This window comes from Chryseobacterium sp. Tr-659, assembly GCF_011752975.1.
In the GTDB taxonomy this organism is placed as follows: Bacteria; Bacteroidota; Bacteroidia; order Flavobacteriales; family Weeksellaceae; genus Chryseobacterium.
This window is the reverse complement of sequence record NZ_VWWP01000006.1, coordinates 230,687-337,016: the sequence shown is the minus strand read 5'-3', so window position 1 is coordinate 337,016 and position 106,330 is coordinate 230,687. Positions and strand designations below refer to the sequence as shown.

Here is a 106,330-nt window from a genome sequence, read left to right as displayed (position 1 = left end):
AGGAATCTAAGCTCCTGCTTTTATGATGAAGCGTTTATATTTTGGTCTGCTGCAGAAATTTAGTGGAAGCGGGTCTTACCTAAACTTGAATACGTTATTTAGATTCCTACGGAATGACAATAATGGGCGGATAAACTTTGAAATAATAATCTGCATAATCAGAAAAATCCGCGAGAAAAAATACTCAACAGGAACGGGTTTTAGCCTAAACTTAAATACGCTATCTGGAGCCCAGAAATGACAGACTATGGGGATAGCTAAGGATTGAACGGTATTTATAGGCAATTAATCAGTACACATCACATACATACTAACCTTGTCATTCCGTAGGAATCTAAGCTCCTGCTTTTATGATGAAGCGTTTATATTTTGGTCTGCTGCAGAAATTTAGTGGAAGCGGGTCTTACCTAAACTTGAATACGTTATTTAGATTCCTACGGAATGACAATAATGGGCGCATAAACTTTGGAAATAATAATCTGCATAATCAGAAAAATCCGCGAGAAAAAATACTCAACAGGAACGGGTTTTACATTACTGTAAAACGAAAACTCCCCACATCGCTGTGAGGAGTTTTCTTTATAATTATAATAAGCTGATTTTACTTTTGAACTGCTTTTTTCATACCAGTATCCGGACGTAAAACTCTATAACGAACCTCGATGTCTTTCGGTACATAGAATACCAATGGAAGTTTGCTGTTGTATCTTACAATTTCAGGCTTTAAGGTAACAAATTTTTTAGTCAGTTTCTGCCCAGGGCAGCCCATTAATGTTCCGGCTGTTTCTCCTTTAGATTCTACTTCATAATAGTTGTATCCCCAACCTTGAAGATCCTGGCTTTTCATATCTCCCATCAAGGAATAGTTGTTACAATCCAGCATCTTTTCAATTCCTACAAAAACTTCGACTTTCAAATCGTTTTCATTTTTGGCTACAGGAAGCTGAATATATACCTGCTTATATCCTTCTTTTGCTTTTGGGAACATTTCAATCTGTAGTTTTTCAAACTTTTCAGCTTTCTTCTGAGCGAAAGCATTTACCCCTGCCATCAATACCAGTCCTGTAATTAAAGTTTTAGAAAATTTCATCTTTTAATAATTTTTTTAATTTACACTACCTTAATTCCAAAAACCATTCCAAATTAAACAATTGTTTGATTTTTTAATTTAAAAGCTGTTTAAACTTAACCCCAAAGTCACAAAAGTTTTTTATTTTTCAACTCTTTAGTCCACTTTAGAAAGTTTAGGAAAATACCGCACAATTAAGTTCACATAAGATGAAAATCTTTGATTTTCAACAAGACTTTAGTGTACTTCTTATACACAAAGCATATAACTTAAATAGCTTACGTGTTTAAAATACTTTTGTGCCTTTTATGGTTTAGTAAAAAAGTTTAAACAGACTTTTAATTATATTTTCGTTTGAACTCTTAAAACAAAAACTGCAGTAAAAATTACTGCAGCTTTTTTTATACTCACTTTATAAATTTTATAAATTACTCTGAAATTGTCACATTACTTCCTTTTGTATGAGCATTCATTTGTGGTGCATAATAATTCTGCATGGTGGTAATTCCGTTGGAGAATTTTCCGGAAGCATTTGCAATAACATCGTATTCAAAAACGTATTTTCCTTTTGGCATATTCTGAATATAGAAGTTGGTTGATGCATCTTTCGTAGACTGATAATACCCGAGATTATTCTTCCACTGGTATCCGGATAATGTTTCTGTAGGTTCAAATCCTGCTGCACGCATATCTTTAATATGAATAAACTCCATTGGTCTGTCCGTATTCAGAATCATTCTTACCGTTACTTTATCTCCTACTTTCAATGGTGTTTCTGTTGAAATCTTCTGAAGTTCTTCTCCGTTTACGGTTTTTACTTTCTTGTAAAGCTCTTTTGTTACAGAAATATAAGTTTCGGAAGATTTAATCTTATCAAGATCTTCATAATACTGCCAGAACAGTCCACCCTGAACGATTCCAGGACCAGGTTTTGTAACGGTAACGGTTGCCAGATTTTTATCTATGGCTTCTGTCTTCACTGTTGATTTCACATAACCGGTAGCCTGAGTCTGAGGTACCAGTTCTTTTCCACCCCAAACAATTGTAGCTTTATCACTTTCTGTTCCGGTCCATGATTTTCCTGAATTTAAAATAGTAAAAATCACTTCTGCAGTTCCTCTCGAGCTGCCCCAGGAATTCACTTCTTTCTGCGTTACCAGCCAGATCTTCATTTCTTCAATAAAGTTCTGATCATTACCCTTTAACTTATTGAACGCTTCCAGGGCTCCTGCCTGGTTAACTACTTTTGAACCGAACCATCCCCAGTCATTCAGATTTTGCTTCCAGTAAACTCCCTGTGTTTTTGTTTCTGTGGAAGTTTCTTTAAGATAGGTTATCAGTTTATCAGATACTTCCTTCAAGCCATAATCATTCATCAGTAATGCTGCACGGTGAAGACCGAAGAATGTAAAATCGGTGATTTTAGCAGTTTTAGCTTTTTGCTTCACCAAAGTTTTTAAAGCAGCGCCTTTTCCTTTTAAAGGATACTGTTTTTCCCAATAATTCCGGGTATCAAGATAATCCAGTGCCCAGTTATTCCAAACATTTCCTTGCTTCACATCAAAATATTTGTTGATTTCATTATCTACATACTGGATCAGCTTGGCTGTAAGCTCAGCTTGTTCAGAACTTTGATAATCTTTCACATTATCTTTTAGCCATTCATTGATTTTCCCTAAGTTTTTAAGGATATACAATGACGTTCCATAAGAACTTGGATATCCTGCATACCAGGAAAATCCTCCATCCGGGTTTTGAAGTTTTTTGAAATCATCCCAGTCTTGTCTGATAGAATTACGCATGGTATTGGTATCAAACAGCAATGCCAGCTTCTGCATCTGTTCTCCTTCATTTTTACTTTCCAGCACCCAAGGTGTTTCTTCTAGCAGCAATTGTTTTAACTCTTGGTTTTTCTCAAGGTTTGAAGTTAATAATCCTTTATTCTGATATTCATCAAAAACCGTTTTCATTTTCGGATTAGCCTTGAATATTTCAGAAGCCAGCACATCTGCAAACCACTTATTAAAGATCACATCAGCAGAATTATTCTGATCATTTTTCAGACTTGGAAGTGCAAACATGATTTCCCAGATCGGATTTGTTGTTAATTCTAACGTATTAGACACATTGGAAGCAGTTGCAGATGTTGTATTTTTCAGGTTATCTAAAACAAATGTCTTGGTTTCACCTTCTTTCACAAAAACAGGAACGGCATCAGTAACCAGCATTCTGTTTGGTAATACGGCAACAGCCTGCTGCTCTCCATCCGAATAAGCACCTGCTTTTGCAACAATCTTTAAAATAATGGAAGAAACATGATCCGGAACTTTTAATTTCCAGGTTAATGCAGTGTTCCCATTTTCATTTACATTAAAGTTCTGTATACCTGATGAAATTCCGAATTTTGAAGAAATATTTTCATTGGTAAAAGCATCCAGAATCTGTAACTCTGCAGAACCGTTTAATTTCTTGTCTGTCAGATTAGACAGTTTCGACTGCAGATTCAATTCATCACCTTCTCTTAAAAATCTAGGATAGTTTGGCGTTACTGAGAATTCTTTCTGCGTTACTACTTCTTTTTCCAAAGTAGCTGCTCTGGCATCTTGCGTATGGGCCAGGAACATTAATTTCCATTTTGTCAATGCTTCCGGTGAAGTGAATTCGAAGTTCACATTTCCAGATGCATCGGTTTTAAGATCAGGATAGAAGAATGCCGTCTCGTTCAGGTTCTGACGAACAGGAACTTTCTCCAGATCTTTTTGTATTTCAGGAGCTGTTCCCGATTCTGGAACAACATTTTGTACTACGTCAAGCTTTTCTTCTGCAACAGCATTTCTTTTTACGCTTTTTGCCATTGCAACCGGGGATGGCGGTGGTGCCACAGCATAATTCGAAACAGAGGCTTCTGCTACAACTCCTGCCGCATTTCCTGCCAGGGTTGAATAATACAAAGCTTGATCAAACCAGTTAAATTGCGGAATATCTACATATCTGCCATTAAAATACTTCAATCTTTTCTGATAATTTTCTTGTTGCAGAGCATTTCTAATATCGTATGAACTAATAACTGTGAATGGTATGTATAATTTATTCCAGCTGTAATTATTGGGCTCAAACTGATCCAGAGACATATCATACATATTGGCCAATACCTCCGCATTAATCTTTTCATTATCATTTCCTGTTACTTTTACCGTCCATTTTTCTTTAGAATTAGGTTCTAGTTTATCTCTGAAAGTAACGGTTTCAATTTTTAAAGGCTTGTCCGTATCTTTTATATTTAAAGTCACTGCCTGTGTATTCACATCATTGAATGCTACCAGCTGAAACTGAAGATTCAATGCTGAAACCTTTTTATCTTTAGGAATTTCGGCAGTGTATTCCAGCATTCCTTTTCTCAGCTGATGGGTCTCTGTAATGGTTTTTCCGGAACCATCCTGTACAAAAACATTAACCAGTGCATCCGGAACTGCAGAGAATACATAAATCTTGGATTTTGATCCTCTAGACAATTCTTCCTGAGGCGCAATAACGGTAAGGAATGTCTTTTGTGTTGGTTTTAAAGAGGTTTTATCCCACACACTGAAATACTGAGAAGATTTGATGGTGTCTTTCCCTTCAATATTGAACAATTCCAGCTGATAATCTCCTGCTTCCAGTTTGCCCAGATCCAGTTGAGAATTATCAGTTGAAGACTGTTGTCTTTCTACCATTACCTTTTCAATTTTCCAATTTTCGATGTTGTCGTTTTTATCAAACAAATCGTGTGGAAACTTGTTAATAAATTCTTCTTTTGAATATTCCGGAAGATTCTGAACCTCCGATCTAAAGTTATTTCTGAAAATTCTATCCGGAGCGGTAAGTTTTGATAATTTAACCTGATATGCTTTTTTCAGGATCTGTTCATTGTAATTCTTGGTTTCAACCTTTACTTTTATATTATCATCAGTGAAGGTATTTTTGATACCATCTGCTTTGATGTAATGAGAAACTGAAGCAACTTTCAATTGTGTGTTTGCCGATTGTGTTTCACCATTGATATCTGTTACTGAAGCATTGATCTCATAATTATCAATCTGTATTCCTTCCAGCTTTTCATCTTTTTTAAGTTCAAGACGAATCGTAAATTCACCTTTATCATTGGTTTTTGCTTCTCCAAGAATTGAGTTTTCGTTATCATTTCCTTGCGGATACCACCAGAAATATCTCCATCTGATATTATGTTTCTTAATTTCATAGTTCACATTGGTATTGCTGAGTGCAACACCGGAAAACATCATGGCTTTACCTTTCAGTTCTATGGTCTGTCCATACTTATATTCATCTTTTACCGGATCAAAGGTTACCTCAAATTTCGGTCTTTTATATTCTTCAACTCTGATATTTTTGTACGCTTGTACTTCTCCACTTGTTTTCAGATAGAACATACCGTTTAACTTTCCTTTTGGAAGAATAAAGCTGCCATGATAAGAACCAAATTCATTGGTAGTAAAATCCTGAGAAGAAACCTCTTCATTATTGGTGTCTATCAGCGTTATTTTTTGCTTCATTCCTGAAACTACAGATTCTATTTCTTTGTTCAGTCTGGTATTAATCACTTTAAAATATACGGTTTGTCCCGGACGATAAATAGCCCTGTCCGTGAAAACCTGGGCTGATGTTCTTGTCTCTTTATTTGGATTATAATCTTCACCATATGCTCTGTTTCCATACACTCTCATTATCTGAAAGTCATTCGTTTTAGGCTGCTGAATCAGGAAAGCTCTGTAATAATCCTTACTGTTTGTGGCAGGAAACTTAAAGACTCCTTTTTCATCTGTTTTCCCTTCAATTTTATTTAAAGGTTTATTGGCAACAAATTCATAAAATCTTATGCCTTCATTAATAGTCGGTTTTCCATTTTCACTGTTTACCAGTTTCAGCTCATTGGAAAGAGGATTTCTGTCTGTTTTAGACTGGTAAATGATTTTGTTCCCGGAAACCAGAAAATAAAAATTTTGTCTGGAGTCATTCTCTTTAGGATCAACTCCGGCTACAGCATATTCTGCTACATAAACTCCCGAAGGAAGGGGCTTTATCTCAAGAGATGTCTTGTGATTCTGATAATCTTTCGGGCCGGAAAGCTTATAAGTTTCTTTTCTTACCAAATTCTTCTTTACCTTTCCGAAACTGTTAGAATACGGATCCTGCATATATTGCATGAAAGAGTTAAAATCTTCTTTTACCTCATAAATCTGCAAAGAAAATTCTGTCACATTTTTATAATCAGCTACAAAATGAATCGGAAGATTATTCTGGGTCTGCTGCTCATACTTTATATTTAAGGACGGGTTAACAATCTGAGATTCTTTGCTTATGATATTTCCAAGGAAAGGAGATTTCGGATATTGGCTTTTCGCCTGGGCGGCTATTTCAAGTGCTTCTTTAGCTTTCTTTTTGGAGATAAGTTCATTCATGATATCTTCCATAATAATCACTTTGTAATCTCCTTCTGTATCAGATTTCAGCAGATTCTGCAGCTGCTCAAGTTTATCTTTACAATGATTGAAATCACAGTTTCTCACAAGCTTTTCTTTCATAAAATACAGCTTGGGATTGCCACTGTTACTTTCTATCAGCTCATCATAAACGGCATTAATAGCAATACGGTTTTCTGTAAGTTCATTCTTAGTGAAAATAAAATTTTCTGATAAAAATCCTATCTTTTTTAATGCATACCAATCGAAAAGAGATGGAAAATAAGTAATATCTTTATTCCCTTCAAAAGCCTCTTTATATTTTACCAGAGATACTTTCTTCATTTCAGACTTCTGCTGGTCAAGTTCCTGATAACTTTTTGTCAGGTAATTTTTAAAATCAAGGTTGCTCCAGTTTTCAATCTGGGAAACATCCTGAGAATCGATATTGGTTATGCCATTTATTTTCCAGGAATTATTGTTGTAATAATCCATGAAAAAGCCATTCAGTAAAACCTTATATACTAATTTTTCATTTCCTTTCAGTTTCGTTTCCGCTTCCTGAAGTTTTTTGAAGAATTTTGAAGCATCATCATTCTGATCATTATCCACCGTTTGGTTCACAATACTGAATTCCGCTTTCATAGAACGGATCAGCTGAAGAGCATTATTTTCTTTCATGGCTTGTTTTTGTATGTCTAAAATAATGGGGAGCGTAGATTTATAGGCGCCCTTCTTACTATTTTCGGCAATCTTCTTCCATTGGTCATCGTAATATTTCTGTGCGAAGGCCATTGAAAAGCTCAGCATTAAAAGCAAAAGCATAAAAATCTTGGAAAATCTTTTCATATATATTATTTTTGATAAATGAACATCTTAAAAATACTGAAAAAATACATCATAGACAGCCAGATATATGTCTCTCTTATGGGAACTCTTTTTGCAGTATTTTTCATGACAGAGCAAAACACATTCCGTTTCCCTACTGTACTGTTGATTTTCATCACTTATTTCAGCGGTTACCTTTATACTAAGTATCAGTACACCAAACATTTTTTTAAAATATTGGTTTTAAATGCCGTGGCAGGAATTGCGTGTGCTTTTCTGATCATTCATAATCATAATGAAGTAAGGCTTTTAAAATGGTTCATCATTGTCATTCTGGGGCTTCTTTACAATAGTTTTTTTCTTGATGTATATATCCGGAAAATTCCTTTATTAAAAGTATTTTATGTGGGATTGGTCTGGGCATTGGTTAATTGCTGGCTTACCCTTCCGGAATTCAGTATTCCTATTTTTCTGATCAGTTTTCTGTTTATCACAGCCCTGGTTCTTCCTTTCGATATCCGCGATATGAAAAGTGATACGGTAAAAACGTTTCCCATTCTGATAGGAATTCAGAACACCAAGTATATTGCTTATACACTTGTTTTCATGAGCAGCATCATTGCAGTCTTCTATCTGGAATATCAGTATGCTCTTGCTTTTTTTATGTCAAGCATCATTACTTATATTCTCATCTATTTCTCTGAAAATAAAAGAGATGACTCTTATTTTTCCTTCGGAGTGGAAACTTGTTCTGCACTTCCCTTTTTATTTTTACTAATAATGAAGTATTTTTGACGAATGATTATCAAGAAGCTTTCCCTTTACAATTTCAAAAACCATTCTGAGAAAAAATTTGAATTCTCCCCACAGATCAATTGTTTTGTGGGAAATAACGGTGTGGGAAAGACCAATATTCTTGATGCTTTGCATTATCTATCCGTAGGAAAAAGCTTTTTAGGGAATACAGACCTCAACAATATCAAAAAGGAAGAAGATTTTTTCACCATTGATGCTGAAGTTCAAAACGAAGACAGTGAAGACCTCATCCGGATCACTCAACCCAAAGAAGCCAAAAAGGTTATCAGGAAAAATGATAAAAGCTATGACAGACTTGCCGATCATATCGGCTATCTTCCGAGTGTTATGATCTCTCCATATGATTCCAATCTTATTTCCGACTCCGGAGAAAGCAGACGTAAATTTCTGGATGCAATGATCTCTCAAACGGATTCTGAGTATCTTTTTGATCTTATTCAATATCAGAAAACCATTCAGCAGAGAAATGCTTTACTGAAATATTTTGCAAAAAACAGAACCTGGGACAAAGATTCTCTGGAAATCTATGATGAGCCAATTACACGATTCGGAACAAAAATTTTCAACAAAAGAAAAGACTTTGTAGAACAGCTTAATCCAATTGTTCAGAATTTTTATCAGATCATTTCGGGAGGAAAAGAAACAGTATCTGTTATTTATGAATCTCATTTATTGGAAAACTCCTTTCAAGATCTTTTAAAAGAAAGCATTGAAAGAGACCGTATGCTTACTTATACTTCAAAAGGGATTCATAAGGATGATTTACTTTTCGAAATGGACCAGATTCTTATTAAAAAAACAGGTTCTCAGGGACAGCAGAAATCATTTCTAATATCACTTAAGCTCGCACAGATGAGCCTGGTGAAGGAACTGACCAAAAAAACTCCGATTCTATTGCTTGATGATATTTTTGATAAGCTTGATGATACAAGGGTTTCACAATTAATTGAGCTTGTTAATAAAGAAAGCTTTGGCCAAATCTTTATTACAGATACCCACAGAGAAAGAACAGAAAGTGTAGTTAAAAAAATCAATGAAGAGAGTATAATTTTTGAAGTGTGATCCGGAATTTATATGCGGATTTATAGATTATAATATCATCAATAATTGAGACTGAATTCTTTAAACTAAGCAATCCCTAATATATATTTGTGCAGCTGTATTATCTATACCTTCGCCAATTCTTTGAATAAATTTTAAACCTAAGAATCAATCAATTATTAAATATTTAATATATCTGTGTTATGTTTTTTCGGAAACCGAATTCTTTTTTTCATTTTCTAGTAAAAAATTTTAATTAACCTCTTTATCCTCAAATATTGTTAACTTACAAAAACATTTTTTACAATTAATATGGAATCTTTACACACAGTTACTACTCAATATGGGGACGTTAGTGGTATTAAAATCAGCAATGGCATATTAACATTTAAAGGTATCCCGTATGCTGCCCCGCCAGTAGGTACAAATCGTTTTCAACCTCCAAAGCCTCCTATCCCATGGACTGGTGTAAAGGACGCAACAAAATATGGAGCTACTCCACCTCAATTAACGCCTAAAGCCGGACCATTTGCAGAATTGCTGCCCAATGTGGTAATTCCCGGAGACGATTATTTGAATCTTAATATCTGGACTTCGGACACCACCGAAAAAAAACCTGTAATGGTTTTTATTTATGGGGGTGCTTTTGTTCTTGGCTCAGGTGCAGTCCCAGCTTATGATGGTAGTAACTTTGCTCGAGATGGCGTTGTTTTAGTAACAATAAACTATAGAATTGGTATTGAAGGTTTTTTGTGGTTTGGCGATGGAGTGCCCAATCTTGGAATACTTGATCAAATTGCCGCTCTAAAGTGGATCAGGGATAATATTTCCAACTTTGGTGGTGATCCCGATAATGTCACTATCTTTGGTGAATCTGCAGGTGGAATGAGTGTTTGTACATTACTCGCTATGAAAGAAGCACAGGGATTATTTAGACGGGCAATTGCAGAATCAGGGGCAGGACATTCAGTCATCAGCCCTTCCTCAGCAAAGCTTATTGGTACGAGGCTTGCAGAAATACTTGGTGTGGCCCCCACACGAGAAGCAATTGGAGATGTAGATATTGAAAAGGTTTTTGCTGCACAAGATCAATTGTCATCCGAAATTATGGCAAAACCTTTAGTGGAATTATGGGGTGAGGTTGCATTTAACTTAATGCCCTTTGAACCGATAGTTGATGGCCATTTATTAACAGCAACTCCAATAGAATGCATTGCCAATGGAGCTGGTAAGGATGTGGATATTCTTATTGGTACCAATAGTGAGGAGTTCAGGTTATTTCTTGTCCCTGATGGTATCCTTTCTAAGGTTACAGATTCTGCTTTGAATATTGTCGCTTCCGCTTATGGGCTATCTGATAAAGCTGTTCAAACTTACCTAGCTAATCGTTCAGACAGTTCTCCTGGGGATGTATTAAGTGCTATTATTACAGACTGGTTTTACCGTATCCCTGCATTGAGGGTTGCAGAAAAACATGGCAATACCCATGTGTATGAATTTGCATGGAGATCACCTGCATGCAATAATTTACTTGGTGCCTGCCATGGCATTGAGCTTGGTTTCGTATTTGACAATCTAACAAATACTGGTTTTACCAAAATGTTAGGTAATCATCCTCCACAACATTTGGCCGCTACTGTTCATAAAGCATGGGTGGATTTTGCCACTAATGGTAATCCTGGTTGGGATATTTATGATACTAATAACCGTGTATCTATGCGTTTTGATGTTGTATCACACATTACTGTTGATGACAGGTCTGATGAACGTTCTATATGGGATGGGATCAGGTAATGATGTATCAGCACTAAGAATAAATTGAATATTTGTTAATGATAACAAGAGTATTAAAACATTATTTATCAAATTGATGGTTGAAGGATTTCATTTATCTGAATGAAAAGCAGACATGAAACCTACATGCCGAAAGCCTACTTTATGAAGAAGAAAAAACGTGAATATCAATCCTCTGAACTTGTAAAATCTTTTGCCAGAATCTACGGTTTTGAAGATAAACTTATTGCATTTGACATTAAAGATTTCCTTGAAGATTATCTTGATGAAAGTCTGTTCAATGAAATAAGAAGTGTTAATATTGAAAACGGATGCATCATTATTAAGATAGATTCTCCTTTGCTTAAGCACGATTTCAAAATGCGAAAAGGGTTTTACCTGAAAAAATTCCAGGATAAATTTGGAGCAGACAGGTTCCACGACCTTCAGATCTTGTAAAATCTGATTTTTAAATCTTTTAAAAAAATAATTTTGAACAGATTAATGAATCCTAATTACAAAAAAACAACATTTAGATTATTTTTTTTTCATAAAATCTAAAAGTTTCAGCATTTACAAAGTCCCACATAAGTGAATAGAAATATTTATTATATTGCTCAATAAATATTTCAATTATGGTAAGGTTTGAAGAGCTATGGAAAAACCATCCCGGTAAAAAGAAACCCTGTAATGAAACCTTATTTGAAAACCAATGTGCGATTAGGATGAGCCAGGCATTATATGATTCTAAGGTAGACTTATCTTCATTTGATGGGGTTAAATGCTGGGAAAAACATAATGATGAGTTCAGACATGTACTAAGGGCACAACAATTGGCAGACTGGATTAATATTCATCCTGAGATTTTTGGGAATAGATTAAAAATGGAAAGAAAAAAATTTCCTAAAATGAATCATAATTCTTTTAAAAATGCTAAAGGAATCATCTTTATTAAAGATGGATGGGGAGCAACTGATCATATTGATATATGGGATGGCATTGATTTGAAAGGTGGCGACGCACACGATTATTTGAATAGAGGAACAGAAATTTGGTTTTGGGTTTTAATCTAATTTTATTATGAGAAATATATTTTTTCTACTGGTCATATTTTCAATCAGTTTTTCTTGTAAAAAAGAGAAAAAAAACAACAATCACCAAGTTGCACAGAAAAGCTCATTAAAAATAACGGATACAACAAAAATAAACGGAATTCTTGTAGAATTAATTGATAACAATGGAATTCCTGAATTAAAAGTACATTCAAAAACCTATAAAGTATCCGGAAAAATTAAAATATCACCACCTTTCTATTTTTTAAGAAATCCACAAAAAACTGTTCAGGATTTTGCTTATAAAGATATAGGAGTAGACCACACTTTAATCATTATGGGTAAAATAGCCACTCCTGAAGAAAGAGAAAAATTTGGAGAAACTGATAAAAATAAATTATGCGGGAGACATATGCAGGGATTATTATTCAAAAAGCAACATATTATTATTACCAATCATGTTTTAAGAAATTCTTTTGCATGTACAGATACAGGAACTGATGAAAAGGATTTCTGGGCGTTTGCACACGATTAAAATAACAAATTAAAGGCTACCTGATTTCAAGGCAGCCTTATTCTTTATTTTTAAATTAATGTTCTTCTGATTTATTAGAGATTGTACTGCTCATCAGGTCATCTGCTTTTTTATCCAGCCCTGAACGTAATGGAAGGAAAAATTTTAACGGATGTTTCATAAAGTATCTGAAAATTTCTTTATAGATTTCACTTACTTGTCCGAAATTCATTTTTCTGGATCTGAATGCCAGAAACATTGATAAACTGAAGCTTACCAGGAAATTGAAGAAACCGATCAGGAAAACCGTTATAAAGGAAATCCAGAATGTATAAGAATCTACTGAAAAGTCTTTCCCGTAAAGTCCTAATGCGAAGTTTCCGGCAGCAAAAGTAATGTGTCTGATATCAAGATCAAGACCGAAAAACATTCCTACGGGAGCGGTAGCTCCAAGAAAAACCCCAAACCAAAAATTGGAAACAATTCCCGGCCAGTTTTTCGCATAATATTTTGAAAGTCCTTTTGCGAATTTCTTTCCAAAGAAGCTTCTGATGGAAAGGTTTTTTGCAATTCTTTCCGGAATCTGATAGAACACGGAGTTGTTTCCGATATTCCCGGAAATAATTCCGGAAATAAAAAGATAGAAACCGGCAATGCTGGCATGAAGGATTGCTTTGGATTTAAAAGGATCCAGGTCTTTTAATAATTTATCGGACCGGTCTACGGCAAGGTTTTGTGAAAAGAAAACATCCAATCCGTAAATAATGGCAAGCGCCACCGGAAAGGCAAGCAGTACATTTCCAACAAAGGCAATAAACTGGCTCCTGAATAATTTGGATACGAGATGGGCAAATTCTGTATTATTTCTCTGGCCGTTCCCTTCTTCGGATAATACTTTCGTCATCGTAGCAGCAGTCATGGCCGGCTGTTTCGTTGCTAAAGTGAAGCCCATCAGATAGATCATTACAAATCCCATCGCATAGTTCATGGAATAAAGGAATGCGTGAGAAAAGTCACTGCCGGGAATATATCCGTAGAGCATTTTCAGAACGCAGAGTGCTCCTACAATAATTCCACCACCACTCGCTTTATAGAACATGGTCATATATTCTTTCCTTGTAGAAGTGATATAATGTGTCCCTGTCTCTGCTGTATGATTGGTAATAAGGTGTGAAATCAATCTCGTGCTGTCGTTAATCAGATCTGCAATATTGTTCTTATGAGATTTATAATTCAATATATTAAAGACCAATTGTTTCGACTTTATCAATACATCTTCATCGGTATCAATCACCAACAATTGTACAATTTCATAAATTCTTTCGGTCTGCTGGCGGATCTTCAGCAAAGATTGATTGATCTTCCCTGAAATACCGTATTTAGCTGAATTTTTAAAAGCAATATTAACAAATTCAAGACACTGCTCAGCGTAAATTTTGATCTGTTTATATCTGCTGTCTCTGGAATGCAGCTGCAGTTCAGGATCTTTCACAAGGTCTTCTGCCAAGGTTTCCAGCTCATTCTGCAAGGCGAGGAACGGATTATCCAGATTTCTGTATTGCGGAGCCATTCTCACTACTTCTACTTCCATGGCCATTCCCGTAACCCTCCAGGAAAGAATGTTCATTGAGAAAATGAGCTCTTTTTTTACATTAGGTTTGATGATAAAATCCGAAGCCCCCAAAATAGTCAGAAATTCATTAATTTCATTTTCAGGAAGATTATGAAGATATGTCAGATCTTTTTTAGGTCTCAGACTGACATTATCAATCATATACCACACCGTTTTTTCATTTTCAACGGGTGGCAGCACTTTATTCAGGATTCTTTTTTTAAGTTCCGGAAAGAAGGCATTTTCTGAAAGAATATTAGCTTCTGTCAGGGAAAGATTGAAAGGTCTTCCTTTAAAGATATTATGAATGTAATGTTTAAAATTCTCGGCAAAATTCGGATTGCTTCTGAGAACATTGAGCACATCTGTAAAGTCTGCCCTTTTAATACTCTCTAAAAACTCTGCAAAAGGTTCTAAAGAAAGGGTTTCGTTCTTAAAAGAAAAATATTTTTTAAGAACTGACTCAAAATTTGTGCTGGAACTAAGGAATTTCATTAGTACAAAGATACTATTTCAAACTCACATTCCTCATCTGTCTCATGATCCAATTATGTTTCTTTCTTAAATAAGGAGAAGGGTTTTTCGGATCATATTTCTTCGGGTTAGGCAATACAGCGGCAATCCAGGCTGCATCTGAAGCACTTAAATCTTTGGATGATTTTCCAAAATAATATTGTGCGGCAGCTTCCACACCAAATACACCTTGTCCCATTTCAATGGAATTCAGATATCTTTCAAGGATAATATCTTTACTCCATACTTTTTCGATAATGAAAGTATAAACCGCTTCAAGGCCTTTTCTTATCCAGCTTCTGCCCTGCCACAGAAAAACATTTTTTGCCGTCTGTTGGGAGATTGTGCTTCCACCTCTTATTTTTTTGCCTTTCTCATTATATTTCATGGCTTTTTCGATTGCAATATAATCAAAACCATCATGATCAAAGAATTTCTGATCTTCTGAAGCTATTACTGCTTTTTTCACATTGCTTCCCATTTCGTCATAAGAAATATAATCTCTGTGCAGTTTTCCATATTCGAAAAGACCTCCTATCTGCGTAATGGTGATTGGCGGATTAAAAAATCTGCCCCAGATAATAAATACTACATTCAGAACAAGAATGATGAAGATAAGCTGTTTAATTTTTTTCCACATAACTTTATAAAAGGAAAGGCAAAAATAAGCAAATAGTCTGAGTTACTGCAATTCTTTCATGTAAGTAAGCTGATATTCCGGTAAAAGTTCGGGATGGAAGATTTTAATGTAATCTTTAAGGATTAAATCAGCTCTTACTACTCCGCTTTCAAAGAAGTCATTGGCTTTCAACTTTTCTTTTCCTGCCATCGTATAGATTTTCCCTTTATTGAAAACATCTAATTTTCCGTAGAAAGGATTGATGCCCAGCATTTCTTTTTTAGAAATATGACTGCCTGCGTTTACCCAATACTGAACACCTCCTGCTTTGGCATAAACTTCTTCAAAACTCATCGTCAATGCTTTTTCATCTTTATTATCTTTCATAATATAATTCGCATTGGCATCTGAAATATAATGAGCAACAGAAGTATTTCCGCCTGGAAGATACCATACATCTCCATACATTTCATTAGCCAGAACAACAGGTTTTTCTTTTGCTTTTGCAGCCAGCTGTTTCAGACCATTATAGTTTTTCTCCACTTCCTGATATTTGGCCGCAGCTTCTTTCTCTTTTCCTAGAAACTCTCCGAAAAGTTTGATATAAGCGGTTTTCTCCAATGGCTTCTGCTCCATATATTCATCAAGGAAAATCACCTGAATTCCATTGTTTTTCAAAAGCTCATAGGTATTATCAAAGCTTGCGATATGATTGGTAAAAATGGCATCAGGTTTCATTGAAATGATCTTTTCTACATCATATTTCTGTTCGCTTCCTACATTCTGGATTTTCCCTTCTTTAATCAGATTCTGAATTTTATCTGAATAAATATATTCCGGACTGGAAACTCCGATGATCAGATTTTCTGCTCCAAGCTCTGAAATATAGCCTGCCATACTTGCGTTCAACAGGATGATTTTCTTAAAAGGAGTCTGATTTTTATTAAAATGATAGCTGAAATTTCCGGATTTCAATTCCAGAACTCCCTCCTGCTCTTTAAACTGGGTACGACTTGAGATATTTGTCCAATCTGAGGACGAAATTTTTGATTCTCTTTTACAAGCTGTTAGCGCAAAAACCGTAAATAAAAGTAAAATTCTCTGTTTCATGTTTCAAAGAACGGAAAAAAGTGGTATATTTGCAACCGTTAAACAACAAGATAACAAACGGCCTCGTGGCGCAACTGAATAGCGCATCTGATTACGGCTCAGAAGGTTACAGGTTTGAATCCTGTCGAGGTCACAAGACCGACATTTGAAGATTTCGCACTTCGATGTCGGTTTTTTCTATTTCATAACCTATTGTTATACTGATAAATATACGAGCAGCAATATTCATTTCAGATGTTTGAAAAGTTTTTCCGTCAAATTCGACTTTTTGAGGAAGCATCAAAAATCCTATCGTACTTTTCGTTTGAAGATCGCCCTGCTGGTAAGAGATGTGATGTTTTTCATTGCTTCAGATGTATTTTCTATTTTATTTTAATCTAAAGTTCCCTACTTTCTGAAACCATACGCTGAAGATTCTGCTCAGGTTGTTCAAATAGCTTCTGCTTTAGCATAAGGCATTCATCGTGCTAAATCAGCTGATAAATGTAATTTACACACCGATGGGTTCGTGTTTTTTATTATTACTGAAAGAATTATAATGGTAGATTTACACAATAATATAAAACTAAACAAAAAAATGAAAAAAAAATTATTTTTACAAGCATTGGTTATCTTTTCTCTAATTTTCAGTCAAAATATTTTCGGTAAAACTATTATATTAAATATCAAAAACAATATAACTAGCAGTCTATTTCAAGCCAACGAAACTGTTTCAATAGGTGACAAAATTCGATTTACAAATAATTTAGATTATTCGATTAATAGTGTTGGTTCGAATAATGCTTGGGGATCGTGGAGCCAGTTATCTATGAATTCGGTAAGTCCCGTTACTTCTTTTTCTTTTGATATACCTCCAGGAGGATATTATGAAATAGAATTGACTTCAATTTCTCAAACTAAATTTAAATTCATACATTCAAATCCTTCATCAGCTAAATATTATCAAAATGTTATTAATTTAAATTATTCTGAGAATTTAAATGTTAGTGATCTATCAATAAAACGTACGGAAAGAATCAAAGCCTCACCTAATCCTTGTATAGATATTATATACATAACATCCGATCGAACTATTAATGGATTGGAACTTTATGATAGTACAGGAAAGTTGCTTTTCACAAAAAAAACAATCAGTTCCGCTAGTGAAAGAAGAAAGGAAAAAATGGATATGAAACACTTTGTGAAAGGAAAATATTTTTTAAAAATAAAACATGTTGACGGTACTGATTCTACCATTAACATCATTAAGGAATAGGTAAGAAATCTTGGCATTGCTTATAAAAACAAAAAAGGAAATCTAGTGATTTCCTTTTTTGTTTTTATAAGCAACCTTATTGTTCATGACAAATTATATAATTACTTGATACTGTATTTCAATTATTTTAATCTTTTTAAAGAAACCTGAGAAACGGGGCCTGTACCTGAAGAGCCACCACTTGTCTGCCTGATTGTCACATCATTTGTATTTGATAGTCTAAATGAATATGTATTGGCTGCTGACATACTAATATCGGTTAGAAGAGTATAAGTCTGCAAGCCTCCCGAAGTTGGAGCCGTAAAAGTATCGTTTACACGGGCTATCCATTTATTGTTCGTATCATCCCAAATGCCAATTACAGGAAGACTTCCGTTAGTTGTAGATAATTGTGCATTAATAATGACCTGATATATACCATTATTCGATACTTTAAACGAATTAGTTGTACTGCTGCCTTTGAAGGTATTCTCGTTATCTATTATCTCATTAGTCAAGTTTCCTATAGCAACAGTTGAAGCTAATGTTGCAGACGCGGTAAAGTCTGCTGTCAATTGCACAGCTATTTCCTGAGCTACCATGAACTGTCCATCTACAACAATCACTGTACCAGTAGAAGTAGGCACACCTGCCAAATTTTGCCAGCTGGGAGCAACTCCGGGACCATTAGATTTAAGCACTTGTCCAGATAGTCCTGCAGACCCTGCTTTAGAAGCACTCCCTCCCAGATTTAATTCATTTACGATTTGTAAAGATCCATTAACATGTAATGTTTTTTGTGGGGTTAAACTATTAATCCCTACCTGGGAATTATAAAATAAAGGAAGTGTTAAAAATATTAACAAAATTTTTTTTTTCATTATGTTTAAAATTTTAATTATTTGGTAGAATTATGTATCTCATAGTTTCATATGTTTAAAGGAACAACACAACTATCTCTTTATCGGAATATTAAAATCACAAGCATATTTTATGTGCTGTAACGAAAAAGATGAATATTTAAAATTCTTTAAGTATGATACAAATTTATACTAAAAATATGTGCAAAAACAGATAAAGACACCAACCAAATGGTTAGTTATAGAATTCAACAACTGTTTCCCCGATAACACAATTCGATTACTCAGCCAGTGTAAGAATTATGGCAGAAGATCTACAAACAGTACTATAATTAATATGGAAATTTAAGCTTTACTTTTTCACAGAATTGTTTCTTACTTCACTCAAAAAGCTATATATCAAATTACTTTAAGTCTATTAACAAACTTAAAGGTGGGTTTGTTTTTTTTCTATGATAATCATATTAATAATATTTTTACAAAAAATAAAATCAACAACTCAAGACCAGTAAATCTTACAAAATCAGTAAAAAGTAAAATGCTAAGAAAAGACCAAAATTTCTTTTTTTAGAATTAAATCAAGCAGGATGCGAAACTGATTTTCAGATACTTTTTGAATCATACCTTCTATTCCGCTATTGGCCCTGCTATCTGTCCTACAACAAAGCAAAAGATTGTTTAATCATTCCCATATTTAAATTAAATAATTCAACTTTTATTATGAAAAAAAAATCATTTACCTTATCTCTCTGCTTATTATTCATTGTTCTTAATTCCTGTAACTCAGTGATTGACACACCTGAGAAGGACAATAATCAACCTGAAATCAATAAAGTAAATAAAAATGTTTTAGTACACAAGTTTTCTATTAAAGGACACGATACCTATATTAATGAAATTGAGGGAAAGTATTACTATGCAGACAATATTACCATTACGCAAGAGCAATTCAATTACCTGAGAAACCTATCTTATGGTTCACACTCTGCCAATTCAAAGAGTACCATCATGAGTTCTTTTATAAAGACCTGGCCCAATGGAAAAGTATATTATAAAATGCCTGAAAAAGGAGGGCTTAATGACTCCGATTATAATACTTTTAAAAATAATATTAAGAAAGCTTTTGAAATGCTTTCTTCAAAAACAATTATTAAGTTTTTAGAGCATACAACTGAAGCAGAATACATTAATTTTGTTTATTCTTTAACTGAGAATTCATCACCCTTAGGATGGAGCAAAAATCAAATAAATCAAATAAATGTTGCAAGTATTGAATCTCCTGGGATTATAGCTCATGAAATTATGCATTCTTTAGGGATTGGCCATGAACAATGCCGACCAGACAGAGATGAGTATGTTACAATTTATTACTCTAATATTCCTGAAGATAAACGACATAATTTCAACATCCTTCCTGATTATGCAGGATTGGGTACTTTTGATTTTAATTCAATTATGCTTTATGATCCTTACAGCTTTAACAATTACCCAACGCCCACAATAGGAAAAGGAAAGAATGCATGGTGGAACTTGTTTACCAATCCTTTTGGATATGGTCAGTACCTTCCAAATTATGTAACACAAAGAGAGGCCCCTTCTGATGGAGATATTGCTGGAATTAATCATTTATATAATCCTATTGCTAACGGAGATTACACAATCTCCAGTAACTTAGATAATGGGAAGAACATTGACATTAATGGTAATTCCAATGTAGACGGAACAGACGCCATTCTTTATTCTGCTCATACCGCTAATAATCAGAAATTTTTATTCCGTAAATCCGATCATGGCTATTATATTATCAAATCCAAAATAGATACTGCAAAGGTCTTAACAGTAAGAGATAGTAAAACCAATGCCGGGACTCCTGTAGAGTTAAGAAAGAATGACAATAAGGATTCTCAAAAATGGTTGTTGCTTAATCTAGGAAATGAGGGGTTCAGCTTTGTACCCAAAAATGCACTTGATTTGAGGTTAGAAGTAAAGGATGGAAAAACTAATGATACAACTCCAATTGTGATTGGAACAAGTGTAAGTGATGCCAAGCAGCGTTTTAAATTAAAAAAGGTTAATTAAGAAACAGTTAGCATTAGAAAATTTTGTAATAAATAACAATTGTATAACAAAATAAGAATGTAAAAATCACATCTTAATCTGATAAGAAATTAAATAGTGATCCACCATTTAAAATCTCCCTGCTTTAAGAGCAAGGAGATTTGGCTTTCAATAAATAGCCCTTTTAAAATATCTTCCAGAAATTAAGTCTACTCTAGCCCGAAATACAATTTCTTTTTCTTCAAAAAGCTGATTAATTCTTTTGGGCGGTCTGCCTGGATGGTATTGATATTATTTTTCACCTACCAGTCGCAGACATCCGGATCCTCCAGGGCAAGATCATCATAATGCCTTCACACTGTTAAATTATGATTGTTTTTTTACCCTTCCCTCCCTCTCAATTACCTCCAACAAAGATGAGTTCTATTGGGAGGCACCTTAGAATTGATAATAGTGAGCAGTATCTAATTTAAATAAATGGTATTTATCTTCTTTAAAATTTAATTCTCAGCAAGATAACCACCCATATTTTATTCGTTAAAAAAATCAAACCGGAGGAAGCTTCTTAAGCTCCTCCGGTTTGCAAAACACTTATAACACTATAAAAATTAGTTTCCTAAATACAACATGGATATTGAACAATCTGCTAATCTAAAATCTCTGGTCATCGTCATTTGAAAAATAACCTTATCATTAACATTAAAGAAAGCAGTCCCTCCTGAAGTATGTCTAACATTATCAGTCCTTTCATTATGGGTTGTAATTGAGGCAAATATAATTTGGTTGTTTTGCTTCACAGTAGACTGTGCCGTCCCTCCGGTCTGTCCTACAGGATTAAGCGACATGTCTAAGTAAGAACTATATAAAATTTGATAATAACCTTTTTTAAGAATTGTAAAGCTGTTATCACTACTGTTATATTGTGCAACCGCTGGATTAACCAATGGAAATGAGGTAAATACTACTGTAGCAAAGACATTTGCATTTGTTTGTGCCGAAAAGCCAGACTTTATACCTATTACAGATAAAGAGGGTATATTAAAACCTGCTGGACTCGACCATATTGGAGCCATATTGGTACCATTTGAAAAGAGGATATCCCCTTTGTTGCCTGAAGAACCAACTGTATTAAAACTGCCTCCCACATTAAGTTCTTTTACAACTTGCAGTGAGCCATTGATATGGAAATCTTTTTGAGGTGTTTTTGTATTGATCCCTACCTGTGAATAACTCATTACTGTACTAAACAGTAATAGGAATAATAATTTTATTTTCATATTTTTAAATTGTGCTAGGTTTAAGTATAAAGCGTTTATTTTTATACATGACAAAATTAAAGAAAATTGATAGCCAACCTATAAAACTAACCTCTAAGTAATTGTTTTTATTGTTCCTAAGGGAATAAACGCGAGTAATAAAACTATTAATTTCTCCACAGTAAAGTTGTTTCTTAATTTACTTTTTAACAAGAAGACCACTTCTTCCATATTTATTTTATCCAGCAAAAAAACGGGACCTTCAATATCAATGGGATAATTTTCACGATTAGTATAGTAAGTTAATCAATCTTTTATGATCAGAAGGGATCCAAACATACTTGGTTTTCTTTTTTCAAACATTTAATTAAATTACCTGCAAGTAAGTATTGAAAGACATTTTCTATTTTCTATTATTTTTGTTTTAAATAATTATTTTAAAAAAAACACACCTTATTATGCTGCTATTTAAAACATTATTTTTTTATTTATTCCCAAGTAAGTGAAACACAAAAATATTTTAAAAAGATTATATTGTTAATAATGATTCTTTACAAAATTCTAATGAATGAAATGTAGAAAAAACAAGGACTAATAGAATAATTTATCAAACGGTTTACAAATTTTTTCCAATCAGCGATAGAGATGCTCAATTAAAATAAACTATTCTTTTTTATCGTTAGTAATAACTACTTCAAAGAAAAATGCCGGTTCATTGAAAACCGGCATTTTTTTTATTAATGCATCCACTGTCTTTAATAGAATTCTCTTAGCTAATACTACATCAAGCAGAAAAGCTCCTCCTCAATCTGAATCATTAGTGAGACGTATAACAGAGACTGTCAGTCTGTTTTTTTCATTTGTCCCTTCATCAGCAATCTACAAAACACCAGAAATGCCCTGAGCGTCACTATTGTTTCCGCACTAAACTGAGGATATAAACGAGAAGTATCTTGAAACTCATAAACAATGATTTAGGGGGATCAGAAGATATGGATACACGTAGAGATCTTAGGAATCATCTAATCAATCATAAATTTAAATTTGTTACCATCTTCCAGTAATAGAAAATACAACCCTTTCGTCATTCCATTTACATAAATTGTATTTTCTGATCTTGAAATATTCCCCGTTTGAATCAGTTTTCCAGTAAGATCAAAGATTTTGTAGTTTTTTTGTGTTCCCAAACCATTAATTCTTATAAAATCTTTAGCAGGATTAGGATAAAATTGAATTTTTCCATTTTGAATTTCTTTAGTTCCCAAAATAAATACTTCAGCTTTATAGATTTTATTTTCATAAAAATCAGAAATAAACAAATCATTATTTAAAAAGAAGAGCCCAGTTGGCCCATCAATAGATCCTGGTAAAATTACTTCTGAGGTGACCGGATTATTAATATCAAATTTTACAACTCCTGAATCATCACTACCAACAGTAAGGCCTTTGCTGCGGCAAAAATAAAGATCATTATTTTTAAGGATCAAGCCTGACGGGAAAGAGATATCAGAAATAATGGTTTCATTTGTTGCCAATGGATTATTTATTTCAAATCTTGAAACAGTACCACTAGCAATTCTTTGAGTATAATAAATGTACTTATCAACCTTTTCTATATCAAATGGACTTTCAACAGCAATTACATCTTCCAAAACCGGATTAGGCTGACTGATATCAATTTTACAAATCTTATTTCCACTTAAAAGAGCTATATATAAATTATTTCCTATAAAATTAAGACCTGAAGGTCCTTCAAGGTTAGAAATAATAGTTTCAGGAACTGGATTAGGGTTTGTAAGATTAACTCTTAATATTCTGCCTCCCTCCAATTCAGATATATATAAATACTCATCTTTTAAAGTTAATCCATAGGGACCTCCCATGAGTCCTTCTATTAAGTCAACTGGTGCACTTGTAGGATTATTTATATTTATTTTGATAATTTTTTGGTTATAATTATCACCAACGTACATACTATTATTATCGATAACCATTAAATTAGGTCTATTAACATTATCTGCAAGTAATACAGGCTGAACCTGTGCCATCATATCATTTTTAAAAAAAATAATAACTAAAAGAAAAAAAGTAAATGTTTTCATAATTCTACCCTTATTGTTATAAATTAAAAATTTGTTAAATTGTTTTTGAGAAAATATATATTAAAATAATAGCCGGAATTTATCCGGCTATTATATCACCACTACCTGCAAGCCCAGAAGAAGTATCAACTTGAATATATTAAAAGACATTTGTGTTAAAAAAATTAGCCGCAGCCCCGCCAAACATCTTTAGCGTACAATTGTGCCCATTCAGAAATAGAATCCAATAAAGGAAGGATCTCTTTACCTAAATCTGTAAGTTCATATTCTACTTTTGGGGGGATAGTAGGATAAGCTCTTCTTTCTACAATACCGTTTGCTTCAAGCCTTTTTAAACACTTGGTAAGCATTTTTTGTGAAATTCCCCGAATAGATCTATAAATTTCATTAAAGCGCATACAACCTGATTCCCCTAACATAATAATAACAGAGCAGCTCCATTTATCTGAAAGACGTGCAATTACACAATATATGTAGGAAATTTCTTGGGTACTAATCTTATTCTTTATCATCAATGTGTGTGTTTTATTTAGAGATTTAATCCCGATTGAAATATCATAGTGATATTCACAATATGAGTGAAAACTTTTCATTACGAAAATTCTTATTGCGAAACTAATAAGTATAACTTTAATAAACAATAAGTTAATTTAAGGTAACATAGTTACTATATAGTTAGTATTAGTGAAAACCAACAACATAAATTGTAAAAAATATTGATAAATTAACAATCAGGATTTTATCAACAAAAACCTTTTATCTAATGAAGGCAAAAAATTAAATAATAGTTAACATTATATTAAAACAAATCTGGTTTCAAAGCATTTTGAATTAAAATAAGCTAACAATAATTACAACAATTTTTTCGGATCAAAAATTATTATTTTAAATATATTCAGCAATGCCCTTTATTAAATAGAATTAGATAGCAGTTCATTACTGTGAATCAAGTATGATCTTTTTATAGTCTTTGAAATATAAATTTTCAAGTTTATTAAACGAATAAGACTACCTTAGAATGGTAGTCTTATCGGGTTATATTGTAAAATTTAGTAATTAAGCTTTGAACTCTTTTCTATGCTTAATAATTTGTGTCATATGCACATACGCCCAATCAGCTATTGTATGTAATAAGGGAAGCAAATCCAGACCAAGATCAGTTAATTGATATTCCACCTTAGGAGGAACGGTTGGGTGAACTGTACGAGAGATCAATCCATCTGCTTCTAATTTTCTCAAGGACTGAGTTAACATCTTTTGTGATATGTCTCCAGACACTTTTATCATTTCTCCAAAGCGCATGGTTTTGTATTCACCCAACATAAGAATGACAAGCATTGTCCATTTATCCGAAAATCTATCTAAAATGTTCCGAACCGGGCAAGCTTCAGTATTAGAAAATAGCATCATAATTTTATCATTTTTTAGATTAAAAAAATAAAAACATACCGATAGGTAATTGTCTTTTTTTCAAAAAGTTGAGATTAAACTATATTCAAATATTATTTTAGCAAAAATAAAAAAAAACTAATTATTTTCTTTCAACATAAAATAAACTCTGAACAATTTATTAATTAAAAATATTTTATTTGTGAAATATGAATTTTAAAGATATACACATTGGACTCATCTTACAACAAACAGCTAAAGAATGTAATCTTGATACTGAGCGGGCATGCAAATTCTTAGATTGTGATATAAAAGAATTAGAAAACATGTATAAAGAAAAATGCATGAATACTGATTTACTTATAAGATGGAGTAAATTACTCAAATACGATTTTTTCAGACTCTATTCTCATCATTTAATCTTATATGCTCCCGCGGCAAGATTTGACAAAGCCTCCCCCTCAGCCACACTTCCTCATTTTAGAAAAAATTTATACACAATGGAAATTATTGATTTTATCATAGAATTAATAGAAACAGGACAAAAAACTGAACTACAAATAAGAAATGAGTATAACATCCCTAAAACAACTTTAATCAAATGGATAAAAAAATATCGCAGAGACAACTGAAAAGCCATTTAAGTTAGATAAGCCTTTTTATCAATACCATTAAATCAAAATTCCATTAAAAGTTTTTTAAATAGTAATTACAAATACAGTATGAACCTTCAGCCAAATTATAAAAGAATTTATATCGATCTCATTGAACAAAAATTTCCCCAAAAAAAGAATGAATGCATTCATATTCTTAAAAAAGAGCAACTTACAGCCATAGAAGTAGTTATGCTCAACAGAATTCTCTTTGGTAAAGAAAATAAAAAAAACCATTTTAAATCATATGATATTACAAGTATTAGAACTATTCTAAAGTATCAAAAAGAAAATAATCTAAACAATACTCATGTAGCTAAACATTATGGACTAAGTAGAAATACTGTTGCAAAATGGAAAAGCAAATATACTGTTCAAGAAATACTAGCTTGAAATTTAAAGGGCTCTATGATCAATCACTCTTACGTAATACAATATATAATAGATTGTTTGTATTATTTAAGATAAAGTTGTCAATAAACATTTTATACCCAGAAATAAGAGTATATAATTTTAACACTATAAAATAAAAATGATTTACAATTCAAATCTTATTCTATCTCTTAGTCCTATGCCATCAGGATGGGAGAAACAATTCGGAAATACATTAGATACCATTTATGCCAGAAGTCCCTTTAATCATTTACTGATATTTACCGGAGAAAATACGATTCTTGGCTATACAGAAAAATGGATAATATGGATGAAGGAAAATATGATATTTAAATATTATTTAGACCTTTTTTTAGCAGTAGAAAATTGGAATAATAGATATTACGAACATTAACATACCATCAACTTTATATTTATGGAAATATTTTTTCACAAAAACACTTCTACTACAAACGAAACAACGGAAACAAATCATATGGGAGTTTATTTAGCCGAAGATCTAGAAGAGGAAGCCATTTCAATCTGGAAATGGCTTTCACAAATTTCTTTACTTGTTTTGAGTGATATAGCAGCTACAATTTCTATAAAAAAATCTAAAAACAGCATCTAATATAAAATTGTATCTAAAATCATCTTCTATATAATATAATCATTTGTATTTTTTTATATTAAAACAACTCTTTCGATCTCAAATCGCATGGGTGTAAAATATTATTGAGTCAATGATTGAATTAAATCCTCAGCTTCTCGATTTTCAATTCCCTTCTTTTTTGAAAGACTTAATGACTTTTGTGCTTCTATGAGAGCTTTTTTGTGATCTCCGGTTTTTTTATAAAGTGCAGCCAGAGTCTTCGTATTTGCATAAGTTTCACCACTTCTTTTAATAGACTCTTTGCACCAGACAATTGCTTTTTTAAGAGACTCAGGATTAGTGAACAAATAATTAAATCTCCATGCTGCCTGAAAGAGTTCTTCGGGATCTGCATCTTTAGATATTATTTTAAATTGTTCTGATATTATTTGCTCATAAGATTGATAATCCTTGTTTTCAAGCGCTATGTTTGCCTTCATATTCAACAAGGCACTTTTTGCTTTTATTTTCCCTAAAAACTTTTCAGTTTCCCGGAGAAAATTCTGTTCGTCAATTTTTTTAGTATTAGGATCATATGATTTTTTAAAAACATCTTTAATCATTATCTGATCAATAAAAGATTTATATTCTTTATCCCCGATTAATCCTCTAATAACTTTTTCCTTATTTTTAACAATCTTGTATTTCGGGCTATCAGAATCCTGAATAAATACTAATAGGCTTTTAACATCGTCCTTCGTAATTTCCTGATCCTTTATTATATCAAAATAGGCAACAATTACCTTATCCGCAAAATTATTACTTTGGAACCTTAGAAGATTATAAAGAGTTTTAACCAAACTAGAATCCCGATCTCCATTTTCAAACTTATTTTTTAGGCCCTGAATATTCTTGTTGGGATCTTCTGCAGCTTTTCCTAAATCTATAAATTCTACTTCATTATAAGACCCACCAGCTAAATGAATAACATTCCCATCTCCGTCCAAGAATAAGTAAGTTGGAAATGATTTTATATTATATTTTTGGGCTATATTAATTCCATCACCTTTTTCCATATCAAATTTAGCATTGATAAATCTGGAATTATAATAATCTCCAACAGAGGTTAAAGGAAAAATATTCTTTGACATCAACTTACATGGTGCGCACCATACTGTATAGGCATCTATAAAAATAAGTTTGTTTTCTTTCTTGGCCATGTCTAATAGGGCTTGGAAGCTTTTTTCTTCAAATCTGATTCCTTTATTCTCTTGCCCAAACATAAATAAGCTCAATAAAATCAGCAATATACTACCTGCTCTTTTTACGTTCATAATTTCTTTTTTTTTAATTAATATGTTTTTTTTATAATAATTCATCCCACATTCAAGGATTTTTTTGAGAAGCTGATACAACATCATTCTGTAAGTAAGATATATGGCTCGCTCCACACGAATTCCTCTATGTCTCTACAATTTTCATGTCTGTATCCCGTGAAGTCAGTCAGGATGGCATCATCCTCTTTCTTGGCAAGTTCCATACTCTGGATGCATACCTGAAATCCCGTCTTTTTTCATCATGGAAATAGCTTAATACCATTTAATAACTGAATTATACAGGAACCTGGTGTTATTAAGTTATCCTAAATCTATACTGCAAACTTAAATAAGCTACACAAGGTAAACTGTTAATAATCAACTAACTAATGTTAACTAAAGTTAACTGCTCTAAATCGAGAGCTAATTAACCTAATACTCTTGGTAAGAGCAATTCAATGTATTACCTGCCCAATAAGGATTTCAATCAGATTAATTGAAATATGGCATTATTAATCTCAGGACGGTAAATATTATTACGCCGACCATTAAAAAGACTAACCTACAAGTAATTGGATTTCAAGACAATAAACAATTCACAATAACAACTTATAAATACCTTTGCAAAATATTACCTATGATTATATATTATCATTATTCAAAACAAACACTATAAATTATGAGAAAAAAAATCGAACTTCTAAGTTTTTTATATTTTTCAATGTGCATACATGCTCAAATTGGATTTAACACTCCCAATCCAAAGGCTAACATCCATATAGATCTATTAAAAAACAACCCTACCTCCGGTGATAATTTTTCAGAAAAACAGACTTCAGATGATGTTTCTATTAAAACAATTAATGGGAATGCTGCTCTTGGAATTGGAAATATAAATCCTCAAAGAAGCTTGGATATAACAGGACCTGGACAAAATAATCCATCATCTGTTATTCCAGCCATTAGAATAAAAGATGGCAATCAACAAAAAGGGTATGTACTCACTTCCCTGGATGATAGCGGTGATGCTGTCTGGGCACCTTACAAATTAGATTATATAAGAGGAAAAAGAGGTAATGGATTAGACATTCCATTCAAGAGTATTGATGGCTATGCTAATACCGGATCTTACATCACCCTGCCTCCAGGCGACTGGTTTGTGACTGCTTATACGTTGTTGATACGGGATGGTGGTGGTGGAATAGCTCCAATAATAGGAAATGCCATCTGGATAAGAACCTCTTTTTCAGACTCGAAATGCGGAACTAATTTTGGAGACTGCAAAATTACAAACGATATTGAAGCTGGCGGGCCCACCCTTATCAGTGGGCTACTCCCTATAAATACAGTTGATATGGCCTTGCTCTCAGGCTCTTTAATTATTCATAATACGAGTGATAAACCTAAAACATATTATTATATCGCAGGCCAGACAAAAGCTTCTACAGACTTAAGTACAGGCAGCTTTTTAGGCGTGATGTTTAAACCAGTAAAAGTTGCTACCGTAGGAGGCGGATGGGCTGAGAACATTATTCACGCCACAAGAGCAGGAAGCTTAATAGAATCCAATTAGATCATTCTTAACCCGGAATAAACATTCAAAAAACTGAAGATTATGGCTAAATATATTACATATTTTATTCTACTCTTATGGTCCAACCTTTATAGAAGTCAGATTGGTATTAACACTGCTAATCCGCAAACGATGTTTCATATTGATGGGAAAAAGGATAACCCAAAAACGGGAGTTCCTACAACCATTCAGCAAGCCAATGATATTGTTTTTACCTCTTCAGGAAGTATGGGAATCGGGACTATCCTCCCCGATAGCTCTGCAGTAATGCATTTGAAGTCAGAAAATAAAGGTGTTCTTCTTCCAAAAATAAGTCTCCAGTCTAAAACAGATAAACAGACTATAACAAAACCTGCTAATGGGCTTCTGATATACAACATTAATAATTCATTACAGGGAGGAACAGGTATGTACTATAATTCCGGGACCTCTGATACACCTGCCTGGTACAAAGTAGCCAGTACAAATGATATTCCTGAATATAACAGCTATTCTTTAACATCTTTAAGATCTTTCAATATTAATGATGCTGTAACAAGAGTATATTCTTATTCTCAACTCATTGGGAATTGTAATATATCCGCGCATCCGAATGAATGTATTCCACCAACTACAACACAATTTGATTATTCATATCGAATTACATTTAATAAGAATAAAATAGGCACTGATAAGTACGCAATCTTATCTTTTGATTATAAGATATCTACTGCAACAATTGATAATGCGATTATTAATAATGGGAACTGGCTTGTTTATGATATTGAATTTAACATCAACAACAATATTGTTTCAACCTATGCTGATGTAGTTTTTGATATTCCACAAGCTTCGAGCGGAGTAAAGGATGCTGGTAAATTTTATATTATAGATTTATCTAACACAGCACTTAATTCTTCTAATAATGTACTGGAAATCATAATAAAACCTAAAAGATCTATTTTTAAAACCAATGCTGGAAATTTTGCTGGAAATTATTCCATTAATGAAAAGAAACTTTTAAATATTAAAATAAAGGATTTTAGCTTTCAACTTTTTGAAAAGTAATACTATAAAAAATGAATTTTAATTAAGTTTTACTTTGAAGGAACTGCCAAAGCAATTTTTCTTCCATCTGTAGAAAAATTATTTCTGGATGATGATATAATATAGCTAGTCCAGCCTGGAAAATGACTTCAGGCTGGATTTTACTTATAGTATGAGAAAGAGGATTATTTAAACTTTAAACAACTGATTTTTCTCCAATATTTTGTTGGAAGCAGTAAATTTATAAAGTAAGAGATTACCTCAGTATACAATTGATATACCCTCTATTTAACCTGGTAGTTCTTAACGTCTAATAAAAGCCGATATATACCTTTTGATAGAGCGTTACATTAAAAATGCAAGAAAAACATGCTGCATTACAAAATAAATCATCATACTGTGTACACAACAGATAAAATAATATCAGCAAGTCTATACATCTATTTGATTATTAAAAAAAATATGAGAAGCAATAGCTTCTCATATTTGGTTTTAAAAAATAATGTTATTTAGAAGAAATATATTTTATGGCCTCGTTCATCACTCTATCTATAAAGGCGGAAGGACTATTTTTCATCGTATTGATCTCCGCATCAGTTGGTGGAGTAACATAAATATCAGGCTTTACTCCAATCCCTTCTATCACTTGCCCATCAGCATTTTTAAACGCCATTAGCGGCATATAGAATTGAAGATACCCTGTAACTTTATCGATTATTCCTCCATTAAACTCATCCAGATCACTGGATAATCCTGCAGTTCCTCCGGCGGTGTAATCTCCTATGGAAACAACCTGGTTTCCCTGACTTTTTAACATCATCGTTGTAATTTCTGCCATGCTTACACTTCCTTTGTCTGTTAAAATGGCAATAGGAATATTTGAAGGAATTCCAAATTGATGAGGATTTGCATACGTAGGAACCCAGGGTGTATAGTTAAATTGTCCATTCCCCTCTTTTGTTCTCTGATATCCCCATATTTTATTTTGAGTAATAAATCGGTCTGAAAAAAAGCGGGCATCTATAAGCATTCCTCCTCCATTAGACCTTAAGTCAATAATAATTTTCTTAAAATCCCCTTTGTGTAACGGATTTAGAAATTTTTTATAAAAAGGAGCTCTACTTATTATTTCCATTGCGCTATTTTGAAAATGAGGAAAGACATATCCATAATTTACATGATTATTCATTTTACCCACAAACCATTCAATATAAGCTCCACTCTCATTTGTTAAAAGATCTCCATAAGTCTTTTCCTTATTATAAGCAATTAAGTTTTTAGATTTCGTCAATGCTTTTTTGGTTGTTTCTATGAAGGCATCTGAAATTATTTCACTAGTTTTAAAAATTGCCAGCTGATCTTTAAAAGTTTTAACCTCATCGGAAGCAGGAAAAGCATTCCATTGATTTAAAATACCAATCGTAAAGTTTTTTACCTTAGTCCTTAGGTTCACATCTTTAATTTCATTCAATTTGGTGCTTTTTTCAATATCAGCAACTGTCAATAATGAGCTATTTCCAGGATCCGGACTTAGATACCTATCTTTTAGATTAATTTTCCAATTTTTCGCAAGACTGAACTCAGCAAAGCTGAAATAATAAATATCAGGGTTTGATTTTAAGTTTCCAGCTAATAGTTCGCTTTCCGATAATAATGAACCTTCTGCCAGCTTATCTTTCATATAATTATATTTCAAATCAAAATAATATTTATTAGCTGCTCCAACTTTCTTTCTCGCATTCCCTTCAAATGTATAAGTACCTATAATACCATTATTCGAAACTGGCATCGAAATTTTAACATAAAAATGCACATCCATAATAGGATTGATAATTTCTTCAAAATATTTCTGAGCTTTTTTTTGGTCCGCATCAATATCACCATCGTTTTCTGTACTTCTCCCAAAAGTCTTCAATGCAGCAAACTTAGGATAATATTCATGATAAACAGCATTCCAATCCATACCACCTGTTTTCTTTTGTTCATAGAAATACGCATACCGCTGATCCATTACTGTCCAGAATATTTTGAAAAGATCTGCATATGACTTAACATCAGCATTAGTATATCGTGTAGGTTCTGTTATAGATAGTTCGTCATCTTTTACACAAGACCCTAAAGAGGTCATCAACAAAAAAAAGCTCAGCACCCAAAAAGGTATTTTCATAATTTTTTTTCTCATAATTAAAAGTGGTATTAAATAAAGTGTTAATTAAATTTGTAAGAAAGCCCAAGAGAAATCATATAAGATCGAAAAGACTCTTTTTTATTTTTATCCTCATTATACATATTAATGTCAGAAAGCCCATATTGATAGTTGTATGCAGCATATATATCCAACTTTTTAAGGGAATAGCCTAACTGCGCCTGCCCTTGTATGCCGTATCCCCAGCGATCCAACTGATTTTCATTTTCTTTAAAATCATATTTTCCCGATACCTTTACATAAGGAACGTTCCCATCTGGATATAGCCCGCTAAAAACCGGATATTGTCCATCATATTTTCTACTCATCCAATATTCTGAATAGATACCTCCTGCTGCTTTTATCCACACTCCTTTATCCTGATGAGGGTTATTTAAAATATATGTACCTATCATCAAAGGAAGACTAATAAAATTATTGGTATAATCAGAGTACCAACCATTATGAGATTCGATCCTCTCATACTTATAGTTTTTTTGTAAAAATGAAATACCCGTAGAAACAAAAAGAGATTTCCAGATCATATATTCCCCGGAAAGGTTTATTCCAAATCCATAACGTCCAGCGTATTTTGTATCAATTAAATTTGAGAAATTTCCATTAAGAGCATTATAGGTGTATCCTACATCCAATCCAACTTTGAGCTTATTTTGTGCAGACAAACCAGCACCTAACAGAAACAAGCAAAAACACATTCTTTTTTTCATATATACTAAAAATTAAACATTAATTAAGATGATTTAACAATAAAACAGCGGTATTCCATTGTTTTTTCGCAAAACAAAATAAATGAATAAAAATTAATAATCTTTAACAAAAACAATTACCCAGAGGTTATTACAGTATGAATAAAATGATAATAATTTTGGTTTTATAGGTAAAAAGCGAGTAATAAAAAAGCCTTAAATAACAAAACATTGTTTTGATTTTTATAACCTATGGTAATATTCTTTTGGACAAAGACCCTGAAGACCTAAAAGATTGATTTAAGCCACTTTACAAGTATAAAAAAAAGATTTTTCCTCTATTAACTATATAAAAAAACAGCCCTATGCGGGCCGCAAAAAAATAAATCTAGAAAAAAAATATTTATTCAAAAGTAATAAACAAAATCCTTTGATCTCTATTATTATCCCGATAATAAACGATTAAAACAATTACCTCATAGTTATTGGAATTAATTGAAAGGCGATTCTAAAAAAGCAGGTTAAAACACCTAGACTTTTTTAATAATGCCTTTTTAATATCTTTTTTAAAAGATATTCTATTTAGGACTTAATATAGCTGCCCATCCTCCATTGCGTGACATCTTAATACTAATTGTTTGATTGGGAATTATTGTTTTTAACTCTCTTCTGTAATCCATGGCCTGCTTTGGCGCATTGATTCCATCAGAAAAAGCTTCCATGCTATAATTTTGATTTCTGTCTAAAAAATTAAGGTCAATTTTGAAATCACGCCATTTTTCCGCATTGTTAGTAATTCCACCAATAAACCATTTTTTACCTTTTCTTTTAGCTATCAATAAATATTGACCAGCTTCAGCATCTATAACCCTGGTCTCATCCCATGTTGTAGGAACAGATGTTATAAAAGAAGTACAATCGTCATTTTTATAATACATTGTAGGATTATCAGCAAGCATTTGCAATCCACTTTCAAAAACTATATATAAAGCCATTTGATAGGCACGAGTTCCTATACTTGCTGAGTTTGGGCGTTGGGATATATACGTTTCAGGTTGCATACTGATCATGGCTCCCGGGGTATAATCCATAGGTCCAACTGCATTACGGATAAAAGGCAGATATAAACTATTATCAGGTATAGCTCCTCCCATTTGCTCCATTCCTCTTACTCCTTCATAGGATAATATATTAGGATATTTTAATTCCAGCCCCGCCGGTTTAAATGAACCATGAAAATCTACAAATAATTTGTTTTTTGCGGCTTCCGAAGCTACTCTTTCATAAAAATCTACCATCCATTGATCACTCCTATCCATAAAATCAATCTTAATTCCTTTTATACCCCAGCTATTAAAAGTCTTGAACAAGGTAAAATTTTTTTCAACGGTCAGCCATGGCAGCCATAATATTAGATCAACATTTTTCTTTTTCCCATAAGAAATAAGTTCAGACAAATTAATATCTGGATTAGGAGTGAATGGATCTTCTGTAGATTTTGCCCACCCTTCATCCAGAATGATATAAGGTATTTTATATTTAGATGCAAAATCAATAAAATATTTATAGGTTTCCAAATTATAACCAGCTACAAAATTTACATCAGGACCATACGGTGAAGCATCACTCCACCATTCCCAGCTTACCTGCCCCGGTTTTATCCAGCTGGTATCAGTAATAACTGATTTTTGCCCCAGATTTAAGACCATAGTATTCTCTATTAATATTTTATCTTTAGGAGCTACCACAATAAAACGCCATGGCAAGGTTCTGTTGCCTGCTGTTTTGGCAATAAAATTACCTTCGCGTAATATTTTCATGCTTCTATCCCCATCAGGACCAAATTGCAAAGGGACATGTGGGAATACAGCCTTTATTTTATTAGATCCGTTACTCTTCAAAAACATAGCAGGGTATTGTTCTAAATCTGCTTCTGATACTAATAATTTAAAATTTGAAGGTATAGTTAGAAGTGTTGGTAAAAGTAACATTTCATTTTCAGATTTCCACTGAGCTGTTGAAAAGTGGCTGTATGGTTCTTCATACGCTGTTTTAAAATTATTCACTTTTTGTCCATGAATAGTATATGATTGAGGAAGATTTATTTCAAAAAGCTCATTTGAAACTAGGATATCTTCTTTCAGGTTTGTAATCAGACGATGAGCAATAGCCGTATTGAATAGCCGAAATTCTACCGACAAACCATTCTTGAGATTTATAAGAAGTGCATTATATCTACTTTCAATATGTGAAAATTTAAGCGGAACTACAGGATTGATATTTTCTGAGTGTTCGGAGTAGGTATAATTTTTTATTTGAACATTTTTCATGTCTTTCTTATCTCTAATTTCCAATCCGATGTTTACCGAATCAATAAGAAGAGTCTTTTCATAATAAAGTGTATAATGAATTGTTTTATTCAAATTAATTTTAACCCATAATTTTCCATCCGGAGATTTTAAATCAAGTATTTTGGTTTGGGTTATTTGAGCGAATACAGTCGTTGAGAAAAAAAGCAAAATTAGAAAAAGGTTCTTCATATCTAAATATCAGTTTTTGCAGTTATTAACTAGAAAATTACAGGTATTGTTTTCATTTAGTAAGTAAATTTAATCTTTTCATGATGAATATACTTTTTATCTTCCCTAAAGTACACACACCCTAAAGAAACTAATTGAGCTAATTGCATTACATTACCCTAATCTTTGTGAGAAATAGGGACAATTTTTACTCTCTATCATCTATCAATGAAGAGGCTCACAACATCACCTGAACTCTTTAATCTCCATATCTGATTTCCAGCATATTCAGCCTTCGACACCAAATAAGCCGTTCTTCGGGCTGATTTTGGCTCCTGCTCCATGAAAATTACTGCTGGATTTTGAAAGATTATAATTACTTATATAAAAATCAGCTTAACCAGAAAATTGTTGGAATAACCTTTATAAAAATGTTTACATAAAAGAATCAGTCTCATTAGTATCTTCACTTTTATATTTTTTTCTTTCTATATACATTTTAAATAGATTAAAGGTTATTTTGAAGAAAATTTGAATCATATTTTAACAGCAATTCTGGTTTTCAAAAATCTCCGGAAACCACCATAAAATAAGGATTTTTTAAAAAAATAATTCATTTAATTTCGGATAAATTCAGTACTTTTGCGCGCAAATTATATTTTTTAATGAAACAAAAATTAACTACTCTTTTATTATTGTCCTATGCTGTTATTTTCGGACAAAATTCTATCACAACTACTTCAACTATTGCAGGGGCAACAACTACGTATACCTTTAACTTAACTGCTGGTTCAGGAGGACAAACCTGGAATGCTATTTCTGCCAAGGTTGTACCGGGATCTACGCTTCCCTCTTTCTCTCCTAATGTTTCACCTGCCAGTACTTCTGATATTGATGTTTTTCTTAATGGATCTACTACTGAAACTCCAGGATATTTACGAAATTTTGGAAATGGTGAATTGAAAATAGATATTTCTCAGGCCCTTTCTCAAGGCACAACCATTAAAGTAATTATTAAAAATGTTATCAACCCATCTGCTGCCAGCAATTCAGCTGCTAAAATAGCTTTTCAGAATAGCAATTATGTTGATCTAAATAGCTTTTCAAATAATTTTAATATCACGGCGGGAACACTGGCAACTTCTGAAAATACATTCTCAAAAAATAAGACTGAAATTTATCCAAATCCTACAACTGATTTTATAAGGTTAACAAACCTTCAATCCAAGGTTCATTATAAAATTAATGACCTTAATGGACAATTGATTTTGGCTGGAGAATATAATAATAAAGATATCGATGTTAGAGAACTTCCAGCTGGAATATACATTCTTACTTATGATCATCAATCAATTAAATTTGTAAAAAAATAATTAACAAATTATATAAATTTAATGCATCCGCATAGTAAAAAAGATAGAACAAGTGTTCTATCTTTTTTAATTTTGCTGGTAATGTATATAAATAAAAATTAACTTCAATCATTTTGATTCCGAAATGATATTGTAGCCTAAACATAATGAAAGGAAGATGTGAGTATGCCCTCAAGGAAAGCCATACTCACAACAATACCAGATCAAATTGCAAGGAAATAGAATAACTTAAGTGACGTTTCTATTCTAAATTCCTTACAAAAAAGTGAATTTCTACCGTCTTTATTTTTTAATAACTTTTATGGTCTCAAGATCTTTTTCAGTTTTTACTCTAACCCAATAAGTGGCCGGGGTAAGAGATGACAAATTAATTTCCGCTTCAACGCTGTTTATTTTTTGTTTTATAAGAGTTTGCCCTAGAAAGTTAATTACTTCAACATCTAAAATGGGCTGTTGAGATGTCAGGAACAACTTGTTTGTAACAGGGTTAGGAAAGAGTTTAAATTTCGTTTTTTCTACTGAGGATACATTTAAGGTAGAACAAATAGTTCCGGTAATTATAATACTATTACCAACCCAGTTAGAAGAGTTTCCGGTTAAAGCAAAACCATTAAGGGTTCCATTATAATTATTTCCACTGCTGTCTTGCAGGGTTGTTACAGAAGTATTATTCCCATTAGCAACGCCCTGATTAAATTTATAATACGCAATTAATCCTGCTTCCGGACCTAGCAGCTCACAGTTCATATGGTTTGCTATTTCACCGGGAGACAAAGCTCTGTTCCAGATTCTTACTTCATCCATAGTTCCTGTAAAACTATTTGCAGCATTATTAAAAGCGCCTAATCTAACGATGTTTCCTCCTTCAACCGGATCAATCTCATCATTGCTATCAACCAATACTCCATTTTTATACAAATTCAGCGTACTAGTAGCGGCGTCATAAGTTACGGCAACGTGATACCATGTATTAATAGACAATGGAACAGAGTCTTCTACGCTAAACCAGCCGCCATTATGTCCGGCAGAAAGCTTCCCTGAACTATTGGGTATCCAGAAAGCGTGCAGCCCATCCGAATCGCCACCGGAGATAATGTTGTTTTGGGTACTTAAACTTTTCACATAAATCCAAGCTTCTTTGGTATAACTTACAGGCAAAATGTTTCCACAGTTTACATAATCGTTTACGCCATCAAAATCCAGCGCTGATCCTTGCTGAGAAAATCCAAATTGGAAAATCATTAAAAAATAGGCAATCCAGATTTTTTGAAAATTCAGATTGAAAGGCATTAAAAGTATTTTACTTTTCATGATAATAATTTTTATTAATTACATCACAAAATTGTATCATTCTCCCGGAGATTCATACAAGGGTAAACCCCTGAATTGAAGATTGTATAATTTTCAATATTAGAAATTGATACATTTGTAAAAAAATACTTGTATGCCTACGATTAAGAAAATCATATTCTTATTCATTACTTTTTTCACATTATCATGTAGGGAAAAAAAGGAAAATTTTTATTTTGAAAAAGTAACTCCGCCAAAAGAAGAGCCTACAAAAGTTTGGTTAAGGAAAAATGAAAACTATAACGCAGATAAAGAACGTTATCTGAAAGTTTTTTTGGACTACTATCAAAGTAAAATGGCTAAAAATGATTATTCGAACGCTTCCAAAATTCTGGATTTAGTGACTACAAAATTTGTTTATTTTTATGATTTTGACCCTCGTCTTACCCAGGTTGTAAAAGAATTTGATGAAAGATACAGGAGTAAATTACCCCCTATAAAAACAATTTACATTGATAGCTATTATGGCAATTTAGAATTTGACAAAGACCATCTCAACAAGGCTAAAGATTACTTTTTAAAAATTACCGCTTTAGAGCCTGATGATTACAAAAGTTGTTACAAAATAGCCCGTGCTTATTATGATTTATCATATACTTATTTTGTTTTAGGAGATTTAAAAAACAGCATAGAAGCGAATGAAAAATCAAGAAACTACTCTATAAGAATCAGAGATCAGGAAAGCATAGCTTCTGTAGAGTCGAATTATGTGAATATTTACAAAGCAAATGGTTCTTTTCAGAAGGCGGTTGCAAGTGCGGATGAAGTGATAAAAATCTCTAAAGAAATCGGGAATACCTATGATTATTTTATGGGCAAATACAACAAATGTTCTGTTTATGGTTTCTTTAATCAGCATCAGCTAAAAAATAAATATATCCACGAAACTTACAAAGAATATTTAGGCAGCCAATATGATAATGATGTACTTCTGCTTGGTATTTCTGATTACGAAATAGAAGCTTTAATTGAAGAAAATAAATTAAACGATGCCCAGATAGTTTTAGATAGGATAAAGCCTGTTGCAGAAAAAAACACCTCTCAAAATTGGCAAAAGGATTATCTGGCGACTTTGGCTTTATATCAAATCAATAAAGATGTAAAAACGTGTAACACAAAATACATAGAAAATTCACTGCCCAATTTGCTTGAGCATAAAAACTACGAAAGAGCGAACCTATTTTACAGTGTTTTATTGGAAAAAGCAATTCAAAGCAGAGATCTGGACAAGGTTGTTTTTTATAATAATGAAGTCTACCGTACAAGGGACAGCTTATCGAGTGCAAAAAGTAAGCTGATCAATTTAGACCTCGCCGCAAAATATGAAACAAAAGAAAAAGAGCAGGAAATTAAGCTCCAACAAGAAACTATTATCAATAAAAATACTGTTATTATGGCTTTAATACTCGTTTTTATTGCATTGTTATTAGTAATTATCATTTATTATTTAAAACAAAAACAAAAGAAATTGTCTTTAGAAAAAGAACGTTCATTGCAATTTACTAAAAACCTTCTGGATAAAACTGAGGAAGAACGCAAAAGAATTGCATCTGATCTCCATGATAGTGTGAGCCATGAACTATTGTCGCTTAAGCATTCTTTTGAGGCAAGCCAACTTCAATTAAACGAAAAAGTGGACAGCATTATTAATGACATCAGAGCAATAAGCAGAAATTTACATCCCGTTCTTTTTGAAAAAATAGGACTTGAAGCCAGTTTAGAACAATTTGTAGAACGCATCCAAAACACGCATCGTTTTATGCTTTCCTCCGAAATCAATTATCAGGATGGTCTCACGACTGAAAAAGAATTACAAATTTATAGAATTGTGCAGGAAGCTGTTTCAAATATTATAAAATACGCAGATGCTATCGCGGCAAAAGTAATTGTAACTGAAAATAAAGACACTGTTATTTTAGAAATTATTGATAATGGAAAAGGGTTTAATGTAAAGGAAACTCTGGAAAAAATGGATGCTTTTGGCTTACACAATATTATAGAAAGAAGTAAAGCAATTGGCGGACAAGCTCATATCACTTCAACTGATAAAGGCACAAAAATAGTGGTTCAAATAAAAAAATAATAATATGAAAATTCTAGTTGCAGACGATCATCCTTTAACCCTGAATGGAACCGTTTCTTACCTTACAAATTTAGGATATAACGTAGTGAGTGCCTGCTCTAATGGAACTGCAGCACTTAATTACATTCAGGTTTATTTGCCGGATGTAGCTGTTTTGGATTTAAATATGCCGGGTTTGGACGGATTGGAAGTGGCAAAAAAAGTAATGGAAAATAAATGGCATACTAAAGTTATAATCCTCACCATGCACAATGAAATTGGAGTTCTGAACAAAGCAAAAGAATTTGACGTAGATGGTTATATTTTAAAAGAAAAAGCTTCTCCTGATCTAGAAAAATGTATGAAAGAAATTGCTTTAGGAAAGAAATATTATTCTGGAGCTTTGCTTCAAAATTATACAATAGAACACACAGATGACCTCGACAAACTCAGCTTGTTAACACTTTCCGAAAGAAAAATAATAGAATTAATAGCGGGTCAAAAGACCAGTAAACAAATTGCTGAGCTTCTTTTCCTCTCCGAAAAAACAATAGAAGGACACCGTACCAGAATTATAGAAAAACTAGGTATTCCAAAAGAAAAAAATGCATTACTGATTTGGGCCATACAGAATTATAAAAAACCCTTGTAGACTTAAGTTACCTTGCAATTCCTAAAAAGGAATCCCAGTTAGAGTTTAGCTTAGCATTCACAGTTCCGTTATCTGAATCATAAACCCTTACTCCACTTATCTGATAAGGCAGTAATCCCATCTTTTGTTCTGCGAAAGGCCTTTTCTGCGGAGGAATAAATCCCACTTCATTTTTCTCAAAGAGCTTTCCTTCTTCATTTCTCATATGGGCTCCAAAATTTACCCAACAGTTCTGCCCTCTTGTTTCCGTAGTTAAAGCGGCACCTGCTAAAGGGGAAAACATTTGCATATGGGTATGCCACGCGAGATCTTCGCCAATGGCTCCAAATCCAAAGCCATACATGGCATGTCCAAATATATCATGAACAATTCTGAAAATATCATTGACAAGAAATTCATAATTTCCAGATTTAATTCCCGTTTTTTCCAGCATTACATTTTTTGAAGAGATATTATTTTCTCCAAACCCATCTTCGGTTTTATAAAAGAATAAATGTGAATTATGAATGTCCACTAGCATTTCATAACTATCTTTGTATGGTTCACCTTTGCCATAAAAGGGTTCATAAGTAATATTTTCTTTTAGATTTAAAAAATTAAATTGGCTTAACACTTCTTCTTTTAACTGGCCATAGGAGGCTTTCGTAAAAGGATCGTCGGGAGAATGCTCCATAAGGGTATAAGCATCTGCAATTTCCATCCCGGTTTTGTTATTCATCTTTCCCATATATTTAAAAGATGGCTCGGGAGCAATCTCATAATATCTTTTATAATCATCTTTTACCTTAATCAGCATAGGACATTGATTATCATTCAATATTCTATGCTTACATCTATCAATAAGCTGTTTAAGTTTTTTCATAGCAATCCATCAGGTATTTTTTCATTAAAAATCTGTATCCATTCCTGTACTACTTCTTCAGCAATAAAGGAAGGGAATGCATGTAAACCATTCGTAAGATTAGAGTATATTAATACATCAATTCCTAAATTATGAGCATAAAAAACAGGGTCTAAATAGCGTAATAATGTAGGTTCTGCAATAAAAAAATTAATAGGCTTTTTTCCGCAGAGGATTTCAGTATCTTCAAAACCATCACCAAATTCATCATCTCCTCCCATATTGGCTAAATACTTATTTTGAAAAACTTTTATATTATAGTTCCCGGATATTATATTCTCTCTTCCTGTAGCTGTGACAATACAGAACATTCTATTTGCGGCATCTTCAACGATGGATTTATCGTAAGCTGAAATAGCATCAAATCCATCTGAAACAGCACGTTTTAATGTAGGTTCCTCTGTTTCTACGATAGTCACATGAGCTCCTTGTTTATTTAAATGATAAGCTATACCTCTTCCTACCTTGCCATATCCAAAAATCATAAAAGATCTGTTTTCAATATTTTCTTCATGTGTGATCTCTTTAAATGCTCTGATAAAAGCCTCTCCTGTGCCTAATGTTCCTTCCAGATTTTTAATAAGGCTTTGATCTATTGAAATGACAGGATAGGAGATATCATTTTTACCGTATTTATAGGTTCCGGTACCCGTAATTTCTACAGTCCCAATTTTGGGAGGTCTTTTAGGTAGCAGCTCTGCAGCGCAGTCTAAATAAACATCAAATTCCCTGTCACCTAAACTGTCTAAGCTAATAAACTCCCCTCCTGCAGATTGAAACTTCTTAATTAATTCAATGTCTGGATACATAAAGCCGGGAGAAGTCATTGTGATTTCCCCACCCCCTTCATACAAGGCTTCTGACTTTATAAGTGCTTCTTTGGTAAAGGGAACATTTTGGAGTATCCGCAATCCTTTATAAGGTTTTGATCTTTTAACCCTTTCCAACTGCTTATTCATAAAGAAAAGATCTTTTTCATCATAGGTAGATTTTAATTCATGAATAAAAGATGTTATTGTAGATGGCTGTGACATGTATATAATTATTGTTTAAATTATTAATTGATAGAGTTTTAATTCTTTGATTTATTCAACATAGAGGTAATGCACTATCTTATTAAGCAAAATATACAGCCCCCTTACATAGATTTATCAGTCTCTGTTCTTTACTAATACCCATCCTGAAATCTCTACCTTCTTATGGGTCACCGGGTCATCCCAAGACAAAAGATACCAATAGGTGTCTGTGGCCAGCGGGCGGCCCAGATACTGCCCGTTCCAAACAGGGGCTTTAGAACTTATTTCAAATACTTTTTTTCCATATTTGTCAAATACAGCCCCTGTAAAATTTCGGTATTTACTGATTTCACTAAAATCAATGGCATCATTTTTACCATCGCTATTGGGAGTAATTACATTGGAAATGATAAAAGTATAATAAGTGGTCTCCGTTTCACATATTGCTCCTTTATTTCTTACTTTCACAGGATATTTGGTATTCTTAAGCACATTCAGGAAAGTATTTGATAATTGCCATGTTATTCCTCCGTCAATGGAATATTCAACAGGTGTATTTCCATTGTTCTTGACATTAATTGTTAAAGCATCATCTTTGTACACAATATTCAAAATCTCAGGAACAACAATATAATTTACTGCAGCTGAAAATGTTTTTGAACAGATCCCATTATGGATGGTGACAGTATAAGTTCCGGCCAATTCTACATCAATTGTTTGCGTATTTGCCCCTGTATTCCAGGTATATGTATAATTTGCCCCTGTGCCGGCATCTAATATTCCTTTATCCCCGTTACAAATTTCAATGTCGTTCAGAATAGATGTTATTTCAGGAACAACTTCAATAGTAATGGCTGCCGGGGCTTGAGCCATGCATCCGTTTATTCCTGTTCCGGTTACTGTATAAGTTGTAGTAACGGCAGGTGAAACCAACTGTGTATTTCCATTGCCTGCCAGATTTGTCCATGTATATATATCCGCCCCAGCAGCAGTAAGCATTACAGATTCACCTTTACAAATTTTAAGTTTAGGCGATGTAACAGTGATCATTGGCGGGGTTGTATTTTTAATGACAGTTACAGTCCCTGCCTTTTTACATCCCGAAGGGGACGCACTTGTAATAGTAAGAGTATAAGTACCATTATTACTGACTACCGGAGTTAATGTATCTGCTCCTGAAACGATAATTCCTCCGTTAGCCGCAACCCATGAAAAAGAGGCCCCCGGCTGATAAACGGAAGCAGTCGCGTCTAACGTAACCTGAGAATGAGTACACGTAATTTCTAAAGGAGCAGCAATATTCACAACCATATCAGGCTCCATTAGCACTGTTACCGATTTTTGATACTGGCATCCTGATGGGGTTACAACGGTTACGGTATAGATTCCGGGAATATTAACCATATTAATAGGGCCATTTATACCATTCGACCATGTAAATACACTCCCAGATCCCTGTGCAACCGCCGTTAATGTAGTAGAAAAACCTTCACAAAATGTTAAATTTCCTAAGATCTGTACATTAGGATCAATATCCTGCGTTATGGTCACTGAAGCAGGAGCGCTTGTACATACTCCGTTTGTGCTTGTTAGTGTATATACTCCGGGAGCCGTTACGACAATAGACTGGGTTGTTTCTCCCGTAGACCAGGTATTTCCTGTGGCATTATTTGATGTTAAGGTTATATTTCCCCCTGGACATAAGATTGTGGAAGGTGAAGTAATAGCCGGAGCAGCAAGCTGAGTTACCGTAAGCTGTAACTCCGCAATTTTAGAGCAGCTTGCAGATTTCACCCGTACATAGATGGTTGCATTTCCGGAAATATAAGCATTCGGATTGGCAATCGTATTGGCATTACCCGCAAGAGCATCTGCCTGGGCAGCATAATAATCAAAAGCCACACCCCCTGTTGTACTGATATCGGGCTGAGACAGCGTAAGATCAAAGGAAGCGGTCTGTGTATCGGAACATTGGCTTAAGCCTGAATTCTGAACTACCGGAACAATCCCCTGGGTTACTGTTACGGATTTTGTGTACTGGCAATTGGCCGGTGTTTTTACTGTTACGGTATAAATTCCCGGCGTTGAAACTGCAATGGTATTTCCCGCAGTACCTGTTGACCAGGTATAGGTATTGCCCGTTCCTGTGGCTGAAGCTGTAAGCTGAACCGCCGATTCACATAAAACCGTATTTCCTGCAATCTGTACATTGGGATCAATATCCTGCGTTATGGTTACCGAAGCCGGAGCGCTTGTACATACTCCGTTTGTACTTGTTAGTGTATATACTCCTGGGACCGTTACGACAATAGACTGGGTTGTTTCTCCTGTAGACCAGGTATTTCCTGTGGCATTATTTGATGCTAAAGTAATACTTCCTCCAGGGCATAAGGTTGTGGAAGGTGAAGTAATAGCCGGAGCAGCAAGCTGGGTTACAGTAAGCTGTAACTCCGCAATTTTAGAGCAGCTTGCAGATTTCACCCGTACATAAATGGTTGCATTTCCGGAAATATAAGCATTCGGATTGGCAATCGTATTGGCATTACCCGCAAGAGCATCTGCCTGGGCAGCATAATAATCAAAAGCCACACCCCCTGTTGTACTGATATCGGGCTGAGACAGCGTAAGATCAAAGGAAGCGGTCTGTGTATCGGAACATTGGCTTAAGCCTGAATTCTGAACTACCGGAACAATCCCCTGAGTTACTGTTACGGATTTTGTGTACTGGCAATTGGCCGGTGTTTTTACTGTTACGGTATAAACTCCCGGCGTTGAAACTGCAATGGTATTTCCGGCAGTACCTGTTGACCATATATAACTATTGCCTGTTCCTGTGGCTGAAGCTGTAAGCTGAACCGCCGATTCACATAAAACCGTATTTCCTGCAATCTGTACATTGGGATCAATATCCTGCGTTATGGTCACCGAAGCAGGAGCGCTTGTACACAGGCCGTTTGTGCTTGTTAGTGTATATACTCCTGGGACCGTTACGACAATAGACTGGGTTGTTTCTCCTGTAGACCAGGTATTTCCTGTGGTATTATTTGATGTTAAAGTAATACTTCCTCCAGGACATAAGGTGGTAGAAGGTGAAGTAATGGATGCTGATAAACTCTTATTTTTAAAAATTATGGCATTGGTTTGCTTACATGAGCTGATAGTATTATTTGGATTGTTAGGATCATTATAATTGATATTATAGAAATAAGTATCTGTGGTATTCACAACAATGGGTGCTGTAACAGGATTATTTCCGGTTGTAGCATCATTTGCTGTTTTAAAATAGCTCACCGAAAAATTAACATTCCCATTTAATATTCCCGTAGACAATGTGCTAAAATCAAAGGTTGTTGAATCACCACAGATGGAGATTTCTCTTGGGGAATTGGCATTCGGGCCGGCATTTCCGGGGGCAATAAAAGGATTAGGAGCTAAATTTGGATTGGTAAATGCTGAAAGAAAAGTAGCAGTTCCTCCCCATGTTAATGAAAACGGAGAAGTGGTAGTATTAAAACTATTTACCCAGTTATCAATATATAAGAAATAGGTTTCCCCTGCCAGAACATTTAAAAATCTACAGAATGGAAAAGGCTGTCCGTTTGGGACACTTGTAAGATTACTTGTCATATTTAATCCTGTGACTGCACCAACCCCTATTATGGTAGCGCTATTACAGCGTATTGGAGAGCCTAGATTTCCACAGGAAGCATTGGGGCCGTAGATGGCCCAATCATAGTCTGCACCCGGATTATTTGGTGTCAAAATAAAAGTGAGTGTTCCACTTGTTGCTATTGTAAATTTATACCAGACAGAATTATGTTCGCCGGAAGCTCCCAAACAACCACCAAGATTCTCATTAACATTACCAATGCCCGAAGGGCTGTAATTGATGTTAGAGTTTCCACATATCGTAATTGCCGAGGTGCAGTCTTCCTGTCCAAATACAAATATTTGTAAGAGCAATACCCCCAGAAAAATAATTTTTTTAACATAGTATTTTTTTAACATAGTGTTCTTTTATTTATTCCAAATTTTAAAAATAGATGTCAAGACAGGTATTGATGATCAGATACAGCTAATCAATTCATTTTATAACATATTCATTAATTGTATTCCGGCTTTTGTTCGTGTAATTTCTCCTTGTGATTCAATTTTCTTTAAGATTTTACTCACAACTTCTCGAGAGGTTCCTATATTGCCTGCAATTTCTTTGTGGGTAAGCTTTACCGGATTATTTCCTGTAGCTGAAATTTGATATCTGATATAGTTTATTACTCTTTTATCAATAGAATAAAATTTAATATTGTTTATTCTATCCATTAAGTGTATGATGTGCTTACAACTTTCGTTATAAAAAAACTGATTAATTTCAGGATATTGAATTAACCAGTTTCTTACCGTCAGAACAGGTATCAATGCAATTTCTGAGTTTTCAGTAGCTACAAGATTTACTTTACTGACCGCGTTATTAAAAATTGAAAAAAAAGTTTCCGGGCAAAAATCATAAGGCATCATATCATAATGGGTCAGTTCTTTCCCGTCATGCAGCGAATAAGATTTTACGGATCCTTTTATTAAAAAACATACATATTTAATTCTTTGTCCTTCAATCAGAATTTCAGTTTTCGCTTTTATTTTAGTAACTGATGCATGTGCCTGAAATTCATTTAAAAAATCCAGCCCTAAAGAATTAAATGTAAAAGCAGTTGATCCCATCACTCATTATTTCTCGTTAAATAAAATACTCATCCCGGCCTAATAAACAGAACATTAAAAACCACTGATATTCTGATAATTAACAATAATCCTAAATACTTAATCTTTCAATATTTTATAAGAATTATCTTTTAGTTTCAAAATATATACTCCTTTATTTAAATTGCTTATATCTGCTTTTAATGTACCGTTTGAAAGCTTTTCTATTTTCTTTACAGAAACAAGCTGCCCGGTAACAGAAATAAGTTTAATATCATCTCTAGAAGCATTTTCAATGATTATATAGTCTGAAGCCGGATTAGGATAAATTTTCACCTGATTGTCTTTCCCATGATCAAGCGTATTCAGTACTGCATTATTGGATTTATAGACCGCTCCGCCCTGCCCAACTACCCAAACCGTATTTTGGATCTGAAAAACGTTCCTGAAAACTTCGGTACCTCCGGACTGCAGTGTAGTCCATGTATTTCCTCCGTCTGCTGTTTTATAAATACTTGAACCATCCCCAACAATATATCCGTTATTGGGATCGCTGAAAAAGCCGGAGAGAATTCTCTTGTTGGGAAGACCGGGATATTGGAAAGCTGTAAATGACAGCCCATTATCTGTAGATTTTCTAGGATTATGAGTCGCCATCCAATATATACTCCCGGTTCCGTTGACATTGAAGATATCCAATGGGTTATTACCAGTATTCTGTTCAAAATAAGGAACAAAAAAACTAGCGCCATTATCTATAGAATTAAGAATAACATTTGTAAATACATGGAAAGTTCCTGTCAGCTGAAAAGTTCCGTTAACAGGATCATTGGCTATTCTAGTTATTGAAAAAGAAGATCCGGTAGACGCCCCGGGGAATGTTTTCACTGCAGTCCAGCTTATTCCGCCGTTATTGGTAGTATAGAATAGCGGATTATTATTGCTGTCAACAAACCCGTTATCACAGCCAACGATCCCATTCTGCCCGTTAAACCGGATGGCTCCAAATGTTGCAGCTCCTGTATTATTAGTAACTGATGCTGTTACATTCTGCCAGGTGTAGCCGCCATCTGTCGTTTTATATACTCTTCCTCTTCCCCCGCTTATCTGTTCATTTCCAACTACCCATCCATTTAAGGAATCCGTAAAATACACATCAGTCAGAGCCAGCTCTACATTGGAGTCCAGAAGAACAGAGTTCCAGGTGGCACCTCCATTATGGGTGGTGTACAACGAATGGGTATTGAATGAGGTGATGAAGACATCATTCTCTGAAGTAGCAAATACCCAGGTACAGAAGGCATTTGGGGCCGGAAAGTTATTCATTTTGGTAAATGTTTGTGCCCAAAGAATAAATGGCAATGCCATTACAACCGAAGATAATATTTTTTTCATGTTTGTTTTTTTATGTTAATTACTTTGTTATCAACACTTTTATCAGATGATCAGTCCCTAAGCCTTTTACTTTAATCATATAAAACCCGGTTGAAAATTTTTTCATTAAAATTTCTTTTACCCGGGGTCAATTTTCCCTTCAGCATATATCAGTTTACCGGACATATTGTAGATTTCCAGATTTATCTTTCCTAACAAGACTTTAGGAGAATCAACAAAGAGTATATTTTGGGCAGGGTTGGAAAACACGAATATTGCCCGGTTCAACTGATATTTTTGGTGTAGCTAATGAAGTTTCACACTCTGCGGGAATGCTAAAATCTTCTATCTGATCATTTGTAATATTTTTTAGGCCAACGGACCCTGCGTTTTTGCTGTATTGTAATGACCATCCATTTAATAACTGAGAAGGATCTATCCCGTAAGTTTTAAAATCAGTAAGATCTGCTTTTTTAAAACCGGTTGATGAATTTTCAGAAATGTAATTCTGTATCATTCTTTTGTAATCATCTTGTTGTGCAGACAAGACACCACATAACAAAACAGCTATCGTAAATAATAATTTATTTTTCATTTTCTGCCTGATTTATTAGGCACCTCTATGATCTTTCGATGACTGATAAGGGGCCTTTATAATTAAGGTTCAAAAAATTGAAAAAAATCACCTGATATTTTTAAAACAAACAGTAAACAATTGATTATCAGGCTAAAAAAATTTGTTTTTGTTTAACATTTTTTATCTGTTCAATGCATTTATATTTCTGATTCTGTGCATTATGCTTATTAGAATAATTATATTTTTGTTGAATTTCAATGATATTTTTATTCTTGAAAAAGATATCAGTAAGCAAATCCTGACAATGATCAGAAATCTTTTTCATATAGTCCGAAAGCTTTTCCAGATAGTCTATTTCTTTGTCTATAGCAAGATCTATCGCATGTTGATTTTCCTGATAATATTGATCAGGGTATTCTACATAAAATACTCTATTCGTTAATTTTCTAAGCCATAAATTTTTTGTAATTCCCATTAAATAATTACTGAGACATGTATACACCTCAAAATTATCTGCATGTAGTTTTTCAAACAAAATAAGAAGAGCATCCTGAAAAATATCTTCCGCATCTTCAGATTTTCCTTTATTTTTTAAAATATAGTCTTTGCATTTGGGATAATATGTTATATACAACAGCCCAAAAGCGTTCTCGCAATCATTTTTAAAATCTTCAATTGCCAGTTTATTTACTTTTACAGGATCCATAATGTTATTTTTTAATTATAAATTTCAATGATATTATCTGTATATTTTCTTGAGTTCATCCTATCGTAATGGTTAGCCTTATTTCCCTTCCATTACATTTTTTATAAAGCTTTGCTTTATGCTGATCAATACCTTTTTTAATTCCTTATCTAATCACTTATAAAGAGGCCCCTTGCGGGGCCCAACCACATAAATATAAACTTGCACCAAAAATTATATATTATCATGGTTTCCAAAAACTCCACACCTTTCCGTTAAAAACAGCCAGTTGTTTCGCTGTTGTATCATATACCATCATACCCGGGGCAGGATTAATAATGTTTAAATGAGGACTGGCAACTTTAGGCAAAATCATCGCTCTGTTCGTATCTTCAAGTACCAGAATCCCCGGATCGGGTCCCGGAGCTCCAACAGTAACTTTTGCTCCGGGCTCTTCGATGAATGGATTTTGCATTAAGACCCCGTCTGTACCCGTTACCGGATCTACGGTAGTGCCTGTGGTGTCTACTGAAAGATCTTTCCAGCCGGACGCATATTTTACTTTTACTTTATGGTCTGATAGATCGTATGCTATTGTTCCGTTCACAGCTCCTGTGACATCTCCTGTACTGGTAACCCAGGGAAGAATCATTCCTTTATTTCCGGTTTCAAACTCTAATGAAACCGAAGGACTGGTAACAGAAGCTTTTCCTATGGCTACCTGTCCCGAAACAGCAGCAGCTCCTGATAAAAAGATAAGTATCGTAATTGTTTTTATTGTATTCATTGTGTTTATAATGTAAAGGTTATAGGATTAAGGGCATGTTTGGGTATTGAAGCATTTCCATCCTGCTGCAGTTCCATCTGTGTTGATATACAGGCAGTCTGAAGTAATATTGTAGACCATCATTCCCTCTGACAGATTGGCTGCCGGAATTGCATTAATCTGTGCAGTGGTTAGCCTGTTGGGTACAAACCCTTTAGTTTTGGCTTCAAGTGCTATCCATCCGCCTTTTCTTACTCCGGGCCAGCTTCCGGTGCTATCTCCTGATCTTCCTAAAGCAGTAATCCCATACAGGGTAGGTAAAATAGTTCCTGCAGTAACCGCTGGTTTAAAACAGCCAAAAGAACATAAGGTAATGCTTGCATTCAAAGCATTGGTGTAGGTATAGGTTCCTTTATAAGCGGCTGATAAAGTATCGTTATTCTCTATCATATTGTAGAATCCGTTTGCTCCGTAATCGGCTGGAGTATTGTTTCCTACGGTAGCATTCGGAGATAATGTTGAAGATGGATTATTTAATGTTCCGGGACTGACGGTTCCTCCGTTGGCTGTGATAAAAGCAACAACACCGGCTTCAAAAGCATCTGAACAGCCGTCATTGTCACTATCCGTATCCAAATAGTTCGGGATACCATCACCATCAAAATCACAAACACTAACAGATGCGCCCACTGCTGCTACTCTGTCAATTACAAAGTCATCAGCAACTCCTCCGGATACTGAAGGATAAAATAATAGATCATAATTTCCTGATAATGCCGGAACAAAGCTTCCGCTAAAGTTTTTGTAGCTTGGGTTACTTGAAGTTCCAGGTAATGTATTCATTACTCCTGATTCTAATATTTTTTCAGGTTTCTGAGTATCTGCATTATAAAGCATTACAATATATTTATTGGTACTTCCTGAACCACCACGAAGCCCCAGATCAAAAGTATAATTATAAGTTGCTCCGGCTACCAAAGGTGTTGATAACTTATTCACTACCGGTCTTTGAGGGTCTTGTTCCTGCAAAATATATTGGAGACCTGTTGCGGTGTTAACTCCATCATTCTGATCAAAAAGACCTCCGGTGAGTGGTGAATTGACCTGGTTGCCTCCTCCGACTCCATAATTGTATACCGCTCCAGTATTCGAAATAGGTATTACAGTTGGAGTGAATGGCTCTGAAATAGGAAGTGCTGTTGTTGAAAATCCCATAAACCAATTGGGAAGATTGGCTGCCGTTGTTGAGAATCCTCCATTGGTAGCCAAATTGCCAAACATTCCAGGACATTCTACCTTATCCAGAACCCCATCATTATCATCATCGATATCCATATAATCAGGAACTCCGTCTCCGTCTGTATCTACTAAAGGAGAGCAGGTATCTCCTATTTTGTTGTGGTCAAGGTCTGCCGATTTACTTTCACTGATCCCAACACCCTGTCCTCCATTAGCAATGACTGGAATTCCATTGGCATCTACAGTATTTCCTAAATTAGCGGTAACAGGAGCAGCATAACCATTGTAGGAAGTTCCGGTATTTCCTCCGGCAATAGAAGACGTTACTAAACTGGAATTGGTAAAACCTCCGCTTCCTTCAATAGCATCCGGGCATCCGTCTCCATCACTGTCAAGATCGAGATAATCTGGAATTCCATCACCATCGGTATCAACCACAGGGCAAATGTTATCTAAGATCAAATCCACCCCATCTCCGCCTGCATTCCCAAAATTATTGGCAGCAGCGGGAAAACTCAAGGTTATTTCATCTGTTATTTGGTTAATTTGTAATGATCCACCTGCAGCATGTGTATTATCTGCTCCGGTATTAGAATTGGCAATAAAAGTTGTTGCAACAGCGTTTCCCGCACCACTGTCTTTAACTGTTGTTGCAGTAGAAAGGAAATCATTTGTGGCCCCTGGAAGACTTGTCCAGGTTAATCCATTACCTAATGTTATTAAAGCTGATGTGGCTCTTGCGGTTCCGCTAGTTCCAAATGTTCCTGCAGAATTACCACCCAGACGATCAACATGAATGATAGGCCTGTCAACCTTTACCTTAGATCCGTCTGCTCTTTCAAATTTAATAGAAACAACTGTATTCCATGTGTATAAACTTTGTAAAGAAGCATGCCCCTTCATGGAAACGGGGCTCCAAAAATTATTTGTTGCATTAAAATTACTATTAGTGAAATTTCCCGTTCCGGAAACTTTACTTATCTTGGCAATTACACCGTTTCCAAAATCATAACTTGCAGATGTACCGTTTATTACCCATAATCCTGAAGCCTGCGGATTGGTACAGAATCCTTCGTTTACATCCAGTATTCCATCATTATCATCATCCAGGTCCACTTGATTTACAATGCCATCTCCATCCCAATCATCCATTGGCCCGGTCTGCGCAGAGAGTGGAGTAAAAAGGGGAATCCCCATTAAGAATAAAAGACAGTATAAGCTGTCCGAAAAAATTTTTTTTCTCATAAGTGTAAATTTTAAAATATTATTTGTTTGTGTTTTTTTAGAGATCAATTAGAACAGATCGCCTTGAAAATCTTAATAATCTCTTTATATCAAAGCTCTGCCTATAATCTCATCAGTAGTCTAAAAGTGTTTTTTTTTCCATGCTGCCACTGTATTTCTGCTAAGCCCGTAAAGAACAGCCAATTGGGTATTCGTAAGTTTATGAAGCTTCTGATAATTAAGAATTTTAACAATAACAGTCTTATCATATGATCTGTGCCTGTTATTTTTCAAAGATTGTTCATCAGTAAGCTTTCCAAAAATGATTTTTTCCAGATTTATAATGTCCAATTCAGATAATATATTTTTTTTCAGAATAGACAGGCATTTGATCTTCTTTTCTGGAAATTTAATATTGATTAAATCTTCATAAATTTTTTTGTAATCTGGTTTCGATTCTTCCATCTTCATATTAAAATTTTGATTAAACTTATATTTTTCATTGTGTTTTCTTACTTAATCAGATCTTTCTGTATTTTAAATGACACAGCAATCTGTTGTTACATATACCAACCTGAGCACTAAAACTCATTATAAATTTTATTTTATAATTTTTATTACGCTATTCTTACTTTTCACTTAAAATCTAAATAAGATTAATATTTTTCATTCCATTTATGTAAGGTCGTTCTTGGAATTCTATATTCTTTTAAAATTTCCTCTTTGGTTTTCTCTCCTGTCCTCAGCATCTCAAGAATAAACCTGATCATTTCTGTTGTATAAAGATTTTTCCTGAATATTGGCAGCCCGTTTTTTTTATCTTTATAGGCCGTTATTTTTTTCTGAGGCGCATAAAGAATGAGATGCTGGGAATACAATCTGAAAAAATCATATTCTAAAAGTTTACTCCATTTTAAAAGAAGCTCAGTGGGAAGATCTTTTTGTTTATACATTTCTTCTATATCTTCTTCATCACATTTCAAAAACTTACTTATGCGTTCTATGCTTATCTGATTGTTCTCTACTTCACATTTAATTAAATATCCAATGTTGATGTTTTTTAAATCCATTTTCATCCAATTTTTCTCTTTCACCAAAGTTTTTAATCCCTATTATATCATGAAAAATAAAAATGATATTTCTTCTTAAATTCATGAAATTTCGAAAGCGAATTTATAGATGAAGTAGAAAGAAAAAAGAAACTAAAAGGTTAATTTGTATTAATATTTTTATATTTTTTGAAAAAAATGTATTAACTTTAAAAAAACAAACTCCTGTAAATCAGTATTTTATTTTTTTCAAATAATTAATTCGCATAATGTATAGCATTAACAAAAATGTATAGCATATAATAAAATTTTTATTTGTAAAATTGCTTCTGAAACATAACATGAATGAAAAAAATTATACCTATTTTTTTGCTTTTACTCTTTTTCTTTACCTCCTGTGAACGTGAAGAGGAAAACGACTATTTCCTTGCGATCAGCAAAGAACTTACGTTGGATGTTAAGAAGGATCCTGTAAAAATGAAGGAAATATTTACGCGGGAATTACAGAAATATCAAGAAACAGGAAACACAAAATTTTTGATCAGCAGTAAGCAGGTCGAAATGGTCATATATGAAAATGACAAACTAAAACAAATCCCGCTATGCTATGATCTTATGAAGATCAATGATGATAGATATGCTTTCATTACCATTGACTGTAATAGTAATCTTGCAGCTTATTTTGAAAAAAGCGCTCCTGACTGGGCTATGCGATACATTAATATTGCTATTAACATCAGTGAGGAAACTACGAAAAAGTATTCATTGGGGCATCTTTATCATTTTAAAGGAAGAATATTATATAATGATGGAGAATATGAAAAAGCACTGAAGTTATTCACGAAAGCTCTTGAAATCTTTGAAAAAGAAAATGAAACGCTTTACGTTGCATCCATGCATAACAATTATGGGCTATGTTATGACAAAATGAATCAGCCTAAAAGAGCCATTGCTGAAACTGAAAAAGCAATTAAAATGCTTAATGACAAACCTAATTTAAGGAATGTAGAAAAGCTTTTCTTAAATTATATGAAAGAAGGGCTTGCCGGTTACTATAAAAAAGAAGGAAACTATGAAAAAGCAGAAACTCTACTGCAATCCGAGTTAGCGTTTTCATTGCAAAATAAAAATTATGGAATGGTTGTTACAACCTCAAGATCATTGATGAGTATTTATGACAGCATTCTTATCAACCCCGCCGGAACAAAAAGTATCATCAGCTCATTAAAAGCAATAGAGCCCAAGATGATTATTAATGAAAACAAAATTATCCTCAACACGATTCTTCAGGATTATTATTTAAAAACAAATGATATCCAAAGCCTTAAGACTGTTACCCGAAAGCTGATAGATCTTAACAATGAACATGACCAAAATTACAAACAGGAAATTGAAACCAAACTCAACTTTGCAGATCAATACCTTATTAAATCTGTTACCCAGGAATGGGCGTATGAAAAAAAGAAAAATATATTTCTCCTGATTGGATTCTTTATTCTTATTACTTCTTTTTCATTGATTATATTTCTTCTAAAAAAGATGAAAGAAAGAAAGGAAGCGGTGTATATACAGGAAAAAATAATATCCAAGAATCAAAAACAAATCTTAGAGCAAGAGGTACAGCTTCAAAGAGAAAAAATTAATAATTTACGTCTCAATCTCAATTTAAAAACAGAAACAGAAAGGGAGTTTTTAGAGAATATCAAAAAGATCAAAAAGTCAAAAAATATTGATACAGAAGAATTATTAAGAAATCTGCAGTTAAAAATAAACAATCTGATATTGATTGATAAGAGAAACAACCAATTTCTTGATGAAGACTCTGATGAAAATAAGAAATTTATAGAAACACTTTCTTCAAAATATCCTTCTCTTACCACACAGGAATTACAGCTTTGTGTATACTTTAAACTAGATCTTACGGCTAAAGAAATTTCTTTGCTAAAAAAATTCACTGTGGGAAGCATCAGAGTATATAAAACTAAAATTAAAACTAAAATGGGACTTGGCAGAGAAGACAGCTTAAATATCTTTTTGAATAGTTTAAATTAGATCCTATCATTCTAATTATTTTTTAATTGAGCTTGTCCACCACACGGGTAGGCCAGAAAACTGAGAGTCCACAATTGATCTCTAACCTGCTGCCTTATTGTTCCGGATTGCAAATATCCGGAATTGCTTCAGGCATAAACATCTTTATTATTAAAACTGGAGATCACATCACTATCAGAATGTAGAATTCAATTCATTTACATTATCCTTTCTTAAAACTCTTAAAGTCTTTTTTTTAAGGCCTTTAAGAATCGTGTATTTTAAATGAGTAAGCTGCTGTTCCTCTAAAGGTTAAAATATTTCATTCATAAATGATTTAAAAACAGTATTAATAATTATTAATGTAACTCGTTATCATTATAAAAGATATTAATAAAAAAAACATAATACACTGATTTACAACAATATAAAAACAGCATACTTTAAGACATCATATTTGGATTTGTTAAAAATATAAAAAAAAATACCTTTGAAACGTAACCAACAAAATAAAAATATGAAAACAAAATCAATTATTGTAGCACTCAGTGTACTCACTCTTTCAGCATGTAATTCTAATGAAGACATGGAAGTTGAAAAGCCAATCCCTGAGCCTCAAAAACAATACTCTCTGGGGGCCAAGCTTATAGATCAAGACACTTATGCATCTTTCCAAAAAGCAGATATTAATGCTTTAACATTTAAATTTAAAAATAAGAATTTTGAGAGTGCTAAAAAAGCTCTTCCTGGCAGTTATTTTATTGCAGGAACTCCTATTGGCGATCAGGGCTCAGAGGGATCATGTGTTGGCTGGGCAACAACCTACGCTGCAGCAAGTTCTCTTGAACTTAATTTTAAAGGAGTTAATTCGGCAAGAAGCCCGGAATATGTATTTAACCAAATAAAAGTAAGTAATGATTGTCAGGGCTCCTATGTAAAAGATGCTCTCAATCTTCTAAAAAATCAAGGAGCCTGCAGCTGGACAGAAATGCCATATACTGATACAGGCTGTTCAACTTTACCCAATGCAGCACAAAAATTAGCGGCATCTACTCATAAATTAACAAACTGGGCAACAGTAGATAACACAGATATTGCAGGGGTAAAAACACTATTAAGTATGGACCTGCCTGTTGTTATTGCTGTAACGGTTGACGCCAGTTTTGATAATATGAAAAACACTAATTGGATATGGAAATCACATTCAGGAGCTGTACGTGGAGGCCATGCAATATGCGTTGTGGGGTATGATGATACTAAGAAGGCATTTAAAGTACAAAATTCTTGGGGAAATTCCTGGGGAGATAATGGTTATTTCTGGATAGACTATACCTTCTTCTCTAAATCTACCAACTTACTTTCAATATTAACAGGTAAAGGAGCCATAGATGAAGCATATGTTGCATATGTTGAATAAACAAACAGATTAATCATAATTATACTTTGAGGATTATTGTAATTATTCAAAGAAAATAATTCAAATATTTACTTTTTTAAGAAGGTAGTTTTCTTATAATTTTTTTGAATAAAAAGTGAGTTTTTTTTGGCCTTCTGCTTTACTGCAGAAGGTTTTGTTTTGTTACATTAGAAATACCCATAAAAATTTTATACCCATAGAAATTACTGTTGAGTTCTATTAAATTCGGAATACTCAATATTTATTTTTGTTCGAAGGACGGCTCCCTTTTCATCTTATCAGCTATATGATGAATATTAAGATTACAGGATTATTTTTAATTTCATATCATTACACATTAATAATCAACAAACTATAAATAATTTTTCTGCATCAAATCTAACTTATATGAAGACTTTATTAAAACATACTCAAGAGAGCCCTCAAAAAGCATTACAATTACCTTATTCAATATAAATAATACTATTTTATAAAAAATTAAAAAACAAAAAGAATAAAAATTATTAATTTGACAAGAAAAACAGACATTAATCTCAAAATAAATGATTACCTTTCTTACAAAAATAGGGACGTATTTCTACCCCCTCTCTTCTCTCCAAATTAATATAAATTAATTACGATAATTCAAATAACTAAAATATTTTATTATGAAAAATCTCAAATTTAAATTAAATGTCAACGGAGCAAAAGCTTTAAATCGATTAAACTTGAAGAGCATCCATGGAGGGGTCTCTGCAGGCCCCTGTGATACCTGGGAAAATGCTGAATTTTCAACATGCTTCAACTGCTGTCTTGGATATTATCAAGGTCAGACAGATCAAACAATGGGACCCGGTCCTTATGATGTTTGTGAGAGTTTCTGCGGCGGAACTCCCGTTGTGATTCATCCTTAAAATATACTTTTTATAAAGCATCTGATAACAAAAAAGGAACCTGTTTCTAAAGAGAGACAGGTTCTTTTTTTACAGGTAAACATTCCTAAAGTTATATGCTTATAGAAATCTCCCTTAAAGAGACAATTTTCAGATGGATTAACAAATCAGCTCATTATGAATTACCTGAAAAAATAGTATCTTTTTCGGTTATTACTTTTGCTGCCTTATCGTTCACATACACAGGTATACCACCTACCCAGGTTTCCAATACCGGGATATTACGCATTTTCATATATTGTGAAGATTGAGTGGTCAGGGAAAGAGGATCTTGTTCCAATATCACAAAATCAGCAAAATAACCTTCATTTAATGAACCTACCCATTTATCTGCATAGCACTGCCATGCCGCGTCATAAGTAACAGCAATAAGAGCCTGCTCGGGAGTAAGGTATTCAGCACTGTTCAATACTTCAATACTTGTTGTCTTCTTTTCCATGATTCTGGTAATCGATTGTTCCATCATTCTCAAAGGCCCCAACGGACTTACCTCATTATCGCTATGAAGAGTAATTCTCATCCCGGCTGCAAGTGTGGAACCACAAAGGTCAAGCATCTCTGCTTTTTCACCGAATATTACTTTCTTGAAAGCATATCCCCAATACCCTACGTGCCCGATAAGGAAACTTGGTGAAACACCCATTTGCAGCATATTTGTAATTTGATCCGCTGTCAGAAGCGAGCAGTGTTCTATACGGTTACGAAGCTCAGGACCTCTGTATTGAGCCAGACTGCGCTGATATGCGTTGATTGCAAATGTTACCGCCTGATCACCATTAGCATGAACCATTAACGGCCAGCCTTTTTTAGCAACTACCGTATCAATTAAGGTGTTGTAGCTGGGGGGAATTGTATGAGCAGGAATACCTGCCTGCGGAAAATTAAATACCCCTGTATTATTTTCAGGATTACACAGATAAGGAGCACTCTGATAGCCTGTCAGCCCCTGATTCGAGCCATCCGAAACCACTTTAATATGCCCATAATATACCGGCTTATAATTCTTCGGTTCTGCATAAGGCTCCAGTTTATCAACTTCTTCCTGGCTAGAACAAAGATATGCACCGCCTGTTCTCACCAGTTCCGGATGCGTTTCAAAATATTTGGTTAAGAGTATTTCTGAACCGTTATTCAGCCCGGCATCATACATAAAAGTAATTCCTCTTGAATTAGCTTCTTTAAAAAGATGAGTAAGGTTACTATTAATCTGAAGACTCATCGCAATGATCTGCAGTTTTACAGCCATTAAAGCGGGTGTCATTTGTAAACCTTCCTGCAACTGTCCCTGGGTATCACTAATATACTTTTCAACGGTTTTATATTTATCCTGTATTTTAGTACTGTGTTTAAATACATATTCTAATGCTTTTGTATTCAGATAGAGCGTATGCATAGAAGCACTTAACAACATCATAGGTATATCAGCATTAATACCATCAAGCAGTGTATTATTAATTGTTATCAACTCTTTTTTACCATTTATTTCTTCAAAAGGCATTAACGACGGATCTAATCCTTTTCCCAAAATTACATACCCGGGAATGCTGGGAATATCCTTATTTATGATTAACCCGACAGATGTCAAATCGTATACAGGCCGTAAATTTTGCCCCTCAAAAGGGCTCACGTCCTTCCAACCATGTGTCATAGCCGCGGGAACCATATGAACATGAGGTTCGATGAGACCGGGAAGCAGCGTTTGGGTTCCGGTTAATTGCTTTTTTTGAAATTGAGGATAGTTTTTGCTCATATATTTTTTTACATCCGTTTTATTACCGGTAACAACAACTTTTCCATCAGCTATCCCAATAGATTCGACTTTTTCCGTTGAACCTCCAATCATTGGCCGGATATTTTCTCCGCTGATCATCAGGGTTTGTGGTTTTTCGTGAGTAGCTTTTCCGGAACCGGGGTTTATTTTCGTCAGATTTTCTGCACTGAAAAGTTCTTCTTTAAGAATTTTTAAAACAGGATTGTCACAAGAACAATGTGTGCAGCCGTGCGTGTGTGTGTGTAAGTTTTCCATAGGATTGATTGGGTTTTAGTTTATGTTTAAATGAGTTCTGTTAAGCGTACAAATACAACCTTATCATTAGATAAGATTAAATTATATCATTGAAAATAAAAATGATTATTTAAAATATATTAATTTGACATAAATATTTATGATTAAATATTTATCATTTATTTTCATGTATTAGTTTACTTTATAAAAATAGTAAAAATATTCTTTCGATGTATTTTTTATCACCTAATATTGATTAATTTTTTTCATATAAGGATTTAAGTTACAATACATTCATATTTAATTCACATTTACAATATGTATTTCCTCAACATTCCACGAAGTATTCTATCTTAAAATTTTCACCCGCAAGATTCCATCAATATTATTTTTTTATTCCGAATTAAGAAGTTAATAGTAATTTTCAACTCTTTAAATCATTAAATTAGCACAGAATTAAAAATGCACTAAGATTTTTATGAAAAATATATTCTGTGTATTGCTTATCTCGATGGTACAGCCAATATGGGCACAATCTAAATTAGAAAAAGCACTTACCAACCTTGAGAATAATTACGAGCAAGAGAAAGTATACTTACTTACAGACAAACCCCAATATGCCGCTGGTGACAAAATCTGGTTTAAAAGTTTTGTATTTGATGGGTACAATCGCTCCACATTATCTACTACTTTGTTTGTAGAATTGTACAATTCTGATAAAAAGTTAATCGATTGGAAAACTATACTTCTCACTAACGGTGAAGGCAGTGGAGATTTTCAATTGAAAGAAGACCTGTCTGAACAGGTTTACTTTGTAAGAGCTTATACTCCTTACATGACCAATTTCAACGAAGATTTTCAGATTGTTAAAGCCCTTCCTGTTTACAACCCTAATTCCACACAATCATTAGCAATCTCAAAAAGCTCCGATTGGTCTGCAAAAGTCTCTCCCGAAGGCGGAACTTTTTTGAATGGTATAGCTGCAAAATTTGCTGTAAGGTTATCCAGTGAAGCTTCATTACCGGAAAGCTGGACCGGAAAAATAATAGAAATTCAAAATCCTAATACTCCCATAACTACATTTAAATCTTTTGATAAAAATGTTGCATCCTTTACCATAATCCCGGCTTCAGGAAAAAAATACCAGGCTATTATTCAGGATAATACAGGAAAAAGTAAAACAATAGATTTGCCTCCAGTTGCAGACAGCGGCCTCCATTTAGAAGTTAACAGTTCTAAAGAAGGCATTAAATACACCTTAAAAGGGGCTAACTTAAAACAGCAGCTTCAAAATTATAAAATTGTAGGAACCATCAACAATCACCTTGCTTATAAAGCCAATATTAACCAGCTGACTAATGAGGTTTCAAGCCTTATTCCTACAAAAATCAGCAATGGAGCCAATGGTATTTTGCAGCTAGCCATTTTTGATGAACAAGACAATCTGGTGGCCAAAAGGCTTTGTTTTATAAAACCCAATAATTTAAAGATTGAAAAAGCAGAAATTATAGCCCAGAGCATAAAACAAACTCCAAGGTCTTTTAATAGTATTGATCTTTCCCCAGAGTCTTATTTTAAAAATTACACCGTTTTGGTAAGTGAAGATGACGGCAGCAATAATCCGGAAGAAGAAAATATCCTGAGCGGACTTTGGCTGACGGGAGATTTTACCTCATCTATAGACCATCCGGCACAATATTTTTCTAAAAATGCCAATAGTGAAGCGCTGGATGCTCTGCTGATTTCTGAAAACTGGAAAAGATTTGATTGGAATACCGTACTTAGCGGATATACACCCACTATTAAGGCAAATTCTCAAAAATACCTTTCTTACAGGATAAAGCCAATTAAGAACAACGCTCTGATGATCAACTCCAATGTCATTTTAGGGTTGAAATTAGGCAAAAATGAATCCAGTATTACCCCTTTTAAAACGGACCAAAACGGATATGTCTACCTGGATAATCTTAACTTTGATGAACCTCTGGAAGTTTCATTGTTCGCCAATTCGGAAAATAAAGAATCCAGTACGGATAATCTATTCGTTACAGCAGAGCCACTGGTAAATCCTACACCATTTAAAGGTAATTTGCCAAGTACAAAATACACATTGGTGAAAACCAGTGGAACCAAAACTCTCCCTCCCACAATTTCCAGAGCTATTAACACTCAAAAAAACTATAAAAAACTAGAGAGTGAAGATATACAAATCCAGGAAGTAGCCTTAGTAGGAAAAAAGAAAGATCCGAAAGAAGACTTAGACAAGCAGCTGTCCAGCGGAATGTTCAGTTCTGTGAATTCTACTATATTTGACTTCGTCAATGAAGACCAGCACGCAGCAGGATCAACCAATATTTTGGACTGGCTGCAAGGAAGAGCTGCAGGGGTAACATTTCAACGAAATAATACCGGTGTAAATGTACCCTACATTCGCGGCCAGCAGGCGAAACTTTATTTAGATGAAGTTCCTACTGATCCTACAATGATCTCCAGTCTTCCTATCAGCAATATTGCTATGGTTAAAATTATTAAAGCATCAGGATTAATAGGTGACGCGGTAGCCATTTATACGATGAAAGGCAATATGAAATCTAAGAATACCGAAAAAGAAGCGAAAAAGAACAATTCATCAATCATAAAAGGATATGATAAACCTTCGGAATTTCTTATTGAAATGCTTGATGATGACGCAAAAATCGAAAAGGATACAAGGGAAACCCTCTATTGGAATCCTAATTTATTCGACAGCGATTACGTTCCGCCAAGAATTAAGTTCTTCAATAATGACAGTGCTAAACAATATAAAGTACTGATCATCAGCTTTGATGAAGATGATAATCTTCTGTATGACCAGCAAATTTTTAAATGATAAAAAAGCCTTTCAGTTATTCTGAAAGGCTTTTTTAGTTTTGAAGTGCGGAGCTCGGAGAAGGAAGTCATGGAAGTTATTAACAATAGCTTTTTGTCTTTTTTAGGGTAATTTTATCGTCATTAAAAATTCTTATAATCACAAGTAACTCCCTTCTTCCAGCCTCCTTCTCCCCTCTTCCAACTTCCAGCCTTATATATAATCTTCTAAAACGCAAAGACTAGAGTCAATCTGTTTTATTAATAAGGAAGCTAAGAAAGCGACTTTGTCGTGGGATGAAGCTTTATGAATATACGATCGCTTAGAAAGAATCAATTTCGTTGATTCCATCTTTGCTCACTCAAAATATATACTCACTTGATAAAAATCTTTGCGTTACAATTAAATTATCAAACATATAGAGAAAGAAAGTAGAAAGCTGGGGAATGAATTTATTAAGATCATCAATAATAGTTTTTTGTCTTTTTTAGGGTATTTTTATCGTATTGAAAATTCTTATAATTACAAGTAACTCCCTTCTTCCTTCTTCCTTCTCCCAACTTCTTTCTACCATCCTAAAACACACAAATAATCTATCCTTCATTCAAAAAAAACAGGATCTTTCAAAAGAAACTCCTGAATATTCCGTTTAATTCTTAAATTTGACTCATGCAAAAGAACCTTTATCTCATCATCATATTATTCTCTCTTACCAGCTGTTATACTTACCAGGTAAAAAAACAAGTGAATACAACACCCGACAATAAACAGGAACCTAAGAAGAGTACAGCGCTTGCGAATAATACGGCTCCTCAAATGCAAAATACTGCCGGAGCCCAAAACCTGAACGTACAACCGGTTCCAATTAACATTCAGGAGAAACTTGCTCCTAATAAAAATGTTAAGATTGATGTTGATGGCAAGAGTTATAAAATAATTGTTGACCGATGGGAAAACGACAGCCTGGTTGCTCACCCGGTTCGTAATGCAAAAAAAACACTGAAATTCCATAAGAACCAGATCAATAGTGAGAAAATTGCAGAAAAACGCTTTTCACAGCCCATAGCTGATATTATTACAGTTACCGCCTATGCTGCAATTGGTGTTGGAATATATCTTCTTGTCCGCTAGTTAAAAAAAATCAGCCCAGATCTCCATCAATTTTCCTCACCCCTTTTCTTTTAGGAATGAAACGCAAACAGCATCCTTGTCAAGGTTTAAAACCTTGACAAGGATAGCAACCTGTTTTCTTTATTAAAGTTTATACTGTAATGGTAAAACAAGAGTCTTTTTTCCTTTCTCTATTTTATGCTTCCTCAACTAAAATTTTTGTATCCTGAGCACAGTTCCTCAAAGTTCTAAGATTCTATCTCGGGAAACAAAAACAATTTCAAACACCCATTTTTCAGAGCATCAATCTAAATCAATTTTAAACAGGTTTTTTTGAGCAGTCGTAGTTTTACTACAATTTTTCAGATTTAATATAAATTTACATTTCGTACTTTATTTTTTATCTAACTTAGGTGACATAATACCAAAAAAACGCACCTAATATTATGAAAAACACCTCAAATTCTGAGAAAGTTTCAGAAAACCACATCTCGGGGATCAACCGGGTGGTAAAACTGGAAATTGTGGTTGAGGGCAAGGCTATCAATCACTTTAAACACTTTCGTTTACAACAGAGTGCAAGAAAGCACCATGATTTTGAACTGGTATTGGCCCATGACTCGTTAGGTGAGGTACAAAACCATAACCTTGAGCAGGCCCAAAAGTTTTTAGGAAAAAGAATCACCATTATTTTTAGATATAAAGATGCTGAAAATGAAAGCCCTGAAAGAACATTTGTGGGTATCATTACTAAGGTAGCTTTCAGTCAGGAAAAAATGAGCCTGGGGAATATAATCTTAAAAGGGATGAGTCCTACAATTCTGATGGATGCGGCTCCTCATACTCAAAGTTTCGGAGGAAACCAGGGGGTGAATACCAATATTATTGCCAACCGGATTATCAAAGAAACCTTAGGGACCAACAAATTCGATTTCAGAATAGATACCCAAAACAAAAGCTATATAAGCTACAGTGCACAATACAACGAAACCCATTACAATTACCTCACAAGGATTGCAGAAGCCTACGGAGAACAGTTTTATTATGACGGCGAAATCCTTCATTTCGGAAAGCTCCCTCCTTCTGAAAAACCTATAATGTTGGTATATGGAAGCAATGTAACAGATGTGAACGTAGAGCTGAAGGCCGTTCACACCAAACCGGAATATTTTGGTTATAACAGCAGCAGACATGCTAAAATGGTGGGTACTGACGACCGCATACAACATCTAGGAGAGTTATCGTCCAAAGCATATGAACTGAATGACACTATTTTTACTACCCGGTCATTAACCCCAACTCCTATTAATGCCAATGTATTCCTTGATGTGGATGATTCTCAAAAAAGCGCAAGAGGAAGTAAAGCAGTAGAGGTTTTTACAGTTTCCGGACAAACAACGGTTCCGTTCTTATATATCGGCTGTGTTGCAGATTTAGCCATGAGAAAGACAGACAGCAATGAAACCTCTCATTTCACAACGCTTATGATTACAGAGGTAAACCACGAAGTGAATGCAAGAGGATATTATACGGGAAGCTTTGAAGCCATCGCTGAAGGAACCGGCTTCATGCCAAAACCTGATTTTGAAATGCCTAAAGCTGAACCGCAGGTAGCCACTGTAATATCCAATGTAGATCCATTGAATCAAGGTAGAATACAGGTACGGTTTGACTGGCAGCTCAATGATACTACCCATTTTATCAGAATGATGAGCCCCGATGCCGGAGGAACAGATGCAATTACCCAGAACAGAGGTTTTGTAGCCGTTCCGGAAATTGGTGATCAGGTGATGGTAGGGTTTGAATACCATAATCCCGATTTTCCATTTGCAATGGGCGGAATGTTTCACGGACAGGTAGGATTAGGCGGAGGACTGGACAATCATCTGAAATCTATACAAACGAGAAGTGGTATTAAGGTTTTAATGAATGATGCGGAAAGAAGTGTAACCATTAAAGACCCAAGTGGGAATACCTATTTTATGGATGGACAAGGGAACATTAATGTAACAGCTCCAAAAAATATGACTTTCACTGCCGGGGAAGATATGCATATTTCGGTGGGAAGAAATATGACCACCAAAATTGGACAGGACAGTACCCTGCATATTGGAAATGATCACACCGAATCTATTACAAAGAGATACACCCAGACCTCTGAAAACAAAATCGTTACCGTTAAACAAGATCAGACAGAAAGTACGGGAAGTAAATTTAAAAGTATCTCCGGAGAAGCCGATATACAGACTTCTAAAGGCGATTTAAAACTAAGAGGAACTTCATTGGCAGTATTTCAGGGAGGAAAAGACGTTAAAGTAAGTAAAGGCTAAATCTATTACAGGTGATGAAAGTCAATTTCATTATCAATGAATATGGTTATAACCTCAACAATTGAATCCAAAATAGTAACCCATGGAAGATCAGAATACTTCAGCACATGATCAAAAGCTTTCTGAAAAACGAGCTGAGCAACAGCAAAAAGCCAGCGAAGATTCTCCATTAGAAAAAAGAGAATTGGTAATGCATGGTGCCAAGTTGAAATGCCCTTATGCACAAGCACCCGGAGAGCTGAAAGTGACCTCTAACGAAATAAATCTTCAGGATCAGCCATTTGCAACAAAGGGTGATGGAAATAACATGGTCAACCTTCAATTTAAAGGAACTTGCGGGCATCCTAAATGGCCGGCAAGAAAGATGTCTCCCCCACCCTGTATGAGCGTTATAAAATTAAGCCCCTGGCAAAATCTGGGAACTACAATTATACAGGAACAAACAGCTTTAGTAAAAGAGTCTTTTATCAATTGTGATCCTGAATTTAATGCTGCTACAGCTACACCTATCCCGAAGGTGGAGAGAATTTTAACACCTAATAGTCAACCATCAAGAAAAAACATTATTAAAAACTTTGAAAGAACTACAAATTATGAAATAGATTTGTTTGATACAGCGAAGTTTAAAGTTACTGAATATCAATATCCACCATCAATGGAGGATAAAAAATCTGTAGATTGGAATATTAATTATGGAAATAATGATATACAAGAACTAAAAGACAGAGGAGAGTATCTTAATTTATACGTTGGAGATAAAAATTGCTATAATTCTGAATTTAAAGTATTTGCATATTTACAAAAACCAAATGAAAAGTTATATGTAAAAGTTAAAATAAAAAAAATCAATATTATTCCAAGAAAAGACTGGGGCGCTCGCCCTCCTCAGACAGGAGGTAAGTATTCATACGAATTACTTAAAGTTCCACTTGACGAATATTATACGACTATTGTAATTCATCATTCGGGAAATGCAAAACATTTTCCTACGGTAAATGAGATACAAAATGAACACATGGATGATAAGGGTAAAGCAGATATCGGATATCATTTTGCTGTAGATAAAAATGGGAAAATTTATGAAGGAAGGCCTATTAATATTAAAGGAGCTCATGTAGATTTAGCAAATACAGGAAAAATAGGAATAGTATTATTGGGCGACTTAAGCACAGACAATGCAGGTGTGGATAAAGGCTTTTGGGGGAAAATAAAAATAAATAGAGAAGAAAAAGATGGAGACGATTATATTACTGATGCTATGGAAAAAGCTGTACTAAGATTATGTATACATTTAGATCAATTATATAAAATTGATCATGTAGGTGGTCATATGGAAATAGCCGCTTCAGCAGGAACAGATGAAAGATATTGCCCGGGAAATTTAACAATGGCTAGAATGGACGGTTGGCGTAAAATATTAGAAAAGAAAAAACCATGATAAAAATTAAAATATTTATAGAAAGCTTCCTGTTTGTAATAATACTTTTATTCACAGGGGTTATCGACAAAGGATATGAATTTAGTGATAAAGAATTTGTTTTAACATACCCCACTACTAAATTTTATTTTACAAAATCAGAAACTCCAGATTCTCGCAGTGAATTTTCAGAGGTTCAGAAAATAAACCAACAAAACTATGATAGAATATTGAGAATAGAAAATAAGCTAGGTTCTTTTACTAATGTATTCCCTTTAATATTAGTACAGTTATTTGTAAGTATTTTATTTGTTAAACCTATTAAACCCTATAAAAGTAAATACTACATTATAGATTTTTTATTATTTGGAGGTTCATTATTATTACTAATACCATTAATGTACTACGTCTTAAACATTAGCAGCTATTACATTTTACTGATATTATTATTGAATTACATTTTAAGTTTCAGAATAAGAAATTACCTCATTGGAAAATTGAACTAAAAATGAGATCGGAAGTAATTACTTTAACATTTATTAGAGAGAAAATACCACTAGTCATTAGCCAGCTTAAATATTACCTTATAACCCCCCTGGAAACAAAGTAAATAAATAAAGTAACTTTTACTAATCATCACAAAATAAAACGGTATGAGTGAAGTACAAGAAAAAGATAATTATACTGCAAACCCCAATCAAAGGACTTTTGATATGCCGACACCACAGGTGGATCATGAGGTGAATGTAGTAAAAATATATTTTGCCAAACAAATTCCTATGATGACCTGGGAAACGAAAGAAGAAACTTATATGGTCCAAAGCGGAGGTCTGGTATCTGATGTAAAAAAGAAATATGAGAAAAAGGGAAGAAAAAACATTCAGGCCGATAAAGAGGACTCTGTAAGATTAAAAGCAAAACAAGAGGTAAAAATTACCTGGCAAGAGGAAGTACAGGCAAAAAAAGCTGATGGCAGCCCGGATTTTGATTTTGAAAGAATCAACAGCACCACCATTAAAAAGAAAGTATGGGTGGTAGCCAACTGTGAAGGAGCAAGTGGAAAGCTCTCCGTTGAGATCCATGAAAATAAATTGAAAAATGAGGAAAATATCTATGACAACCCTGTCAAGTTTTTGGATGGTGAAGAAGAGAAAAGCAAAATAGAATTCACGATCAATGGAACACTGGTGTATGCAAAAGAAATAACGATGCGTCCCAAAAGTGATGAAGATTTAAAAAAACTGATCGATAAGTTTAATAAAAGAGACGATAGAAATGCCTTCTTATATTTTAAAGCTGAAGTAACCGGAACCGAGGATGAAGTGAAATTTCCGGATGAGACACATGAGTTTTTAAATAAAGACAATGAAAGGTTTGAGATCAGATATTGTAATTGCGGAAACAATTATGATATAACCTGTACCCGATATAGTAAAAAATATGGCCCTGCCTACTGGGGATCGAAGAAACTTGAAAATTATTCCGATTGGGATACATTGATTGAAGAAAAGAAAATTACGGCTGAAGAAAAGGCTATTTTGGTGGGAATGTCTGAAAATGAAGGCAAATTAGATTCTGTTCAATCTTATGACTGGGACCTTTCGGGTGAGCAGATGATATTAACGGCAGGAGCCATGCAGAAAACAGTAGATCATACCGGAAAAGGTGAATTTACCACACAGGTTGAAGAATTTAAAGCTCAGCATCCTGAAAAATATGACGAATTATTTGTATCATGCGGATGGACGGTAGACGCTGGTATCTTGTATTATAAAGATCCTGCAGATTCTAAATCAGAAAAAATTACAGGAAATACATTATCCAACAAAATCAGAGAAAACTGTAAAGAATCCTTATTTGGAAAAACAGTAGAATGTAAGCCTCTGCAACCCATCGTAAATGCCGTTATTGATAAAGTATTTCAGGAAAAACAAGTGCTGGATTTTATTAAAAGATTAAAAGAAGAAGTACTTCCATTAACTCCTACGGGCTATTCATACAAATTGTCAGACTATTTGCAATCAAAATTGGGTAAAGCCACTGTACTGGATCATCACATTAACAGGCCTGGATTTGTAAAAGACGATTTCGGGGCTGCACTAGACCGTTTCTTTGCCCAAAAAGATGCCAACACAGCCAAAGAAAATAAAACCAAAAAAGAAGGTGAAAAACTAGAAAAGCTATCAAGAAATCCTGGTGAATGGGGAGATATGCATGGTAAATATGAACAGGAAATTCTTGATGATTACGGAAATAAAAGAAGAGGTACCGATATGGATAAACGGTATGAAAAAATGGAAAAAAATTCAAATTTATCATCATGAAACAATATATAACTACCCTAATGATTCTGATCGTTTGTATTACCTGTGGAAACGTTGTTTCCCAAAAACATCATGATGTGCAGAATAAAAAGGTAAAAAAAGACACCTTAATTGCTTTAAATGATACTTTATCATTGTATTATGCTTCCTATAACAGCCCGATGAAACTATGGTATAATCTCCATATCATTAATAAAAAGAAGAGAATGAAAGTAGGTAAAGGAAGTGAATTTAAAGGAACCGGAAGTGAGCTCTTTTTCAGACTATCACCTAATGCAAAGTATGTAGTAGTAGATGGCATCATCAAAGAATATGTGCATGAAAGTGCTAAAGACAGTACCTTGCATGAAAACTATACATGTGCTATTATTGATCTGAAAAAAGCAAAAATAGTTAAACAAATGCAACAGGATTGTGACGGATCATGGAACAAAAAAAACCAGTGGGTTTCCACTGATGGGAAAGTGGTTTTTAAGTAAAATAATGAGTGAAAAATTATGGAGCTCACATTTCCCATACATGTTAAATTAAACCTTCTCGAAGGAAAGAAATTTTATCGGTATACCTATAATGAATATACCACCATTTATGGAAAAACTCATAGAAAAGAAATCAACAAAGTCTTCCATGTTACCCTGAAACGTTTAGAGACAGAAAGATTTGAATATCATATCGAAATTTTTGACAGAGTTCATCGGGATAAGGAACTCTCATTATCCGAAAAAGATTTTTTAGACAGAATAGCTGAGATCAATAATGATGTAGTGCTTATTACAGATGAGTATGGTCTTTTAAAAAACATTCATGGATTGTCAACACTTCAGAATAAGGTGGAAAAAGTGGCGGAAAGACTTTCCCGCACTTATGTTGGTAAGCAGGCAGAAGATTTTTTTCAGTATTTAAAAACATTTTACCAGAATGAAAATCTGGTGAGTAAGGATTTTCTTAAAAATATTCATTTTGGAATGATCCTTCATAAATTGTATGGAAGGCATGATCGGGAGAACCAGATGAGACAAAGCGTGCGCTACAATAATTTTATGACCAATACCATAATAGATATTGATGAAAGTGTACAAACTGAAGCCATACGTTATGATGATGAATTATTGCTATTACAGTACACCGGCAATATTCCTTCAGATAAAAACTGGGAAATGTTTTATGGAGAAATGAACAGAAAGAAAATAGTTTATAACCGTGAAACAGATGTTCCGAAACTCGACAAATATAAGGGACAAATGTTATTAGATTTTGTTACCAAAGAAGTTTTAGAACATAAACTTACCATAGAATTTTCCCTGGGAGAAAACTACCAAAAGAAAATCATCTATCATATAAAAGAAATAAGTCATGAAGAATTATAAAAAAACAGGATGGATTGAAGAAATACAAAACCAGTTGAATGATAAGTTAAGCACACGTTTATACTATGCGGTTGTATATTTTTATTATTCGAATGCCTGAGCTTTACCTCATTGAAGGAACATAAAATTGAAGATAGCCCTTCTCAGAAAATATCAAAAATCCTGTATTAAAAAAAGAAAAATCTTATGGCAACACGCATTACCATAACAGACTCCGGACAAACACAAACCTTAAATGGTCCGCTGGCTCCGGATACTCCGGATGACTCATTACAGCGTATCAGTGATGTTTATTTTGCTAAGAAAGTAACAACAGACGACGGGACAAGAGTCAGTTTCACAAAAATTGATTCTGCTCACGTACAGCAGGACCATCAGAATCAAGCTATTCCTTACGACTCCATATTAGGAAAAACGGTATACCTCATCATAGAGACCAGCAATATGGCAGCTTTGAGTATAGATGTAGTAATAAGACCTTCATCAGATACCATGACGCAAAACACAGAGACATTACAACTCATGCGTTTTGTATCTCCTGACCGATATGAAGCCCAGAGATTGTTTACAGTACAGGTAGGAAACCTCGATGCGCTTAACAATAGAGATGGAAGCCATGCTCATTACAGTAATTTAGGTGACTATGCCAATAAAGCTATTATTAAGCTGCAACTCAGACCTGATGGTAGAGCTGTTTTTGATGAATGGACCGAAAGACTGGCAGACGGCAGTATTAATCTGGAAGTGGTGGTAGAAAGAACAGACAATAATCCCTGTGCCTATGGAGATGGACAGGAAGAAATCAACGGTGCGGGTATTTTCTTAAATGACGACCGGGGAAGGTTCAGAGTGGTTAATAAAAATATATATACCATTCATCATGGAAATAATACTTACAATACCTTAGCCGTGAATAATACCGGAGGAAGAGGAAGAATTCAGAAAGTCCTGAATAATCATTCTACTGACGTTATTTATTTCTATTACGACCAAAACGATACTGAGCACAGGATTTGTTCCAGAATTAAAGAAAGTGTCACCCGAAAAAGAAGGGTTAATACAATTCCACCGCTGGCCCAAAGAGGAGATCTTTTGCAAACCATAGATTTCACAGCAAACAGAGCTGCCGGAGAGCAGATAGATGCCCACCAGCTATTGGTTTATTCTAACGGAACCCTCGGTGATGGAGCCACCGATAAATGGTATGCCAATCAACAGGGAAATGTTGAGTTGGTTGATATGGATATTTTAGCGAATGCAGGTGTAGGAGCACAGATTTTTGAAGCATTCAATTATAATCAGAATGGTGTTATCATCCGGTATGGATTTCAGCATACCAGAAGAAGAAGCATTCAGCCGGATTTATTCGCGGGCTTTTTAGGAGCATTAGCACAATTCAGACAGGAAGGGCACAATCATTATATTGTATCTCAGGGATTCTCTTATTCCGATGCTTCGTGTTATCCCAGTGCGGAACACGTGAACGGAGAAGCAGGAGATTTGAATTTATTAACAACTCAGCAAGATGGAGTCAATACCATTCTTACCGCAGCGAATTTCGATTATGATAATGAGGTCATTCTTCGCAATATTCTTTTTGATTTTGGGTTTATATTAGGCCGGTCAGAGAATTTTTCGAACACCTCAAACGCCAGTACAGCAGACAATGCCAGTACACGTTTGCCCCACACCACTCATACCGCGACTCCAAGACATAATAATCACTTGCATATTCATGGTTTCACCCCAATATCAGACATCTATGCCTAAAATTAATATCGCTTGTTTTACGGTTTTATTTTTCCTTTTTTCCTGCTACAGTAAGGCTCAAACAGAAAATAAGGCCACAAACACAGAAGCACACTCAACGGATAAAGGATCCAATTCCTCTAATACAGGCAACTGCGTAAGTCTTCCATTCGGATATTCGGATCTTTCAAAACGGACAACCGCTGATACGGCTCTACCTATCATACAGAATGAAAATAAATTAAAGGAAATCAACTCGCTACAATTTAATAAAGTAATTCAAAAAGATTTTGTGATACTTCCTGAAGAATATGGTGTACCATTTCCATTCAGCAAAAATATCAATGAAAAATATGACCAGATTAAAATTTCATCTGATTATCTGTGTTATGGAGACTATTCATTGTACTTTATGGCGGTTTATAATACTGTTCGTTATGCCGAACCGTTTATTGAAAAGATATATTTAATTTCAACCAAAGGCAATAAACCTATTGACATGAAGAGACTCTACCTTCGTCATGAGGGAGAAATGGGATTTGCCGAGTATACCTTGTTTAATATTGATAAAAATCACATCATTTCTTTACAGGACTATGAATTTAGCGAAAGTCCTTTTACCTTAAAACCTTTATATAAATATCAGGTTCTGCCTTCCGGAAAATTTTCCAGGTACTTTGATCGTGATGGTTTATATAAAAACGATGAAGAACAGGGAATGGTAAAAGACCACAAAAAAGAAGGAAGATGGATAGAAACCAAACCCAATAGTTTTATAGATTTACAACAATATCCGGAATTTACGGATCCCTATACTTATCTGGAAGCAGAGTATAAAAATGGATTACCCGTTGGAACATGGAAGTTCTATAAATTACTACAAAAATATAATGAAGAGACAGGAGAACCTATTATTAACACAAGGAAAAAAGGACAATTGATCTATACTGAAGTATATAAAAACGGGGTATTAGAAAAACAGAAATTTCAGTAAGACAAATGAAAGTTTTCTGTCTTAATCTGGTAAAAGACCCTTGTCAAGGTTTTAAACCTTGACAAGGGTCCTAATAACATCGGGAATTTCCAATAATAATTCATCAGCCTCATCATAAAATCTCCGGATTTCCAATCTCCGAAGTCTCCTCGACTTTGGATATTTTATTTTAAGCAAGGATGTATTTACTTTCAAGATATATACTAACAACCATATTACAAGCAAAAGTTCAATGTTTTAATCAAATAAATATTAAATTTGTTTTTCGTTTTTAAAAACTATGGACCAATACAGTTTTTTGAATATCATTGCTTTTATCGGAATTTTTGTGGTACTTTTTCTGGCTTTGTTTTTATTTACTGTAAAAACAAAACATAGACTTGGAAACCGTCTTTTTGGTTTCTTTCTGATTGCCAATGCAGTAGATACAAGCAAATATTTAATTCATGACGTACCGGAAATGTATATGAATCTGGAAGCTTTCCGATGGTCTGTTGCTTTATTGGTTCCAGCATTATTTTTTCTCTATGTTCAGTCTATCTGCTTTTCAGACTTTAAATTAAAAACGAAGCATTTATGGCATCTGGCACCATTTCTTAGTTTTAATCTGGTTTTAGTTCCCGGTTTTTATTTAGCAACCACGCCTGTAAAGCAGTATTTTTTAGAACATATGAATAGAATGCCGGAAATTCATTACTTTGAAATCCTTTTCGAATCACTATTTCAGGTGTACTTTATCGCTGCTTTTTTACTTTTGAGGAGATCCAAAACTATTTATTTTGAAAATTATACAGATCCCAATCTTTCCTTAATTAAAGCATTATATCTGATCACCATTGTATATTATCTTTTACATTTACTTGTTCTTTTAAGAAGAGGAGTTACTTATACCATCGGTTTTGGGGAAGTCCGGGATTGGATTATTACACTGGATGCATTTACATTTTTACTTTCCACTTCCTGGTATTTATTAATCGCATTGAATAATCCTGATTTTTTCCGCGGGGTACATTCTCAATTAACATTAATTAAAGAGACTGCCCCCAAACCTAAAGTTCAGATTTCTGCGGATGATGAAAAAAATAATCAGATCAAAGAATTAAAAAATTTCATGATAACCCGGCAGCCATATCTTAATCCTTCTTTAACCGTTCAGGAACTGGCAGAACAATTCAATATCCCGGCTAAGGATTTATCAGCTTTGATTAATTCTTATATGGATAAACATTTTTTTGATTTTGTGAATGAATACAGAATTGAAAAAGCGATGGAAATATTAAAAAATCCACAGCAAAAAGATCTGACTGTTCTGGAAATTTTATATCAGGTAGGTTTCAATTCCAAATCATCATTCAATACCTCTTTCAAAAAGTATACAGGAAAAACACCAACCGATTTTAGGAAAAGTTCAGTTTAATACGAATTTTATCCGGAAAATGCGTTCGACTTTTTTTAATCGGTCGCGTATTTACACCATCTGAAGCATATTTGCAGAAAAATTATACAACAATTAATGAGTATGAAAAATATCCTGTTTGTCTATTTTCTGTTGTTATCAATTGGTGGTTTTTCCCAGAAATTGAAGAATTCAAAAGATGATTTAAGGCAAAACATTGATGCCTATTTACGGCAAGTACGATCAGACAATCAGATCCCGGGTCTGGCAGCAGCCGTTATCAAAAATGGAAAGATTATATATGAAGGCTATTATGGAAAAGCATCCTTAGCCCCTGAATCTTCTGTCAATAAGAATACCTTATTCGGTATTTTTTCTACCACAAAATTAATATCGACTGTGGGGGTATTTCAATTGATTGAAAAAAATAAATTGAATCTTAATGATCCTGTATCAAAATATATAGACCATTTTCCCGGCGAATGGGAAAAGGTTACTATTAAAAACCTACTTACACATTCATCAGGAATACCAGATGTTGTCAGATTTGAGGATATTCCTCCTACCCTTTCAGATGATGAAAAACTACAAAAACTATCACAGAAACCCATGCAGTTTGAAACGGGAAACCAATTCCGGTATAATCAGACCAATTATTGGCTTCTCACTATAATTATTGAAAAGATAACAGGAAAATCATTTGATGATTATATTGTAGACCATCAATTTCCTCTGGCAAAAACAGGTGTCGTATTTTCTTCTGACAGAGGCGAATTCATTAAAAACAGAGCCTACAAATATGATTATGATAATCAAACAGATCAATATGTACGAAACATCGGAAATGATGGGATAAGAGCTCATTCAGGAAACGGATTGAATCTAAGCCTTTCAGAATTAATCCAATGGAATGATAGATTGGATAAAAATGAATTACTGAAAAAGGAAACCATACAAATGATGTGGACTCCCTTCGAATTTAAGAACAAAAAAGATCATTTTCTCTATGGCTGGGCAGAATATCCCCTCAATAAAAATAATTCCTATGGATTTAGCGGCGGAAATGTAACGGCTTTCCGAAAATTCCCGTCTCAGGATATGACCATCATTTTTTTATCAAACGGATATCGCTATTTTGATGTTCAGGATCAGGTTATTAATCATATTGCCGGAATGGTTGATCAAAATTTGGCTGATCATTATCTTTTATCAGATGAGAAAATCACTTCTGATTTCCTTAACATTCCTTATCAGAACGCTGAGAAAAATTATCTGAAAATCAAAAATGAAAATCCAGGATGGAATTTTGAAAGGAGGTTAAATAGTATTGGTTATGCGTTGATGAAAAATCATAGAATTGATGATGCCATTAAAGTTTTTGAACTCAATACAAAGCAAAATCCAGACTCCGGTGATGCTTTTGACAGTTTGGGTGAAGGATATTTTACGATAGGGAAATATGAGATTTCAAAGAAATATTATGAAAAGTCATTGAAATTAAGCCCTCAGAATGAAAATGCAAAAGAAATGCTTCTGAAAATAGAAAGAGTAACCACAAAATAAACAAACCATATTTAAAACATGAAAAAGATCAATATAATCATACTTCTATTTTTATCCTTAACTGTTTTCGCTCAGAAAACAAGGTTAAATCAAGGAAAAATGGAAAAAATCAACCTGATTCTTGAAAAATATCATCAGTTTAACCTTTTTAACGGAAGCGCACTGGTTGCTCAACATGGTAAAATCATCCTGAAGAAAAATTACGGAAAAGCCGATATGGGATGGAATATTGATGCAGCTTCTGATACTAAATTCAGGATAGGTTCTATTACAAAACAGTTTACAGGAATGTTGATTATGCAGCTCAAACAAGAAGGCAAGATCAACCTTGATGATAAAATAAGCAAGTATTTGCCCTGGTACAATAAATCTATCGGAGATAAATTAACCATTCAGCATCTTCTTGCCCATACTTCAGGATTACCCAATTACACAGACTTCCCTGATTTCAAAACGAAAATGGTTTTCGAAAACTCCTCCAACAAAGACTTTGCGGTCAAATATTTCAAAGATACACTGGGATTTGAACCCGGAACCAAACAAAGTTATTGCAATACCGGCTATTATTTATTGGGATTGATTATTGAAGCCATCACTAACAAATCCTATGAAGACGTTTTAAAAGAAAAGATATTTGATGTCATCGGGATGAAAAACACAGGCATTGAAGATCCCAAACAAATCATTTCAAACTATGCCCAGGGTTATGATTTCGATTATGACGGTTACCAGAAAACTGATTATATCAATATGAAAACAGCAGTTTTTGCAGCAGGCGCAATGTACAGCACAGCAAATGATATGTACAAATGGGACACAGCCTTATACGGAAATACTTTATTGAATGATGAAAACAAGAAGATCTATTTTACGCCTCATTTAAATGGATATGCCAATGGATTGGTGATTCAGAAACATTCTGATTTTCTGAAGTCCGGAAAAGAGATTACCACAATGGTTCACAGTGGCGGTATCAATGGTTTTTCATGTAATATCGCCAGAATTCCGGAGGATAAAATATATGTGGTTCTGCTTGATAATACCAGAGCAGGAAAAAGAGGCGGACAATTGGAAGCAGTTATTGATGATATTTTTAATGTTTTATATAACGATAAACTCAGCTTACCAAAGCCCCTTGTGATTTATGAAGTATACAGCAAAATGAAATCATCATCGGTTGAAGACGGAATTCTTTATTTAAAAGATATTAAAAAGAATAAATTTGATTCCTACAATTTCAATGGTTTTGAAAATGAACTGAACAAATTAGCCTACAAATTTTTAAGTGAAAATAATACAGATGCTGCCCTTAAGGTCATTGATTATGCGGTATCAGAATTTCCGAATTCTTTTAACGTGTATGATACCCGCGGAGAAATTTATTATATAAGAAAGGAATATCCTGAGTCTAAAAAGAATTATCAGAAAACACTGGAACTGAACCCAAATAATGATAACGCAAAAGAAATGCTTCTGAAAATAGAAGACCTGTTAAAGAAGTGAAGTATACAGACATTCTAAAATTCCATACCTCAATGTAATACTGCCATTTCTCCAGTTGTTTTTATTATTAACTTAGGCCTATAAAATAACCCTAGAATCATTTCTTTACACATGAACAAAATACATTTGATCATCCTCCTATTTTTATCGCTGAATAGTTTTGCACAAAACGTAAAAACTTCACAAAATGACTTACAAAAAAAAATAGATCATTATCTAAAAGAAACAATTGAAGTTAATAAAATTCCAGGCGCTTCAGTGGCAGTGATTAAAAATGGAAAAGTCATCTATGAGCAATATTTTGGAAAAAGTTCCATCAAGGAAAATACAATCGTTGATAGAAATAGTATTTTCAGGTTATATTCTGCAACTAAATTAATTACAACGGTTGCTGTTTTTCAACTTATTGAGAAAAATAAATTGTCCTTAGAAGACAAAATTTCCAACTATTTATTTGATCTGCCTAAAGAATGGCAGAATGTTACCATCAAAAATTTAGTAACCCATTCTTCAGGCCTGCCGGATATTGTAAAATTTGAAGACATCCCCTATTCTTTAGAGGAACACGAGAAATGGACAAGATTGTACAAAAAACCGATAGAGTTTGAAATGGGAGATCATTACAGTTACAATCAAACCAATTATTGCTTACTCACAAAAATTATTGAAAAAATAACAGGTTCTTCATATGAAGAGAATGTGTTGAAAAATCAATTTCCGAATGTGAAAAAAGGAGTGGTTTTTTCAGCAAATGCTTCAGAATTTATTCCTGGAAGAGTGGTTCATCATGTGTTTGATTTTAAAAAGAAAAAATACGAAAGATTTAATGCTGATCATGGTAAAATTCATAATTCAGGAAGTGGATTGAATATGACACTGAAAGAATTTATAGCCTGGAACGAAAGATTGGATACCAATCAACTCTTAAATCAGGAAACAAAAAATCTAATGTGGAAGCAATTTGAGTTTAAAAATAAAAAAGACAAGTTTCTGTATGGCTGGAGCGAATACTCGACCAACAATATTAATTCTCTGGGCTTTACTGGCGGTTACATGACTGCATTTAGAAAATTCCCAAGTGAAGATTTAACCATCATATTTCTTTCGAACGGATATAAATATTTTCATATGGAAGAAAAAGCAGTCGATCATATCGCAGGAATTGTTGATGAAAAACTGATCGATAAAAAGTTATGGGCTGAGGAAGAAATCACCAATGCTTTTTTCGAAAATAATTATACCAAAGCAATACAAACTTATCATGTAGTAAAAAATAGAAACCCTGCCATCAATTTTGAAGATACGCTGCTCAACATTGCCTACACTTTAATGAACAGCGATCGTTTAACCAAGGCTATCAAAGTATTTGAATTCAATGTACAGGAAAATCCAAAATCATTCAACGCATTTGATAGTTTGGCAGAAGGATATTTTAATAATGGACAAACCGAACTGTCAAAGGAAAATTATCAAAAATCATTGGAATTAAATCCTGAAAACACCAATGCCAAAGAAATGCTTCTGAAAATAGAAAACTTATCCATCAGGAAATGAAAAAACTAACCTTAGCCTTCCTTATATCCCTATCATTCAACATGTTTGCACAAAGCGTAAACGATAAAATAAAACTATTTGAATCTAATCTGAATTATTGGGATCAATTAAAAACTAAAAAATGGTCTTTGAAAGAAAGAATGGCTCTCTACAATGCCAATGCTGTAAGTATAGCCGTCATTAAAAATTATAAAGTAGAATGGGTAAAAGCCTATGGTTTTGCTGATATTTCTGAAAACAGGCCAGCAACTACCCAAACACTTTTTCAGGCAGCATCAATCAGCAAATCTATTAATAGTCTTGGGATTTTAAAACTGGTACAGGAAGGCAAGCTAGGTTTGAATGATGACATTAATAATTATTTAAAAACCTGGAAATTCCCATATGATGATGCGGTATCAAAAGGGAAGAAAATTTCCATCGCCAACTTACTGAGCCATACCGGAGGTTTGTCTGTAGGAGGTTTTGGCGGATACGAAAAAGGGGAAAAGCTGCCTACAATTATAGAAATTCTTAATGGTACGGCACCTGCCAATTCGAATGCGGTTCGGTCTATTTTTGAACCTGGTTCTAAGTTTGAATATTCCGGCGGCGGAACGGTAATTTCTCAATTAATCCTTGAAAATACTACCGGCGAAAAGTATGAAGATTATATGCTGAAAAATGTTTTGGTTCCTTTGGGAATGAACAGCAGTTCTTTTAACCAGCCACCTTCAAAAGATAAAGAAGCTTTGTTTGCAGCGGCCTATGTTAACGGAAAAGAAGTAACCGGAAAGTATCATATCTATCCGGAAAAAGCACCTGCCGGTTTATGGACCAATCCAACAGATTTAGCACAATATATCATCGAAACACAGCTGTCATTATTAGGGAAATCAAACAAAGTTTTGTCTAAAGAAATGTCGGCAAAAAGAATAGAAAATAATCTCGGCGTATTTTTAAATGATTTCAAAGGCACAAAATATTTCGGACATAGCGGAAGAAACGAAGGCTTTACCTGTCATTATGTAGGAAGTCTGGAAGATGGAAACGGGATTATTGTAATGACCAACGGCAGCAATATGAAGCTTGTGGAGGAAATAGTTTCCAGCATTGCAAGTTTGAATCAATGGAAAAACTATCCTTTGGAACCGATGAAAGAATCAATTGCTTTAACGATCAGAAAGGAATGTGAAAAGAATATCGACAAAGGAATTGCACTCTACAAAAAGCTCAAAAACACTCTCCCTAATAATTATAATTTCTCAGATGAAAATGAACTCAACAATCTTGGGTATGAATTTTTAAGGAGCGGAAATATAGATTCGGCCATTAAAATTTTCAACTTAAATGTTTATGAATTTCCAAAATCGGCCAATGTTTACGACAGCCGCGGCGAAGCTTACTTGAATAAAAAAGAATATCAATTGTCAAAAGAGGACTATTCAAAGGTCTTAGAATTAGATCCAACTCAGCAAAATGCCAGGGAAATGCTTCTGAAGATTAAAAAAGAAACCGGAAAATAATGAATATACCGAAAATAGAAAAGACCTCCTTATCAAAGAGGTCTTTTTTATGGCTGTAAAATCCATTCATGCTAATCTCTGTTGCCGCTTTTAGCTTGCCGCACTGACTGATTGTCCTTCTGATTAAAACGGTATACTAATGTCAATCGATATCGTGCTGCATTAGGAATACTGGTTTGATTAATTTCATACCCTGCTCCAGCGGTTCTGGTGCTAAACTTTCGGAGTCCAAAAAGGTTACTTACATCAAAAGTAATCGTTGCTTTATCTTTCAAAAAGGTTTTACTGCCTCCAAAATCGATCCCATGCACCGCATCTGATCGGGTTTGCGCTGTAGCATTAGCACCTTGAAAATTATAAACAGCCTGAAAAGAAAGTTTATTCTTTAATTTTAGCTGAGAACTTAAACGTGCTGTAAGAGTATTCCCCGAAAAGTCAAAATTTTGATTTTGATAACTGCCCTGTTCTTTATAGTGAAATACATTGAGCTCAGCGTTTGCCTGTAACCATTTAAAAGGATTATAAAGTATAGAGAGTTCAAAACCAGTACGTGTTTCTTTATCAATATTTACCGGCATGGTGATGAATAAACCTTTGTTATCTCTGAAAGTATAATCCTCTATGACACCGTTATTACGCTGATAATAAAGAGAAGGATTTAAAGTAAGCGTTTTCCAGTTTTTGAGGAAGGCAAATTCAAAGACATTGGCGTAAGACGGATTAAGGTCCGGATTACCCACAGAACGGGTAGTCAGATCCGTAAGTTCATTAAATGGATAAAGCATCCACAGCCGCGGCCTGTTGATACGCTTGCTATAGCTGGCCTGCAGATTAGCAGTTGTATTAAAGCGATAACTGATATTTAATGTTGGAAACAATCTGTTATAATCTTTTTGATTAGAGTAGCTGCCTGTACGGTCTTCAATGCCGATATGCGTTAACTCACCGCGCAGCCCGGCCTGATAACCAAAAGCTCCGGTTTTTCCTGAAAACTGTATATAAGCACTTCCAATCAGTTCTTTATATAAAAGATGATTATCAATCTGATCGATAACTCCCCAGCCCGCCGGATTCTCTTGTTCTGCTATAAAATCACTGTTCACTCTTCGGTCTTCCATTTTTAAACCAAATTCCAGTGTAGAGGTACTGTCTAGTGGCTGTACCATATCCGTTTTAATCATCAGGTCTTTACTTTTCCCGAAAGAACTGGTCCTGATCATTGGCAGATTCGTTGTAACGGGTAGTATCTTTGCAGTTGATAGATTCCAGTCTTTATCACTGTCCCAGAAATCGTACTGCATATCTACCGTCAATTTTTTACCCGGCCTCTTGAAAGTCTTGGTATAGTTGAACTCAAGCTGGTTATAGCTTCGTTTTTCCCATGATTCACCAGTTCTGCTTAAACTGCTGTCAATAACATTATTTTTTCCTGAATACAGATAGTTGAGCCGTGTTTTGTCATGGTCATTAGTTGAATTTCGCAAAAAAGCTGCAGTAATGGTATTGTGCTCATTAATCTGGAAATCACCACCAATATAAAGAAGTCTGGCATCATCATGGCGGTCTTCATCCTGACGTCGGTTCAGATAAACCGGAGTACCGGAAAGCCCTGTAGATTGCTGCATCGTATATAGACCCACATAATCTGAAAACCGGAGACCATACGTCGCAAACAGATTAACTTTATTTGATTTATAATTTAAACTGGGGCTTATACGAGTTTCGTTGGGAATACCTCCCACCAGACGCATTTGTCCACTGAAACCTGCTTTTTTATTCTTTTTAAGAATAATATTGATAATTCCCGCTGAACCAGCCGCATCGAACCGGGAGGATGGATTGGTAATTACTTCTACCCGTTCCACCTGGTCAGCAGGAAGCTGTTCCAGAGCGTTACTTTGGGTTAAGCCTGTACGTCTTCCATCAATGAGTACCAATACACTGCTGTTGCCACGCAGGCTTATTGTTCCACCGGGACTCACACTTACGGAAGGAACAATATTAAGTAGATCAGTAACGGCTCCAGATTGTGAAAGAACATCTTTGCCTACTTCAAAAACCTTCTTATCAAGTTTTAAACTGACTGATGACCGCTGTGCTTTTACAGACACTTCCTGCAAAAGTTTCGTATCAGGTTCTAAAATTATTGTTCCCATATTGGCACTTTCATTAGGCTTTACCTGTACAGATTGGGTAACTGCCTGAAAACCGATCAGATGATAACTGATTGTATAATGTCCTGCAGGAATACTTTCCAGCCGAAATAGACCTTTAGGATCTGAAATCCCGACTGCAACGGGGGACTCAGCGCTTCCTTTTAATGTAACTGTTACATAAGGTACAGCAGTTGTTGGATTTTCATGAATAATGCCGGTTATATGACCATTCTGCGCAAAAGCAAATGGGCCGGTTATAAGAATCAGGATAATGGTTGCTAATAGTTTCATGATGTAAATTTAAATTACAGATAAGCTAGCTATTGGTAAAAACATTTGAACGACTCCAAGAGCTTCTGAACAGCCATAAATCTTTAGAAATTACCTTGTATATTTACATTATGTACAAATTGTTATTCTTATTGACCTTACTCAGTATACTGACAACACCTATTATTCGTACTGAAGATCCAATACCTCTTTATAAAATGGGGGATAATATAACATGGGCATCTAAAGATTATGATGACAAAGACTGGTCTCAGACCAGAGGAAATACTGCAGACAAGATATTTTGGTCGAGAACACATTTTGAACTGCGTCAGGTAGAAGAAGAGTTAAAACCTCTCGGGGTCCAGATTCAATCTTTTGGTTCTTTCGAAGTCTATTGGGATGGGATACTGATCGGCCGGAATGGGCAACTTCCCCAAAATGGAAAGCCTGAAATTCCGGGCACTGAAAGCAGTTATTACAGGGTTCCCGACCAACTTACTACTCCCGGTTTTCACACCGTGGCTTTGCGCACCTCCCAATCATTTCTACCGGATATACAACGAACTATAGGTTTTAAGATGAACAGTTATACGACCTTATTAACAAAGCCTTTAGTGACAATGTCGTATATGAACCTGATGGCCGGAGCTTTTCTTATTGCAGCAGTCTATTATTTCTTTCTTTATCTGAACAGTAAACGCAGACAATGGGATATTCTGATCTTTGCTTCTATTTGTTTTCTCTTTTTTGCTTTGCTGATTATGGAATATCTGAAGTTTCATGTTTTTATTCCATACCCTGATTTTTATATACGTCTTGAAATCATCGGCTGGCTGACCTTTGCCAATGCATTGCTGGTTCCTTTATACTTTATCATTCAGTTTAATTTTAAAAGAGGAAAATGGCTGATGGTTCTGTTGGTTATAGCACTATTATCACTTTATATTCTCAATTACAAATCTTATGATCTTACCGCCCGTCTGTATAGTTTAGCGATGCTGATCGCTTCTTTCATTGTAGTCTTTAGTGGTATTATTCAAAAAGAAAAAGGAGGTTTTATTGCTTTGTCAGCACTTATAATCAGTGCTTTAATTAATAAGTTTGTACTTTATGATTATGGTTTATTCATCAGCTTTACAGTCATAGTGCTGAGCATGCTCTATCTTCATTCTATCCGTGCTAGTGTTATTGAAGTGGAGCACCAAAATGCAGTAATGCTTTCTTCAAGGCTACAACTGGAATTGCTTAAAAAGAATATTCAACCTCATTTTTTAAGAAATACCCTTACCTCCATGATGGATTGGGTAGAAGAATCCCCTAAAGAAGGTTCCCGGTTTATACAAGCGTTGGCTAAAGAATTTGATATCATGAACGAGATTTCCGAACTGGCTCAGATTCCCATTACAAAAGAACTGGAGCTCTGCCGGCAACATATATCAATAATGGGTTTTCGCAAGGAAATCAATTATCAATGGGAAGAAATTGGGATAGATGAAAAACAATTGATTCCCCCGGCTATTATCCATACCTTACTGGAGAATGGTATAACCCACAGTGAACCTCTTCCCGGAAATACCGTTAAATTTGTACTTTCTTATAGTTTAAAAGAGAAGACCCATCAATATACTTTTGAAACATTTGCAAAAAACCGGAAGGTACTGACAAGCCGATCCGGAGGAAATGGCTTTAAATATATAAAAGCAAGGCTCACTGAAAGTTACGGACACAACTGGACATTCGAGTCAGCTCCTGTTGAAAATGGATGGATATCTACAATTCATATTTTAAGACCATGAATATTCTGATTATAGAAGACGAGGCCAGGATTGCACGTCGTCTCGAGCGTATGACAATTGAATTTTTTGCCAGTACATCTGTTGAGATTACTATTTGTGATTCTTTGCAGAGAGGTCTTGATCAGATGGCAATCCAGCTTCCTGATCTTCTGTTACTTGATCTTAATCTCAATGGAGATAATGGGTTTGAAGTATTGGAACATATGGTAGCTGCTTCTTTTCATACGATTATTGTTTCTGCCAATATTGATAAAGCAATCACCGCATTTGCGTATGGTGTACTCGATTTTGTTCCTAAACCTTTTGATCAGGAAAGATTTTTTAAAGCCTTGACCCGGTTTGTCAGCCCTGCTGTAAAGGCTGAAGAAGATCTCAAATACCTGGCCGTAAAGAAGGCGGGGCAGGTACGGCTCATCAATATAGCGGAAGTAATTTATATCAAAGGGGCCGGAATATATACCGAACTGCATCTTAATAACGGACGGACTGAACTGCATGATAAATCTCTTGAATTATTACATCAGCTTCTTCCTGATCAATTTGAACGGATTCACAAATCCTATCTGGTAAACTTTCTGCAGGTTGAAAAAATGCTTGTGAACACCGGAACACGTTATAGTGTATTGCTTAAAACCGGCGAGATACTACCTGTAGGCCGATCAAAATATAAAGAACTTAAAAACAAAACCATATAATTTTCAAAGCTTAATAATATGTTAATCCAGATCTCTCCTATTCATACTTCGAAAAATCCACAGCAAAAATACAGCGGTTAACCTGGCTGCCATTTTGGGCTCCGGCATTGGGCTCATATTCCGTAAGGCTCCATAGATAACCATATTGAGATTCATAATAGAGAGATTCTGCTCCATACGGCCATCGGTAGCGGACGGTATCATCAGCTCCATCGGTATATCTTGCCAGCCTGGCATTGGAACCATAAGAATTGCTTGGAGATCCGGTACACGAAAGCCATGTTCTGTTTCCTTTTCTGAATACTCCCTGAATGCCATGAGCATGATTATCGGCAAAAAGACTATTCTTGGGAGCTACGCTAACAATCCCTGAACTCTGAAGCATTCCGTTAGCATCAACAGGAAAACCAAAAACTTTAGGAACAATGGAAGCATCAGCACTTCCTGCATAGTATTGGCCGGTCCAAAGCTGGTTTCCTTCATCATTGACCTGTATTGTGGAGAAAGGGCCGGCATTATTAATCTTCTGATATCCTGTTTGAGGCAATATATACCGATAATTGAAAGCAAATAAATTCCCGTTGGCATCTTTACCGCATTTGTCGTTGGTAGTATCACCTGTACCCACCTCGATAATTTTATCCAGATCGAATATTCTGACTCCAAGATTGGTACTGCTGAGATATATTTTTCCTTTAAAATAGGCAATACCGCCGGCATGTACTTTTAAAGGAGCATAAGAGCCATATTGGGTATAGTTTGTGATATTGGCAGGAATATCGGGCTGTACCAGAAGGATATGCCGATACGTTAAGTAAGTGCTTGAACTCGGGCTGATGTCAATCAGAGTAATACGGGAGCCTTTGTATTCGGCATCATCTTTTGCATACCAGCTCACCAGCAGATAACGAACGCCATCTTTGGTAAATCCTGCAATTCCCTGCGGCCGCCAGATAGAGGTAGTTTCATCATCGGTATTCCAACGGATTCCTCTTACTCTGTTTTCTTCCGGTATATTGAATCCGTAAACTTCGGTGTAAGTATTTCCACCAATAGCCTGCCTATTTTTATTAATCTGGGCTGGATTTAAAAAGTTAAAGCCTGAACTAATATAGTTACTGGTATCTACGTAAGCATCAACACTGGTATCTGTGGCTGCTCTACCTGCATTCATTTTCAATGGAAGTTCTTCTTCGGGTGAAGCGGCAATTTCATTATTCTGACATCCAATGCTTGCTAATGTAAGCATAAGCAAACATCCTAATATTTGTTTTTGAATCATGGTTTGTTTTTAAGTATAGTACGCCTTATTAAAAGTTCGTCAATTGCTTACGAAACTACCGGATTCTATTTGTATTAACGTCACCTCAACGTTAAGTCTGTATTAAACTTTATGGTTTCGGTACTTCTGAAATACTAAATACAACATCTAAAATTTGTTTCCTCATCATAATATTTAATTACATTTGAAAAAACTGCTCAATTTACAAAATGGACGATATTACCTATAAAATAACTCTCCGCCCAACAACTGTTGATGATTTAAATAGTCTCTTTGAATTTCAGCTTGACCAGGAAGCCAGTCATCTGGCAGCATTTACATCACAGGATTCTGAAAATAAAGAAGCTTATCTGGCCAAATACACCAGATTGCTGAATAATCCTACCGTTAATAATCAGACTATTATTATCGGTAATGAGATTGCGGGAAGCGTTGCAAAATTTATGATGGAAGGTGATGCTGAAATCACTTATTGGATTAATAAAGATTTCTGGGGAAAAGGTGTTGCCACAAAAGCATTGAAAGATTTTCTTATCATAGAGAAGACCAGGCCTATTTTCGGACGTGTTGCTTTCGATAATTTTGGTTCACAGAAAGTTTTAGAAAAATGTGGATTTGTCAAAATCGGCACTGATAGAGGTTTTGCGAATGCCAGACAGGCTGAGATTGAGGAATTTATTTACAGACTTGATAGTTAATTCGGAAGATCAATTCATAATACTATGGAAAACCTTAGTTGCATATTCAGATTTAGGTATATATTCGAAATGAAAAAATAATAATTACCCACTGAAATAAAAACTCCCCAACAAGGGAAAAAATAAAAATCATTCTCACATCAAATACAGTGTTATATTTAATTTAAATATGCAAAAATTTAGAATTTTATGATATAATCCATAATATAAGTATGTAAATTATTTGTATTTTCGCAACCTTAAAAATTGTTAACATGATATTCGAATTTACATTAGAACATTGGGTACCAATTAATGGGGGATATACTTTAAAGTTAGATATTAACTTAGGAAATAACATAGACAAAGCAAAGGTTCAGATTTACAGATTAATAAAAGGAGTTCCTACATTATCTTCTTATATTCCATCAATCACAGATACGCTAACGCTCAATTCTTCAAATAAATTTTCAGGATTTGTTGTTATCAGATAGAATTAAATTTACACTACGAATTCCTGCAAACCAAAAACCCTCCCCAAAGGGAGGACATTAAAAAAACTTTCTTGTACTGTTTGATCGTATCAAATACAAACACCGTAAATATACGGTGGTACTATAGTAATAACTCTACGGGAAACCGTAATGAAATAAAATAAATTTTGTCATATTTGCGACTAAAAACTAAATATACAACTATATGGCAAAAATATTTTTATCACATATTCATGATGAAAAAGAATTAGCACTTATTATCAAAAAAGCAATTGTAGAGGAATTCAGTGGATTCGTTGAGGTTTTCGTATCTTCTGATGGGGAGTCAATTACACCAGGAGCTAATTTTTTGAAACGTATTGAGGATAGTCTATTAGAGTGTGTAGGTGCTATTTATTTGATTAGCCCTAAATCAGTTAAAAGGAACTGGATCAATTTTGAGCTAGGAGCTATATGGATTAGAAATTCATTAAGTATTCAAAACGGTGGGCCAGAAATACCAGCTATTCCTGTTTGTCATAGTAATATAGTCCCTTCATCATTACCTATGCCACTAACTAACTTAAATGCAATTTCCGCAAACAATTCTGCACAATTAGAATTAAGCTTTAGAAGTATTCAAATAGCAGTTGGGGGCAAAGGCAACCTAAAAACTGATTTTGATGCATTAGCAAAATCAATTAATGAATTTGAACAAGTATATACAATTGGCGATAGCCTTGTTAAACTATTTAAACTGTTTAATGGAAATTATTCTCAGATGAATGATTTAATAAATCTTGCCCATGAGCAAAAGGATCTAGATACAATTGACCTTTCCTTAGGTATGACAGATGCTAACATAATCAAAGAGGTGATAAATATAGAAAAAGGGAATCTTAAAGAATATATAAGTGTTCATACCACCAACAATGGCATTTATTTTTCTCCATCTGGATCCCAAAATGCTGGGCAATTAATGATTAAAATTGCCCCTAAAATAATAATCAAATTTGAAAGTCTACTTAAATCAATTTATTAAAAAAAATTCCCCACTGTTAGGTGGGGAATTTTTATATTCTAATTTTTACAGGTTTTTTTTTACCAATTAGATTTAAAGCGAGATAAACTTCTCCTTTTATACTAAATTTATAATATTGAGATATCTTAATACTATAAATATCATGGGGTTGAATACGAATAATATAAAAATCTGCTTCGTTGCCTAAATCTACATCTTTACCATTCTTCACTATTGAAAATTGCTTAATAAACACAGTCCTGTTTGACTTATTATAAATAGTTATGACATCATCTTCCTCTGGATTACCCGTAAAAAAATGGCTAATATCGAATTTTGGCTGCATTTTCCATATTTCTCGTAAAAATAGAAATGTTGATAGTGTTGCTGCATAAATTGCAGTTAGATTCGCTACATTTTCTGGTATCATGTTTTTTAGCAAAAATACTGATCTACTTAGCAAAAAACAAATCCGCTTCAGCCTTTCTTCTCCTAATCAAACCGTTTAATGTTTTACCACCGGCGGTAATATATTTTGTAGTAAACCAATTTCTGATCTCTGTTTCTCCTGCTCTTTTATTAATCAAAGAAAACAAGCCATCTGAGCCCCCTGTATTATAGGTATGTGATACAAGTGCGTCAAACTGATTCTGGTTAAGAACCACCTTCACTTTAGCATTCACTATTTTTTCGTAAGTGGGTAAAACAGATGAAAATAACTCTACTCCTTTTTCTTTACTGATAGCAGGATCATTCATCGTTACTTTTTTTCCTCCCGGATAGTAAGTGTTTCCATAACCTATTGTAGGAATTCCCGCAGAATCCAGGTAAGGCTTAGCACTGAAACCTTCAAATGATATAATCAGATTGATTCCTTTTTGTGATGTTTTCATTTCTTTAAATATTTATAAGTGAAAAAGATGAGTATTAAAGTGATTCCGACGATGGTAATAAAAATCCAGGCTGCAGCATCAAATCCATTCAGTTTTATCTTTTGGGTTTCTTCGGAAACTTTTGAAGCTATTTCTTTGAGGCTTTCTTTTGAAGCCGTCTTCTGAGTTACATCCTGAACAATTTTTGCGGATACTTCTTTTTTAACCTCCGTTTTCTGATTGTTGGCCTTTGTATAATGATTACTGATTGTATATTCTGCATTTCCCATAATGGAAATACTTTGGAGGGTATCATTGCCCACAACATTATGATAAACAAAGGGATTATCTCCATCAGATTTTCCCCGGATCAGTAAATCGCCGGATATCTCATTTTTTTCTTCTTTCTGCAATACATCATCAGATTGGCTCTGAATTGACTGCAAACTTTGTAAACTGGAAGAATCAACTTTAATTCTCTCCGATTCTTTTGTATTTTCTTTATGAGTAGTGGTAATTTTATGCTTAGTTCGGCAGCTCAATAGGATACTGCTCAGTAAGATCAGTAACAGAATTTTCATTTTCATTGGTTTTTGTTTTTAAAATTGAACAAGTTTAGACTTCTATTTCCCTGAAGTTTTGAAAACGAGGAAGCCGGATGGTATTCTTAAGGGAGCCAGGATTGGAAGCAATTTCATTGATTTTTCTAAGAAAATACATCTTTGCTTAATGAAAACAGTCTTCTGTAATAACCAAAAATAGATTATCATTTTTTTTGACTGATCTGTTTTTAAGCAAATATTTTATCTTCTTTCACATATTCTTTTTTGATGCATTCTAATAATCTATCCAGACTTACTTTATAGCCGGGTTCTTTTGATGCAATTGTTTTTAAACTGACATCTTGTATGACATTCATAATATTAGAACCGGTTAGTTCATATCGGTTGGCGATTTGTTCTAAATCAATGTCTTCAAGCTGTAATTGTTCCGGTAAATTTTGCTGCCAGATACGCAGACGTTCTTCATACTTTGGATTATTGAATTGTATGCAGCTGTGAAAACGTCGTGTAAAGGCTTTATCCATATTATTTTTAAAGTTGGATGCCAGAATAATTAACCCTGAAAAAGTTTCTATTCTTTGTAATAAGTAAGAAACTTCCTGATTGGCATATTTATCGTGAGCATCTCTCACAGAGGTTCGTTTTCCAAAAATAGCATCTGCTTCATCAAAAAATAAGATCCAGTTTTTATTTTCTGCTTTATCAAATAACTTAGCCAATTGCTTTTCTGTTTCTCCAATATATTTTGAGACCAGCATCGAAACATCAACTCTGAAAACAGGACGGTTGGTATATTTTCCCAGAAGGCTTGCCGCAAGAGTTTTTCCTGTTCCCGGTTCTCCGTAGAACAATACCCTGAAGCCAGGTTTAAGTTTTTTCTGCATGTCCCAATCTTCCATAAGAATGCGGCTGCTATTGTACCAGGCCTCAATACTTTGAAGTTCATATAATGTGGCTTGAGGAAGTATTAGATCTGCCCATGATCGACGGGTCTGCAGCTGCTCTGCCGGAAAATCATTACTCATTTTGGGTAATAATTCTACCCCAAAAATTAAAGTATTAAAAGCTTCATGATGAACATTTATCTGACTGTTTACGCCAGCAGATTCATGAGCTGAATGTGAAAAAATAATGAGCTCTTCTTTAATCAAAACTGAATTTGAACTGAAATAATCCAGCGCTTTCAATCGTTCTGAAATACTCTCTCCTCCTAAAATATATTGAACAGCCTGAACTGTAGGATAAAAGAGCCTGCCATTATCATTGGTTGAGCAAAAATCGAACAACGCACTATTAGGAAATTCCAGATAAATACGTTTCAACAATGACGGGTCCAATCGTGGCAATAAAGCCATTAAAAGAACAACAACCTCCTGATGGGCAAGCCCTTTCCCTGAAATATAATCTCCCAATTGAAAATTCTCATGGTCACTAGTTTTAAATTCAGGAGCTCCTATATTAAAATCTTCTGAAGCATTATGTATACGCCATGTAATAACATTCTCTAAATGAGTAAATAAATTTTGTAATTGTTTTGACTCCATTGATTTCTTTATTTTGTTTATTTTTGAAACATCCACTCATTTGTTCCTAAAAAGTTACCCCAACCGAAAAGTGTTTCCCATCAGAGAGTCTTACCAAACTGCCGAAGCAGTTTTTGTATGAAAGTCTATCCCCTACTGGATTTCCTACTTGTTCAAGAATCAGGACTCTGCTTTTGCAGAATCTCTATCTACTCCTGAAAGAAAATGACTGCGATAAAATCTGCCATTTTCAACTATCGGAAGAGATTCTTTTGCTCACGCATTAAAAAATTCCGACTTTTTCAGGAGCAAAAGGTTTCCCGTTATTGATACTCTTACTCGGTTGAGGTAATTTTTATATTTGTTATGTTTTTAAAATATTGTGTAATGCATCTTTACAATGCTTATATTTTATCTTCTGGTGTGGCTTTTATAAACCTCAACCGAAAAGTGTTTCCCATCGGAGAGTCTTACCAAACTGCCGAAGCAGTTTTTGTATGAAAGTCTATCCCCTACTGGATTTCCTACTTGTTTAAGAATCAGGACTCTGCTTTCACAGAATCTCTATCTACTCCTGAAAGAAAATGACTGTGATAAAATCTGCCATTTTCAACTATCGGAAGAGATTCGAATGCCCGCGCATTAAAAAATTCCGACTTTTTCAGGAGCAAAAGGTTTCCCGTTATTGATACTCTTACTCGGTTGAGGTAATTTTTATATTTGTTATGTTTTTAAAATATTGTAATGCATCTTTACAATGCTTATATTTTATCTTTTGGTGTGGCTTTTATAAACCTCAACCGAAAAGTGTTTCCCATCGGAGAGTCTTACCAAACTGCCGAAGCAGTTTTTGTATGAAAGTCTATCCCCTACTGGATTTCCTACTTGTTCAAGAATCAGGACTCTGCTTTCACAGAATCTCTATCTACTCCTGAAAGAAAATAACTGTGATAAAATCTGCCATTTTCAACTATCGGAAGAGATTCTTTTGCCCGCGCATTAGAAAATTCCGACTTTTTCAGGAGCAAAAGGTTTCCCGTTATTGATACTCTTACTCGGTTGAGGTAATTTTTATGTTTGTTATGTTTTTAAAATATTGTAATGCATCTTTACAATGCTTATATTTTATCTTTTGGTGTGGCTTTTATAAACCCCAACCGAAAAGTGTTTCCCATCGGAGAGTCTTACCAAACTGCCGAAGCAGTTTTTGTATGAAAGTCTATCCCCTACTGGATTTCCTACTTGTTCAAGAATCAGGACTCTGCTTTCGCAGAATCTCTATCTACTCCTGAAAGAAAATGACTGCGATAAAATCTGCCATTTTCAACTATCGGAAGAGATTCTTTTGCTCACGCATTAAAAAATTCCGACTTTTTCAGGAGCAAAAGGTTTCCCGTTATTGATACTCTTACTCGGTTGAGGTAATTTTTATATTTGTTATGTTTTTAAAATATTGTGTAATGCATCTTTACAATGCTTATATTTTATCTTCTGGTGTGGCTTTTATAAACCTCAACCGAAAAGTGTTTCCCATCGGAGAGTCTTACCAAACTGCCGAAGCAGTTTTTGTATGAAAGTCTATCCCCTACTGGATTTCCTACTTGTTCAAGAATCAAAACCCTGCTTTCGCAGAATCTCTATCTACTCCTGAAAGAAAATGACTGCGATAAAATCTGCCATTTTCAACTATCGGAAGAGATTCTTTTGCTCACGCATTAGAAAATTCCGACCTTTTCAGGAGCAAAAGGTTTCCCGTTATTGATACTCTTACTCGGTTGAGGTAATTTTTGTGTTAGTTATTAATCAATAACATAGCTCATTAAATCATTCTCTCCTCCCAAAACAATTTTTATTTTAGTGGGCTGTGACCTATATTTCGTTCCGTTAACATCAATCTCCAAACACATTTGAATTAGAGAATATGGTTTTCTGTGATGAACTGTATGTCTGAATGATCCTGGTCTTTTCATTGTCCCTGATGGATAAAATTCTTTGTAATCTTTATTAGGTCTGAAATAGTGAATAGGATTGATGTCTATCTCCATTTCATGGGACGTTACTCGATATTCGGACTGTCTGCTCCAAGACTCTGCATCTGGTGGAAGTTCCTGATAAAAACCCGGGTCTTTCACAAATTTACTTTTAAGTGTTTTTCTTTGTTTATAACGTTTTATAATGATTTTAGGCTGGTATTTATCAACATCTAATTCATTTGATAATTTTATTTTTAAATATTTATACCCTACATATCGGCTTAAAACATGTATATAACCATCTATTTTCTTTGGTGCTGAATTGGCCATCTCCGCTTCTACAATCGCGTGCCCTCTGCCTGAAAGCTGGATATTTTCAGCTAAATAGAAATGGTAATATTTCATTGTATAATTTCCTGAGGCTTTTATATCTAATCCGAAATTAAACTCATTTAAATGAACATAGTTATCAATGAATCGGCCGAACTGACTTTGTGTTGGATATTTACCTGTTTCAAAATAGGTTTTCAGCTCCTCTCTTTGGGTTAATTTATTTATTTCTTCCATAATATTTTAGTTTTCTTTATTGTGTATGTTCCTAGTATAATTGTTTTCCGGAGCTAATTACCGTTAATGATTTAAAGTTCAAAATTCATTCTTTTTTTGTTCTTATAAAAGTTTTTTACCCTGTTCATTCTGTAGTTGCAGCAACCCATATATATATGATAAACAAATCATTATAACTCTCCTACATAACTCAGTTTTTTTCATTTTCTGCAATGCATTTCCATCTTCCGTTTTCACGGAATTTATTATTTGCTTTTGAAAAAAATAGATATAACAACCCTCATTCCGGTTTCCGGATGAAATTCCAATGGAAAAAGCGTCTCGTAATGGAGTATCGCGCCCGACTGAAGATGTATTTTAAGTAATGAGAATGTAGTGGATTACTTCTCTGCTGTTTTGTGAATTCAATTTTTTATATTGACAAAATACAGCTTGTTTTTGTTACATAATAGCAATTACTATCTATGTTATGATTTCCAGTTCAAAATTAATCACTTTTTTGTTCTTATAAAAGCTTTTCGACCTCTCTATTCTGTAGTTGCAGCAGCTCTTATATTTTTGAAACTGATGATTTTATTTCTTAGTTTCTGAGTTCAAAATTCGTTCTTTTTTTGTTCTTATAAAAGTTTTCCGCCTTCTCTATTCTGTAGTTGCAGCAGCTCTTATATTTTTGAAACTGATAATTTTATTGCTTAGTTTCTGAGTTCAAAATTCGTTCTTTTTTTGTTCTTATAAAAGTTTTCCGACTTCTCTATTCTGTAGTTGCAGCAGCTCTTATATTTTTGAAACTGATAATTTTATTTCTGAGTTTCTGAGTTCAAAATTCGTTCTTTTTTTGTTCTTATAAAAGTTTTCCGCCTTCTCTATTCTGTAGTTGCAGTAACTCTTATATTTTTGAAACTGATAATTTTATTTCTGAGTTTCTGAGTTCAAAATTCGTTCTTTTTTTGTTCTTATAAAAGTTTTCCGCCTTCTCTATTCTGTAGTTGCAGTGACTCTTATATTTTTGAAACTGATGGCTTTATCGCTTAGTTTCCGAGTTCAAAATTCGTTCTTTTTTTGTTATTATAAAAGTTTTTCGACCTCTCTATTCTGTAGTTGCAGCAGCTCTTACTTTTTATGAGGACATTGGCTATTCTTCAAATAATTATTATTTATTTATAACATAATTACATTCAATTCTTACCTTTCTCACTCCTCTTGCCTCACCTCCGTACCAGGAATCCTGATTTTGTCCGCCTAATAAGTGGCCAGTAGCTAAAAGATTATTATTATCTTCATCATAGATATCACATTGCACTTCATAATTAATTCCCCGAAGGTCCGCATTATAATAAAAGTATAAATAATCCCACATATCATAATGATGAGTAACAGTATTTTCAACTGTAAATTCATTACTCCATAAACCTGATTGTACTCTATATTGGATAGGTATTTCCGTATTATTAACAAACTTAACGTTTGTATTTACAACCTTTACTTTTTGTCCGAAATCTAATTTGCCGATTTGTATGGGCAATTTGTTTTCCTTCAGTTTTCCGAAATCAAAACCCTCAGGAATCAGATCCAGGTTGTTTCCGAACATCCTGTAAATTGCATAACTTTGACTTAATTGATAGCTCAAAGCATAATATTCGGTTCCGCTTAATTCTTCTACTGAAATCTTTTTTGCTTTAATGGTATAAGGTGCACTGCCTAGTAAGAATCGTTTTTCGATATTTCCATTGGTATTTTTTACGATGATCTCCTGATCTTTTTCATCCTGTGAGCTTATCACAATCGGAAATTTTAAAGTTCCGACATTACTTACAGCATAATAAACAAATACATTATCAATAGATGCCAGACTATTGGCAAGCATTGCTACTTCTTTATTGCTTAGAGCATCTTCTTTATGTCTTAAAGAATCTATAAAATTCGAAAATTGGCTTTGTGTAGGATGTTTACCTGTTTCAAAATAGGTTTTTAATTCTTCTCTTGATTTTAATTCATTTTTTTCCATAGTAGTTTACTATCTTGGTTCTTGGATCCTATGATTAGTGTGGTTTAAAGTTCAAAATTCATTGTTTTTTCATTGTAATAAATGATTATTCTGTTACCATTATTTCAATGATAAAAAAGTTGTTGTTCAAATTTTTCAATTTGATTATTTTTTTATTTTGCAGCATAACTGCATTCAATTCTTAGATTTCTTACGCCCCTTACCTGATTGCCACCCCAAACATCCTGATTATTTTGTTTTGCATTTAAATAGGCTGTCATTAAAAGTTTTTCATGATCCGCATCATACATTTTACATTCTATGGATCGATCTGATTCCCGAAGATCTGCGCTATACCAAAATGATAAAACATCCCAGGCATCATAATGGTCTGTAATAATGTCCCCACTTATGTTTGTCAATCCCCAGTAAGTTGCGGATGTTCCATATAAAATGGACGCTTGGGTTTTATTAACCAGCTTGATATTGGTATTGATAATATTTATTTTTTGTTCAAGCTTCTGTTTGCCAATACCTAAGAATAGGCTTTTCCCTTTAAACGTTCCAAGTTCGGTCCCTTTTAGAATCATAGGCAGATTGTTTCCGAACAGTTTATTGATGGCGAAACCATCTGCCTGGCATCTCAAAGAATAATATTCGGTTTCACCTAATCCGTCTGCAGGAAATTCTTTTACTTTAACAGAGTAAGGTGCACTCCCCAGCAAATATCTTTTTTCACCGCTGACGCTTTCTCTTACTGCAATCTCCTGGTCTTCTTCATCTCCTGAGCCTATCGCTATCAAGAATTCTTTATCTCCGATATTATTTCCGGTATATTCAATGTACCCGTTATCCATAAGCTGTAAACGATTAGCTATAATGACAGCTTCTTTATTAGTCAGTTCATCTTTTTTATGTTTTAAAGAATTGACCAAATCCGAAAATTGACTTTGCGTGGGATATTTCCCTCCTTCAAAATAAGTTTTTAACTCTTCTCTTGGGATTAATTTATGTTCTTCCATAATAGATTGGTATTCTCACCACTTATCTTTTAACATCATTGCTTTTCGGTTCAAGACTATTGATATTTTAAAGTCTGAATTCAGCATTCCTGCGATGTTTTTTCTTAAAAGATACTGGCCTTTTTTATTTACATATTTTCAGTTTGATTTTTATTTTATAGCATAATGACATTCAATTCTCAGGCTTCTGATTTGCCTAGTTGCTTCACCCGCCATAATATTTTGATTGTTTTGTCTGGCATTTAAATTGGCCGTCCTTAGAAGCGCTCCGGTATTCGCATCATACACATTACATTCTATAGACTGATCAGTTTTACTCAGGTCTGCTTTTAAATATAAATACAGATAATCCCATAAATCATAATGATCAGTAACAATATCTTTATCTGTGTAGATATAAGCCCAATAACCCGACTGCGTCATATATTGAATAGGAATTTCAGTTTTATTTACGAACTGAATGCTCGTGTTTACAACCTTCATTTTTTGTCCCGGATTTATCTTTTCTATTCGAAAGGTTAAGTTTTTATCTTCCATTGTTCCAAATTCAAATGCGCCGGGAATGGCAGGCAGTGTATTTCCGAATAATCGAGTCATCGCAGAGGATGGTCCTATTTGGCAATTCAAATGATAGTATTCTGTCTCTCCTAACCCTTCTGCAGGAAATTCTTTTGCTCTAATGGTATAAGGCGCATTACCAAAGAAGTATAATTTTTTTGAATTGCCTTGGGTTTCGTTTATTGTAATTAACTGATCTTCTTCATCTTCCGATTTTACAGCGATTACAAATTTCTTATCTCCAATATTATTTCCGGTATACTCAATGTATCCGTTATCTATACTTTCTAAACTATTGGCAATCATTACGGCTTCTTTGTTGGTAAGGATATCCGCTTTATGCTGTAAGGAATCTATTAAATCTGAAAACTGATCTTGCGTTGGGCGTTTCCCTTTTTCAAAATAGAGTTCTAATTCTTCTCTTGGGATTAATTCGTTTTTTTCCATAATACTTTATTACTATTCTTTACTGCTTGTCTTAATGAGTCTTATTGTTTGGAAGCGGATTGCGATTGATGATTTAAGTTCAAAATTCATCATTTTTCTATTTCTGTAAAAGTTTTTGGGGCTTTCCGTTCTGTAGTTGCAGTACCCTTTATTTCTCCGGGACCGGATGGATGGTTACTTCATTTTGAAATTCAAAATTCATCTTTTTTTAACTCCTGTGAAAGTTTTTGGAGCCTTCCATTCTGTAGTTACAGTAACCTTTGTTTTAAAGGCATGCACTGAGGATTCATTTAAAGATCAATCATGTATTTATTATAGAAAAAAGGCTCAGATTATAAAAATCCAAGCCTTGCTTTTTAAATTATGTATTGATTACATCATTTTCTTCCCGAAGATGTAATGATTAATTCATCCTGAAAAAGAAATAGACTACCGCCGCCCATTCTTTTCTAACGCCTCTGGCATACCCAATAGTACCATGGCTGCTGTTTTCTACCGTGCCATCATCCTTGATATAACCAATTGTCCCATGGCTGCTGTTTTCCACAGTACCATTACTTTTTATGTAACCCACCGTAGAATGACTGCCGTTCTCTATCGTTCCATCACTTTTGATGTAGCCAATCGTACCGTGGCTTTTGTTTTCAATAGTGCCATCACTTTTGATATACCCAACCGTGGAATGGCTGCTGTTTTCTATGGTACCATCACTTTTGATATAACCTGTGGTGCTGTGGCTCCCGGATTCTATAGTTTGGGCGCTTGCAAAGGAAAGGCTGAACAGAAGAGAGAAAATGAATAGTGGTTTTTTCATGGTTTGGATAGGTTATAATTTTTTATTATTAATTTGAATTATATATAATCTCGGTTTTTATATTTTGCTACAAGATACCAAGTTTTCATGAAATAGAAAAAGCCTTGTAAAAACAAGGCTCTTATGGTATTATTGAAAGAATTGTTTCCTGACTTTATAGAATCTATGATTTTATTTATCAAGACATACTCTCTATTTCAAATTATTTTTCTTAATAGATTCTAAATCGTCAATCAAATTTAAATTACTAACATAATTTAAGAGTTATCTAATATCAATATCAAATTTCTTGTTTTCTATATATTTCAGATTATATTCTAAATCTAAGTCCATTCTAAAATTATCTTCACTATCTCCAATACTTCCTACTACTAATTTATAATCAATACAATTAGCTATTTTTATAATAACATCATCTTTTATTTTATTCTTATTAATATAATTTTTATGAGTTTCTTTAAACGAGACTTCTATACCTTCTATAAATTGATCATCCCAAGAAAGATAATTTATATATAAAGCAAATTCAACATCATTATGTCTATAAGATAACAAGCCAAAACCTCCCCAAGAACATAACAAATCAATTATATCTTCATCGGACATTAGTTTATCTAATTCAATAGGCTCTTTCTCTTCTTCGTTCCTCTTGTCATTAAAAATAATTCGTTGGTACTCATCTTTCTCAAGTACAACATTTATGTCTTTAATCTTCTTATGAAAATTAGAAAGAAATGTTTTTGGATGTTGTTTTTCTTTAAGCAATACTAAAGTTGTATTATAACTTCCCATAGTTTTATATTTTTTATTTACTACCTTCTCTTACTTCTGTTACCCCTTTATCTAAAAGCCATTTTTTTAGCCTAGGATCTATATGGGGCATTCTAAATTGATATATCCATTTTTTTGGTGGTACAATCAAATTTCCATGAATATCAAATACTTTTCTTTTTCCATAAAACACATCTCTAAAAATTAAAAATTGATCATAAGCTTTACCAGATAATTTTTTAGCATTATCAAAGTTGTCACCAGATTTCACTTCGATCATTTCATCTTGTGTTAATACATCTATTTCTGTAAGATTACCAGGAGCTCCAATGGTTGCAAAAATATCTACGCCTATTTTAACATTCAACTGTCCGCTTTTTAAAGCATCTAAAGCCGTTCTAACTTCAGCATATTGATGCTTAGCCTTAGAACTACCTCCTTTTTCTATCTCAATAATTTCATTTAATGCCTCTTTACCACCTGGTAATTTTATCAACTTACTTATCTCATCAGGGGTCAATGGCTGATCACCTTCAAAATCAACTACAATTCTAGTTCCATCTATTTTAGGATTTACTTCACCATGGATATGTACCGTTTCTCTATCTTTTTCAACTTTATCAGTAACAATTTTAAGTTCTTTCAAATCGTAACGACTTTCCAAAATTCTAAGGCGCTTTTGTATCTCTTTTCTGTCTAAGTCTTTATTTCTTAACAGTTCAGTTCCTTCTTTGACACCAGCCTCAAGATCTTTTTGTTTTTCGGATGTGCTACGCAGATCTTCTCCTTTTTTCTCCTTCTTATCTTTCTTATCACCAACACCAATCTTCACAAGCAATCCTTTAGCCTTCCCTTTCACAAAGTTCCAGAACTTGACGATTGCATTTTCAATACGCTGGCGTATTTTTCGGATAACACCCACTACTTTATCTGCCAATCCGCCAATTCCCAATAACGAAGCTAAAAACCCAATCATGACAGGAACCGCTCTTCCCAATGCATTTTCTATTGATTTGGCTACAGCCCCTACATTTCCGCTGGCAATTGCTTTTATACTATCGGTAAACGCTTTTACCAGTTCCATAATTTGTGCTGCCCGCTGGATAAAGAATTTTACCACATCTATAATGGCCATTGCTGCTTTTATAAATGCTCCTACCGGAGTCAATAATCCCATTACCCATTTAATTCCAGCTTGTATTACCTGCGTCTGAATAATGTCCATAATGGCATCCATTACCGTAGCTTTAAGGTCGGCAAACTGGTCTTTCAGATAGTCCCAAAGTCCCGCGGCACCGTCTTTACGTACAACCTGTACTATTTCAAAACCTTTTTCAGAAGCGGTCTCAAGGACTTTCATTACAGGTTCGCCTATCACTCTGGCTCCAATCGCTCTGATTCCATCCCATGTTAAACCAAGCACCTGGGTGGTAATGGAGAAGACTCCTTTTAAAGAGAATACATCTTCCGGCATCGTTAAAGAAATACCTTTCATTGCTCCGGTCAGCCATCCGAAGAAGCCTGTCTTAAGGTGAGTCCAGATGTTGGTTCCGAAGTTAGTAAATCCTTGTGAAACTCCGGCAATAAGATTTTTGAAAAACCCTATCGGATCCATGATAATAGCCTGAATGGCACTGATAACACCGGACAATAAATTGGTAAGTGTATTTTTAATTTCAATAATAATAGCAAACACACTATTTTTAAGCACATCAAGAGCCTGATTAACCCATCCGCTGTTTTGTGTTTTTAAATCTGCAATTCTATTATCAATACTTGTTATATTGTCTGCATATTTTTTAGCCAGCACATCAATTAACGCATCCTTTTTACTGTTTACACTTTCTTCCAGTGCATTGAATTTGCTTTGGATCTCTGCAATGGCATCTTTTCCTATTTTCCTTAAGCTTGGTGATAAGCTATTCACATAAGTCTGTACCTCTTTTTTGCCTTTGGCGATTCTGGCTTTCGCTGCATTAAGCTGAGTGGTAACATGGCCTGCGATTTGGTCAATAAATTTATCCATGACTTTAATGTACAATTCCTTACCGCTGTCAAAAAACTTGTTGACCTCTTCAGGTAAGCCCGTAGCTTTATCCCATAACCATTTTCCAGCCGCCACTAAAGCACCGTATTTTGCATATGCATCTCCATAACGTTTCTTTTTATAGGCCTTCATTTCTTTATCAACATGGGCTTCAAATGCTTTTTTAGCTTCTTTGCTGCCATTATCAAATTTTTCTGCCACCGATTTGTCCAGATTATTTAAAATACCGTCGACATCGGTTTTGGATGTAAGATAAATACCATTAATATGATCGGCTATTTCTTTTCGTTTTTGACTGTCTTTGCCCGAGGTTTGCTTTTGTTCACCATGTACATTCCCTAATCCGCCTTTTCTAGCTCCATGCATGCCACTAATCTGATGTGCGGCTTGTGTTTGTGCCTCATTACGGGTTTTAGTCAACTCCTTATTTTCGTTGGTTCTGAACTCTTGAGCGGCGGCTGCACTTTGGGTTTTGGCTTTATTCTTTTGGGCCAAAGCATCCATAAACGTAGGCTCATTAGATGTTGCCAACATCGTATCGGTAACTCCATTGGCTTTCATTTCACTGTCGATACTTGCCGTTTGCTCTTTAATAGGCTGCTCTACGCTTGCTACATTTCTTTTCACCGGCATTGCTTTCGCTACATTAGGTGTACCCGGAGCATTACCTACATTTTGTGTTGGCATTTTTGCAACGGCACGAACAGGCTGTGCGGAGGTATCAGGTTGTGCAGCGGTTGCAGAAGCAATATCATTAGATGCGGCATTCTTCTCTTTTTTAACATCACCTACTGCCTTTTGATTGACTTCCTGTATATTGTTGTGTTTCTCAAATTCATCTGCCTGCTCTTCATTTTCCGGAAGCTTGATGCTGTGTATTTTTGCACTTAGCAAAGCTTTGAAATCTTCTTTCTTGAAGAGTCCCGGTTCCTTTTCAGCCATGGTATTCACCTGGCTTGCCTGCGCCATACTTTGACGTTCATTGGCAGGTGATGGTGCAGCAGCTTGTGCATCGCTGCTGGACTTTTGTGCCGGTTCATGACGTTTTTGCAATTGTGCTGTGGTATTGATACGGGTGCTCAATTCCATAAAACCAGGATTGTTATTAGCATTTGCAGAAGGCTGAGTTTCGGTGTTAGCCTCTGCAGCTTCATCTGTTGTTACTGGTTTGTTATTTTCTACTGCAGCTTTTGGTTTCTCTGCTATTTCTTTTTTTGCTACCGATTTTTCCGCTATGTTTACGTCCTGATTTTTCTTATTCGCCTGGTGAACCGCCGCTTGTTCCTGAACGGTTTTGGGCAGATAAGTTCCGGATTTAAGACTATGATAATCATGTGCCTGGTTCGGGCTCAAGGTTGTCATATATCCTTTCTCCATCTTTTGGGTATCAGGATGATTGATATCCCCGGTTTCAGCAAGACTCTCCTGAAATCTTTTATGCATGAGTTCCGAGCCTTGGCTATAAATAGTCTGTGAACCATGAACCGCCGGAATGGCAGTATTGATACCGATCCGACTGGCAGTTGGATCTTGAGTCTTTTGTGTTTGTATACCGACAACGCC

At 34.3% G+C, this 106,330-nt stretch carries 80 protein-coding genes and 1 tRNA gene (1 of these 81 only partly in view); 41 read left to right on the top strand and 40 right to left on the bottom strand.

The genetic code is table 11. The features are described 5' to 3' along the window. Nucleotides 1–601: 601 nt before the first annotated feature. Nucleotides 602–1,090 (bottom strand): ecotin, encoded by a 489-nt coding sequence (locus tag F3J23_RS14920; protein WP_167030622.1) that lies wholly within the window; start codon nt 1,088–1,090, stop codon nt 602–604. A gap of 407 nt (nt 1,091–1,497) precedes the next feature. Beyond that, nucleotides 1,498–7,374, bottom strand: a complete 5,877-nt coding sequence (locus F3J23_RS14915) for an alpha-2-macroglobulin family protein (protein WP_167030619.1) — start codon at nt 7,372–7,374, stop codon at nt 1,498–1,500. A gap of 18 nt (nt 7,375–7,392) precedes the next feature. Here F3J23_RS14915 and F3J23_RS14910 point away from each other — a divergent pair, with 18 nt between their 5' ends. The 6 genes from F3J23_RS14910 to F3J23_RS14885 all read left to right on the top strand — a co-directional run bounded on the left by F3J23_RS14910 (nt 7,393) and on the right by F3J23_RS14885 (nt 12,570). Further along, nucleotides 7,393–8,148: a hypothetical protein gene (locus F3J23_RS14910; RefSeq protein WP_167030616.1), complete on the top strand. Its 756-nt coding sequence runs from the start codon at nt 7,393–7,395 to the stop codon at nt 8,146–8,148. A gap of 3 nt (nt 8,149–8,151) precedes the next feature. Continuing rightward, nucleotides 8,152–9,231: a DNA replication/repair protein RecF gene (recF, locus tag F3J23_RS14905; RefSeq protein ID WP_167030613.1), complete on the top strand. Its 1,080-nt coding sequence runs from the start codon at nt 8,152–8,154 to the stop codon at nt 9,229–9,231. 291 nt (nt 9,232–9,522) lie between these two features. Then, a complete protein-coding gene (locus F3J23_RS14900; RefSeq protein ID WP_167030610.1) occupies nt 9,523–11,004 on the top strand; it encodes a carboxylesterase/lipase family protein in 1,482 nt (493 codons plus the stop codon). 144 nt (nt 11,005–11,148) lie between these two features. Then, a complete protein-coding gene (locus F3J23_RS14895) occupies nt 11,149–11,442 on the top strand; it encodes a hypothetical protein (protein ID WP_167030649.1) in 294 nt (97 codons plus the stop codon). Between the two features lie 176 nt (nt 11,443–11,618). Then, the gene (locus F3J23_RS14890; protein ID WP_167030607.1) at nt 11,619–12,056 is read left to right on the top strand and encodes a type VI secretion system amidase effector protein Tae4; all 438 of its coding nucleotides are present in this window, start codon (nt 11,619–11,621) and stop codon (nt 12,054–12,056) included. A 7-nt stretch (nt 12,057–12,063) separates the two neighbouring features. Further along, nucleotides 12,064–12,570 (top strand): hypothetical protein, encoded by a 507-nt coding sequence (locus tag F3J23_RS14885; protein WP_167030604.1) that lies wholly within the window; start codon nt 12,064–12,066, stop codon nt 12,568–12,570. 55 nt (nt 12,571–12,625) lie between these two features. Here F3J23_RS14885 and F3J23_RS14880 read toward each other — a convergent pair whose 3' ends face one another. Genes F3J23_RS14880 through F3J23_RS14870 form a run of 3 tightly spaced genes read right to left on the bottom strand, consistent with a single transcriptional unit; the run spans nt 12,626 to nt 16,403 of the window. Continuing rightward, a complete protein-coding gene (locus F3J23_RS14880; RefSeq protein WP_167030601.1) occupies nt 12,626–14,656 on the bottom strand; it encodes a site-specific recombinase in 2,031 nt (676 codons plus the stop codon). 13 nt (nt 14,657–14,669) lie between these two features. Further along, the gene (gene mtgA, locus F3J23_RS14875) at nt 14,670–15,314 is read right to left on the bottom strand and encodes a monofunctional biosynthetic peptidoglycan transglycosylase (RefSeq protein WP_167030598.1); all 645 of its coding nucleotides are present in this window, start codon (nt 15,312–15,314) and stop codon (nt 14,670–14,672) included. Between the two features lie 42 nt (nt 15,315–15,356). Continuing rightward, on the bottom strand, nt 15,357–16,403 hold the full coding sequence (locus tag F3J23_RS14870) for an ABC transporter substrate-binding protein (RefSeq protein ID WP_167030595.1): 1,047 nt from the start codon (nt 16,401–16,403) through the stop codon (nt 15,357–15,359). A 59-nt stretch (nt 16,404–16,462) separates the two neighbouring features. Here F3J23_RS14870 and F3J23_RS14865 point away from each other — a divergent pair. Both F3J23_RS14865 and F3J23_RS14860 read left to right on the top strand, forming a co-directional pair. Next, a tRNA-Arg gene (locus tag F3J23_RS14865) sits at nt 16,463–16,536 on the top strand. Between the two features lie 444 nt (nt 16,537–16,980). Next, a complete protein-coding gene (locus tag F3J23_RS14860; RefSeq protein ID WP_167030592.1) occupies nt 16,981–17,658 on the top strand; it encodes a T9SS type A sorting domain-containing protein in 678 nt (225 codons plus the stop codon). Between the two features lie 122 nt (nt 17,659–17,780). Here F3J23_RS14860 and F3J23_RS14855 read toward each other — a convergent pair whose 3' ends face one another. After that, complete coding sequence (locus F3J23_RS14855) at nt 17,781–18,518, bottom strand: hypothetical protein (protein WP_167030589.1); 738 nt, start codon at nt 18,516–18,518, stop codon at nt 17,781–17,783. A 699-nt stretch (nt 18,519–19,217) separates the two neighbouring features. Here F3J23_RS14855 and F3J23_RS14850 point away from each other — a divergent pair. Next, the gene (locus F3J23_RS14850) at nt 19,218–20,576 is read left to right on the top strand and encodes a M12 family metallopeptidase (RefSeq protein WP_167030586.1); all 1,359 of its coding nucleotides are present in this window, start codon (nt 19,218–19,220) and stop codon (nt 20,574–20,576) included. A 587-nt stretch (nt 20,577–21,163) separates the two neighbouring features. On the opposite strand, the gene F3J23_RS14845 is transcribed toward F3J23_RS14850, so the two are convergent. From F3J23_RS14845 to F3J23_RS14830, 4 genes are all read right to left on the bottom strand, one after another. Next, on the bottom strand, nt 21,164–21,832 hold the full coding sequence (locus F3J23_RS14845; protein WP_167030583.1) for a hypothetical protein: 669 nt from the start codon (nt 21,830–21,832) through the stop codon (nt 21,164–21,166). A 1,001-nt stretch (nt 21,833–22,833) separates the two neighbouring features. Then, the gene (locus F3J23_RS14840) at nt 22,834–23,913 is read right to left on the bottom strand and encodes a T9SS type A sorting domain-containing protein (RefSeq protein WP_167030580.1); all 1,080 of its coding nucleotides are present in this window, start codon (nt 23,911–23,913) and stop codon (nt 22,834–22,836) included. 164 nt (nt 23,914–24,077) lie between these two features. After that, the gene (locus tag F3J23_RS14835; RefSeq protein WP_167030577.1) at nt 24,078–24,425 is read right to left on the bottom strand and encodes a winged helix-turn-helix transcriptional regulator; all 348 of its coding nucleotides are present in this window, start codon (nt 24,423–24,425) and stop codon (nt 24,078–24,080) included. A 544-nt stretch (nt 24,426–24,969) separates the two neighbouring features. Then, nucleotides 24,970–25,323 (bottom strand): winged helix-turn-helix transcriptional regulator, encoded by a 354-nt coding sequence (locus F3J23_RS14830; protein ID WP_167030574.1) that lies wholly within the window; start codon nt 25,321–25,323, stop codon nt 24,970–24,972. A gap of 188 nt (nt 25,324–25,511) precedes the next feature. Between F3J23_RS14830 and F3J23_RS14825 the strand changes: the two genes are divergently transcribed. The 4 genes from F3J23_RS14825 to F3J23_RS14810 all read left to right on the top strand — a co-directional run bounded on the left by F3J23_RS14825 (nt 25,512) and on the right by F3J23_RS14810 (nt 26,958). Next, the gene (locus F3J23_RS14825) at nt 25,512–25,934 is read left to right on the top strand and encodes a transposase (RefSeq protein ID WP_167030571.1); all 423 of its coding nucleotides are present in this window, start codon (nt 25,512–25,514) and stop codon (nt 25,932–25,934) included. Nucleotides 25,935–26,024: 90 nt separating this feature from the next. Then, on the top strand, nt 26,025–26,348 hold the full coding sequence (locus F3J23_RS14820) for a helix-turn-helix domain-containing protein (protein ID WP_167030568.1): 324 nt from the start codon (nt 26,025–26,027) through the stop codon (nt 26,346–26,348). Between the two features lie 139 nt (nt 26,349–26,487). Then, on the top strand, nt 26,488–26,742 hold the full coding sequence (locus F3J23_RS14815; protein WP_167030565.1) for a hypothetical protein: 255 nt from the start codon (nt 26,488–26,490) through the stop codon (nt 26,740–26,742). A gap of 21 nt (nt 26,743–26,763) precedes the next feature. Next, nucleotides 26,764–26,958, top strand: a complete 195-nt coding sequence (locus tag F3J23_RS14810) for a hypothetical protein (protein ID WP_167030562.1) — start codon at nt 26,764–26,766, stop codon at nt 26,956–26,958. 101 nt (nt 26,959–27,059) lie between these two features. Here F3J23_RS14810 and F3J23_RS14805 read toward each other — a convergent pair whose 3' ends face one another. Next, entirely contained in the window at nt 27,060–28,298 is a 1,239-nt protein-coding gene (locus tag F3J23_RS14805; RefSeq protein ID WP_167030559.1) for a thioredoxin family protein, read from the bottom strand. A gap of 658 nt (nt 28,299–28,956) precedes the next feature. Here F3J23_RS14805 and F3J23_RS14800 point away from each other — a divergent pair. Together F3J23_RS14800 and F3J23_RS14795 are read left to right on the top strand one after the other, a co-directional pair. Continuing rightward, nucleotides 28,957–29,808, top strand: a complete 852-nt coding sequence (locus F3J23_RS14800) for a hypothetical protein (RefSeq protein ID WP_167030556.1) — start codon at nt 28,957–28,959, stop codon at nt 29,806–29,808. Between the two features lie 42 nt (nt 29,809–29,850). Further along, nucleotides 29,851–30,855, top strand: coding sequence for a hypothetical protein (locus F3J23_RS14795; protein ID WP_167030553.1), 1,005 nt, complete (start codon nt 29,851–29,853; stop codon nt 30,853–30,855). 484 nt (nt 30,856–31,339) lie between these two features. Here F3J23_RS14795 and F3J23_RS14790 read toward each other — a convergent pair whose 3' ends face one another. The 3 genes from F3J23_RS14790 to F3J23_RS14780 form a co-directional block, all read right to left on the bottom strand. Further along, nucleotides 31,340–33,016, bottom strand: coding sequence for a S41 family peptidase (locus F3J23_RS14790; RefSeq protein WP_167030550.1), 1,677 nt, complete (start codon nt 33,014–33,016; stop codon nt 31,340–31,342). A gap of 26 nt (nt 33,017–33,042) precedes the next feature. After that, on the bottom strand, nt 33,043–33,747 hold the full coding sequence (locus F3J23_RS14785; RefSeq protein ID WP_167030547.1) for an outer membrane beta-barrel protein: 705 nt from the start codon (nt 33,745–33,747) through the stop codon (nt 33,043–33,045). A gap of 557 nt (nt 33,748–34,304) precedes the next feature. Next, nucleotides 34,305–36,266: a glycoside hydrolase family 97 protein gene (locus F3J23_RS14780; RefSeq protein ID WP_167030544.1), complete on the bottom strand. Its 1,962-nt coding sequence runs from the start codon at nt 36,264–36,266 to the stop codon at nt 34,305–34,307. A gap of 644 nt (nt 36,267–36,910) precedes the next feature. On the opposite strand from F3J23_RS14780, the gene F3J23_RS14775 reads away from it, so the two are divergent. Next, nucleotides 36,911–37,618 carry a T9SS type A sorting domain-containing protein gene (locus tag F3J23_RS14775; RefSeq protein ID WP_167030541.1) on the top strand — a complete coding sequence of 236 codons (708 nt, stop codon included), beginning with the start codon at nt 36,911–36,913 and terminating at the stop codon, nt 37,616–37,618. A 282-nt stretch (nt 37,619–37,900) separates the two neighbouring features. Here F3J23_RS14775 and F3J23_RS14770 read toward each other — a convergent pair whose 3' ends face one another. Next, the gene (locus tag F3J23_RS14770; RefSeq protein ID WP_167030537.1) at nt 37,901–38,929 is read right to left on the bottom strand and encodes a LamG-like jellyroll fold domain-containing protein; all 1,029 of its coding nucleotides are present in this window, start codon (nt 38,927–38,929) and stop codon (nt 37,901–37,903) included. A 379-nt stretch (nt 38,930–39,308) separates the two neighbouring features. Here F3J23_RS14770 and F3J23_RS21750 point away from each other — a divergent pair, with 379 nt between their 5' ends. Together F3J23_RS21750 and F3J23_RS14760 are read left to right on the top strand one after the other, a co-directional pair. After that, entirely contained in the window at nt 39,309–41,051 is a 1,743-nt protein-coding gene (locus F3J23_RS21750; protein ID WP_167030534.1) for an ATP-binding protein, read from the top strand. Nucleotides 41,052–41,055: 4 nt separating this feature from the next. Then, nucleotides 41,056–41,682: a response regulator transcription factor gene (locus F3J23_RS14760; RefSeq protein ID WP_167030531.1), complete on the top strand. Its 627-nt coding sequence runs from the start codon at nt 41,056–41,058 to the stop codon at nt 41,680–41,682. A 7-nt stretch (nt 41,683–41,689) separates the two neighbouring features. Here F3J23_RS14760 and F3J23_RS14755 read toward each other — a convergent pair whose 3' ends face one another. From F3J23_RS14755 to F3J23_RS14705, 11 genes are all read right to left on the bottom strand, one after another. Beyond that, nucleotides 41,690–42,544, bottom strand: a complete 855-nt coding sequence (locus F3J23_RS14755; protein ID WP_167030528.1) for a hypothetical protein — start codon at nt 42,542–42,544, stop codon at nt 41,690–41,692. Beyond that, a complete protein-coding gene (locus F3J23_RS14750; protein WP_167030525.1) occupies nt 42,541–43,617 on the bottom strand; it encodes an NAD(P)-dependent oxidoreductase in 1,077 nt (358 codons plus the stop codon). The genes F3J23_RS14755 and F3J23_RS14750 overlap by 4 nt, the downstream gene beginning before the upstream one ends. Nucleotides 43,618–43,734: 117 nt before the next feature. Then, the gene (locus F3J23_RS14745; RefSeq protein ID WP_167030522.1) at nt 43,735–47,607 is read right to left on the bottom strand and encodes a T9SS type B sorting domain-containing protein; all 3,873 of its coding nucleotides are present in this window, start codon (nt 47,605–47,607) and stop codon (nt 43,735–43,737) included. An 81-nt stretch (nt 47,608–47,688) separates the two neighbouring features. After that, on the bottom strand, nt 47,689–48,315 hold the full coding sequence (locus tag F3J23_RS14740) for a Crp/Fnr family transcriptional regulator (RefSeq protein WP_167030519.1): 627 nt from the start codon (nt 48,313–48,315) through the stop codon (nt 47,689–47,691). A 99-nt stretch (nt 48,316–48,414) separates the two neighbouring features. Continuing rightward, complete coding sequence (locus tag F3J23_RS14735) at nt 48,415–49,689, bottom strand: YCF48-related protein (protein WP_167030515.1); 1,275 nt, start codon at nt 49,687–49,689, stop codon at nt 48,415–48,417. Between the two features lie 211 nt (nt 49,690–49,900). Then, complete coding sequence (locus tag F3J23_RS14730) at nt 49,901–50,263, bottom strand: hypothetical protein (RefSeq protein ID WP_167030512.1); 363 nt, start codon at nt 50,261–50,263, stop codon at nt 49,901–49,903. Between the two features lie 127 nt (nt 50,264–50,390). After that, on the bottom strand, nt 50,391–50,951 hold the full coding sequence (locus F3J23_RS14725; RefSeq protein ID WP_167030509.1) for an RNA polymerase sigma factor: 561 nt from the start codon (nt 50,949–50,951) through the stop codon (nt 50,391–50,393). A gap of 223 nt (nt 50,952–51,174) precedes the next feature. Next, a complete protein-coding gene (locus F3J23_RS14720) occupies nt 51,175–51,717 on the bottom strand; it encodes a hypothetical protein (protein ID WP_194303861.1) in 543 nt (180 codons plus the stop codon). A gap of 27 nt (nt 51,718–51,744) precedes the next feature. Next, nucleotides 51,745–54,180: a hypothetical protein gene (locus tag F3J23_RS14715; protein WP_167030504.1), complete on the bottom strand. Its 2,436-nt coding sequence runs from the start codon at nt 54,178–54,180 to the stop codon at nt 51,745–51,747. A 120-nt stretch (nt 54,181–54,300) separates the two neighbouring features. Beyond that, nucleotides 54,301–54,630: a helix-turn-helix domain-containing protein gene (locus tag F3J23_RS14710; protein WP_228455346.1), complete on the bottom strand. Its 330-nt coding sequence runs from the start codon at nt 54,628–54,630 to the stop codon at nt 54,301–54,303. Between the two features lie 185 nt (nt 54,631–54,815). After that, a complete protein-coding gene (locus F3J23_RS14705) occupies nt 54,816–55,229 on the bottom strand; it encodes a transposase (RefSeq protein ID WP_167030500.1) in 414 nt (137 codons plus the stop codon). A 324-nt stretch (nt 55,230–55,553) separates the two neighbouring features. On the opposite strand from F3J23_RS14705, the gene F3J23_RS14700 reads away from it, so the two are divergent. From F3J23_RS14700 to F3J23_RS14690, 3 genes are all read left to right on the top strand, one after another. Further along, a complete protein-coding gene (locus F3J23_RS14700) occupies nt 55,554–57,260 on the top strand; it encodes a tetratricopeptide repeat protein (RefSeq protein WP_167030497.1) in 1,707 nt (568 codons plus the stop codon). Nucleotides 57,261–57,756: 496 nt separating this feature from the next. After that, nucleotides 57,757–58,656: a C1 family peptidase gene (locus tag F3J23_RS14695; RefSeq protein WP_167030494.1), complete on the top strand. Its 900-nt coding sequence runs from the start codon at nt 57,757–57,759 to the stop codon at nt 58,654–58,656. A gap of 647 nt (nt 58,657–59,303) precedes the next feature. Further along, on the top strand, nt 59,304–59,549 hold the full coding sequence (locus F3J23_RS14690; RefSeq protein WP_167030491.1) for a hypothetical protein: 246 nt from the start codon (nt 59,304–59,306) through the stop codon (nt 59,547–59,549). 154 nt (nt 59,550–59,703) lie between these two features. Here the strand turns inward: F3J23_RS14690 and F3J23_RS14685 are convergent, their stop codons facing one another. Continuing rightward, on the bottom strand, nt 59,704–61,614 hold the full coding sequence (locus F3J23_RS14685; RefSeq protein ID WP_167030488.1) for an amidohydrolase: 1,911 nt from the start codon (nt 61,612–61,614) through the stop codon (nt 59,704–59,706). Between the two features lie 457 nt (nt 61,615–62,071). On the opposite strand from F3J23_RS14685, the gene F3J23_RS14680 reads away from it, so the two are divergent. The 15 genes from F3J23_RS14680 to F3J23_RS14610 all read left to right on the top strand — a co-directional run bounded on the left by F3J23_RS14680 (nt 62,072) and on the right by F3J23_RS14610 (nt 83,253). Further along, on the top strand, nt 62,072–64,462 hold the full coding sequence (locus F3J23_RS14680) for a TonB-dependent receptor plug domain-containing protein (protein WP_167030485.1): 2,391 nt from the start codon (nt 62,072–62,074) through the stop codon (nt 64,460–64,462). Nucleotides 64,463–65,110: 648 nt separating this feature from the next. Further along, nucleotides 65,111–65,572 carry a hypothetical protein gene (locus tag F3J23_RS14675; RefSeq protein WP_167030480.1) on the top strand — a complete coding sequence of 154 codons (462 nt, stop codon included), beginning with the start codon at nt 65,111–65,113 and terminating at the stop codon, nt 65,570–65,572. A 425-nt stretch (nt 65,573–65,997) separates the two neighbouring features. Beyond that, on the top strand, nt 65,998–67,881 hold the full coding sequence (locus F3J23_RS14670) for a type VI secretion system Vgr family protein (protein ID WP_167030477.1): 1,884 nt from the start codon (nt 65,998–66,000) through the stop codon (nt 67,879–67,881). Between the two features lie 82 nt (nt 67,882–67,963). Continuing rightward, nucleotides 67,964–69,319, top strand: coding sequence for a PAAR-like protein (locus F3J23_RS14665; RefSeq protein WP_167030474.1), 1,356 nt, complete (start codon nt 67,964–67,966; stop codon nt 69,317–69,319). Beyond that, a complete protein-coding gene (locus tag F3J23_RS14660; RefSeq protein WP_167030471.1) occupies nt 69,316–69,804 on the top strand; it encodes a hypothetical protein in 489 nt (162 codons plus the stop codon). Before F3J23_RS14665 ends, F3J23_RS14660 begins: the two co-directional genes overlap by 4 nt. Before the next feature lie 147 nt (nt 69,805–69,951). Further along, nucleotides 69,952–71,622, top strand: coding sequence for a hypothetical protein (locus tag F3J23_RS14655; RefSeq protein WP_167030468.1), 1,671 nt, complete (start codon nt 69,952–69,954; stop codon nt 71,620–71,622). After that, nucleotides 71,619–72,101: a hypothetical protein gene (locus F3J23_RS14650; protein WP_167030465.1), complete on the top strand. Its 483-nt coding sequence runs from the start codon at nt 71,619–71,621 to the stop codon at nt 72,099–72,101. Before F3J23_RS14655 ends, F3J23_RS14650 begins: the two co-directional genes overlap by 4 nt. An 18-nt stretch (nt 72,102–72,119) precedes the next feature. Next, nucleotides 72,120–72,989, top strand: a complete 870-nt coding sequence (locus tag F3J23_RS14645; RefSeq protein WP_167030462.1) for a hypothetical protein — start codon at nt 72,120–72,122, stop codon at nt 72,987–72,989. A gap of 186 nt (nt 72,990–73,175) precedes the next feature. Next, nucleotides 73,176–74,759 (top strand): hypothetical protein, encoded by a 1,584-nt coding sequence (locus F3J23_RS14640; RefSeq protein WP_167030459.1) that lies wholly within the window; start codon nt 73,176–73,178, stop codon nt 74,757–74,759. Next, on the top strand, nt 74,752–75,732 hold the full coding sequence (locus F3J23_RS14635) for a hypothetical protein (protein ID WP_167030456.1): 981 nt from the start codon (nt 74,752–74,754) through the stop codon (nt 75,730–75,732). The genes F3J23_RS14640 and F3J23_RS14635 overlap by 8 nt, the downstream gene beginning before the upstream one ends. Nucleotides 75,733–76,012: 280 nt before the next feature. Further along, the gene (locus tag F3J23_RS14630; RefSeq protein WP_167030453.1) at nt 76,013–77,149 is read left to right on the top strand and encodes a helix-turn-helix domain-containing protein; all 1,137 of its coding nucleotides are present in this window, start codon (nt 76,013–76,015) and stop codon (nt 77,147–77,149) included. A gap of 102 nt (nt 77,150–77,251) precedes the next feature. Next, nucleotides 77,252–78,691: a serine hydrolase gene (locus F3J23_RS14625; RefSeq protein WP_167030450.1), complete on the top strand. Its 1,440-nt coding sequence runs from the start codon at nt 77,252–77,254 to the stop codon at nt 78,689–78,691. Between the two features lie 99 nt (nt 78,692–78,790). Further along, nucleotides 78,791–80,194: a serine hydrolase domain-containing protein gene (locus F3J23_RS14620; protein ID WP_228455345.1), complete on the top strand. Its 1,404-nt coding sequence runs from the start codon at nt 78,791–78,793 to the stop codon at nt 80,192–80,194. A gap of 111 nt (nt 80,195–80,305) precedes the next feature. Then, the gene (locus F3J23_RS14615) at nt 80,306–81,748 is read left to right on the top strand and encodes a serine hydrolase domain-containing protein (RefSeq protein WP_167030444.1); all 1,443 of its coding nucleotides are present in this window, start codon (nt 80,306–80,308) and stop codon (nt 81,746–81,748) included. Then, nucleotides 81,745–83,253: a serine hydrolase gene (locus F3J23_RS14610; RefSeq protein WP_167030440.1), complete on the top strand. Its 1,509-nt coding sequence runs from the start codon at nt 81,745–81,747 to the stop codon at nt 83,251–83,253. Before F3J23_RS14615 ends, F3J23_RS14610 begins: the two co-directional genes overlap by 4 nt. A gap of 71 nt (nt 83,254–83,324) precedes the next feature. On the opposite strand, the gene F3J23_RS14605 is transcribed toward F3J23_RS14610, so the two are convergent. After that, complete coding sequence (locus F3J23_RS14605) at nt 83,325–85,700, bottom strand: outer membrane beta-barrel family protein (RefSeq protein WP_167030437.1); 2,376 nt, start codon at nt 85,698–85,700, stop codon at nt 83,325–83,327. A gap of 197 nt (nt 85,701–85,897) precedes the next feature. Between F3J23_RS14605 and F3J23_RS14600 the strand changes: the two genes are divergently transcribed. Together F3J23_RS14600 and F3J23_RS14595 are read left to right on the top strand one after the other, a co-directional pair. Continuing rightward, nucleotides 85,898–87,478, top strand: a complete 1,581-nt coding sequence (locus F3J23_RS14600; RefSeq protein WP_228455344.1) for a histidine kinase — start codon at nt 85,898–85,900, stop codon at nt 87,476–87,478. Beyond that, a complete protein-coding gene (locus tag F3J23_RS14595) occupies nt 87,475–88,173 on the top strand; it encodes a LytR/AlgR family response regulator transcription factor (protein ID WP_167030431.1) in 699 nt (232 codons plus the stop codon). Before F3J23_RS14600 ends, F3J23_RS14595 begins: the two co-directional genes overlap by 4 nt. A gap of 37 nt (nt 88,174–88,210) precedes the next feature. Here the strand turns inward: F3J23_RS14595 and F3J23_RS14590 are convergent, their stop codons facing one another. After that, nucleotides 88,211–89,455: a hypothetical protein gene (locus tag F3J23_RS14590; RefSeq protein WP_167030428.1), complete on the bottom strand. Its 1,245-nt coding sequence runs from the start codon at nt 89,453–89,455 to the stop codon at nt 88,211–88,213. A gap of 209 nt (nt 89,456–89,664) precedes the next feature. Here F3J23_RS14590 and F3J23_RS14585 point away from each other — a divergent pair, with 209 nt between their 5' ends. The 3 genes from F3J23_RS14585 (at nt 89,665) to F3J23_RS14575 (ending at nt 91,647) form a co-directional block, all read left to right on the top strand. After that, nucleotides 89,665–90,153 (top strand): GNAT family N-acetyltransferase, encoded by a 489-nt coding sequence (locus F3J23_RS14585; RefSeq protein WP_167030425.1) that lies wholly within the window; start codon nt 89,665–89,667, stop codon nt 90,151–90,153. A 254-nt stretch (nt 90,154–90,407) separates the two neighbouring features. Then, the gene (locus F3J23_RS14580; protein WP_167030422.1) at nt 90,408–90,626 is read left to right on the top strand and encodes a hypothetical protein; all 219 of its coding nucleotides are present in this window, start codon (nt 90,408–90,410) and stop codon (nt 90,624–90,626) included. Between the two features lie 205 nt (nt 90,627–90,831). Further along, on the top strand, nt 90,832–91,647 hold the full coding sequence (locus F3J23_RS14575; RefSeq protein ID WP_167030419.1) for a toll/interleukin-1 receptor domain-containing protein: 816 nt from the start codon (nt 90,832–90,834) through the stop codon (nt 91,645–91,647). A gap of 31 nt (nt 91,648–91,678) precedes the next feature. Here F3J23_RS14575 and F3J23_RS14570 read toward each other — a convergent pair whose 3' ends face one another. The 11 genes from F3J23_RS14570 to F3J23_RS14520 all read right to left on the bottom strand — a co-directional run. Beyond that, complete coding sequence (locus F3J23_RS14570) at nt 91,679–92,056, bottom strand: hypothetical protein (RefSeq protein WP_167030416.1); 378 nt, start codon at nt 92,054–92,056, stop codon at nt 91,679–91,681. Between the two features lie 22 nt (nt 92,057–92,078). After that, a complete protein-coding gene (locus tag F3J23_RS14565; protein ID WP_167030414.1) occupies nt 92,079–92,519 on the bottom strand; it encodes a lysozyme in 441 nt (146 codons plus the stop codon). Next, complete coding sequence (locus F3J23_RS14560; protein WP_167030411.1) at nt 92,516–93,079, bottom strand: hypothetical protein; 564 nt, start codon at nt 93,077–93,079, stop codon at nt 92,516–92,518. Before F3J23_RS14560 ends, F3J23_RS14565 begins: the two co-directional genes overlap by 4 nt. A 209-nt stretch (nt 93,080–93,288) precedes the next feature. Further along, the gene (locus tag F3J23_RS14555; RefSeq protein WP_167030408.1) at nt 93,289–94,605 is read right to left on the bottom strand and encodes an ATP-binding protein; all 1,317 of its coding nucleotides are present in this window, start codon (nt 94,603–94,605) and stop codon (nt 93,289–93,291) included. Nucleotides 94,606–96,383: 1,778 nt separating this feature from the next. Then, complete coding sequence (locus tag F3J23_RS14550) at nt 96,384–97,124, bottom strand: hypothetical protein (protein ID WP_167030405.1); 741 nt, start codon at nt 97,122–97,124, stop codon at nt 96,384–96,386. A 1,150-nt stretch (nt 97,125–98,274) separates the two neighbouring features. Continuing rightward, a complete protein-coding gene (locus F3J23_RS14545; RefSeq protein WP_167030402.1) occupies nt 98,275–99,129 on the bottom strand; it encodes a hypothetical protein in 855 nt (284 codons plus the stop codon). Nucleotides 99,130–99,281: 152 nt separating this feature from the next. Next, nucleotides 99,282–100,130, bottom strand: a complete 849-nt coding sequence (locus tag F3J23_RS14540; RefSeq protein WP_167030399.1) for a hypothetical protein — start codon at nt 100,128–100,130, stop codon at nt 99,282–99,284. A gap of 150 nt (nt 100,131–100,280) precedes the next feature. Continuing rightward, entirely contained in the window at nt 100,281–101,135 is an 855-nt protein-coding gene (locus tag F3J23_RS14535) for a hypothetical protein (RefSeq protein WP_167030396.1), read from the bottom strand. Nucleotides 101,136–101,538: 403 nt separating this feature from the next. Further along, complete coding sequence (locus F3J23_RS14530; protein WP_167030393.1) at nt 101,539–101,949, bottom strand: 5-fold beta-flower protein; 411 nt, start codon at nt 101,947–101,949, stop codon at nt 101,539–101,541. Between the two features lie 264 nt (nt 101,950–102,213). Further along, a complete protein-coding gene (locus F3J23_RS14525; protein ID WP_167030390.1) occupies nt 102,214–102,741 on the bottom strand; it encodes a hypothetical protein in 528 nt (175 codons plus the stop codon). 13 nt (nt 102,742–102,754) lie between these two features. After that, nucleotides 102,755–106,330: the 3' portion of a hypothetical protein gene (locus F3J23_RS14520; protein ID WP_167030388.1), read on the bottom strand. 102 nt of this gene lie beyond the right edge of the window; the window shows 3,576 of its 3,678 coding nt (coding positions 103–3,678); its start codon lies off the right edge, out of view; the stop codon is at nt 102,755–102,757.

Excerpts from the sequence above, each read along its gene's own strand:
- F3J23_RS14680 (WP_167030485.1), top strand. The coding sequence starts at position 62,072 with ATGAAAAATATATTCTGTGTATTGCTTATCTCGATGGTACAGCCAATA.
- F3J23_RS14750 (WP_167030525.1), bottom strand. The coding sequence starts at position 43,617 with ATGTCACAGCCATCTACAATAACATCTTTTATTCATGAATTAAAATCT.
- F3J23_RS14740 (WP_167030519.1), bottom strand. The coding sequence starts at position 48,315 with ATGGGATCAACTGCTTTTACATTTAATTCTTTAGGGCTGGATTTTTTA.
- F3J23_RS14565 (WP_167030414.1), bottom strand. The coding sequence starts at position 92,519 with ATGAAAACATCACAAAAAGGAATCAATCTGATTATATCATTTGAAGGT.
- F3J23_RS14525 (WP_167030390.1), bottom strand. The coding sequence starts at position 102,741 with ATGGGAAGTTATAATACAACTTTAGTATTGCTTAAAGAAAAACAACAT.
- F3J23_RS14760 (WP_167030531.1), top strand. The coding sequence starts at position 41,056 with ATGAAAATTCTAGTTGCAGACGATCATCCTTTAACCCTGAATGGAACC.
- F3J23_RS14735 (WP_167030515.1), bottom strand. The coding sequence starts at position 49,689 with ATGAAAAAAATATTATCTTCGGTTGTAATGGCATTGCCATTTATTCTT.
- F3J23_RS14705 (WP_167030500.1), bottom strand. The coding sequence starts at position 55,229 with ATGGATTTAAAAAACATCAACATTGGATATTTAATTAAATGTGAAGTA.
- F3J23_RS14610 (WP_167030440.1), top strand. The coding sequence starts at position 81,745 with ATGAAAAAACTAACCTTAGCCTTCCTTATATCCCTATCATTCAACATG.
- F3J23_RS14605 (WP_167030437.1), bottom strand. The coding sequence starts at position 85,700 with ATGAAACTATTAGCAACCATTATCCTGATTCTTATAACCGGCCCATTT.
- F3J23_RS14730 (WP_167030512.1), bottom strand. The coding sequence starts at position 50,263 with ATGAAAAATAAATTATTATTTACGATAGCTGTTTTGTTATGTGGTGTC.
- F3J23_RS14700 (WP_167030497.1), top strand. The coding sequence starts at position 55,554 with ATGAAAAAAATTATACCTATTTTTTTGCTTTTACTCTTTTTCTTTACC.
- mtgA (WP_167030598.1), bottom strand. The coding sequence starts at position 15,314 with ATGTGGAAAAAAATTAAACAGCTTATCTTCATCATTCTTGTTCTGAAT.
- F3J23_RS14695 (WP_167030494.1), top strand. The coding sequence starts at position 57,757 with ATGAAAACAAAATCAATTATTGTAGCACTCAGTGTACTCACTCTTTCA.
- F3J23_RS14585 (WP_167030425.1), top strand. The coding sequence starts at position 89,665 with ATGGACGATATTACCTATAAAATAACTCTCCGCCCAACAACTGTTGAT.
- F3J23_RS14870 (WP_167030595.1), bottom strand. The coding sequence starts at position 16,403 with ATGAAACAGAGAATTTTACTTTTATTTACGGTTTTTGCGCTAACAGCT.
- F3J23_RS14595 (WP_167030431.1), top strand. The coding sequence starts at position 87,475 with ATGAATATTCTGATTATAGAAGACGAGGCCAGGATTGCACGTCGTCTC.
- F3J23_RS14770 (WP_167030537.1), bottom strand. The coding sequence starts at position 38,929 with ATGAAAAGTAAAATACTTTTAATGCCTTTCAATCTGAATTTTCAAAAA.
- F3J23_RS14745 (WP_167030522.1), bottom strand. The coding sequence starts at position 47,607 with ATGTTAAAAAAATACTATGTTAAAAAAATTATTTTTCTGGGGGTATTG.
- F3J23_RS14575 (WP_167030419.1), top strand. The coding sequence starts at position 90,832 with ATGGCAAAAATATTTTTATCACATATTCATGATGAAAAAGAATTAGCA.
- F3J23_RS14715 (WP_167030504.1), bottom strand. The coding sequence starts at position 54,180 with ATGAGAAAAAAAATTTTTTCGGACAGCTTATACTGTCTTTTATTCTTA.
- F3J23_RS14840 (WP_167030580.1), bottom strand. The coding sequence starts at position 23,913 with ATGAAAACATTTACTTTTTTTCTTTTAGTTATTATTTTTTTTAAAAAT.
- F3J23_RS14855 (WP_167030589.1), bottom strand. The coding sequence starts at position 18,518 with ATGAAAAAAAAAATTTTGTTAATATTTTTAACACTTCCTTTATTTTAT.
- F3J23_RS14550 (WP_167030405.1), bottom strand. The coding sequence starts at position 97,124 with ATGGAAGAAATAAATAAATTAACCCAAAGAGAGGAGCTGAAAACCTAT.
- F3J23_RS14635 (WP_167030456.1), top strand. The coding sequence starts at position 74,752 with ATGCCTAAAATTAATATCGCTTGTTTTACGGTTTTATTTTTCCTTTTT.
- F3J23_RS14660 (WP_167030471.1), top strand. The coding sequence starts at position 69,316 with ATGATAAAAATTAAAATATTTATAGAAAGCTTCCTGTTTGTAATAATA.
- F3J23_RS14555 (WP_167030408.1), bottom strand. The coding sequence starts at position 94,605 with ATGGAGTCAAAACAATTACAAAATTTATTTACTCATTTAGAGAATGTT.
- F3J23_RS14650 (WP_167030465.1), top strand. The coding sequence starts at position 71,619 with ATGAAACAATATATAACTACCCTAATGATTCTGATCGTTTGTATTACC.
- F3J23_RS14900 (WP_167030610.1), top strand. The coding sequence starts at position 9,523 with ATGGAATCTTTACACACAGTTACTACTCAATATGGGGACGTTAGTGGT.
- F3J23_RS14645 (WP_167030462.1), top strand. The coding sequence starts at position 72,120 with ATGGAGCTCACATTTCCCATACATGTTAAATTAAACCTTCTCGAAGGA.
- F3J23_RS14880 (WP_167030601.1), bottom strand. The coding sequence starts at position 14,656 with ATGAAATTCCTTAGTTCCAGCACAAATTTTGAGTCAGTTCTTAAAAAA.
- F3J23_RS14535 (WP_167030396.1), bottom strand. The coding sequence starts at position 101,135 with ATGGAAAAAAACGAATTAATCCCAAGAGAAGAATTAGAACTCTATTTT.
- recF (WP_167030613.1), top strand. The coding sequence starts at position 8,152 with ATGATTATCAAGAAGCTTTCCCTTTACAATTTCAAAAACCATTCTGAG.
- F3J23_RS14885 (WP_167030604.1), top strand. The coding sequence starts at position 12,064 with ATGAGAAATATATTTTTTCTACTGGTCATATTTTCAATCAGTTTTTCT.
- F3J23_RS14810 (WP_167030562.1), top strand. The coding sequence starts at position 26,764 with ATGGAAATATTTTTTCACAAAAACACTTCTACTACAAACGAAACAACG.
- F3J23_RS14615 (WP_167030444.1), top strand. The coding sequence starts at position 80,306 with ATGAACAAAATACATTTGATCATCCTCCTATTTTTATCGCTGAATAGT.
- F3J23_RS14790 (WP_167030550.1), bottom strand. The coding sequence starts at position 33,016 with ATGAGAAAAAAAATTATGAAAATACCTTTTTGGGTGCTGAGCTTTTTT.
- F3J23_RS14825 (WP_167030571.1), top strand. The coding sequence starts at position 25,512 with ATGAATTTTAAAGATATACACATTGGACTCATCTTACAACAAACAGCT.
- F3J23_RS14755 (WP_167030528.1), bottom strand. The coding sequence starts at position 42,544 with ATGAAAAAACTTAAACAGCTTATTGATAGATGTAAGCATAGAATATTG.
- F3J23_RS14590 (WP_167030428.1), bottom strand. The coding sequence starts at position 89,455 with ATGATTCAAAAACAAATATTAGGATGTTTGCTTATGCTTACATTAGCA.
- F3J23_RS14640 (WP_167030459.1), top strand. The coding sequence starts at position 73,176 with ATGGCAACACGCATTACCATAACAGACTCCGGACAAACACAAACCTTA.
- F3J23_RS14835 (WP_167030577.1), bottom strand. The coding sequence starts at position 24,425 with ATGATAAAGAATAAGATTAGTACCCAAGAAATTTCCTACATATATTGT.
- F3J23_RS14860 (WP_167030592.1), top strand. The coding sequence starts at position 16,981 with ATGAAAAAAAAATTATTTTTACAAGCATTGGTTATCTTTTCTCTAATT.
- F3J23_RS14665 (WP_167030474.1), top strand. The coding sequence starts at position 67,964 with ATGGAAGATCAGAATACTTCAGCACATGATCAAAAGCTTTCTGAAAAA.
- F3J23_RS14820 (WP_167030568.1), top strand. The coding sequence starts at position 26,025 with ATGAACCTTCAGCCAAATTATAAAAGAATTTATATCGATCTCATTGAA.
- F3J23_RS14895 (WP_167030649.1), top strand. The coding sequence starts at position 11,149 with ATGAAGAAGAAAAAACGTGAATATCAATCCTCTGAACTTGTAAAATCT.
- F3J23_RS14530 (WP_167030393.1), bottom strand. The coding sequence starts at position 101,949 with ATGAAAAAACCACTATTCATTTTCTCTCTTCTGTTCAGCCTTTCCTTT.
- F3J23_RS14800 (WP_167030556.1), top strand. The coding sequence starts at position 28,957 with ATGTGCATACATGCTCAAATTGGATTTAACACTCCCAATCCAAAGGCT.
- F3J23_RS14670 (WP_167030477.1), top strand. The coding sequence starts at position 65,998 with ATGAAAAACACCTCAAATTCTGAGAAAGTTTCAGAAAACCACATCTCG.
- F3J23_RS14690 (WP_167030491.1), top strand. The coding sequence starts at position 59,304 with ATGAAAAATCTCAAATTTAAATTAAATGTCAACGGAGCAAAAGCTTTA.
- F3J23_RS14915 (WP_167030619.1), bottom strand. The coding sequence starts at position 7,374 with ATGAAAAGATTTTCCAAGATTTTTATGCTTTTGCTTTTAATGCTGAGC.
- F3J23_RS14560 (WP_167030411.1), bottom strand. The coding sequence starts at position 93,079 with ATGAAAATTCTGTTACTGATCTTACTGAGCAGTATCCTATTGAGCTGC.
- F3J23_RS14625 (WP_167030450.1), top strand. The coding sequence starts at position 77,252 with ATGAAAAATATCCTGTTTGTCTATTTTCTGTTGTTATCAATTGGTGGT.
- F3J23_RS14630 (WP_167030453.1), top strand. The coding sequence starts at position 76,013 with ATGGACCAATACAGTTTTTTGAATATCATTGCTTTTATCGGAATTTTT.
- F3J23_RS14890 (WP_167030607.1), top strand. The coding sequence starts at position 11,619 with ATGGTAAGGTTTGAAGAGCTATGGAAAAACCATCCCGGTAAAAAGAAA.
- F3J23_RS14920 (WP_167030622.1), bottom strand. The coding sequence starts at position 1,090 with ATGAAATTTTCTAAAACTTTAATTACAGGACTGGTATTGATGGCAGGG.
- F3J23_RS14600 (WP_228455344.1), top strand. The coding sequence starts at position 85,898 with ATGGGGGATAATATAACATGGGCATCTAAAGATTATGATGACAAAGAC.
- F3J23_RS14540 (WP_167030399.1), bottom strand. The coding sequence starts at position 100,130 with ATGGAAGAACATAAATTAATCCCAAGAGAAGAGTTAAAAACTTATTTT.
- F3J23_RS14725 (WP_167030509.1), bottom strand. The coding sequence starts at position 50,951 with ATGGATCCTGTAAAAGTAAATAAACTGGCAATTGAAGATTTTAAAAAT.
- F3J23_RS14815 (WP_167030565.1), top strand. The coding sequence starts at position 26,488 with ATGATTTACAATTCAAATCTTATTCTATCTCTTAGTCCTATGCCATCA.
- F3J23_RS14910 (WP_167030616.1), top strand. The coding sequence starts at position 7,393 with ATGAACATCTTAAAAATACTGAAAAAATACATCATAGACAGCCAGATA.
- F3J23_RS14545 (WP_167030402.1), bottom strand. The coding sequence starts at position 99,129 with ATGGAAAAAAATGAATTAAAATCAAGAGAAGAATTAAAAACCTATTTT.
- F3J23_RS14850 (WP_167030586.1), top strand. The coding sequence starts at position 19,218 with ATGAAAAAAAAATCATTTACCTTATCTCTCTGCTTATTATTCATTGTT.
- F3J23_RS14710 (WP_228455346.1), bottom strand. The coding sequence starts at position 54,630 with ATGAAGATGGAAGAATCGAAACCAGATTACAAAAAAATTTATGAAGAT.
- F3J23_RS14675 (WP_167030480.1), top strand. The coding sequence starts at position 65,111 with ATGCAAAAGAACCTTTATCTCATCATCATATTATTCTCTCTTACCAGC.
- F3J23_RS14720 (WP_194303861.1), bottom strand. The coding sequence starts at position 51,717 with ATGAATACAATAAAAACAATTACGATACTTATCTTTTTATCAGGAGCT.
- F3J23_RS14805 (WP_167030559.1), bottom strand. The coding sequence starts at position 28,298 with ATGAATTATTATAAAAAAAACATATTAATTAAAAAAAAAGAAATTATG.
- F3J23_RS14685 (WP_167030488.1), bottom strand. The coding sequence starts at position 61,614 with ATGGAAAACTTACACACACACACGCACGGCTGCACACATTGTTCTTGT.
- F3J23_RS14780 (WP_167030544.1), bottom strand. The coding sequence starts at position 36,266 with ATGAAGAACCTTTTTCTAATTTTGCTTTTTTTCTCAACGACTGTATTC.
- F3J23_RS14775 (WP_167030541.1), top strand. The coding sequence starts at position 36,911 with ATGAAACAAAAATTAACTACTCTTTTATTATTGTCCTATGCTGTTATT.
- F3J23_RS14845 (WP_167030583.1), bottom strand. The coding sequence starts at position 21,832 with ATGAAAATAAAATTATTATTCCTATTACTGTTTAGTACAGTAATGAGT.
- F3J23_RS14830 (WP_167030574.1), bottom strand. The coding sequence starts at position 25,323 with ATGATGCTATTTTCTAATACTGAAGCTTGCCCGGTTCGGAACATTTTA.
- F3J23_RS14580 (WP_167030422.1), top strand. The coding sequence starts at position 90,408 with ATGATATTCGAATTTACATTAGAACATTGGGTACCAATTAATGGGGGA.
- F3J23_RS14795 (WP_167030553.1), top strand. The coding sequence starts at position 29,851 with ATGGCTAAATATATTACATATTTTATTCTACTCTTATGGTCCAACCTT.
- F3J23_RS14785 (WP_167030547.1), bottom strand. The coding sequence starts at position 33,747 with ATGAAAAAAAGAATGTGTTTTTGCTTGTTTCTGTTAGGTGCTGGTTTG.
- F3J23_RS14570 (WP_167030416.1), bottom strand. The coding sequence starts at position 92,056 with ATGATACCAGAAAATGTAGCGAATCTAACTGCAATTTATGCAGCAACA.
- F3J23_RS14620 (WP_228455345.1), top strand. The coding sequence starts at position 78,791 with ATGGAAAAAATCAACCTGATTCTTGAAAAATATCATCAGTTTAACCTT.
- F3J23_RS14655 (WP_167030468.1), top strand. The coding sequence starts at position 69,952 with ATGAGTGAAGTACAAGAAAAAGATAATTATACTGCAAACCCCAATCAA.